Raw genomic sequence first — 115343 nt, forward strand, 5'->3', positions numbered from 1 at the left:
GGTGATATCCCCTAATTGAATGTTCGGATCACACACAATCTGTTCAAGAATTCCCGTCCAGGCGTTGACGAATGACTCGATGCGTTGTTGTTCAAACAGGTCGCTGGCGTACTGCCAGGTACCGTGCAGGCCGCCTGCATCCTCATCGATGAACAGGGCCATATCGAACTTGGAGTAACCGCCACGAGTGGGCAGTACCTCAACCTCGATCCCGTCCATCTGGCCACCCTGCACCGGCAGGTTGTTCATCACGAACAACACCTGCACCAGTGGGTTGAAACCCCGTTGGCGCGGGCGCGGCGAGGCCTCCACAATCATGTCGAAGGGCAGGTCCTGATGATCAAAAGCATCCAGCGCGGTGCCTTGGGTGGTGGCCAGGAAAGCGCTGAACGGTTGCTGCGCCACGAAGGTCGAGCGCAGCGGCAGAATGTTCACGAAGAAACCGATCAGACCTTCCAGCTCAGGCTGCTGGCGCCCGGCAACGTCGGCACCGACCAGCACGTCATCGCTGCCGCTGAGGCGATGCAGCAGGATCTGGAACGCGGCCAGCATCGTGCTGTAAAGCGTCACACCGGCACGCGCCGACACAGCCTTGAGCCCTTCATGCAAGGCCAAGGGCAGCGTGAAACCGAGGTCGCGACCTTCATGGGTCGGCGCCTGGGGGCGCGGTTGGTCGGTGGGCAGTTGCAACACGCCGCTGTGACCGGCCAGTGCCTGTTCCCAGTAACGCGCCTGCGCGGCCAGCACGCCGGTGCGTTGCAGTTGCTGTTGCCAGAGGGCGTAATCGGAATACTGGATCGGCAGCGGCGGCAGCGGCTCAACGCCCCCCGCCTTCGCCCGGCCGTAGAAGCCCACCAGTTCATTGACCAGCACCGCCATCGACCAGCCATCGGAGATGATGTGGTGCATCGAATACAGCAACACATGTTCGGTGGGGCCCAGCTTGAGCACCTGTCCACGTAACAAAGGCGCGTGCAGCAGGCTGATGGATTGGCGGGTGTTCGCCTCAACGGCGACCGCGACCCGGCGCTGCTGTTCAGCGGGATCCAGGGACGACAGGTCCAGTAACGGCAAGTCGACCTCCACGTGCGCGGCGATGACGGCCTGCGGGTCACCCTCCTCGTCGGTGATGTAGGCCGTGCGCAGGGTTTCGTGGCGGGCAACCACCTGTGCCAGGCTGCTGACCAGCAGCGGCACCGACAACTCGCCGCGCAAGCGCACGGCCAGCGGCATGCCATAGGCGCCACTGGCCTGCGACAGCTGCTCCACTACCCATAGCCGGCGTTGCACCAGGGACAGTGCTGCGCTGGTTTTTTCGCCGTGAGCCACTAATGGGCTGCGCGCCGGCGACGTGTCCTGCCCGGTGCGGGTGGAGATCGCCGCGATAAAGTCTGCCAGTCGCGGCGCGCCAAACAGGTCACGCAGGGTCAGGTCGCAGGCCAACAGCGTCTTCAAGCGTGCGACCACTTGGGTGGCCAATAGCGAATGCCCACCCAACTCAAAGAAGTGATCGTCCAGCCCGACCTGTTCCAGCCCCAGCACGTTTTGCCAAACCTCGGCGACCTGAATGTCCAGGGCCGTTCGGGGTGCCACATAGTGTTTTTGCCGTTGGCTGACATCCGGCTTTGGCAAGGCTTTACGGTCCAGTTTGCCGTTGGGGCTCAGGGGCAACACGTCGATCAGCATCAGGAAACTCGGCACCATGTAGTCCGGCAACGACTGACGCAACGCCGCCGTCAAGGTGTGCGCCTCCAGGGCATCCGACTGGGGCACGACATAGGCGACCAACTGCGCGCCGGTCGGCCCGTCCAGCGCAATCACCGCCGCCTCGCGCACCTGAGGCATGGCTTGCAGACAGGCTTCGATTTCACCCATCTCGATCCGGAACCCACGGATTTTCACTTGATGGTCAATGCGGCCCACGTACTCCAGAGCCGCGTTGTCGTTGTAGCGAGCCAAGTCGCCGCTGCGGTACAGCCGCGATCCCGGCACGCCGGAGAACGGGTCCGGCAAGAAGCGTTCGGCGGTCAGCGCCGGGCGATCGAAGTAGCCCTGGGCCAAGCCCGCCGCCGCACCGATGCACAGCTCGCCGACGCCGCAGGTCGGCAGCAATTCAAACCCGCTGTCCAGCACGTACAGCGCGCGCCCGTCGATCGCCCGCCCGATCGGCATGCCAAAGGCGTCATTGGCATCTGCAAGCTGGCAGTCATGCACGCTGGAGACCACGGTGGCTTCGGTCGGGCCATAGGTGTTCACCAGACGAACATTGCCCAACCCAGCCTCGTACCAGGCACGTACGCCCTCCACGGCCATGGCTTCGCCGCCGACATGCACTTGCCGCAAGTTGCCCAGGGTGCGGCCATCGACGGCGCACTCCTTGGCCAGCAAGTACCAATAGGCGGCGGGCAAGTCGGCCAGGGTCACGCCCTGCTCGACGATTTGCTGCGCCAGCAACCCGGCGTCCCACAGCTCATCGCCGCGCATGATCAGCGCCGCGCCGATGCACAGCGGCGGGTAGCATTGCTCGACAAACCCGTCGAAGCTGAACGTCGCAAATTGCAGCACGCGGTCGGCAGGCGTCAGCGCACTGTAATCGGCCGCTGTGTCGCAGAACTGGTCGAGTGCAGCATGGTCGATGGCCACCCCCTTGGGTTGGCCGGTGGAGCCTGAGGTGTAGATCACATAAGCGAGGTCGGCGGCAGCGGCGTGGTTCGGTGGATTGGTCAACGGGTAGCCCGCCAGCTCTTCACCCTGTGCGCTGAACTCCACACGCTTGAGCCCGTGGGGCAATGGCAGATCAGCCAGCAAGCCGGTCTCGCTGAGCAACAGGTTCAGACGGCTGTCTGCCAACATGTAGCTCAGGCGCTCGGCTGGGTAGTTGGGGTCCAGCGGTACGTAGGCCGCGCCACTTTTGAGGACGGCCAGCAGGCTGACGATCAACTGCGGGCCACGCCGGGAAACCAGGCCTACCCGTTGGCCCGGGCCCACGCCGTGTTCCAGCAGGCGGTGAGCCAGACGGTTGGCGCGCTGATTGAGCTGGGCGTAACTCAGGCGTTCACTGCCTGCCTGTACCGCCAGCGCATCAGGGGTGGCCTGGGCTTGGGTGGCGATGCGTTCATGCACACGCATTGGCCGCGGCGCAGTACCAGGGGATTGGCTGATGGCGAGCAGCGAGGCTTGCGTGCTGTTGTCCAGCAGTTGCAGGGTGCCGAGTGGCGCGTGGATATCCGCCACCCATTGCGCCAGCAGGTGCTGCAGGTTGGCGCTCAATTGCGCGACGTGTTGCTCGGTGAACCGCGCCCGGTCGTAGCTGAACTCCAGGCGCAAGCCAGTCCCCAGTTCGATGCCCAGGGTCAACGGGTAGTGAGTGCGCTCATGGTTGTGCATCTTGCCGAAGGTCAGGCCCGCTGGCGCGCCTTGCTTGAGCGCTTCGGCTACCGGGAAGTTTTCAAACACCAGCAAGGTGTCGAACAGTGCGGCACCTTGTTGACCGGCCCAGCCCTGGATGTCGTAAAGCGGTACGTGTTCATGGTCGCGCAGGCTGAGGTTCAGCGCTTGCAGCTCCGCGAGCCAGGTGGCGGCGGACTGGGCCGGCGAGGCCGCGCTGATGATCGGCAACGTGTTGATAAACAGGCCCAGTTGCTGCTCGATACCCGGCAACGGCGCCGAACGCCCGGCAACAGTGGCACCGAAAGCCACGCAATCCTGGCCGGTGTAGCGTTGCAGCAAGAGGCTCCAGGCGCCTTGCAGCAGGGTGTTGAGGGTGACTTTGTGCTGGCGCGCGCAATCGCCGAGCGCGCGGGTGAACTGGCTGTCCAGGGTGGTGTGATGGTCGGCCATGCCCGCCCCTTCGACCGGCACGCGCAGTGCTTCAGCCAGCAGGGTTGGGGCTTGCAACGGTGCCAGGGCTTCGCGCCAGAACTTTTCGCCCGAGGCTTGCTGCTGCAGCCAACCCAAGTAATCGCGGAACTGCCCCAACGGTGCGGGCAAAACGTGGCCTGCGTAGTCGGCAATGACTTCGCCGAGCAACTGGGCATTGCTCCAGCCATCCATGAGGATGTGATGGCTGGTGAAAATCATGTGCCAGCCCGTACCGGCACCGCGCACCAACATCAGGCGAAACAGGGGCGCCGCGTTCAACTCAAAACCGCGCTGACGCTCGGCGTCGGCCAAGGTGTCGAGGTCAGCATGCGGGTCTTCGATCACGTGCAGCTGCAAATCGACCTGGCGCTGGATCACTTGATGGGCGCTATCCAGGCCGAGCCAGTGGAAGCTGCTGCGCAAAATGTCATGCCGATCCAGCGCCGCCTGCCAGGCACGACCAAAGCTCAGCAGATCGAGGCCTTCAATGTCCAGGCGCAACTGGTTGATATAGGCCTGGGCTTCAGGCTCGTACAGGGTGTGGAACAGCATGCCTTGCTGCATGGGCGACAGCGGGTAGATATCGGCGATGGCCGGGCCGTCCACGGGCAAATCATCCAATTGCTGTTGGGTCAGGGTTGCCAGCGCAAAGTCCGACGGCGTCACCTGCCCGGCGGGTGTATCGCAGCAGTGCTGGATCAAGGCGTTGAGTTCGGCGGTGTAATCATCCGCCAGGCGCTGGATGGTCGACGCCTGGAACATCTCGCGGCTGAACCCCCATTGCAGCGCCAGTTCGCCGCCATACACCTGCCCTTCCACCGTCAGCCAGTTGGCCAATGGCGCTTCGGGGTCTTGGGCCTGGCCGCTGCCTTGGGTGGCGGGCACGAACAATGCGGACTCATCGAACTGGCGATCGAACTGGCCGAGGTAGTTGAACGTGATGCGCGGCGCGGCCAGGCCCGCAAGGGCTTCACGCACCTGAGGCGCAGCCAGGTAGCGCAGCAGGCCGTAGTCCAGCCCCTTGTCGGGCACGGCACGCAGTTGCTCCTTGACCGACTTGATCGCGGTCGACAGCTCGCCGTCCGCCTGCAGACGTACAGGGAACAGGCTGGTAAACCAGCCAACAGTGCGGGTGAGGTCGACGGCGTCGAACAGATCTTCGCGACCGTGGCCTTCCAGTTGGATCAGCGCCGCAGCCTGCCCGCTCCACCGGCTGACTACCCGCGCCAACGCCGTCAGCAACAGGTCGTTGACCTGAGTGCGATAAGCCGCTGGCGCGTCTTGCAGCAACTGGCGGGTTTGCTCGACGTTGAGGCGGGATTCAAGCTTGCAGCCCAAGCGGTTTTGCAGCCCGCCGTGGGGGTTGTCGCACGGCAGCTCGGCGTCGACGGACTGCGCCTGCCAGTAAGGCAGTTGTTCGCTGAGGGTTTGCGCGTGGGTGTGCAGTTGGTTCGCCCAGGTTTGGTAGGCACTGGTCTTGGCCGGCAAGGATGCCTGGCGGTAAGCCTGTTGCAGGTCTTCCAGCAGGATGCGCCATGAAACCCCATCCACCACCAGGTGATGCACCACCAACAGCAAGCGCTGGGTGCCATCGGCCATGGAGACGAGGGCGGCGCGCAGCAGCGGGCCTTGCGTCAGGTCGAGGCTGCGCTGGGCTTCGTCGCATAGCGCGGCCAGTTGAGTATCGTCGGCGGCATGGGAGTGCCACAGCGCAGGCTCGTCGACGGGCGCAGCGTGGGTTTGCTGCCAGCCGTCGGGACGCTGCACAAAACGCAGGCGCAGGGCGTCGTGGTGGTTAATCAACTGCGTCAGCGCCGCTTCCAGGCGCACCGGGTCCAGGGCCTCGCGCGGGGTCAGCAACAAGGATTGGTTCCAGTGGTGACGTGCCGGGATGGCCTGGGCGAAAAAGCTGTGCTGTACCGGCGTCAGCAGCACCTCGCCGCTGACCGGGCCTTGGTCGATAACGCTGGCCTGCTCAAAGGTGGCGACGAGGGCCAGGCTGCGCACGCTCTGGTACTGGAACAGGTCGCGCGGGCTGAGGCGAATCCCCGCCTGGCGCGCACGGCTGACCACTTGAATGGAGATGATCGAATCACCACCCAGCTCGAAAAAGTTGTCTTCCAGGCCGACCTGCTCGACGCCGAGTACGTCGCTCCAAATCGTTGCCAGGGCTTGTTGCAGTGGGTTTTGCGGTGCGATGTAGGCTTGTTGCGGCGCGGCATCCGGCAGCGGCAGCGCTTTGCGGTCGAGCTTGCCGTTGGCGGTCACCGGCAGCTTGGCCAGGTGCACCATGTGGGTGGGCACCATGTATTCCGGCAGGCTGCTGAGCAGCCAGGCCTTGAGGTCGGTCGGCGCTTCACCTTCCAGCACCAGGTAGGCCACCAATTGCTTGCCGCCCTGCACCAGCACCACCGCCTCACGCACGCCTGGGTGTTGCATCAGGCGCGTCTCGATTTCTCCCAACTCGATGCGCAGGCCGCGCAGCTTGACCTGATGGTCGAGCCGACCAAGGTAGTCGATCACGCCATCCTCACGCTGGCGCACGCGGTCGCCCGTACGGTACAGACGCGCACCGTCACCGAAAGGGCTGGGCACGAAACGCTCGGCGGTCAGCGCCGGACGACGGTGGTAACTGCGGGCCAGGCCGGTGCCGCCCAGGTACAGCTCGCCGGACACGCCGGCGGGCACCGGGTTGAGCTGCGCGTCGAGCACGTAGGTGCCAAGGTTGGCGATGGGGCGGCCAATGGGCACGGCGTCACGGCCTTCGTCGACGCAGGTCCAGTGGGTCACGTCGATGGCCGCTTCGGTCGGGCCATAGAGGTTGAACAACCCTGCCTGGGGCAGCTTGGCGAAGACTTGCAGTTGCGCATCCAGTGGCAAGGCTTCGCCGCTGCACACGATGCGCTTGAGGCTGGTGCAGCCCTGTACGCCCGGCTCATGGACGAACGCCTGGAGCATGGACGGTACGAAGTGCAAGGTGGTGATGCCGTGCTGGCCGATGGTCTCGATCAGACGCGCCGGCTCGCGGTGTTCGCCAGGGGCCGCGACCACCAGGCGCGCACCGGTCATCAGCGGCCAGAAGAATTCCCACACCGACACGTCAAAGCTGAACGGGGTTTTTTGCAGTACCGCATCGCTGGCGTCCAGGCCGTAGGCTTGCTGCATCCAGCACAAACGGTTGACCAGCGCGCGGTGGCTGTTACCGGCGCCCTTGGGCTTGCCGGTGGAACCGGAGGTGTAGATCACATAGGCCAGGTTCAGCCCGTGGATGGCTACGGCGGGCGATGCGCTGCTGTATCCGTCAAGCCAGCCAGGCGCCTGGTCCAAGGTGATCACCTGGATGCCCTCGGTGGGCAGCGACGGTACCAGGCTGTGCTGGCTGAGCAGCAGTTGGATGCCGCTGTCTTCGATCATGTAGGCCAGGCGTTCCTGGGGGTATTCAGGGTCAAGCGGGACGTAAGCGCCGCCGGCCTTGAGAATGGCCAGCAGGCCAACGACCATTTCCACGGAGCGCTCGACGCAGATCCCCACCAATGCATCGGGACCAACGCCCTGTTCGCGTAAGGCGTGAGCCAACTGGTTGGCACGGGCATCGAGCTGGGCGTAGGTCAGCGTTTGGGCACCAAACACCAGTGCCGGAGCGTGGGGTGTGGCCTGGACCTGGTCTTCGATCAGTTGATGAATGCCACGCTCAGTCGGATATGCCTCTGCGGTTTGATTCCAGGCCTCAACCAGCACCTGCTCCTCCTGGGTAGCCAGCATCGGCAACTCGCCGACGCGCTGCTCGCCATCGGCAACCATGGCCTGCAACAGGCTGATCCAGTGCCGGGCCATACGCGCGATGGACGGCGCGTCAAACAGGTCGTTGGCGTACGTCAGCGCGGCGTGCAGGGTGCCGGATTTTTCATACGTGTCGAGGGTAAGGTCGAACTGGGTGGTACGGCCTTGCCACTCCACCAACGCCAGCTCCAGGCCGGAGGCGGTACTGACCGATGCAATATCGGCCACCACCGGCTGGTGGTTGTACATCACTTGGAACAGCGGCGTATGGCTGAGGCTGCGCTCGACTTTCAGGGCTTCCACCAGACGCTCGAACGGCAGTTCCTGATGGGCCTGGGCGCCGAGGGCGTGCTCTTTGATGCCTTGCAGCAGCTCAGCAACACGGGTTTGCCCGGTCAGCTCGGTACGCAACACCTGGGTGTTGACGAAAAACCCGATCAGCCCTTCGACTTCACTGCGGTTACGGTTGGCAATCGGCACGCCGACGCGGATATCGCCCTGGCCGGTGTAGCGGTGCAGCAGCACATTAAAGGCACCGAGCAACAGCATGAACAGCGTGACGTTGTGCTTTTGCGCACAGGCGCGCAGTTGCGCCGCCAGTGCCGGCTCAATCGCGAAGTTATGGCGGGTGCCCTGATAGCTGGGCATGGCCGGGCGCGGACGGTCCGTCGGCAGTTCCAGCACCGGGTGCTCATCGCCCAGGCGCGCCTGCCAGTACTCCAATTGACGGGCCTGCTCCCCCGCTTCCAACCAGCGGCGTTGCCACAGGGCGTAGTCGCTGTATTGGATCGGCAGCGCCGGCAATTGCGGTGCCTCGTTGCGCTCATGGGCGTCGTAAAAGCGGATGAACTCGTCGATCAGCACATTCATCGACCAACCGTCGGAGACGATGTGGTGCAGGGTCAGCAGCAGGACATGCTCCTGGGCGCCAAGCTTGAGCAATTGCACACGCAGCAGCGGGCCGTGCTCCAGGTCGAATGGCAGCAGCGACTGGCGGGTGGCTGCGTCATTCACTGCCTGCTCGCGTTCCGCCGGGGCCAGGTCAGTCAGGTCGAGTTGTTCAATGGCCAATGAGGGTTGTACGGCGACTTGCAACAGGCGCTCATCGGCCTGGCGCTGGAACACCGTACGCAGGGTCTCGTGACGCGCCACCAGGCTGGCGAATGCCTGCTCCATCGCGCTTAAGCTCAGCGCTCCCTTGAGTCTCACCGCCCCCGGCAGGTTGTAAGCGCCGCTGGCCGGGTCCAATTGCCACAGGAACCACATGCGCTGCTGTGCGTAAGACAGTGCCTGACGGTCCTCCACCTCCACCCCGGCTGGAATCGGAAACCGGGAGAAATCCACCCCTTCTTTCTGCAGTGCTTGCAGGAACAGCTGGCGTTTTTCCAGGGGCAACCCGATAAACCGGCGAGCAAGTTTCAAGGAGTCTTCAGCATTCATTTGTTGGAGTCCGGAGCAATAGGCAGGAAGCACAAAGGCACGTCGTCCCTATAAAACGAACCGGAGAGGGAAAAATTAGCGGCGGGTGGAGGGGTTGGAGCGAGGGGTCATCAAGGGTTACGTCAATCCCGGGAAACCCGTGCAAAAGCGAGAATGATCACGTTGCACAGGCCCGGCCCCGGCAATGCACTGAAGCACTGCATTCGGCGCCGAATCATCGAACCATTGCGTTCAGGAGAACTGATTACGTGAACAACCAACTCAAACGAAAAGCCTGCAACGGCTCCATAGAGGCCAGCCTTGAAGACAACTGCCTGTTCGGCAAGATCCTGTTCATCAAGGCGCTGAACGCATTCCTGCAACATCACAGCACAGAGGCATGCCCAGCGATGGGTTGGTTAACCCAACCGCCGGTACCCCAACACCGCCGAGCCCAACACCACCGCGCCCGCCGCCAACGCCACCCAGAACCCGCTGGCGGCGCCAAAGTGGTCGATCATCCAACCGGAACTGGCGGCACCAATGGCCACGCCGATGCTCAGGCCGGTGATCAGCCACGTCATGCCTTCGGTCAGGCGGCTGGCGGGGACGATCCGCTCCACCAGCGCCATGGACACGATCAGGGTCGGGGCAAAGAACAGGCCGGAGATAAAGATCGCCACCGCCAGGCCTGGAATGTTGGTGACCAGCAGCAACGGCAAGGTGGTCAACGCCGTGGCCACGCCGCAGAACAGAAACTGGCTCGGCAGCGGCGCCTTGAGCTTGAGAGTGCCAAAGGCGAGTCCCGCCAGGCATGAACCGATGGCGTACACCGACAGCACAATACTCGCCGCCGCCGGCTGACCCTGGTGTTGGGCAAACGCCACGCTGACCACATCCACCACACCCACGATCACCCCCATGGCCAGCAAGAGGATCATCAGGATCAATACCGACGGTGACGCGATCAGCCAGCCGGCATGGTGATCGTGGTGCTCATGCACCGGGGGTTCGGTCGCTCGTTGCAGGACGAACGTGGTGACGCCCACCGCCAGCAACAACGCGGCCACCAGCGGCCCGGCTTCGGGAAACAGCACCACGCTCAAGCCCACTGAAATCGGCGGGCCGACGATAAAGCACACCTCATCCAGCACCGACTCCAGGGCAAAGGCGGTTTGCAGCTTGGGCTGGCCTCGGTACAACTCGGTCCAACGGGCCCGCACCATCGCCGACATGTTCGGCATGCAACCGGCCAAGGCGGCAGACAGGAACAGCGTCCAGGTCGGCGCCTGCAACCGCGTGCCCAGCAACAGCATCAGCAGCGCCCCGCCACCGATCAACGCGGCAATCGGCAGCACCCGGCCTTGGCTGTAGCGGTCCACCAGCCGTGATACCTGTGGCGCGCAAATCGCCGTAGCCAACGCGAATACCGCCGCCACCGAGCCTGCCAGGCCGTAGCCGCCATGCACCTGGGAAAGCATGGTGATAATGCCGATACCGGTCATGGACACCGGCATACGCGCCAGCATGCCGGCCAATACAAAAGCCCGGGCGCCAGGGACTTTGAATAACTCGGCGTAGGGGTTTGCCATGACTTAAACGCCTTCTGTCCTTAAATTGCGCATCCTTTTATCACACCAACCGCTTGATCTGTTTATGCCGCCACACCAACCGGTAATACGCGGTCTGCAACCCCAGCATCGCCAGGTACGTCACCGGAAACGCCATCCAAACGCCTTCCAGGCCGAAGTGCGCATTCAGCAGGTATGCCATCGGCAGCTCCACACACAGCACGCAGAAGATCGAGATCGCCACCGGCATCAGCACCACGCCGCTGGCACGCATGATCCCGCCGATCACGGCCTGGAAGCCGAACACGAGGATGCTCCACAACATGATGTGCAGCAGGTGCTCGGCATTCACGCGTGCGGCGTCATCGGTGATGAACAGCCCGAGCAACCAGTGGGATAACAAGTAGCCCAGCACAATCAGACCACCGGTGAGACAGGTGTTGATCAGCAACCCGGTACGCAGAATCGGCCCGATGCGCTCCAGGCGCCCGGCGCCAATCGCCTGGGCGCCGAGGATCGAGGCAGTGATGGCAATCGACAGGGCCGGAAATTGCACGTAGTTGACGATCTGCGTCACCGCCCCATAGGCCGCCGTGGCCTGGGAACCATGGCTATTGACCAACGCCAGGATGACCAGCTCCGAGAGCGACAGCACCACCATCTGCAAGCCGGTGGGCAGGCCGATACGCAGGACTTTACCGAGGATGACGCGGTCCAGGCGCAAGGCCGCGAGCAGTTCGCGATCCGGCGCCATCACGTGGTTTTTATGGCGCAGGCGCAGGACCAGAAACAGCATCGCCGAGGCATTTCCCACCAGGCCCGCGTACACCGCGCTCTGGATGCCCAAGGGCGGCAGGCCGATCCAGCCGCGAATCAACGCAGGGGTCAGCAACAGGCCGACCAGTGTCGAGACCATCAACGCGAGCAAGGGCGAAATCGTATCGCTGACGCCCCGCAGCAATTGGGTGTAAAGGATGAACACCAGCAACAGCGGCATGATCAGCATCATCATCTGGGCATAGCCGACTGCGTCGTCGAGCACGTCAACCGGCGTGCCCAATGCCTGCAACGCCGGGCGCGCAAACAGACTGCCCAACACCGCCGCGATCAAGCCCACCAGCGCGCCAAGGGTCAGCGTCGCGCCGGTAATCGACTTGACCATCGCGGTTTCCTGGGCACCCCAGGCCTGCCCGATCAACACCGACGCACCCGCCCCCAGGCCGATCACCAGGGCAATGAAGAAAAACACGATGGGGAACATCCCCGACACCGCCGCCAGGGCCTGAGTGCCGAGCATCTGCCCGACATAAATGCCGTTGAGCGTGCCGGAAAAACTCTGCAGGAAGTTGGACAGCACCATCGGTGCCAGAAAGATCAGATAGACCTGCCACAGCGGGCGTTGCAAAGGGCTTTGCATGAGAAACAGGGCCTCGAAGAACTAAAGCGTCCGAGGTTTATACCGCATGTGGATCCAATGTTCCTGCGGTTTATCGAGGCATGGCGTCGAACAGTGGGCAACCTGAATGGGCAACTGTTTTTTTGTCGTGAGCAAGCTCGCCCCGCTCACGACAAAGGCTATGGCGCAACCGGCAGCGCACGCTTGTGTGCGGTCTTGAGATAGGCCGATTCAACGATGTCCCGCACCCGCTCACTCACCGGCTCGCCCATCAGGTACGCATCGATCTCTTCGTACGTGCAGCCATAAGCCTGTTCATCCAGCTTGCCCGGTGCCAGTTCTTCGAGGTCGGCTGTGGGCTGCTTGTGCACCAGGTTCGCCGGGGCGCCGAGGGCGGCGGCCAACAGGCGCACCTGGGTTTTGGTCAGGCCGGACAATGGCGCCAGGTCGCAGGCGCCGTCACCGAACTTGGTGAAAAACCCCATCAGAGCTTCGGCGCCATGGTCGGTGCCGACCACCAGGCCATTGTGCAAGTTGGCCACGGCGTACTGCGCGATCATGCGGGTGCGGGCCTTGACGTTGCCTTTGATGAAGTCCACTTGAGCGGCGCTGGCGTCGGTGGCGGTGAGGCTGGCCATCAGACCGTCGACGCTGGCGGCGATGTTCAGGGTGTCGATGTGGTCCGGAGTGATGAAATCCAGCGAGGCCTGGGCGTCGCGCTCATCGGCCTGGGTCTTGTAGGGCAGGCGCATGGCGATAAAGCGCGCGGCGTAATCCTCAGCCCGCAGTTGCTCAACCGCCAACTGGCACAGGCGGCCGGCGGTCAGGGAATCCACGCCACCGCTGATGCCCAGCACCAGGGCTTTGCAGCCCGACTGGCGCAACGTGGTCTTGATGAAATCGATGCGCCGTTGGATTTCCCTGGCCTCACCGCCCTTCACCAGTTGCCGGTTGATATTCAGTTCCTGCGCGATACGGTCTTGCATGTCACACCTCCACCTTGCCGACATTGAATACCTTCGCCGCGTACTGCAAAAACGAGGGGTCTTCGCAGACGTTCTTCACCGGGTCATCGGAGAACTTCACCACCGGTTCGCCGTGCACCCGTACCAGCTTCATAACGATGCTCAGCGGTTCGACGCCGTCCACATCGCAAGCCAGGCTGGTGCCCATGCCGAAACCGAACTTGGCCTTGCCACGAATGTGCCGCAGGATCGGCAGGCATTTTTCGAAGTTCAGGCCGTCGGAGAACATCAGGTCCTTGGTCATCGGGTCGATGCCCAGCTGTTTGTAGCGAGCCAGCACCTTGTCGGCCCAGGCGATGGGGTCACCGGAGTCCTGGCGCAGGCCGTCGTAGAGCTTGGCGAAGTACAGGTCGAAGTCCTTGAGGAAAAAGTCGGTGCTGATGCAGTCGGTCAAGGCGATGCCGAGACGGCCACGGTATTCATGCACCCAGTTCTCCAGGGCGGCGTTCTGGCTTTCGCGCAAGCGCCCCAATTGCTGGTGCACCATCAGCCATTGGTGGGCCATGGTGCCGATCAGCGGCAAGTCGAATTCATACGCCAGGTGCGCGTTGCTGGTGCCAACGAACTGGCCGGGGAAGTCGCGGCGCATGATGTCCACCACTTCGCGCTGGGCCTTGAACGACAGGCGCCGACGGGTCGAGAAGTCGGAGACGCGCAGGTCGGCCAACTCGTCGCGGCTGAGGTTTTTCTCCAGCCAGTCGAACTTCTGGTACAGCTTGCGGGTGACGTCTTCCAGGGTCACATCCGGGTATTTGTCGCGGTTGCGCAGTTCGCTGACCAACGCGAGCACCGGCTGTTCGAACATGATGCAGTGCAGCATCGGGCCGACCACGCGGATGTTCAATTGGCCATCGACTTCGCTGACGTGGATATAACGCAGGTTGAAGCGGAACAGGCCCAGGAAGCGCTCGTAGTCCGGGGTGAGGTACTCGCGAAAGCGTGGGTTGAACAGAAAGCGCAGCTCGCCTTCACGCACCTGCAGGCTGGCGAGTTTGTCCAACTCGGCGCGCAACTGCGGGATCAAGTGGCCGAGTTTTTCCTTGGAGCGGACGATGAAGTTGTATTCCACATCGACGTTGGGGTACTGGTGCAACACCGCCTGCATCATGGTGAAGGTGTAGTAGTCGGTGTCGAGCAGGCCCTGGATCACCGGGGCGTCGTAGTCGTAGGCACTTTCCATGGTAAATCTCCTTAACGCGTGGCCATCGCGGCCAGTTCTTCGCGGGTGCGGCTGACGCCGGCACCGGCCTTGAGCAACTCGTTGACAGCCTGTACGCCGCCCTCCTCGCTAATACCGCGGCACGCCGGCAGGTGCAGCACGACTTCCAGACCGGCCTTGAGCAATTGCAGTGCGGTGGTTTTGACGCAGTAGTCCAGGGCCAGGCCGCCAACGATCACACGGGTGACACCTTGAGCCTTGAGGTACTCGATGACTCCGGTGGACAGCTTGTCGTGCAGGTCGTGGTAGCAAGCACCGTAGGGGTGCAGGTCGGGCTCGACGCCTTTCCAGATGAAGTAGTCGTAGTCATAGGGCGTGGGCAGCTCATCGAGCAACGTGAAACCTTCAGTGCCCGGTACGCAGTGGCTGACCCATGTGAGGTCGGCGTGGGTCAGGCCGGTGGGTTGCAGCATCTCGCTGGGCTGCGCGACCACCCAGGGTGCTTGCGGGGTGTGGGCGTCCTTGCTACCGACGCGATAGCCGGCGAGGCTGGCCATGTAGTTGAGTTCGGCACCGATCTGGTCACCACCGGCCACAGGCAATTCGTTGGGGCACAGCGGCGTGAAGCTCTTCTGAGGATCGACATCGAAAGAAGCAAGGGCAGTTTTCGCAAGGGTCATGGCTGTTCTCCTGTGGCCTGGAAACAAAAGTACACGTCATGTACTTTCATTGCAAGAAACATTTATTTATCTATTCGCCTTCAAGCACATGACATATCTTTTCGATCCGTTAGACTGAGCCCTCTTCGCCGTTCAGAAGGATTTCATATGCCACTTAGCGCCTACCTCCACACCGTCGACCTCTGCGTGCTTTTTTACTGCCGCGCAACCGGGGAACTGAAACTGTTGCTGAACAAGCGCGACGCCGAGCCCTTCGCCGGGCATTGGGCGTTGCCGGGCGTGGTGGTGAATGGCGGCGTGCAAGATCTGAGCCTCCAGGATGCGGTGGAACGCTTGCGAACCAGCGACAAGGTCGGTCTGGAGCTGGCCTGGAGCGAGCAAGTCGGTACGGTGGGCGATGCGTTTCGCGACCCGCGTTGCTGGTCGTCGTCAACGTACTACTTGGCGATCGTCGCGGATGAGGTGCAACTGGGGGAGCATCAAGGCTGGTTTGGGTTGAGGGCGGTGGCGGACGGCAGCATCAAGTTGCCGTTCGATCACAACAGCATCGTCGCGGCCGTGCAGGAGCGGTTGTTCTCCAAGTCGCTGTACAGCAGCTTGCCGCTGATGTTCCTGGGCAATGAGTTCAGCGCGCCGGAGGCGACCACGATCTTTTCCCTGGTGCTGGAGCGGCCGGTGCTCAAGACCAGTATTCGCCAGCGCTTGTTGAAGCTGACGGACGCGGGATATTTGCGCGAGACGGGGCGCAAGAAGCATGGCGAGGGCGGCAGGCCCCAGGCCACGGTGGAAAACTTGAAGCTTGGGGCGGTTTACTTCTTTGATCGCAGTTTTGCCGACTAATCACCCTTTTCAAGCGCGATGAGGTTCAAATGTGGGAGGGGGCTTGCTCCCGATAGCAGTGTGACAGTCCGCAAATAAAGTGACTGATCCTCCGCTATCGGGAGCAAGCCCCCTCCCCCAGTTTTGATTGGGGTATGGCGTTAGCTCATCCAATTGCCGCCGTCGACGTTGTAGGTCTGGGCCACCACATAATCAGCCTCCTTCGACGCCAGGAAGATTGCCATTCCGGTGAGGTCTTCAGCCGTACCCATCCGCCCAAACGGCACCTCTGCCCCCACCCGCCGCTTCTTCTCGCCAGGCGCCAGCCCTTCATGCTTGGCGAACAGTGCATCTACCCCATCCCAATGCTCACCGTCGACCACACCGGGTGCAATGGCGTTGACGTTGATCCCTTGCTTGATCAGGTTCAACCCCGCCGACTGCGTAAGGCTGATCACCGCTGCCTTAGTCGCGCAGTACACCGCCACCAACGCCTCACCGCGCCGCCCGGCCTGGCTGGCCATGTTGATGATTTTGCCGCCGTGGCCCTGGCGGATCATCTGCCGGGCCGCGGCCTGCAAGGTGAACAGCGTGCCGGCGACATTGATCGCAAACAGCCGCTCGAAGCTGTCGCGGGTGATGTCGACGATGGGCGCCAGGTCGAACAGCGCTGCGTTGTTGACCAGGATATCCAACTTCCCGACATGGGCCACCACGGCGGCAATCGCGCCATCGATGGAGGCTTGGTCAGTGACATCCATCGCGACCGCGTAGGCCTGAGGGCCCAGCTCGGCGGCAGTTTGCTGGGCACGTTGCAGGTTGATGTCGGCAATGGCAACCGTCGCGCCTTCATTGATGTAGGCCAGGGCAAACGCGCGGCCAATCCCGCGCGCCGATCCAGTGATCAGCGCGCTTTTACCTTCCAGTCGTTTCATGGGTGTTGTCCGTCAAGGTTACTTGGGATAGCCGGCGCGTTTCATTTCGCGCTCGGTGGTGGACTGCGCCTGCAACAAGGCCTGATCAACCGTCATGCCGCCGGTAAGCGCCGCTGAAAACAGCTTGCCGACCGAGGTGCCGATGGCCTGGAACTCGGGGATGGTCACGTATTGGATGCCCACGTACGGCACCGGTTTGGCTGAAGGATGGGCGGGGTCGGCGTGTTTCATCATCTCCAGCGTCACCTGGGCAAACGGCGCGGCCTTGAGGTAAGCCTCGTTGTAAGTGGATTGGCGCGTGCCCGGCGGTACGTTGGTGATGCCCTCTTTATCGGCGACCAGTTGGATGTAGTCCTTGGAAGTGGCCCAGGTGATAAAGGCCTTGGCGGCGTCCTTGTGCTTGGAAGTGGCCGGGATCGCCAGGGACCAGGCGTAGAGCCAGGATGAACCTTTGTCGGTCACCTCAGTAGGCGCGGCGGCGAAACCAACGCTGTCGGCAACCTTGCTCTGGCTGGTATCGGTGGTGAAGGAACCGGCGACGCTGGCGTCGACCCAGATCGCGCACTTACCACTGTTGAACAGCGCCAAGGTCTCGTTGAACCCGTTGCTCGACACGCCTGGCGGGCCGTATTGCTTGAGGGTATTGACGTAGAAGTTGGCGGCGGCGGTCCATTCGGGGCTGGTCAGCTCGGGCTTCCATTGTTCGTCGAACCAGCGCGCACCAAAGGCGTTAGCCATGGTACTCAACAGCGCGATGTTCTCCCCCCAGCCGGCCTTGCCCCGCAGGCACATGCCGTACTGACCCTTGTCCTTGGCGGTGAGTTTGGCGGCGAACTCGCCGAGTTGGGTCCAGGTGGGATGCGCGGGCATGCTCAGGCCGGCGCTCTTGAACAGGTCAGTGCGGTAGTAGGTGACGGTGCTTTCGCCGTAGAACGGCAAGGCGTAGAGGGTGTTATTGACCGACAGGCCCTGGCGCACTGAGGGGAAGATATCGTCGGCGTCGTAATCGGCCGGCAGCTCGGTCAACGGTTCCAGCCATTGTTTGGCGCCCCACAACGGGGTTTCGTAGGTGCCGATGGTCAGCACATCGAACTGCCCGCCCTGGGTGGCGATATCGGTGGTGAGGCGTTGGCGCAGAACGTTTTCTTCAAGCACTACCCAGTTAAGTTTGATGCCAGGGTGCTGCTCTTCGAACACCTTGGACAGGCGCTGCATGCGGATCATGTCGCTGTTGTTGACCGTGGCGATGGTCACGGTGTCGGCCGCATGGCCGGGTATAGCCATAGCCAGGCCGGACAGCAGTAACAGTGCTTTGGGAAGCGTTAACATGGCGGTTTCCACCTGTTGTTTTTGTTGTTGAGCACCGATTACAGCAGCTTGGCCAAGCCCTCACAAACGCCTGGCGAATGCGCGGCTGATACTTTTTTAACCGCACACTCAGGATCAAAAAAGTATCAGTGCCGGGCGAAAGCGGGGGTAGCCTGCCCCGTGCAAACCCGCGTATTTTGGTGTAATCCAACGCACAAGAGGCAGCACCATGCCCGTCAGCCGCGCCGAACTGTTCGAGCACCGCCCCGCGGAACTCGAAGTGATCTTGCCTGAACCCGACCACTGCTTTCGTTGGTTCGAACACGATTACCCCTATGATCTGGCGCGCTGGAACCACCATCCCGAATTTGAAATCCACCTGATCCGCCAAGGCACCGGCAAGCTGGTGGCGGGCGACTATATCGGTGCATTCAGCGCCGGCCATGTCGCATTGATCGGCCCGGACCTGCCCCACGACTGGATAGGCGAACTGGCCCCCGGCGAACACTTGAGCGGGCGCGATGTGGTGCTGCAATTCGATGGCGCCGCCCTGCTCGCCTTGCGCAATACCCTGCCGGAACTTGGGGATTTGCAGCCGCTGTTCGAACAGGCCCGGCGCGGCCTGGAGTTCACCGGTGACAGCGCCGCAAAGGCTGCGCACCTGCTGGAAGCCATCGGTAGCGCCCATGGCCTGCAACGGCTGATCCTGTTCCTGCAATTGCTCGACACGCTGAAAAACGCGCCGCCATTCCAGGTCAAGGCACTGGCCAGCCCCTGCTACGCGCCCACGCTGGATGCCCGCAGCGCTGAACGCATCAACAAGGCCTTCGACTACCTGATGCGCGAACTCACTGGCGACGTGCGCCTGTCGGTCATCGCACAGCAACTGGAGATGAGCGAACCGGGATTCTCGCGGTTCTTCAAACGCAACACCGGCCACGGTTTTATCGACCTGATGCGCAAATTTCGCGTGCAGCGCGCGTGCCGGTTGTTGCTGCACAGTGAGCGGTCGGTGGCGGATATCTGCTTTGAAGTGGGCTACGCCAACCTGTCCAATTTCAACCGACACTTTCGCATCGAGATGAACCAGACGCCGAGCGAATATCGCCGCGACACCGCGATGCATCTGTTCAATCCCATTGAAAAAATGACACCCAGCCATTTCTGATCAAAAGGTCGACTAATTTGTCTTTTTCCTAGGCCATTCAAGCCATTGGGCAAAGTTGGTACAGCCTGTGCAAACGTTTGCGGTACGAACTTGACCGCCAAGTTCCCCCTTACCTGAGCAATCGGGTTCAAACCGCGTACGAATAGGGACTTTCAATGCACCTCACCTCAAGGCCTCGCGCCTGCTTTGGTGTTTCCTTGCTACTGGCCGCCGTTACGGGAGTACTCAGCACACCCATTTTGGCGCAGGAAACACCTGCCAATGACTCAGCACAGGGCGAAACCCTCAGCCCTGAAGCCACCCAATCAAATAAAGGCCCTTACCTGTCGCAATGGTTCAACCAGGACCTGACGCTGATCGGCAGCAAAGACATCAGCTTCGGCCCCAAGCCGTCCGATGACATTTACCTGGAATACGAGTACTTCGGCCGCAAAGGGCCCTTCGAGCTGTATGGCTACATCGACGTGCCGAAGATCCTCGGCATTGGTAACAGCAACGACAAAGGCGCATGGGACCACGGCTCGCCGGTGTTCATGGAGCATGAGCCGCGCATCTCCATCGACTACCTGGCCGGTCGCAGCCTGGCCATCGGGCCGTTCAAGGAATGGTACGTGGCGTTCGACTGGATCTACGACCACGGCAGCAACAAGGAAAACCGCGCCAACACCCTGTACAGCGGCCTTGGCACCGACATCGACACCCACTCGCGGGTCAACCTGTCGGCTAACTTCTATGGGCGCTACCAGTGGGAAAACTACGGTGCCAGCAATGAGTATTCCTGGGACGGCTATCGCGCCCAGATGAAGTACATCGTGCCCATCGGCAAGTTCGACAACGGCGCTTCGCTGACCTACATCGGCTTCACCAACTACGATTTCGGCTCCAACCTGCACAAGGACAACCCGGCGCGCACCGCCAATTCAATGGTGGCGACCAACGTGCTGCTGTACTCGTTCACCCACCTGCGCTTCACGCTGGTCGGGCGCTACTTCCATAACGGCGGCAACTGGGAAGATGGCAGCGAGTTGAATTTCGGCGAAGGCAACTTCCGCGCCCGCTCCGATGGCTGGGGCTACTACGCCGGTGTCGGCTACCAATTCTGATCAAGGAGCATGAGATGAACACGTTTACCCGTCTATCGATGGCCATCGGCATGGCCCTGTTGCCGCACCTGGTGCTGGCAGATACCCCGGCACCGATCAAACCCAAAGTGATGCTGATCACCATGTTCGCGCCCGAGGCACAAACCTGGATCGACCGCCTGCAACTCAAGCAAGAAGTGCGCGTGCCGGGCCTGTCCGCCGAGTACCCGGTGATCCGCTGCAACACCCAGGACGTTTGCCTGCTCGTCACCGGTATGGGCCAGACCAACGCTGCCGCCTCCACCCTGGCCCTGGCGTTGTCGCCCAAGTTCGACCTGCGCCAGAGCTACTTCCTGATTGCCGGGATCGCCGGCATCAGCCCCAAGCACGGCACCATCGGCACCGCTGCCTGGGCGCATTACCTGGTGGAGTTTGGTACGCAGTGGGAACTGGATTCGCGCGATGCGCCCAAGGACTGGCCGACCGGCTACATCGGCATCAACACCAAAGGCCCCAACGAAAAACCGCCGCTGGACTACAAGACCGAAGTGTTTGAGCTCAACCCCAAGCTGCAAGCCAAGGCGTTTGCCCTGTCGCAGAAAGTCGAGCTGACGGAAAGCAAAGAGTCGACGGCCTGGCGCAAGCACTACCCCGCCGCCCCGGCCAACCAGCCGCCGCAAGTCACCCGCTGCGACACCCTGGCGGGCAACACGTGGTTCTCCGGCACGCGCCTGAGCGAACGCGCCGAGGTCTGGACCAAGCTGCTCACGGATAACAAAGGCGAATACTGCACCACCCAGCAGGAAGATAACTCCACCTATGAGGCCCTGCTGCGCGCCAGTCGCGAGGGTTTGGTGGATATACAGCGCCTGGCCGTGGTGCGAGCAGGTTCCGACTTCGACCGGCCTTACCCTGGCTACAGCGAGGTGGATAACCTGCTCAACTATGCGGACCAGGGCGGGTTCGTGCCGGCGCTGGAAAACCTGTACCGCACGGGCAATCCGCTGGTGCAGGCAATCCTCAACAACTGGTCAGCCTGGGAAAAAGGTGTTCCCGACGCGTGACGATCCCTGTGCCGGCGATGGCGTGCTTAGGGCCAATCGCCGGTAAGCCGGCGCCTACGGGACCGTATCAGGGCAGGAAGATGATTTTGTCTGCACTGCCCTGGTTCACGTCTTCGTAGCACTGCGTCCCTTCGGCCAGCGCCACTTCGCGCAGGCCGACCGGCAGCGGCAGCAGGCCCTCATCAAAAAAGCGCCCGAACTGCTCCAGCATCACCGCGCACTGCTCGCAGCTGTAGAGCAATGAATTGATCCCCACCACCGAACCTCCCTTGCGGTACAGCGCCAGAGCCGGCAATTGCACATGACCGTCCACGGGCGCAGCAATGATGGCGATACGGCCAAATGCCGCCAGACCCGCCACGGCGGCAGGCAGCCAGAAACCGGTGGTGTCGAAGATTACGTCGGCGCCGCCTGCGAACACGGCATTTACTTGCGAACCCAAGTCTTGCGGTTTAGCGAGGCTAATCGCCTCGAAACCTTGCGCCTGCAAAACCTCGACCTGCTCAACCCTGCGCACCGCCGCCAGCACCCGGGCGCCACGGATTTTCGCCAGGGCCAACGCCGCACTCCCCACGGCACCGTTGGCGCCGATCACCATCAACCGCGTGCCTTTGCCCACACCGCTGCGCTCCAGCGCATCCCAAGCGGTGGTGTACGGCACACCCAGGCTCGCCGCCTGGGCAAAGCTCAAATGCGTAGGCTTATGGGCCACGCCCTTGGCAGACACCGTGAGGTATTGAGCGTGGGAGCCATCGGCAAAAAAACCAAGATCGCGGCCGGTGCCCCAGACTTCCCGGCCCACCAATGCCTGCGGGCCTTCAACCACCACGCCAGCAAAATCGCGACCAGGAATGCGTGGCAGCGTGGTGTAAGGGAAGCGACCGAGCACGTTCTTTACATCGCTGGGGTTGAGGCCCGCAGCCTGGATTTTTACCAACACTTCATCAGCGCCCGGCACCGGAGTGGGAACGTCGATAAAGCTGAGGGCATTGAGATCGCCAGTGGCGGAAAATTGCAGGGCTTTCATGGGCAGTACATCCATCGAAAAGAAAAAGACTTCAGGACAACCAGGCACTGACCAACTGTCGCCCCATGGGCCACAGTTTTTCGCCGATCAACATGCCCATCAGGCCGACAAGCGCGATGGCCGGCGGCGCGGGTGAGCGAAAATCCAGCGCACCATAAATCACGCCAACAAACAGGCCAATGGCGAGGGAAATCAAGTAATTCATGGGGGCAGCGCCGTGTGGGTTGGTGGGCTCAGTGTAGGGAGCCCCTCCCGCTGGCATCGGCCAACTGCTTCAGGATTTCGGCCAAACCTCAGCCGGTGTAGTGCGAAGGGGCCACACCGAGTTCGCGGCGGAACATGTCGCTGAAGCTGCTCGGCGAATAGCCCAGGGACCGCGCAATCCCGCTGACCGACTGGCCCTGGATCAACTCCGCCACCGCCGTGGCGAGTTGCACTTGCCGGCGCCATTCGGCGAACCCCATGCCCAGGTGGTTCTGGAACAGCCGCGCCAGGGTACGCACGCTGGCACCGGCCACCTCGGCATGCTGCTCGAAGGGGATCACCAGGGAAGGCGCAGCCATGACCGCCTGGCACGCGCTGATCAGTCGACGGTCGGCTTCAACCGGCATGGCGATGCGGATCCGGGAGCGACGCGCCCGCTGCAACTCCAGCAGGGCCAGGCCGACCACCGCGTCGTAATACGCACCGTCGCCGCTATCGCCCTCCTCCACCAGCGTGACGATCAACTCGCGCAGCAACCCACCGACCTCAATCACCTGCACCTGGCTGTCCAGCGTCGCCGCCAAGGCAGGACGCAGGTAGATATTGCGCATCTGCAAATCCGACACTACGCGAATCCCGTGCTCGACACCCGGCGGCAGCCATACCGCGCGCTGGGGCGGCACCACCAGGGCTTCGCGTGGGGTCTCGACCCACATCACGCCGCTCATGGCGTAAAGCAATTGGCCCCACTCGTGCCTGTGGGGTTCCACATACCACCCACGCGGGTAAGTACGCGCCAGAGGTTGCACGGGGACAGCGTGATCACTGAGGTCAGGTGGCGCGGCCAGAGCCATGGGACGTACGTCAGTCTAGGATGAGCCACCATGGTAATGACCACCGCCCGACAATCCGAGTGAATTTTTGGCGCTCGTGGCGATCACTTGCTTACACCACCAGGGTTGATGGGCCGATGAATAACGCAAAACTGTTTGTGATCGATTACACCCTCCATGGCGAGGCCAAGTCATTCATTATCCGCCTGGAAAAACTCGATGCCGCCGAAGCTTGGCATTGGGCAAGCTGCGATGCCGGCGTCGGTCGTATTGGCCGTTTCGCCCGGGAGCAGGTCAAGAAGACCAGCCAGGTTCAGGCCGAGAAATTCGGCATCACCAACGTGCAATGGCGCCGCTCGGACGCGCGCGCCCAGGCTTGATCAAGGAGAGATACCCATGAATGTATGCGGCCAGGTCAATGGCAAGGCACGGATTGATTACACCCAGGACACCCTGTTTGGCCCACTGGCCAGGCATGTGGAATGCCAAGTGAGCGTGCAGCGCAAACCCGACAGACTCGTACTGAAGGTGTTTCAGCCGCTCCCGGATGATCTGCATGCAGCGAAAACGGTGGTGTTTGCCCTGGAGGGACGGCGGACCAGCGGGGTGGTCAGAGGTCGGCAGCGCCTGTCGGACCATAGCCTCCGGCTGGAGTTGGAAACCCAATAGCAGCTAACAGATAGATCAAATGTGGGAACGGTTTTGACCGCTCCCACCGCATTCAACCGTTGGCCGACTTGGCACACTCGCAGCCCGTAGCCGCAGCGCAGGGTTCACCATGGGCATGGTGTTCGGCACAGCCCTGGCAGCAATAGCCCTTACCGTCTTTCATCACCGCTTCGACACCCAATACACATTTGCAGTGTGGGCAGGCACAGGTTTGATCTGGCATGGTCAGACTCCTTCATCATGGTCGTCTCGGTACGGCGAGCGCCGGCACCTTAAGCAATGACTGCCGGCTCACGCAGATCGTTCAAACCATCAGTCGGTGCGCGTATTGCTGCGATACATGAACACCAGCGCCAGCGCCAGGCACACCATCGCCAGCATGCGACCGCCCGACAATTCGATGGCAGGGTTGCCCAGCCAGCCGAAGTTATCGATCAGCATGCCCATGCCCAACTGCCCGGTGATCACCGCCACCGTGGCCACCGCCGTGCCGACCACCGGCACCGCACCGACCATCACCATCATGTACACCACGCCGAACAGCGCGCCGGTCAGCTGCCATTTAGGCACGTCCAAGAGGCTCAACGCCTGTGCCGGTTCAAAGAAGAAAATCAACATCGCGGTGGTGAGCGCGCCTACGGCAAAGGTCAGCAAACTGCTGCGCAACACACCCACCGTCTGGCCCAGGCGACCGTTGATCGCCGCCTGCACACTCAATACCGCACCGGCCGCGATGACCAGTACCAACAACAGAATCAGATTCATCGTCTTACCCTCGTGCGATCAGAACAAGTGCCACCACAATCAACGCCAGCGCGATCCAGCGCTCTCCATTGACTCGCTTGCGCGTCGTGCCGAACCAACCGAAATGGTCGATCAAAACGCTCTTGCCCACCTGTCCCGACAGAATCGCGATCATGGTCATCGCAATACCGATGTGCGGCGTGGCCAGGGTCAGTACCACCACGTACATCGGCCCCAGAAAACCGCCGATCAGCTGCCAGCGCGGCAAGTCCGTGAGCGCCGGGCCTTTTTGCGGACCGCTGAACAGCAGCAGCAAATACAGAATCGCCGAGCCCACGCCGAAGATGCTCAACGTCGCCCACAGGTGCCCCACCTGCACGCCCAACGGGCCGAGTAAACCGGCCTCCACCGACAAGCCCATACCGGCGAGGATCACCAGCGGCAACAACAGCAACCGCAGAAGGTTTTTTTTCGGTGCGGCGTTCGCCACACCCTCGATAGAACTGGCCTGCATACATCACCTACGCATCAACAAATGGATTAATGGCGCGCATTATCCAGTGGCCGTCCTGTGCGATAAATGGGAGCATGCCAACAACACCTTTGCGCAAAACGCACAGCTTGGAGCCATGATGCAGGGTTTGAACGAGTTGAGTTTCAAGGCGCTGCGCCTGTTCGTCGCAGTGCTAGACCACGGCAGCTTCTCCGAAGTGGCGCGCCGCGAAAGCCTGGCGCCCTCCTCGATCTCGCGGCAGATCCAATTAATGGAGCAGGCCCTGGGGCAACAGTTGTTGTATCGGCACACCCGCGCCGTCAGCCCCACCGAGGCTGGGCGCCTGCTAGGGCGGCACGCGCGCCTGATGCTCGAACAACTGGAAGCCGCCGGCCAGGCCCTGCAGGAACAGGAAAGCGAGCCCAGCGGCCTGGTGCGTATCAATGCGCCGATGGTGTTCGGCCAGCGTCACCTCTCACCCTGGCTGGGCGAGTTGTGCCGCCGCTACCCCAAGCTGCAACTGGATATCCAGCAAACCGACACCTACGTCGACCCTCTGCAAGATGGCACCGACCTGCTATTTCGCATCGGCGTGCTCAACGACTCCGGCATGCAAGCCCGTATCTTCGCGCCCCAGCGCTTTCGCATCGCCGCCAGCCCTGCTTACCTGGCGAAGCACGGCACGCCCTCGCACCCCGATGAACTGATCAACCACCAATGCCTGGCGTACAAGGGCATCACCGGCCAACAACGCTGGTTTTTCCGCCGCGACCAGGGCGACTGGACGCCCTACAGCGTCAAAGGCCCGATCACTGGCAACCACGCCGACACACTCACCCACGCCGCCGAACAAGGCCTGGGGCTGGTGGTGTTTCCATCCTGGTTGATCGGCGAAAGCTTGCGCGCCGGCACGTTGCACGCGGTGCTGACGGAGTACGAAGTGGCGACCACGCTGGAGCCGCAGCAAATTGCGGCGTTGTGGCCAGGGAGCCGGCGCTTGTCGCTGAAGGTGAGGACCGTGATTGATTACTTTGTGGAGTGTTTTGGGGCGGTGCCTTATTGGGATCGCTGACTCAAAACACCCATTGCCCAATCAACCATGCATTCGCCCCACTGATCACCACAAATAGAAACCACACCAACACCCTGGTGGGCAGGCTATTCACAAACGGTCCCATCAGCTGCTTGTCGCCAGTCATGCGAATCAGCGGATACAGCGCAAACGGCAGCTGCAGGCTCAGCACCACCTGGCTCAGGATCAGCAATTTGCCGATGGCATCGTCACCCATCAGCCACACCCCGAGAAACGCCGGGATCAGCGCCAGCCCCCGGGTAATCAGGCGCCGCTGCCAGCAGGGAATGCGCAGGTTCAGGTAGCCTTCCATGATCACTTGTCCGGCGATGGTGCCGGTAAACGTCGAGCTTTGCCCGGACGCCAGCAAGGCAACGCCGAACAGGATGCTGGCAAAGGCGCCACCCACCAACGGATCGAGCAGGTGGTAAGCATCCTGGATTTCCACCACGTCGGTGTGGCCGGTCTTGTGGAATGCGGCGGCGGCGAGTACCAGGATGGCGGCATTGACCAGCAGGGCCAGGGCCAGGGAGCCGATGGTGTCGATGCGCGCCAGCTTGACCGCGTCCTGTTTGCTGGCCAGGTCTTTACCGATCAGGCGGGTCTGCACGATTGAGCTGTGCAGGTAGAGATTATGGGGCATCACCGTAGCGCCCAGAATGCCGATGGCCAGGTACAGCGGCGCGGCATCGCTGATGGCCGACAGTGACGGCGTGAAGCCGCTGAAGACGTCCGGCCAATACGGTTTGATCAACACCAGCTCGATAAAGAAACACACCCCGATGGTCGCCACCAACGCCAGCATGATCGCTTCCAGGCGGCGAAAGCCTCGGTTTTGCAGGGCGAGGATCAGCAGCGTGTCAAAGGCCGTGATCACAATACCGGTCGTCAGGGAAACGCCCAGCAGGAGGTGAAACGCCAAGGCGCAGCCGAGCACTTCGGCCAGGTCGGTGGCAATGATGGAGATTTCCGCCAACGCCCATTGGGTGCGGGCGGAGCGCTTGCTGTAGCGCTCGCGGCATAGTTGCGCCAGGTCTTTGCCGGTGGCGATGCCCAGTCGCGAGCACAGGCACTGCACCGCCATCCCCGCCAGGCTGGCCAGCAGCACCACAAACAGCAGGCTGTAGCCGTAGCGCGAACCGGCCTCGATGGCCGTAGCCCAGTTGCCCGGGTCCATGTAGCCAATGGAGATCAGCAGGCCGGGGCCGGCAAACATGAGGGCACGTTTGAAGAACAACGCCTTGGGATCAACGGCGACAGAGCCCGCCACTTCCGGCGGGCAGAACGGGGCGGTAGCAATTTTCGGCAGGCTGAATTTCACGCGGTATCCCAGGCAAACACACTCGACACCGCGCAGCTTATCAGTCGGACGCGACCGTGCGCATCACCGTGTCCCGTGGCAGGTCAAACGCTTCCACCACCTGCACCACGAGGTCCATCTCCTGGTTCAACGCCTCACGCTCCATGCGCTGGCGAATCACACCGATCACCAACACCGCCAGCGTCGTAATCGAATACGCCGGACCGGAAAACGCCCGAACACCACTCACCAGCAGCATCGCGGCCGCCAGTGCCTGCCCCACCACCGGAATCGCTGAGGCCGCCCCACGACGCAGGATAAACCCGGTCAGCCCCGCCAGCGCCGTGCCGCTCAAAGCCGTGGTGGCCGAGCGCCCAACATCGAAACGCTTGAACAGGCCCTGCTCTTTTTGCGCGGCCGCCTTGAGCTCCGCGTCGAAGACCTGCCGGTCGGCATTACTGAGCTTGTCCTTGTACTGCTCGATCAGCTTTTGCGCGACCTGGGTTTCGATCTCTGCCAGCGCAACCGTTTCAAGCGACTCGTCAAACTTGATCCCCAGGCGCTGCGCCACGTCTTCGGCGATCTGGCGATAACTTACGCCATGCCCACGAGCCAGGTTCATAAAGCTATCGCCGCCCATGCGCTGTAACTCGATGGCCAGTTTGAGCGGCTCGCGCACCTTGGCATCAATCGATGCACTACGCTTTTGCGCCATCAGTTCGGCGAGGAATTTCAACTCATCCGGCCGCGCCTGCACCAAGGCTGGGAACAGTTCCACATCCTCCTCGGCAAAGCGCACCTCGCTGCTGCGCTGGTCGGAGCGGATCATGCCGCGTCGCTCGTGCAACAGGTCGGTGTACTGCACCACCGTCTGCAATTGCGGCCAATAGGCGGCGTGATCGAAGGTAGCCAAGTGCACATTGGTGATCTTGGCCTTGAGTGCCGGCGTCACCTCGATTGCATAACGACCAATGCAGCGCTCGGTGTCCGGCTTAATGGCCAACGCCCAATCCTTGCTGGAGTGGCAGTTGATCAGCCGGCCCTTGAGTGGCGCCGACACCTCATCCCACGGGCTCGACGTGCAGATCGCCCCGCCCATCAGCAGTAGATTGTCCAATGGCAGTTCCCGCGCGGTTTCAGGGCTGGCCAGGAGGCTCTTGACCAGAATCCGCGCCCCCAGGGAATGGCCGATCAGGTTGATACGCCGCACGTTCAGCGACTCACCGTGCAGGTAACCCGCCAGCTCCGGCAGCAAACTCTTGGCCACTTCGTCCACCCGCGCCTCGACGCTTTTGTAGTGGTCGAGGAAATAGGCAATCGCCTTGCCCACGCCGACGGTCGCTGCGCCGACACTGCCGCCGCCGAGCATCGCGCCGATCACGTCCTTGAAAGGCGCAAACAGGTTTTCCAGGAAGTGCCCCGCGGGCCAGAACAGCATCAGGTTGGTGGAGCCTTCGATGCCCGCCAACTGCGCCTTGAAATTGCCCAGTTGTTGCCGGTTGAAAAACGCCGAATAACCGTGAACATAGAGATTGAGCACGTCCCCCTGAGGCTCGCCACACAGTAGGAATGTGGGCTTGCGGGTGCGGTGCATTTCATCCCACTGGTGTTGCATTGGGCGGTGACTCCGGGTGACAAGGGTGGGCGATAGTAACAAAGGCAAGGCCCAAGGGAGGTGAATCCTGACCGACGTGGCAGCAGCAAAGGCCTCAGAACTGCGCGCCAGCCTTTGAGTTAGCCAGGTAGCGCGCCGGAGAATCCCCCAGGTTGCGCCGGAACACCGACGTGAACGCACTGGAGCTGCTGAAACCCAACCCGAGCGCCACCTCGGTGATGGAAGCGCCATGGCTTAGGCGTGCAGTGGCTTCCAGCAGGCACACCTGCTGGCGCCAGGACACAAACGTCATCCCCGTGCTTTCCTGGAAATGGCGGGTGAACGTGCGTCGACTCATGTTCGACCACTCAGCCATCTCATCGAGGGTGATTTTTTGCGTGGGCGCCTCCAGGAAACGCTGACAGGCCCGCGCCAGCCGTGGTTCGCCAGGCAATGGCGCGCTGAGGGGCACCTCAGGCATGGCGCCGATCTCATCAATCAACAGCGTCAGCACGCAGCGATGCCTCACATTGAGTGGCGTCGAGGGATCGATAGCCAGCGCCGCCTCCAGCAAATGCCTGAGCAAGGGCGACACTTCAAACACCTGACAGCGCGCTTGCAACCCCGCGCGCAGGACGGCATCGGCGTTCAGGTAGGTATTGAGCATCACCACCTCCCCGCGCATCTGCATTTCATGGGGCACACCACCGGGCACCCAAATCGCCCGCTGCGGCGGCACCACCCAATTGCCGAGGTCGGTGAACATTTTCAACGCACCGGTGGAGGCATAGGCGAACTGCCCACGCGCGTGCGTGTGCCGCTCGAAAACAGTGCCATTGGGGTATTCGCGTAGCGTCACCACGGCGTCAGGGCTGGAAAAATCAAAGGCTGGAATCATGGCCCGATCTTGTCAAAAGTTGACCTGACATAGCAAGCGGGCCAATCGAACTGCCCCTAACATCAACGCCCTTAAAGAAGCGTCATGACCTAGGGAACATTCCATGCTGAAAAAACACTTGGCGCTAGCCGTGCTCGTCACCCTGGTGTGGGGAGTGAATTTCCCCATCACCCAATTAGGCCTGCGCTCGGTCGACCCCTTTGTGCTCACCGGCATCCGCTTTGCCTTGGCAGCCCTGCCCCTGGTGTTCTTCATCAAGCGCCCCGCCGTCAAGTTCAGCTACGTAGCCGCCTACGGTTTTATCTTCGGGCTGGGCATGTGGGGCGTAATCAACTACGGGATCCAGATCGGTGTGAGCCCTGGTATTGCTTCATTGATCATCCAACTCAGCGTGTTCTTCACCATGGGTTGGGGGTTTTTACTGTTCAAGGAGAACATCCGCAAGGCGCAGATCGTCGGCGCCTTGCTGGCGCTCAGCGGCCTGGCGGGCATCATTTCCACTCAGGAAGGCAACCACGCCGTCCTTGGGGTGATGTTGATCGTATTGAGCGCGCTGGCTTGGAGCGTGGGCAACGTCATCATCAAGAAGTCCGGGGTCAAGGAGATCTTCTCGTTCATGGTATGGGCCAGCCTGTTTCCGCCGATTCCACTGTTCCTCATGGCCTGGTGGATGCACGGCAGTAGCCCGTTCGAAGGCTTGAACGCCAGCCTCGACCTGGCAGCGATACTGTCCATCCTGTTCCAGGTGTACCTGGCCACGCACTTTGCCTACTGGGGCTGGAACTCGCTGCTAAAACTGTACCCCGTGTCCACAGTGGCGCCGCTGTCGTTGCTGATTCCCGTGTTCGGGATCAGCAGTTCGATGTTGATCATCGGTGAGCACGTTTCCACGCCGAACCTGATTTCGATTGCAATCATCATCGTCGGGTTGGCGGTGGGCTTGTGCCGCCGGCCATCGACACTCGCGCCTGCCGGGCTATCCTTGCGAAACCTCAGCAAGAAGCGCATTGCCCGTTAAAAACCGCGACACATCGGCCTGATACGCAGCAAAAACACAATTTTCAAAATGTAAAAAGCGCTCTAATACACGCCTGATGACTGGTTTTGAAGATCCTGGAGTTCGCAATGCCCCATGAAGGCAACCTGTTACAAGCAGCCGTGGTGTTCCTGCTCGCCGCCGTGCTCACCGTGCCCCTGGCCAAGCGCCTGCAATTGGGCGCGGTGTTGGGCTATCTGTTTGCTGGTGTGATCATTGGTCCATCGGTGCTGGGCCTGATAGGCAACCCGCAAAGCGTGGCGCAGTTTTCGGAGCTGGGAGTGGTGTTGCTGCTGTTCATCATTGGTCTGGAACTGTCGCCCAAGCGACTGTGGGTGATGCGCAAGGCGGTGTTTGGTGTAGGCCTGGCCCAGGTGCTGTTGACCGGGCTGGTCATGGCCGCAGTGGCGCTCTGGGTATTTGGCCAGGCCTGGAACAGCGCCATCGTGCTGGGCCTGGGCCTGGCGCTGTCGTCCACCGCGTTTGGCCTGCAAAGCCTTGCCGAGCGCAAGGAGCTCAACCAGCCCCACGGCCGGCTGGCGTTTGCCATCCTGCTGTTCCAGGACATCGCGGCGATCCCGCTGATCGCCATGGTGCCGCTGCTGGCCGGCAGCGACCACCCGACCACCGAAGCCCAGGGCGTGCAACACGTCCTGCAGATCCTCGGCAGCATCGCTGTGGTGATCATTGGCGGGCGCTACCTGCTGCGGCCGGTGTTTCGCATCGTCGCCAAGACTGGCCTGCGCGAAGTGTCCACTGCCACCGCGCTGCTGGTAGTGATCGGCACAGCCTGGCTGATGGAACTGGTGGGCGTGTCCATGGCCCTCGGCGCCTTCCTCGCCGGCCTGCTGCTGGCGGATTCGGAATACCGCCACGAACTGGAATCCCAGATCGAACCGTTCAAGGGCCTGTTGCTGGGACTGTTTTTTATCAGCGTGGGCATGGGCGCCAACCTCAGCCTGTTGCTCAGCTCGCCCCTGGTAGTGATCGGCCTGACCCTGCTGCTGATTGGCCTCAAGCTACCGCTGCTGTACGCCGTGGGCCGGATGGTGGGAGACCTCAATCGCGAAAGCGCCCTGCGCCTGGGCGTGGTACTGGCTGCCGGCGGTGAATTCGCCTTCGTGGTGTTCAAGATCGGCCGCGACCAGGGCCTGTTCGAACCCCATCTCTACGACATCCTGGTGCTGACCATCACCCTGTCCATGGCCGTGACGCCGCTGCTGTTGCTGGTGTGCCCGAAGCTGTTCAAGCCCAAGGTCAAGCCGGTGGAAGTGCCCGAGGAGTACCGCGCCATCGAAAGCGATGCCCCGCGTGTGGTCATCGCCGGCATGGGCCGTATGGGCCAGATTGTGGCGCGGATCCTGCGCGCCCAGAACATCTCGTTCATCGCCCTCGACACCTCGGTGGAAACCATCGAACTGACCCGCAGTTTCGGCGGCATGCCGGTGTTCTACGGCGACCCGCAGCGCCCCGAGATCCTGCACGCGGCCAAGGTCGACCAGGCCGAGTTCTTTGTGATCACCATGGACGACCCGGAGATCAACATCAAGACCGCCGAGCTGGTGCGCACCCTCTACCCGCACATGAAAATCATCGCCCGCGCACGTAACCGCCAGCATGTGCACCGCCTGGTGGACCTGGACGCCTCGCCCGTTCGCGAGACGTTCTACTCCAGCCTGGAAATGAGCCGTCGCACCCTGGTCGGCCTGGGCTTGAGCCAGGCGCAAGCCGATGCGCGCATCACGCGCTTCAAGAACCACGACCTGCAAGTGCTGGCGGCGCAACACGCGGTGTACGACGATGCAGCGAAAGTGATGCAGACCGCTCAGGAAGCGCGGACAGAGTTGGCGCGGCTGTTTGAGATGGACCGACTTGAGGAAGAGTCCGACAAGGTGTGAGGCTATGGGTGAACGATCTTGCGAAAATTCTGACAGAATATGCCGCAATTTCGTTCACCCCTGGAGCGCTTCATGGCCACTTTCACCAAGACCGCCGCCCTGCTGGTCCTCGCGCTTACTGCCGGCAGTGTCTTCGCCGCCTCCAAGCCAACCATGCAAACCATCTCCACCCTGGGCGGCAAGTTCACCTTCAACCTGCCCAAGGCCTACGCTGCCGACACCTTGCCGGCTGGCAAGGCGGATGATGGCACCGCCGATACCCAAGGCACGATGTACGCCAACCAAACCACGAAAAGTGTGGTGATCGTCGCCGAAACCGTACGTAAAGACGGGGCAACCATTGGGGATAACGACGCGCAGTTCCTCGATGGCGCTGTGGCCGGCTTCGTCAAGGACCAGAGCGCAGCGCTGCCTGACTTCAAGAAGCAAAGCGAGAAAAAGCTGAACTTCAAGGGCCTGGGCCTGCGCCAGGTGGACAGCACCGCGACCCAGGGTGGTGGCAAGACGCTGCAATCCACTTTCCTCGGCGGCTCGGGAAATCACTTGCTGGTGATCCAGGCGATTTCACGGGCGGATGATGCCAAGGGGCATGCAGCGTTGGTGAAGCAGATTACCGGCGGTAAATAACCCGATCTCCCAAGCAACACAAAACCAATGTGGGAGCTGGCTTGCCTGCGATAACGGTGGACCCGTCGATATCTCTATTGACTGACACCCCGCTATCGCAGCGGTGCGACGATTCGACAAGCCCGCTCCCACATTTATTTACCGCGTTTACCTCAGGCTTTTTTCCAGCCAAACCTTCAAGTCCTGCACTTCCGCCTCACTGATGGTGTGGTTCATCCCCGGATACCCATGAAACTCCGGCTTCAACCCCAAGCCCGTCAACAACTCATTCGCTCGGGTCGCCGACGCATACGGCAGCGCCTGGTCCAAAGTGCCGTGACCAATAAAGATCGCCAGCTTGCCCAATGACTCATCCGGTTTCAGCTCAGCCTTGAGCACCGGCAACACGCTGCCACTCAACGCCGCAATCCCCCGCACCAGTTGCGGGTCACGCAACGCCACCTCATACGACATGATCGCGCCCTGGCTGAAACCAATCAGGAACACCCGATCACTCTGGGTGTGGTACTTGGCGGTGGCTTTGCCGACGAAGTCCTTGATCAGCCCCGCACTGCGCTGAAGATCGGCCGTGACACCATCGTAATCGCCGTCACCGGGCGTCTTGGTAAACCAGCGGAATCCATTCGAATCGACCGGCATGGGCGCCCGAACCGACAAATAAGTCCATGTGGACGGCAGCGCGTCCTTGATGCCAAACAGGTCTTCCTCGTTACTGCCAAAGCCGTGCAGGAAAATCACCAGCGGTTGGTTGCGCGCATCGCCCTGGGTTTGCTCCAGGTACGACAGCGGCAAGTCGGTGTGCAGCGTATCGTCGGCATGAGCGGCACCGGCTAGCAGGGTCAGCGCCAGGGCAAACAGTTTGAACATGGGACGTTACCTCAGGGTTTGCGTAGCAAATAAGTGTCCATGATCCAGCCATTTTCCAGGCGCGCGGCCTTGCGCACCCGTTGGATTTCTTCGGCCACCTCACTCACCTTGCCGCTGATGAGGATCTCATCCGGCGTGCCGAGGTAGGCACCCCAGTAGATGTCCATATCCTGATCGGCCACGCTACGGTAGGAATCTTCGGCGTCAAGCATGACCACCAGGGTGTCGGCATCACTCGCCTGCCCTGCCGCCAAACGTCGCCCGGTGGTGATCTCAACGGACTTGCCGATGCGGTTCAACGGCACTTTGTGCTGGGCGGCCAGGGCCTGCACGCTGGTGATACCGGGGATCACGTCGAACTCGAAGGTGCAGCGGCCACTGGCCAAAATCGCCTGCAGAATGCGGATGGTGCTGTCGTACAGCGCAGGATCGCCCCACGCCAGGAAAGCGCCCACTTCACCGTCGGCCATTTCCTCATTGATCATGCGCTCGAAAGTCTGCTGCTTGTCGCGGTTGAGGTCCTGCACAGCGGTGGTGTAGTCGATATCGCCGCGCACACGCTCGGGGCAATCGGCCTCGACGAAGCGGTAGCCAGGCTCGGTGATGTAGGTTTCGCAGATCTCGCGGCGCAGGTCGATCAACTTGTCTTTGCTCTGGCCCTTGTCCATCAAGAAAAACACGTCGGTGCGGTTGAGCGCCTTCACGGCCTGCATCGTGATGTAGTCAGGGTTGCCGGCGCCAATGCCGATGATCAGGATGCGTTTCATGGGTTGCTCTCATTGCGGGGCGTGGATTTTGCCATGTTCACGCGCCTGGGCGTGAGTTTCCAGGCGCAAGCGCCAGACCTTGTTGAAGCGAAGTTCAGTGGCCGACAACGCTTCGACGTCGATGAGGTAGAACATCGACAGCGGGAACTGCATGACGTACAGCAGTGCGGCGCGGATCACAAAGGGGTGCGTAATGGCGACCACATGGCCGGGTTGGGTTTCGAGGGATTTCATCCACTGCGCGACACGTGTGCAAACGTCATCCACCGACTCGCCGCCATGGGGTGCGCACGTGCTGTCAGTGAGCCAGGTGTTTAACTGATCGCCATTCAGTTGGCTGATGGCCTGGCCTTTCCACTGGCCGAAATCCGCGTCACGCAGGGCGTCTTCGATTCCTGCGTCATCGCCGAACAAGCCGGCTGTCTGCCGTGTACGCACTTCCGGCCCGCACAACAAACGCCGGGGTTTCTTATAACGCCCGGCGAGGGACAGCGCCGCGCCATGCCAATCCATCGCCACCGCCTCGTCGTCCGGAAAACGCCCGCGCTTTTGCAGAGGCGTGGCGGCATGGCAGATGAGTGTCAAACGGGTGGCCTGGATCACGGATTGTTTCAACGACAAGGATTAAGGCCACCAAGACTGGCGCAGTTATCACTGGGGCGCAACGCCTTGTGCCAGATAGAGCACCTGGTAGCCCGTGCCTGGGTGCTCGGCATCCAACGTTTTGGCCGACAGCGTAAACCGCACCAAGCGCCACGCTTGTACGTCCAGCGCGAGGAACACCGCGAACGTGTCGTTGCTATCCGCCAACTGCTGATTCCGTCGTTTCTCATCGGCCAAGATGCCCGCGCGGTCCACGCCAGGCGCCAGCGGCCGTTCCTCCCGATACAGACTCAGCGCGTTCTGCGCCGGGCCACGTTGTACATCCAGCGGCAGCCAACTCTCGATATGCGGACGACCGAAGCTGTCGAGCACTTTCTGGAAACGCTCCCCCAGCAAAAAGTCAGCGGCCTGCAACGGGTCGGCCCACAGGTACACCGAGGAATACACATTGCCGCCAGTCTCCTGGGCGATAAAGGCCTTGAACAGCAACCCTTCAGCGTGATCCCACAACGGCCCCAACTGCGTGGCACGTCGGCGAATCACGTTCATGTCGTAATCGGCGGGTAAGCGGTGTGAATACTGTTTGGCGAACATCAGGAAGCTCCCAGGCAAGATGAGGTATCAGCTTGCGCATCCGCGATGATTTCAACAAGATATGACCGAATATAGGTGCGATAAGGATTTGATATGACTGACGCGCTCAAACCTCTGGACATCGACACCGTGCACGCCTTCGTACTGGTGGCCGATTTCGGCAGTTTCACCCGTGCCGCCGAGGCCCTCGACACTTCCCAGGCCGCGATCAGCCTTAAGCTCAAGCGCCTTGAAGAGCGCCTCGGCTATCGTCTGCTTGAGCGCACGCCACGGCATGTGCGGCTGTCGCCCCAGGGCGAGCAGTTCATCGTGGCCGCGCGTGCGCTGCTCAACGCCCATGAACGCGCGCTGGGCGACATGGGCACCCACGCACCGCGTCGCCTGGTGATCGGCATCAGCGACCATGTCGCCGGCCCGGACTTGCCGGCCTGGCTCAGCCGCCTGGCCGCCTATGACCCTTTGGTGATCCTCGAAGTGCGCATCGCCTCCTCCCGCGACCTGGTCGCGGCCTTCGATCGCAACGAGCTGGACGCGGTCATCGTGCGCAACGAGGGCGACCGCCAGGACGGCGAAGTCTTGGTGGTGGAACGCTTTGGCTGGTTCGCCGCGCCCACCTGGCAGCACAGCGCCGGCACGCCACTGCGCATGGCGACCATGGCCGCGCCCTGCGGCGTTCGCCACTTGGCCACACGCGCACTGGATGCGGCGTGCATCGACTGGACCGAAGTATTCGTCGGCGGCGGTGTGATGGCCGTGGGTGCGGCAGTCAGCGCCGGCCTCGGCGTCGCCGCCCTCGCCCACCGCGTGGCACCCGCTGGCGCGGTGGAGGTGAGCGAGCAATATGGGTTGCCGGCGTTGCCCGTCAGTGAAGTGGTGCTTTACAGCCGTATCAGTGACGCACGCTCCAGGGAAACGTTGCGCGCCCTGAGCGCAACCTTTCGTGGTGTGCTGCAACGGTGAAACCAGCCCCGCAATTCCTCTGCTACGGGCCATCTCATTGAACATGTGCAGTCAATCAAACCACTCGCGGCGGCCTTCGAACGTACTGACGATCAACGCCACAATCATCTGCACCGCCTCGGCATCCTCCACCTGCGCATTCACCGCCAGCCACACCTGGCGCTGCATGCTCTCGGCCAACAACCCCGGCAAGGCCACCAGACCTCGGTCGAAACTGCTCATGTAGTGCGGCAGCAACCCGATGCAGGCGCCGCAGCGGATCATCTCCAGCATCAGCGAATACGCATGCACCTGCACCACGGCGGCCAGGCGCTGCTCCACCACGTGGTTCCATGGCTGCAAGGCCTCGACCTGCGCATCGGGTTGCCATTGCACCAGCATGTAGTCAGCGAGGTCTTCCACGCTGTCCGGGCGCGTGGTCAGCCGCGAGTAGCGCTTGGCAATGTGCGGCAAGTACTGCAGGCGCGCCAGGGCCCTTGGCGGTTCGGTGACAAAGCCCGGGCCGGGCATCGGGCTGTCGCTGTCCGACAGCCACACCACCACATCCACGTCCACCGCTTGCAGGGACAGTTGGCTGTCGATGGAGATGATCTCCAGGCGCACGCTGGCGTTGCGGCGCAGCAAGGCGATCAAATCGCGGCCGAGGATGTCATGCAGGATCGGTTCGGCCACCGCCACGCGGATCAGCGGCTGTTCCACCACCGGCAGGCGTCGTTCATGGGCCAGAGCGATCAGTTGCGCCTGCAATTGCTGGCCGTCCCGACTGAGCACCAGCCCATTGCCCTGGTAACTGAACAACACGTGCCGCAAGTGCTCTTCCAGTTGCGCCAGACGCTTGCGCAGCAGCGTCGCCTTGATGTTCAGGCTGCGCGCCGCCTGCATAAAGCAGCCGCAGCGCGCGCTCACCAGAAAGTAGCGCGCCACCTCCGGGTCAATCTCATGGGCCAGGGCCAGCCAATGGCTGCGCGGCTCGGCCGCCGCGGGATAGGCGGCGGTGCCCTGAGGGCCGGACGGTTCCAGTAATGCCATTTGAGACTCCCTGTCTTGTTGGTCTGGGCATCCAATGCGGGTGGACGGGTATTACTCCAATACTTTGTTCAACTCGGCGCCGTCGATGCTCAAGGTCGCGGTGTTGAGCATGCCTTCAAGGTAAGCCTTGGCGATTTGCTCTTGACGCTGGGCACGCAGGGCCTGGGTCAGGCGTTCACGCAGCTCATCGAGGCTGGCGGTGCGCGCCGGTTGTTGGCCGATCAACTTCAGCACATGGAACCCCGCCGGGCTCTGCACCACGTCCGACACCGCGCCGACCTTGAGTCGCGACACCGCCTCGCGCACTTGCGGCACCAGTTGCTGCAACGGCTGCATCCCCGAATCACCTCCGCGCGCGGCGCTGTCCGGGTCCTGGGAAAACTGCGTGGCCAAGGCCGCAAAATCGGCTGGCGCGGCCTGGGCCTTGCGGCTCAACTCCTGGGCCTGGCGCCGCACGGCATCGAGGGTTTGCGGGTCGTTCACGGCGAGGAAAATCTGACTCACCCGGTACAACGGCGGCGTCACCCATTGCGCCTTGCCGCTGTCGTAGGCCTGTTGCAATTCGGCAGCGCTGGGGTAATCGGCCGGGACTTTACTGACCGACAACATGTAGTCACGAAACACGATCTGCTCGGTGGCGGCGCGGGTCTGTTGCTCCACCTCCGGGCGCTGGCGCCAGCCTTGGGCGTCGGCCTGTTCCAGCACGGCTTTTTGCGCCAGACGCGAGCGGATCCAGGTTTCCAGGGCGCCACGGTTGCCACGCAATTGTTCGCGGGACTCAGCCGGCAGGCTGGCGAGCACGTTTTTCAGTTCCGGCAGGTCGATCTGCTGGTTGCCCAGGCGCGCAACCGCCGGCCCGGTTGACGCAGGGCTGATCACCGGCGCCGGTTGTTGCGCCGCCACCGGGTCGCTGCCCGGTCGCAGGCTCAACGCCACTGCCACCACCAGCAGGGCCAACGCGCCCGCGCCGACCATCAGTGTCGGCTTTTTCACAGGACAGGCGCCTCTTCCCCAACCGCAGCGGCCTGCAATTGCGCCGCGTGCTGGCTGTATTCACGCAGGTAGACAATGAATTCCTGCAACAGACGGTCCCACAATTCCAACTGACTGCGCAGGTGCGTGGCGCCGACGCCGGCCACCACCACGTCCATTTCCATCAACAGGAATTCACCCTGCACCGACAACCGCGCAAAACGGCGCGAGGCATTCCACACCTGGGCCAAGCCTTCGGGCAATTCGCCCTGGACCCGCAGCGCGCAGCTGTAGGTGAAGTCCACATAGCTGCCCTGCTCCGCCGCCGGGTTGCCGAAACGCACGGCAAAGCCGATGCCCTGGCTGGCGCTGAGCAACTGCACGATGCCGTTCTGTTCGGATTGGTTGACCCGGTAGCCGGCTTCCTGCAACAGCTCGGTGAGGCTCTGGACGCTAACGCTGGTGATCAATTCGCTCATGGTCTGTTCTTCCTTGTCGATCAGTGGGTGACGCCCGCCTGGGGCGCATCAAAACGGCTCTTGTACAAATCGTCGCCAAAACCCTGGGCCAGTTCCTCGAACTTGACCCGCGCGCTGCTGGCGAACGGCTGGCGAATACTCATCACCTCAGCCACATCGATTTTTTCGTAGGCCGCGAGCAACTGCTGGGCCACGCCGTACATTTGTTGATTCTTGACTGAACATTGCTGCACTTGTGTGTCACGTTCGCTCAATTGCGCTTGCAACCGCGCACGCTCGGTTTCCTTGCCCTTGGCCAGCACCAGCAACTCGTCATAGGCCTTCTTGAACTTGCCAATCTGCTCGTTGCTCGCATTCACCTGGGCTTGCGCCTGGCTGTGCAGGCTTTGTTGCTGGCCGGCCAGTTGCTCGGCCAGGCCACGGGTCTTTTCCAGCTCAGCCGTCAACTGCTTGATCTGGGCCTGGGCCTGCTTGGCCTGGGTTTCGGCGGCGATGCGCGCGGCAGTGGCCTGGGCCTGCTCGCTTTGCAACGCCTGCAATTGCTGGGTAGTGCTGCGCAGTTGGGTACGCAGGCGTTCCTCCATGCCTTCGGCGCAAGCGCCGCTGGCGACGAACAGCAACAACAGCCCGCAGATTCGCGTGTTCATGTGGCATCTCCCTGCGCATCAAAAGCGCGTGTTGAGTTCCAGTTGCATCACATCCACTTCAAACGGCTGGCCGTAGACTTCGGAGGCGCTCAACCAACGTGCGCTGGCGTAGATGTTCTTTTCGATGCCGTAGTTGGCGCCAATGAAATAGCCCTTGGCATTGGTGCCGCCCAGGTGGAACGAGGAGTCATTGAAGCCGTCGGGCAAGGCGTCGGGTTGGATGTATTTGTAGCCGGCCAGCACGTTCCAATCGCCACGCTTGCGCATCTCCAGCGCGCTGCCGAGGGTGAACGAGACCATCAAGGCATTGCCGCCACTTTCAAACTGGCCGTCGCTGTTGAGGTTGTTGACGATCTGGCCTTCGCTGCGCTTGAGCATTTCGCCCTTGTCGTAGGCCAGGTTGTGAATGAAGTTGCCCTGGCTGCGCAGCTTCAAGTCGCTGGGCAACTCGCTGTCCCAGACCGCGTTGAGGTCCAGCACATTGAACTTGGACGCCAGGCCGACGTATTGCGGCTCCGGCGTGAGGCCGGGTGTGGCCGGGTTAGGCGTGATGTTGCGCAGGTTGAACACGCTGTTGCCCTTTTGCATAAACGCCACCCGCGAGCCATCAGTGTCGCAACCGGGTTGGCCTGCCCACGGTGAGCACGGGCTGGAACGTTCGCCTTCGATGTCCTGGAATTGGTAGTACGCGGCGGCCAGCTTGAGTTTGTTGCTGCGGCTGATCTTCCAGTCCGCGCCGATCTGCCCGCCAAACAGCCATTTGGTCTCGCTGTCCTGCTTGTCGACGCCGTTGCTGCTGGCAGTGTCGGAGGTGTACTCGACCGGGAACGCACCAAGGGTGCCGAACAGGCCCCACTCGCTGTTGAGGCTGTGATTGAAAATCGCCGCCACGCCGTCGAAATTGAGGTCGTTGGAATACATCATGTCAGTGGAATAGAACGGGTTGCCGATACGCCCGCCGGTCAGCGTCACCGCGTCGGAGGCTTTCCAGCTCAGGTAACCCTGGTCGAGCCAGATGTCTTTCTTGCCGAAACCACCGCCCAGGGTCTGGGTGGTGGACACCGGGTTATTGTCCGAACCGGTACCCAGGCGAATGCCGGCGGTCCATTCCGGCGAAATCACCGCTTTCATGCCCAGGCGGGCGCGCAGGCGGAACAGGTTCTCACGGTCCTCGCGGGTATTGAGCAACGGCGGGAAACGCGTATTGGTGCCAGGATTGACGTCATACGGGCCCGAATCGTTGAGCTTGGCGTAGTCGGTGATGGTGTCGTCGTTCTTGCCCGAAAAATACCGAGATTCGTCGCGTAAACGGATATCGCCATCAAAGCTCACCCGTGAGATCCAATCCGGAAAGGTGTTGGGTTGGGCCCAGTTTTCCTGCTTGGCGGTGGCCATGACTTCAGCCTTCACCTGGTCACGGATCTGATCACGCACCGCTTGCGGCACATACTGCACCCGCACATCCCCAGGCGCTGCGGCCGGGCCGCTGGCAACCAACGGCGCCGCATTGGCCTGGCGCGCCTGCAAGGCTTCTTTTTCGGCCTGGGCGATCAGGCCGTTGGCGGTGTCCTGGGTCAGCACGCCCTGCTGCACCAGCAGGCGGATCAGGTTGATGGTGACGTTTTCCGAAGGGGCAACCGGAGCAGCCGCCGCCTGGCCGACCAGGGTCGCGATGACCATGCCAACCGCCAGGGTCAGTCGATTCACGGGGGAAATCATGTGTACGCAACTCCTGTAAAAAACCATTGAAAAAGCATTCGATCAATCTGGACGCCGACCCTTGAGGGACAGGCGTACCGGCATCGTCACCGAGGCCGGCACCCGTTGCGTGGCATGGGGCGCACGCAAGGCGGCGAGGACCTGGGCATCGGTGTCTGCATCGCCGCTGGACTTGGCCAACTGCGCACGGGTGACCGCGCCTTCGGCGTCAAGCCACAAGTCCGCTTGCACCGTGTAAGCCTTCTTGCGTAACTCCGGGTCTTCGCGCAGCAGGCGTTGAAACACCCCGGCCAAGTACTGCTTATAAGTGCCGGCACCGAGTCCACCACCACCGGAACCCGCCATGCCGCCGCCCTTGCCCGCGCCAATGTTGAAACCGTCGTTGCCTGACTGGGCGTCGCCATCGATCTGCATCGGGTTGGCCAGGTCATCGGCCGGTGAAGGCGGCGCTTCCTCGGCCGGCTTGACCTCTTCCGGTTCTGGAGTAGGGACTGGCTCAGGGATTTTTTCTTCCACTTGCGGCTCTGGTTCCTTGGGCTTTTCAGGCGGTGGCGGCGGCGGTGGCGGCAACGGAATAATCGTCGGCACCTTCGGCGCTTCGCGACGTACGCCACTCATGTCATTGGCCCACTGCCATAAAAACCAGGCCGCCACGGCCGCCAGCAGCAGGCCGGCGCCCCACTTCAGCGGGCGCAGCTTCGGCGTTTTCTTGACCGGCAACGGCGTGATCGGGATCTGTGCAGTCATGACTCAGCCCTGGCTCGGTTTGCCGGTGACCAACCCGACCTGGGACAGCTCCAATCGGCGCAGCAGGTCGAGCACTTCGATCACTTTCTGGTACTGCACCATGGCGTCGCCGCGCACGATCACCGGAAAATCCGGGTTCAGTGCTTTCTCGATGCGCAGGCGCTCTTCCAGCTCGCCGAGGGTCACCGGGTAAGCGTCGAGGAACACCTGGCCGCCGTCATTGACGGAAATGGCCTTGGTCTTTGCCTCCGACAACGACACCGAAGCGCTGGCCTTGGGCAGGTGAATCTGGATACCCGACACCTGGGCGGTGGCGGTGAGGATGAACATCACCAACACCACCATCAGCACGTCCACCAGCGGCGTGATGTTGATGCTGTCGACAGCGGCATCATCGTCATCGTCGTGGGAGGTATTTACGGAAGCCATGGCGATTCTCCTCAGGCCGGAACCGATGCGTGATGTTCGCGACGGTGCGCGGCTTCACTGTGCTGGCTCTCGCCGTGCATCTCCGCCAGGCGGGTGATGAACTCGTCGACGAACACCCGCATGTCGGCGCTGACTTCCTTGTTGCGCGTGATCAGGCGGTTGTAGCCAAACAGCGCGGGGATCGCGACGAACAGGCCCATGGCCGTGGCCAGCAAGGCGGCCGCCATACCGGGGGCGATGGCGTTGATGTTGACGTCACCGGCCATGGCCGTGCCGAGGAACACCACCATGATCCCCAGCACCGTACCGAGCAGGCCGATGTACGGGCCGCCGGCAATGGCGTTGGACAAGGTCGAGAGTTTGGAACTGAGGGCCTGGTTCTCACGGGTGCGCACGCCGTCCATGGAACAGCGGATGGCTTCGATGGTGGCCGCAGACACCGATGAGGTGTCAGCGCCCTGGGCACGTCGCGTGCGGATCTCCTTGACCGCCACCAGGTACAGGCGCCACAGCGAGGAATGGGTCAGCCGCTCACTCAGTTGTGCGTCGTCGGCGTACATTTCCAGGCGGGTGCCGATCTGCGCGAAGTGCTCGCGGAACACCTCGTTGGCACTGCTCACACGGCTGACCTGACGGTTCTTGCGCAGCATGATCACCCACGATTGGAACATCATCGCCACCAGCACCAGGATGATGACCCAGGCATCCACCGGCACGGCGTTGAGCAAAAAGCCCAGGCTGCCGAAGCCCATGCCCGACTGTTCTTCATCCACCCCGTAAGCCACCAGTTTCGACTCGGCGCCCTGGGCACTGGCATCAGCCAGCAACAGTGCGGCCGGGCGCGCCACTTTGGACAAGCGCAGCTCATCCATCGCACCAGCGAACGGCAAGTGCGTACTGCCTGCTTCCGGCAGGTCGGCACCGATGGCGAATTGGGAATTGAAGGCCGGCAATGCGACGGCGAGCGTCGCGGTTTCGCGACCATTCACATACAGCGCGACTTTTTCACCCTCGGCGGTGAACGCCAAGTGCTGCCATTGGCCGGGGTTCAACGGCTGCGTCGAGACAGCGCGCTGGCCGTCGATTTCCACAAACGGCACGCCTTGATTCAAGCCCAGCAACAGGCTGTGGGCACCGTCGCGACGGGCCAGGACGATTTGTTCGCCACTGGCCTGGTCCAGACGCAACCAGGCGCTGACGGTGAACGCTCCACCGGCGGCGTGTTGCAGCGACGGGCTGGCCGGCAGCAACAGCGGCTGACCGCCAAACTGCAAGGCGCGGCCGATTACGCCGTCGATGCTCGCGCCGGTGGCGTTCAGCGCCGTGTTGGCATAGGCCGTGGTGTCCCGTGGCGGCGTGGCATTGGCGCCGTCAAAGTGATAGAGCGCGGTGTAATTCGGGTCAAACGTCAGCTGGCCGTTGGCGGTGGCCGGGGCCTTCTGGTTGCCGTAGTACATCCAGATGTCCTGGCGCTGGCCACCTTCGACCTTGGGCACGTCGACCCAAATCAGCGCCATGCCCATCAACGGATCAAAGCTCTCGATCTGGTGATTGAGCACGGTCTTGTCATCGGCACTCACAAAGCGCAGGTCGGCGCCGTCGTCCTTGACCCCGTCAAAGGTGAAATTACCGGTGTGCAAGCGCACCAGCAGTGCGGTACGGCCCAAGGCCTGATTGATCGCGGCGCCTTGGGCGGTGGTGTCTACCGAAATCTGTTTGCGGTAGTGCCAATCGTCCTGCCACCAGGCGTGGGCGGTGGCCGGGAGCGCGAAGCCCAGGCAGATCAACAGGCTCAGAAATAGGCGTTGCATGGGTGAAGTCTCCGGAAGAAAAAGTCAGAACGTCGCCTGCACACTGAAGTGCAGTCGCGAATCCTGTTTCTGGGTGTTCGGTCCATCGAGCAGCGGGTAGCCCCAATCCAGACTGCCGGACAACCATTTGCTCAAACTGGCGCGGGTGCCCAGGCCGACACTGGCCAGGCTGTATTCGTCTTCTTGCTCGGGCAGCGGGTCGTGCAGACGCAGGCGCGCGCCTTCGGCGAACGCATAAAAGCGCCACTCCTGCACATAACTGCCGAGGAACTTGGCCAGGGACGGCGTGCGCAGCTCCTGGGACAGCAGCAAGCCTTCGTCGCCGGTGCGTTCGGCCGCCAGGTAGCCGCGCACCGAAGTGGCGCCGCCGGCGGAATACTGCTCGTTGGACACCAGCGGCCCCGAGGCCAATTGGAAGCCGGCCTTGGACGCCGACTGCCAATCGTTGGCGAAGGTGTAGCTGTAATTCAGGTCGCCCTTGAGCACGGCAAAACTGGCGCTGGCCTTGTAGCGTTTGTAATCGAACTCTTCGGCGTCGCTGCCGTAGCCAAAGAACGCACGGGTGCCGACCACCAGGTTCAGGCCCAACCCCAACTGGGACTGTTCGGTGTAGCGATAGCCGTTGTAGCCGAGGGTGAACGGCGCGTACTTGAGCGGCACCTGATCGCTGCTGGAACCGAATCTCATCTGCTCGTCGAAGTCTTTGAAGTCGATACCGAACGAGAAGGAATTGGCCCAATTGCCGGCGGCCGGCAGGTTGTAAATCGCCGACACCCCATAGGAGTGGCCCTTACCGAGTACGTTGCTGCCGCCGATGGTGGCGATGTTGCTGTCGGACTGGTAACCGGAGAACTGCAAAGTCCAGCGCTCATCCAGCGGCGCGCTGTAAGCGCCTGACCAGACCTTGGCGTTGTCGGTGTCCTGGGGTGCGGTGAAGTAGGTCAGGGAGATGCTGTGGCCCAGTTGCCACAGGTTGTCGTAACCCAGTGTCGCGACCGAGCGCAGCTTCTCGGTGTCGGCGCTGTAATCGTTGTTCAGGCCGATACTGGCGTGCCAGGGGTTCTGGTCTTCCACCTGCAAATCCACATCCATGGTGCCGGGCCGCTGGCCTTCGCGCACCAGCGGCGTAACCTGGCGCCCGGTGCTGCGATTGAGCCCGGCCAACTGGGTTTGCACCGTGGAAAAATCCGGCACCGCGCCCTCCTCCAGGCCCGGCACTTGCTCGCGGATTTCCACCGGCGAGTAATGCTTGGCGCCGACCACACGCACCCGGCCGACCTTGGTTTCGCTGACTTGCAGATAGACGATGCCGTCATCGACCTTCTGCTCCGGCAACTCGACAAACACCGACTGGTAACCGCGCGCCTGGTAGGTCTTCTGCAAGGCGTCCCGGGCGCCTTCGATATCGTCGAGGGTCTTTTGCGGGCCCAGGAACGGGTACACCGCCTCCTCGATGGTGGCCGCATCAAGCACGGTATTGCCACGCACGAAGTACTCGTTGACGTCCACTTTGCGTGCCGGCGCTGCGTCCTCCGCCAGCGCGGGTTGGGCCATGGCCCCCAGCGCCAAGCAGCACAGCACCAGCGTTGATTTGAACAGATGCTCCACACCGCCCCCTGACGTTCTATAAGTGTTCGCCGCCGCCACTGGCACGGCGTTCGGCCGGCTCAATTGCTGGCGATCGAGGTGTTGCCGTGGCGTGCCAGCCAGGTGTGCAGCAAGGCGAAGTTCAGCGAGAACTCCGGCATGTGCAGCAAGGCGCCACAAAACACGTCACCGATGATTTTCTGGATGAGCTGTACCGCCCGAGGGTTGTTGAGCAGCGTGGCGATATCGCGGGTGAGTACGTGAATGCTCCAGACCTTCTGGTTCAGGTCCAGGCCGACGAACCAGCGGAACAGCAGGTTGTAGTTGAGCTGTTCGTGCAGTTGCTGTTCGCTGGGCACCGAGTACAGCAGTTGCAGCAGCAGGATCTGCAGCACGGTCTGCGGTGCGATCAACATCGAGGGCTCGGCCACCAGACAGTCGCGGTGCTGGTCGAGGACGTCGTCGATCTGCGGGCGCAGTAGCACCAGGGAATGGCCTGCGGGGATGTAGCTGGAGACTTCCTTCACGGCGCCCTGCCAATCGTCCTGGGAGACGATCCATACCCAGGGTGCGCCATAGCGATAGACCGACACCGGCTTCTTGCGCGCGGCTTCGACGATCTTTGACAGGCGCTGGTCGAGCTCCTGCATGCCGACTTTTGAATAACGTTCCATAGATCCCATTGCCCCACTCCTGGCGTCCTGCTGGCGGCTTTAAGAACACCTTCGTGGTGTTCTTGAGCGCGTTACACAGGAGAGACGGGGGCAAGGGTTGGCTACCGAACTTTTGTCATGAAAGCTTCATTTTTTGGGTTTTTTGGGGGGTGGTGGGGTGAGTACATATCCGTTATTTGGGTAAGGGCCGCTTAGGGTTTCGCTCTTACAGCGACTCACTTTTGGAAGAGCCCAAAAGTAAGCAAAAGGCTCTCGCCCCAACACTCGGCACCTCGCCTAGGCTCGGTGTGCCCGCACTCCGGCTTGAATCCGTGGGCCGCCGCGATGGGCCATCCATGGCCCAGCGCGGCTAACCCGGCGTCCTGCCGGGTTACCCACGGATTCAAGCCTGCGTGCGGCCAGCGTGTTTGACGGGGCGCCTGAGATCAAGATCAAAAGCGCAGATCAACAGACCGCTGACTTCGTCAGCGAAAAGGATGTAAGAGCCAGATCAAAAGCACATCAAAAGCAGAGCAAAAGCAGAGCAAAAGCAGAGCAAAAGCAGAGCAAAAGCAGAGCAAAAGCAGGACAGCAGGACAGCAGGACAGCAGGACAGCAGGACAGCAGGCTAGAACCTATCTGTCTGATCTATGGAGATCAAACTGTGGGAGGGGGCTTGCTCCCGATGAGGGTGGGTCAGTCACAACTGCATCAACTGACACACCCTCATCGGGAGCAAGCCCCCTCCCACATTTGAAATGAGGTCGACCTGAGAACCCGGTCGGCTCTAAGGCCGCCGCGCTCTTGCTTTTGATCGGAAATCGCCCCGTCAACCACGATGGCCGGAATTCGACGTTGATTTGGGGGGTAAACCGGCAGGGATGCCGGTTTAGCTGCCCTGCGCCATGGATGGCGCGTGGCGGCGGCCCCCCAAATCAATGTCGGATTACGAGCATGCCGAGCCTAAGCGAGGCACCGAGTGGTGGGGCGAAGGCCTTTTGGTTACTTTTGTGCCTTTACAAAAGTGACCCGCTGTAAGAGCGGAACCCTAAGCCGCCGTTACCTAACCAATGGATATGTACACCCACCAAGCCCCAAAAAAAACGGGGCAATCAAAGATCACCCCAAAAGTCCAACGAGAGGCCCTACCAACCCAACTACAACGAAATCTGCTTCCTCTCCTCGTCCGTCAACCGCGCCCGCGCCTGTTCACTCAGCGGCCCCGCGCCCAGCACCTGCACCGGGCTGTTGGGGTTATACCCCGACGTCTTCTGCCCCTCTTCAACCCCACGCTGCACCGGCTCAGTCCCAAACCCGAGCACTTCCACCGTCACGATCGAAGCCCTGCCCTGCTTGGCCGCCGCCTGCTGACTGCGCGCCGCATCTTCCGCCGCCTGGGAGGCCGCTGCCCCCGCCGCGCTGGCCGAGCTCATGGCGCCGGTATTGACAGAGGCCGTTACAGGCACCCCAGACGATTTGCCCTGGGACTGGATATTCGCCGCGTTCACCACCCGCAAGGCCGCGATGTTGACGTTACCCGACACCCGAATCCCCGCCTCGCCCGCATCGATGGTGCCCAACGGCGCGATCAGGTCGATGTCTCCCGCCGGTACTTCCGGGATCGGGTTCAGCGTGGCGATCCCCGCACCGGTGCTCGGCACCGACGGCGACAGGCCCACGTTGCCCCAGTTGTCATAGACACGCTTGGGCGGTGTGTACACCACGGTGGTCTTGGAGCCGCGACCGGCGTTGATGTCGCCCTCGGCGGTCCACCCCATGATCGAGCCGCCAAAGGTGGTCATGATGCGGCTCTGCCCCAAGAGGATGCTGCCCATGGAATACAGCTGAATGTCACCGGCACCCTGGGTGATCACACCCGCCGTGGACGGTGGCGCCGCGCCTTCGATGCCGAAGGTCTGGCCGCCGCCGGGGGTGAGCATCTGGATCGACCCACCGGCATTGGTGTGCACGCCCGAGCCGTTGAACAGTGTGATGTCGCCCTGGTAAGTGATCGGGTTGCCGGCCACGTCCCTGGTCGGGAACAACGCGGCAATCGCCGCACGGCCACGCAGGTAGCTGCCCTCGCGGACGCCGCCGTCCTGGTTGTACTCGCGGCCAGCGGCCTTGAGTTCGGCAAAATACACGTCACGGGCAAACACCCGTTGTTGCTCAGCGGGTAATGCAGCGTAGTAAGCGCGGGCCTGCTCGCTGTCGCCGGCAAACCCGAAGCGCTCGGCCAGCCAGGTGGCCAGTTCGTCCTCGTAGGTCTTGGCCACTTTGCCGCCCTGCAAGGACTCGCCCGTTTGTGCCTGGTTGAGCGGGTTCAGGTAGCTCTCGACGAACCGTTGGTAATCCGGTCCGGTGGCGCCGACACCGGCCTGCATGACGATGCTCGCGCCAGGGCGGTTGTCGCCCGGCAACACCGCGCCGAGACTGGTCACGCTGTGCTCGCCGCCCGTGCCTGTCAGCAGGATATTGCGCCCGGCCGACACTTCCAGCAGGCCGGGGCCGGCTACCTGGAAGTTGCTGTAGAGAATGTCGCGCCCGGCAGACACGATGGAGATGTCCTGAGTGTTTTTATGAATGAACAGATTGTCGCTTGGCGACGCGACGGTAAAACCATCAGTGCCAAAGGTACGACCACTGCTGACGATATCCCGCCCAGCCATCATGCGGACCGCGCCATTCCCTTCATACCAGGTCTCACCTTCATGCACTGACCCGGGTGTCTTCTGGAACGTGATTATCCGACCACTGCTCACCCCGACAAGGTCGCCGTCCATCGCATAAAACCGCGCCGGTTCAGCACTGCCCGCAGATGAAGCGGCTGTGGTGCCAGACCCGAATGCGAACAATGAGAGGTTGCCCGCGTTACCCGTGACCGACAGGTTGCTGGCGACCACGGCGTTGCCAACCCGGCCTTGGTACGCAGGATTCCACGGCGTCGCCATCGCACTGTTCGCCGTGCCGGACTGGCTAACCGGCATGCCGCCGGCGTAGATCGAGTCTTGGGCAAGGAACTGCAACTGGCCGTTTTCCCCAGGCGCCAACAGCAAGGGATAACTGTAGGCGCTGTCACCGTTGGTCTGCGTCTGCGCGGCTTTACCGTAGTACAGGCTGCCGCCCGCTGCGGTAGCGTTAAGGATGGACGGGTAGACCACCGCCAGGTCGGCCGTCGCTTCGGAGCGGGTGAAGGGTGTGAGGTTGCCGCCCAGTGAAAACAGATCAATCGCGGTGTCTTTAGTCCACAACGTAAACCAGCTTGAACCGCTGCCGACTTTCGCGTCTTGGGTAAAGGGTGATACGTGCGAAAGCTGTACCCGGCCCGGGTCTTCGACGTTTTGCACCACTAAGTCGCCCAGGGTCTGCAGGTTGAACGTGGCATCACCGGGCACCAGGGTCATGCCACCACGGGCAACGCCACGGGTCGCGACCAATGGGTCGAACGCGCGAGTTTCGCCCGGGCTCTGGGTGGGGGAAATGCTGCCGTAGAGCATGTCGACGCTGCCCACGCTGGTGCTGCGCAGTTGCACATCGCCGCGCAGGTTGACCAGCACACCATCACGATGGTCCGCAGTCGCGGCCACGCTGGCCGGGTTCAGCGCGCCACCGATGCGCACGCGCAAATCGCCGCCGCCGGTCAACTGCTGGCTGCCATCGCTGGCGATCCGCCCCGTGCTGCCGACCGCCAGGGCCAGGCCCTGACTGTGGGGGTTTACAGTGGTGTTGTTGAAGCCATAGCCCAAGGTATCCAAGACCCCGGCATCACCGACCACGTTCACGTCCAGATTGCCGCCACCCAAGGTGCCGAAGCCGGTGAAGCCAAGCATTTTGTCCGCCGCCGTGGTCGCGGTGTAACTGCCGAAATTGATCCACCAGGCGGTGGGTTGAGCTTGCCCGCCCGTGGCCACGTCACCACTGCCCTGGCGCCACAGCCAGTTGCCGACTGCGGCCGAGTCCACCCCGGCGTCCTTGGGGTTGGGACGCGCATTGCTGGTCGCAGTGCTGGTGATATTACCGGTCAGGTCACCGCCGACATTCAGGGTCAGATTGCCCCCGGCCTCCGGGTACCAGGCCCGGTAGCGGCTGGTGGGTGAGCCGTTGACGAATTGCTCAAAGTAGCTTCCCGGATCGTTCAGCACAGCGCCGGACGGTTGAGCGTTGGGCTGGTTGTACGGGTCACCCGAAAACGTGCCGGTCGATGAAGTACCGGCGGTGTACACGCCGTACAGCGAATCCATGCTCAGGTTGCCCGCACTCAACAACTCCAGGTCGCCGCGGCCGGTGCGGATCACACTGAAGCGTGTACTCGAAGGCGTCGCCCCGTATTCGGTCGTGCTCTGGGCCGCGCAATATTCGGGAGCCAGGGCGCAGACTTCATCCACCGTAGGCAGCTCCAGGCTGGCGAGGAACTCATTGGTGATCACCGCGCCCACGGGGATGATCACACCGGACTGGTTCAACAGATCGTCAGCCGCTTGCTGCGTCCACACGTAGGTCACTTTGATCGCGCAATACTCCGGCGCGCCGGCGCAGAAATCCTCGATCGACCCCAGGCTCAAGTCATCGAGCAATTGCTGGTCGATGGGGTCGCCCTCTTTGATGTCCAACCCAGCCTCGGTCAGCACCGCCACCGCTTCGGCCGTCCATGTCTGAACGCCTTTGCTCGGCAATTCCTTGGCATACATGCCGTAGTGATTGTCGGCCAGGTGAATATCGCCGCTGCGCGGATGGGCTTGCAGCAGACGGCTGTCCGCGGCCTCGGTGTCGGCACCCGCCACCAGGCGCAACGACCACGATTGGGTGCCTTCGGCCAGCATCGGCGAGATGGCCCACACCTGACCGGCGTCGCCAGACACCCCAACCCGCAACTGCACCGAGGCAGCCCCATTGGGCAACTTCACATCGGTGCCGGCGGGGATCAGCGCGCCCTTCGGCAGGGCTTTGCTGCCACTCAGTTGCACGATGTTATTGGCCAGGTTCGCCCCGTGCACCGTCGGCAGCGGTACACCTTTGGGCCAGATCATGTCTTGCAGACGGGTGCCTTGGGTCAACAGTGTCCCGGCGCCCAATTGCGTGCCTGCCACCAGGGTGTGCGCCTCGGCGAGCAACGTACCGGCGGCAAACAACAGGTTGCCCCCGGCATCACGCACGTCCGCCGCCAATACGCTGCCCGCCGGCAGAACCAGGTCCTGGCCCAAGGTCGCGGCCACTGGCAAACGGGTGCCAGCGGCGACCGTCAGGCCTTTGATCGGCAGGTCGTAGTTGAGCGTGCTGCCCGCCGGGAAGGCCGTACCGTCTGCCAGGGTTACACCGTTGCCCGGCACCACGATGGTGCCGCCGCTGAAGTCCACACCGGGCAGCAGCACCCAGCCTTTGTCATCCTCGGACACCGGCGGTTTGGCGAAGCCATCGTTGATGCTGCCGTAGATGTTCAAGTCCCCACCGGCGCGCAGCGTCAGGCTGCCGGACTCGCCGGAGCCGTAGACGGCATTGTTCTTCTGGCTGTTGGGGTTGAGGCTGGCATAGCGATAACCGGACAAGTCCAGGTCGCCCTGGACCACCAGGTCGCCGTCCGGGGTCTTGCTGACGATTTCCACACCGGGGCGCAGGTGGAAGGCGTCGGCGTAGGTCGCGTTATTCAAGCCGGCGAGCTTGTTATCCAGCAAGTTCGTATTGAGCAGGGCGGCATTGATGAAGGCCTCGCTCAAGGCGTGTTTTGCATCCAGATAACCTTGGGTGATTTCCTGATACGGCCTGCCACTGGCGGTCGGATCGCTTTTTTCGGGTGCATCGTCGTAGGTCGCCATGCCGTTGAGGGTGATCGAGCGCGCGCCCTGAATGGTCAAGCGTCCACTGGCGTCGATCGCCACGTCATTGCCTGCCAACCGTGGTGCATTCAGTTCCAGGGTGCCGCGATTGCGTCCGTCATTACCAGCAGCCGCGCCGGTACCGTGGCGCAGGTCGATGCGTACGCCATCGGCGAGGGTCAGTTGGCCGCTGCCGGAGCCCAGCACCACCGTGGCGCGGTTCGGCGAGTCGATGATCTTGCCGTAGCTGTCCACGCGCAGCTTGCTGCCGTGAGCGTCGAGAACGGCTGTGCTGTCCAGGGTGAGGCCGTTCTTGCCGGCCAGGTTGATACTGCCGACGCGCTCACCGCTGGCGTCCACCAGGCCGGTCACGCGCAGGCTGCCGTTGTCCACGGACACGCTGACGGTGCCGGCCTTAAGCCCGTTGCCGATGGTCAGGTCGCCCTGCTTGAGCTGAAAGCTGCGCGCACCGAACACTTCGCCCTGGTTCAGGCGTTGGTTGAGGTCGGCAAACTGCTGGTCTAGGGAGCCGCTGCTGCCCAGGCGCTGCGCCTGGATCTCCACGGTTCCGGCTGGTTGCGGCATAGAGGTGCCACCGGCGTTGTAGTAACCACTGCTGCTGCCGAGGATCTTGCCCTGCAGATCGACGATTCCACCCGCCGCATCCGTGGCCACCGCACGCAACTTGCCGGCTTGGTTGTGCTTGGCGGAGAGGTCGATGATCGAGCCCGCCGCCTGCAGGATATTGCCGCTGCGGCTGTCGAGCAGCACATCGCCGCCCCACCCGTACTGGGTCACATCGTTGAAGGTGATCCCACGACCGGCCACGTCAATCAGCGCGTCGTCGGTCAACACCACATCGCCACGGGCACTGAGGCTGACTTTACCGCTGGGCAACACCACCGCACTGGCCACGCGGATGCTGTCGCCTTGCAGGGACAGTGCGGCACCCTGGCCGCTGGCGTTGCCACGGGGGCCTGCGGAGGCGCCGATATCGATCGCACCGCCGGCTTTGATCGTGTTCACCGAACCGGCCTCACCCGTCATCAGCGGGGTGCGAATGGTCAAGTTGCCGCCGCTGTACTGGAAGCCGCTGACCGGGTCATAGGCGCCCTGGCGCTGGTACACCGACAGGCTGCCCTTGTGGTTGGCGGTGATGCGCTCGCTGGCATTGAGAGCAACGTTGGCAAAGCCCAGGGCCAGGCGGTCGAAGCTTTTTACAGTGCTGGGCTGGCCAAATTCGCCATAGCCAAACTCGATGCGCTCGGCATTGATATCCAGGCGCCCACTGCCAGTGCCTGCGCCGGCTGCCACCACCGCGCCGGGAGCGTTGGTAGCACCCAGCCAAATCAGGTTAGCGGTGTGAATGGTCGCGACATCGCTGGCACCACCGGCGCCGTAGATGGACGGGGTGGACAGCATCAGGTTGCTCAGCAGCGACTTGCCGGTCAGCGGGTCATAGGTGTCGAGGCTGGCGCTGCCGTAGAAGTTAAAACCGTCACGCGCCGACAACTGCAGGGTCTCCAGGGCCGGTGCGCCCAATTGCGTGTCGCCGCGCAGCAGGCGGTCGAGCAGCGCCTGGTTCAGGGTCAGGCCGGCTGGCAAGCGGTTTGCGGCAGCCGCCGCGGCGAGGGCTTCGACGCTGCCCAGGTTGATGGTGCTCACGCCCAGGTTGAGGTGACGAGTGCCATAGCGCACCTGGTCGCCCAGTTGGAAGGTGCTGTCGGTCAGGGCCACGATGCTGCCATCGGAATACAACCCGGTCTGGCCGGTGCAGACGCTCGTGCTGCATGCGCCGATGTTGATACCACCGCTGGTCACACCGCCGACTTGAGGGGCACTCACCACGTTCAGCAAACCGTTGGACACGGCCAGCATATTGGCAACTTGGTAGATAAAACCGTCGCGGGCATCGTAGCTGGCGGCACCGCGCCCCAGGGTGTTGATCGAAGCGCCCTGCTCTACCACGATGGCGCCGGTGTTGCTCACCAGGAACACTTCGGGCGCGGCAAGGGTGGCGCCCGCACGTAAAGTCACGTTGCTATCGGCGGCATTCACACCCGATGCCAGGCTTATGAAGTTGCCCGACTGGCCATACTCCACCATGGTCATGCCCCCCACCATCAGCCGTGAAGCACCGATGGCATTGAGGGTGTCGGCTTTAAGCGTAATGCCGGAAAAACCGGCGGTAGCCGAAGCGTCAGCCGCGATCACTTCAATGCCGAGCTTGCCAGGGTCCAGTACCGCTACCGTACCGCCATAGCCTCCCGTCGCGGCATCAAAACGTCCGATACCCTCGAAGGAGAATGCGTCGCCCCCCTGGCCGGGGCGCAGTGCCAGTTTCAGGGTCTTGGCGTCGGCTTCCAGCATGGGGCGCGGTACGCCTAACCTGGCCGCATCGGCTTTGGCGAATTGGGCGTAACTGGTTTCGTTGTATTGAGAATAACGGCGCAGGGTGTCCGCCGAAGTCAGGATCAACTGGCTGGCAGTGCTGTTGCGGATCCCGGTGTGGGCAATCGACAGCTGCCCGGCCGTGGCCCACGAGCCATTGCGCATCAAGGTGGTCGCGGCGTCGCTGCCGACTCCGGCCAGGCCATTGATCTCCACGCGATAGGCGCCGGGCATCAAGGCATACGTCGACGGCATCAAGGTATAGGTGCCTGCCGGCAACCCTGGCACACCCGCGCCGATGGTGACCTGCTGGCCAACCAGCGGCGCCACGGCACCGCCCTCCGCAGCCACCGGCGCTACGCCGGGTTGCACGCCCGGCACGATGGCGTAGATCGGGTTGGTGGACAGCCCCGGCAACACAAACCCGCCGTTTGCACCAAATTGCACCAGCGGGTTGTAACGCGAATCCGTGGAACCGCCGCGCCCGGAAACAAACCCGGCGCCGAGTAACTCGCCACCGCCCGACAGGTCCAGGATGGCATCCGGCTGCACCGCAACCGACTGGCCGCCCAGAATGACGCCCACGCTCAAGTCGCTGTTGGTATTGGCCAGCCCGCCCTGGCCGAGGAATGTCACCGTCTTGCCGTTGTACTTGTAAACCTGCCCGTCCAGCGTGCCGCCATAAGGCAACACCAGGCCCTTGCCGCTCACCGAGGTGACGCTGCCCGGCAGCAATTGCACCAGGCTGCTACCCATGCTGCCGATATCGATCAGGCCCAATGGCGCGCGCACCACACCGCCTTGCTTGACGGTGGCAGCGCCCAGTTGCAGGCGTCCGAACGCCGAATACGGCAGGGGCGCGTCCGTGCTGCCGACGCGGCCAATGGTCAACGTGCGTAAAGGGTCAAACGTCAGGCCCTGCACAGCCGATGACTCGCCCAGGTAACCGGCGATGACACGGGCACTGACTTCCGTGCTCGGGTACACCTGCGCCGCCCGCAGGGTCATGTCGCCCTGGGTCAGTAACTGGGTACTGACACCGGTGATGATGTCGTTCGCGGAGGCGCCCACCAGAAAGCGCAGATCGCCCTGGCTAGTCAGGTTGACCTGGTCGAAGCCACGGCGCTCAAGGCTCGCCAGGCTATTGTCGGCGCCGTACAGGCTGCTGCGATTGCCGAAGATCACATTACCGCGCACTTCCACGAGGTCGCCGTCGGCATTGAACTGCGCCTCGGTTGCACGCTGGGATGGCGCCGGCAACACCGGCACCGGACGCACGTATAAATCCTTGCCTGTCTCGGGAGGCGCAAGGTAGCCCGCCAGCAACAGGTGCGGCGCCGTCAGGTTGATACGTGAGTTGCCTGCCGCGTTTTCACTGAGGCCATAACCACGGCTGTAAAGACGCAGGCTCTGGCCCATGTCCAGGCTCACATCACCGTCAAAGCTCAATAAGCCATTGCTCAACAGCGCGAGGTTATCGAAGCCGCCAGCAGTGACTTGATCCACGCCCAGGCGGCCATGCCCGTACTCCAAGCTTTCGCCCAGCGCGGTCGGTTGGTGCACCTGGCTCAACACCAGGTCACGGACCTTGAGCACCCGATCGGTGACCCCGGCTTTCTGGTAATACGGGCTCTCCAGCGCCAGGTTAAGGCTACCGCCCGCCGCGCCGGCGCCACCGGCCTTGGCGACCAGGCTGCCATCCAGGTACAGGCCATTGTTGGAGGCCAGGCTGATGCTGCCGCCGTTACTGGCGACCTGCACCGCGCCCTGCCCTGGAATATTCAGCAAGGCCTGGGTGCCGGACGCGTCCAGGCGCGCACCGTCGCGCACGACCACGAACATGTCGCTGGCCGTGGCAAGGCCGGTGTTCAGGTCAAGCGAGCCGCCAATGTTGATAGTGCCGCCGTCGCGCACCACGCCGTAAGTGCGGCCACGGTAGTCCACCGCCGTGGCCGCCCGCGCCGCCACGTCGATCAACGCCTGTTCGCCAATCCAGATCGAGCGGTCATGGCCGATGGCGTTCACCGCCTCCGAGGCGCCGGTGGTCACACCGCCCAGGCTGACACTGCCGCCCCAGGCATTGAGCGTTCCGTCCAGGGTCAATTGGCCGATGCTGCGCAGCTTGATGGCCTGGCCGGGATCGACGTTGATCACCGCGCCGTGGCCCACGGTCAGGGCCGTGCTCGCCAGTTGCGCAGCCGTGGCGTAGACCGTACCGGCGGTGAGGCTCAAACCGGCGCCACGGCGTTGGGTCAGCACGCCCTTGGTCGCGTCCTCCTGGTACAACGGTGGCGTCCATTGCTCCAAGGCCGTGCCGGGATCGCTGCCCGTTGGCGTGGTGGACGCTTGGGCGCCCAAACGATAGGTCGGCAAGCTCACATCCACTTGCGTACCGTCGGTGACGATCAGCCCTTCGTTGCCGGTGATGTCGTAGGCCGAAAAACCCTTATTGAAGAAGTCGCCAGCCAGTTTCAGGGTGTCGCTGTCCACCGCAGCCGCGCTGTTGCCGATCTGCACCTTGCGTGCCTGCAAGGCCAGGGTGCCGCCGCCACTCACGCCAAAGCCGCGTACCTCGCCCTCCAACGCCAAGGCGCCGAGGGCGCCCAGGGTCACACTGCCGCCCTTGCCGCCGGTGAGCTTGCCGTCGACGCCGAGGGTCGCACCGGAGGACACATCCACCACACTGCCGGCCGCCAGGTTGACGTTGTTCGAACTGCGCAACGAGACCTTGCCGCCGTTGACATACGCCACGCCGGTGCTGTTGGTCGGGTCGAGCAGTAGGTTGTTCCAGCGGCCACGGGCGTCGAGCTTGACGCCGGCCGCGACACTCACACTCGAACCACCGGCCAGGGTCGTGTCTTCGACCTCGCCCGCTTTCAGCGGGTTGACCTGGCTGAGGATGTTGCCCGCATTGATGCTGCCACCCAGGGCTGTCAGGTTGGCGTTGATATCAACCCTCGGCCCGAACAGGGTGATGTCGCCGCCGTCGGCCACGCTGAGCGCGCCATTGACGGTCACCTGCTGCCTGGCCGCGACCTTGATCGCGCCCAACGGGTTGCCACTGAGCTGCTCGCTGTCGAGCAGGATTTTGCCCTGGCGGTCCTGGGGCAACGCGGTGGCGAGGTCCAGGCCATCGGCGATTTTTTCCAGGCTGCCTTCGATCGACACCTCGTCGGCGTTCGCCCCCAAGGCGTAGCGCAAGGTGCCGGTGGTCTTGTTGTAGATCGGCGTGTACTGGCCAATGATCAACTGCGCGAGCTGGGCCATGGCTTTTTGGGATTGCTGGTAACCGTCCAGGTTGATGTTCGGCGCCTGGGTCTGGCGATCACCCTGGAACACCGCGCTGATCATCTGGCCTTCCAGCACTGCGCTGGCGGTGCTGACCACCAGCTTGCCGGCGTCACGGCCCACGGTATAACCGGCCTCGTTACGGCCCTGCGGAGCAATCATCGGGTTGTAGTAGTACTCGGTCTGGCCCCAGCGAACACTGGTGTCTTCATAGCCCTTGTAGATACCGGAATAAAGAATGTCGCCGGGTGCTTTGGACAACTCGTACAACCGTCGATCCGGGCCCTTGAGCCAGGTTTGCCGGATGTAGCCCCCTTGCACATCCACGGTGCCGCCCGACAAGTTGATCTGCGCGCCCTGCTGGGTCACGACATCTTTGCCGGTAAAGGTCACGGTGCCGCCCTGGGCCATCCACTCGCCCACCGAATGGCCCTGGGTGCCGAGGTAACCGCCGACTTCCAGCAGACCACCGGCGGTGTACCAGCGATCGGTGGCGTAGCCGTTGGTGCCGGCCGGGACAAACACCAGGTCGCGTAAGTCGACCCACACGTCGTTATTGATCAGTTGCCCATTGTCGCGGTTGATCGGCGCATCCCGCTGCTCGTTGCCCTGTACGTTGATCTTGATGTTGTTGGCTTCCATCGACACCTTGACGCCCACGGCGCCCGACACGTCGATCATCGCGCCATCGCGCACCAGGCTGCGTTGACCGGCGCTGACCGCGACCTGGCCGCCGGTGGCGAGGGTGATCGAGCCTTTCTGGAAGTCCACGGTGCCACCGCTGACGATCTCGATACGCGACTGGTCAGTGCGGTCGGCCACGGCGCTGAGGTGGTTGAACTGCCCCGTGATCAGGTTGGCCGGCGTGCCGTCGAGCTTGATCAGGCCATTGTCTTTCTGGCTGTTGAGGGCGGTGCTGCCACTGGCGTCCAACAGGATTGCAGTGGTGCTGCCCTCCCCCAGGGTGACGCTGCCGCCGGTGTCGCTGGCCGAGTTGAGCAAGTGAATGGAGCCGCGGGTGTCCACCGAAGTGCTGGCCAGGACCACGCCGTTTTGCTGAACCTGGTGCCCGGTCAGGGTGACGTCGCCGGTGGAGGCCATGATCAGGCCGTTGTTGATCACCTTGCCTGCGCTGCTGCCCGGCTTGAGGCTGGCGGCGACTTCATTGCCACGGGTGGTGGAACGCTCGTTGCCCGCCGTGCCCACCCCTTTGCGAATGTAAAAGCTGTCACCGGCCGCCAGGGTGGTCTGGCCCTTGGCGGTGATGATCGTGCCGGCGTTTTCCACTTCGGTGCCGAGCAGCAAGGCATAGCCGCCCGCGTCGGTGGAGGTGGCGGCGTTGTGGGTCTGGATCAACGCACCGCGCTGCACCTCGACCTTGCCCGCCGCGTCGGTGAACGTCGGTTGAGTGCCATTGGTGTCGACATAAAGGCCGCGCTGGATGAACTGGTCATCGGTGATCGTCGCGGCAGCCGCCACCAGGTTGCGCACATTGACCTGGCTGGTGCCACTGAAGACAACGCCGTTACGGTTCATGATCATCACCGTGCCCGCGCCCTGAATCTTGCCCTGTATTTCGCTGGGGCGTGCCTCAGGGTCATTGACGCGGTTGAGCACCGCCCAGGTGGACTGCTGCTGGAAATCCACCGTGGTGTTGCGACCGACGTTGAACGTCTCCCAATTGAGGATCGCCTTGTCGGCGGTCTGCTCAATGCTCACCGTGGTCTTGCCGCCCGCCTGGGTCTGGGTCGGCGCCTTGGCATTGGTCCAGCCCTGGGTCAGGCTGTTGTCCACCTGCAAGCCGCCCTTGCCGAGGCCATCGGGAATCGTCGAGACCTGACCGAACGCCGCCTGCCGACCCGCCGCCTGCGCCGCCTGCTGCGCCGCAATCGCCGCGACCGTGGTGTTGAGCGTGCTGATGGACCGCGCCAACTGCTGGTTGACCCGCGCCTGCTGGTTCAGCGTCGGCACCGACGGCATCTGCCCCGCATTGATCCGCGCCGCCGTCGTCGCCTGGGTCGCCCCCTTGGCCGCGAACCACGCTGGGCTGAACGCCGTCGCCGCATGGGCATTGCCCGCCACCACCAACAAGGCAATGACCTGAGCCAGAGGCTTGAGGCGCAACACAGTCTGGGCGTGCGAGCCCTGGGCATTCAGCTTGAGCGTGGGTTTGCAGCGGACCATCGGGAATCTTCCTTCTTTGTAATCGCCAGGAGCAAGACAGGCTCACGTATGAGGGTTAGGCGGTTGGCGAGGGGCGGGACTGAACTTCTGTCATGCAAAGTTCATAAAGGGCTGCTAACGCAAAAAAAATCAGCAACGGCACAGGCCGTTGCTGATCGGGGTTGCGGGTCGTTGAAAGCCTGGGTTACAGCGGACGACCGATGGCGTTGCAGACGCTGGTGTTACCGATGCCTTGAGCGCTGGAAGCGGTGGCAAAGGTGTCACGCACGGCTTTTTTCCAGTTGGCTGGCAGCGGCACGAAGCGGTTGTTGTTGATGGCGGTGTCGTTGTTGATCAGGTTGCCGTAGTGGCGGTTGAAGAACGCACGGACCTGGGTGGTCTGGGTGGCGTCGGCGTAGCACTGGCTGAAGATCACGTTAGTGAAGCCCAGGATCGGGTAGCCGCTGGATGGGTAGGCGAACGTCGCCGGGCCGCTGGCGGTGGCAGCGAATACCGGTACCCAGTTGTCCGGGTTAGTGGCGTCGATGAACGAACCATCGGCACGGGCTTCGGTTGGCGCAGGGATCTGGCCAATGGCGGTGGAAACGTTGGCAGGCGCTGGCGAAACACCGCCAATCTTGGCCACTTTGGTGGCGTCATCCAGACCGGCCAAGGTGGTCGCCGCGTAATCCGGGCTCATGTAGGTGATCGCGCCATCTTGAGCGTTCAACGCGGTCATTACGCCTTGGCTGCCGGTAGCGGCCACTGCGCCAGCAGGCAAGCCTGCACCGTAGCTGGACGAAAAGGTGGTGGTCACGGCGAACGGTTGCGTCTCAGCGCACTTGGCGTTGAGGAAGCGCGTGAACAGTTCGGTGGTACCGCTGGACTCGCTGCGGTAGATCACTTTGATCGCGCCGGTGCGACCCGAACCAGTGATCTGGCTCCAGTCGGTCAAGCGGCCCGAAAACACGCCGCACAGTTGGTTGACGCTCAGATCAACCGCGTTGGCGCCAGCCTTGTTGAATGGAATGGCGACCGAAGTGGCCACCGAAGGCGCCTGGATCAACTTGCCCCAAGTCGCTTGTTTGTTGGTTTGGTAAGCCAGCAGCTCAGCAGCCGTCAGCTTGGAATCGCTGCCTGCCCAGTGCACGTTCTTGTTAGTCACGCCCGCCACGAACTTGGTGTAATCGTTGTTCAGGAAAGCCGCCTTGCCGTTGCCGCTGCCCACGCCGATGTAGGCGGCGAAGCCAGTGGTGAGGACGCCGGAGGTTTGGTACAGCGGCTGTGGCAAGGTTGCGCCGCCGCCGTTGATGTCAGCCATTGCAGCCTGGGCCGAGCACAGTGCAGCGAGGGTCATGGATACCGCGAGAACGTTGCGCTTAAACATGAAGAATCTCCTTTCGTCGTGTTTGTACGTTTGGGGTAGATGGCTCTTGCATGACGCCATGGCTTCGGTCCCAAGCCGTGATAAAGGGGTGGCCGGGGGTGAAAACCATGGAAGAGAAAGTCGCAGTTTCCGATGACAGATGTAGGAAAAAACCTCGGGAGGAAACACTTGATTTTTAAAAAGATTCTCGGGTGTTTTGGTCATGATTCTGAGCGATTTCAGCCCAGGTGACAGCGAGGTTTCAGAGGCCCTGCCGTGGAGGCGGCAGGAACCGTTGGCAGATGACGGAATGAGGAACCCGAGGTTGGAACCCGGACATCGGGATACCAAAAAAACAACTGAAAAACGCGTTGAGTGGTGGAGGACGCTCGCCCCCCAATAGAACTGGATTTCCACGCAATGGATCTGCCCCCCGACAAAACGCGGTGTCTCAGAGAGGGTGCCGTGTCAGGTTTTGGGGTGGCTTCACCACCCAGCGCGGGGCAAGCCCGCTCACCCCAGTAAGCCCGCTCACGCCGTTTGATCAGGTAACGAGTTGGTTGATCTCGATGATCGGCAACAGCACCGCCATCACAATCACCAGCACCACCGCCCCCATCACCACGATCATCAGCGGCTCCAGCAGCGCGGTCATGCCCATGGCCCGGCGTTCGATATCCCGCGACAGCGTCTGCGCTGCACGTTCAAGCATCGGCGGCAGCGAGCCGGTTTTTTCGCCGCTGGCGATCAGGTGGATCAATACCGGCGGAAAGACTTTCTCCACCGCCAGCGCCGGCGCCAGGTTGACCCCTTCGCGTACCTTGGCAGTGGCGTCGTTGACGCACTGGCTCAGGCGCTCGTTGGACAAGGTTTGGCGCGCCGCCTCCAGCGCCCGCAACAGCGGCACGCCAGCACCACCGAGGATGGCCAGGGTCGAGGCAAACCGCGCCGTGTTCAGACCCAGTACAAAGCGCCCGATCAGCGGCAGGCGCAGCACGCGACTGTGCCAATTCAAGCGCGCCACCGGGTTGCGCAGGTACAAACGCCAACTCCAGAAACCGCCGACAATCCCGGCGAAACACAGCCAGCCCCACGCGCGGATAAAGTCGCTGGCGTTGAGCATCGCCAGCGTCAGCCCCGGCAGGTCCTGACGCGCCTGGGAAAACGCACTGACCACCTGGGGCACCACGTAACTGAGCAAAAAAATCACAATGCCGATGGACACCAGCCCCACCACACCGGGGTAGATAAACGCGGTGAGAATCTTGCCGCGCAGGTTGTTGCGTTCCTCGATGTAGTCCGCCAGGCGCTCCATCACCTGGGCCAAGTCACCGGACTCCTCCCCCGCCGCAATCAACGCACGGTAGATCGACGGAAAGTCCCGAGGCCGCGCCGCCAACGCATCCGCCAGGCGCATGCCGCCGCGCACATCCCCACGCACGGCCGCCAACGTCTGGGCGATGTGCTTTTTCTCGGCCTGCTCCACCGTGGCACTCAGCGCCGCCTCCAACGGCAGGCTGGCGCCGAGCAGGCTCGCCAGTTGCCGCGTGGCCCAGGCCAAGTCGTTGTCCGAGAGCTTGGGCGTGAACAGGCTACTGCCCGCCGCCGCTGGCTGGCCGCCTTCGATCTGCACCAACAAGGCCGTCAAACCCCGCCCGCGCAAGTGGGCAAACGCTGCGCTCTGGCTGTCGGCCTCCACATGCCCGACCTCGACTTTGCCGCTGGCATCCGCGGCTTCATAGCGATAGCGATTCATCAGGCGTCCCGTGTCACGCGCAGGATTTCTTCGGGGGCCGTGACGCCGCTGCGCACCCAGCGCTCACCGTCTTCACGCATGCTGAACATCCCGGCCCGCCGCGCGGCCAGGCGCAAATCCTGCTCGCCGGCGCCTTGGTGAATCAGGCTGCGCACATCGTCGTCGACGCAGAACAATTCATGGATACCGGTACGCCCGCTGTAACCGACCTGGTTGCAGTGCGAGCACCCCACCGGACGCCAGGTGCCCGGCGCGGCAGGATCTTCCTGCTTGCAATGGGGGCACAGGCGGCGCACCAACCGCTGGGCCAACACACCCAGCAATGACGACGCCAACAGGAACGGCTCGACGCCCATGTCGATCAAGCGGTTCACCGCCGACACAGCATCGTTGGTGTGCAACGTGGCGAGTACCAAGTGACCGGTGAGCGAGGCCTGCACGGCGATCTGCGCGGTCTCCAAGTCGCGGATTTCACCGATCATGATGATGTCCGGGTCCTGACGCAGAATGGCCCGCAGCGCCAGGCCGAAGGTCATGTCGATCTTGGCGTTGACCTGGATCTGGCTGATGCCCGGCAAGTCGTATTCCACCGGGTCTTCCACGGTAAGGATATTGCTGGTGCTCGCGTCCAACCGCGCCAACGCCGCGTACAGGCTGGTGGTCTTGCCACTGCCGGTGGGCCCGGTGACCAGCACAATGCCGTGGGGCTGGCGGATCAAGGTATCGAGGCGCGCGAGCAACTGCGGCTCCATGCCCAGAGTCTCCAACTGCAAACGCCCGGCCTGCTTGTCGAGCAAACGCATCACCACCCGCTCGCCATGCCCGGTGGGCACCGTCGACACTCGAATATCAATCGGCCGCCCGGCCACACGCAACGCAATGCGCCCGTCCTGGGGCAGGCGTTTTTCGGCGATGTCGAGTTGAGCCATGATCTTGATCCGCGACACCAACGCGCCATGCAGCGCCTTGCGTGGCGACACCACATCGCGCAGCGTGCCGTCGACGCGGTAGCGCACCACGGAATGGGTTTCGTAGGGCTCGATATGAATATCACTGGCCTCGTCCCGCGCTGCCTGGGTGAGCAAGGCGTTGATCATGCGGATCACCGGCGCACCGTCCTGGGTGTCGAGCAGGTCGGTGATCTCGGGCATGTCCTGCATCAGGCGGTCGAGGTCGACCTCGTTTTCCGCCGCGCCCACCACGGCGGCGGCGCTGCCGGTGTCGGCGTAGGCACTGGCCAGGAGACCGTCGAGTTCGTCATCGCGTATCTGCTCAATCCGCGACTGGCCGAACTGGCGCTGCACTTCGCTGATCGACCAGCCGGGGGTTGAGGGGCAGACGGTCAGCAACATGCCGTCCTCGCCGGGGCGCAGGAGGATGCGTTGGGATTTGGCCCAGGCGTAGGGGAGCAGGCTCACAAGGCATCTTCCTGACCGAGCACGGTCCAAATGTGGGAGGGGGCTTGCCCCCGATAGCGGTGGGTCAGTGTGTACATCTGTGGCTGACACACCCTCATCGGGGGCAAGCCCCCTCCCACATTCAGATCTTCATTTGGATTCATGGCCGTGCACCTACCGGTACAGCCCGAATCACCGCCCTCGGTCCCGGCTGCTGCCCCCCCCGGAATCGCCCTCTCCACCTGCTCAATCCGCGACTGGCCGAACTGGCGCTGCACTTCGCTGATCGACCAGCCGGGAGTTGAGGGGCAGACGGTCAGCAACATGCCGTCCTCGCCGGGACGCAGGAGGATGCGTTGGGATTTGGCCCAGGCGTAAGGGAGAAGGCTCACAAGGCATCTTCCTGACCGAGCACGGTCCAAATGTGGGAGGGGGCTTGCCCCCGATAGCGGTGGGTCAGTGTGTACATCTGTGGCTGACACACCCTCATCGGGAGCAAGCCCCCTCCCACATTCAGATCTTCATTTGGATTCATGGCCGTGCACCTACCGGTACAGCTCGAATCACCGCCCTCGGCCCCGGCTGCTGCCCCGCCCGGAATCGCTTTCTCCACCTGCTCAATCCGCGACTGGCCGAACTGGCGCTGCACTTCGCTGATCGACCAGCCGGGGGTTGAGGGGCAGACGGTCAGCAACATACCGTCCTCGCCGGGGCGCAGGAGGATGCGTTGGGATTTGGCCCAGGCGTAAGGGAGAAGGCTCACAAGGTATCTTCCTGACCGAGCACGGTCCAAATGTGGGAGGGGGCTTGCCCCCGATAGCGGTGGGTCAGTGTGTACATCTGTGGCTGACACACCCTCATCGGGAGCAAGCCCCCTCCCACATTCAGATCTTCATTTGGATTCATGGCCGTGTACCTACCGGTACAGCCCGAATCACCGCCCTCGGCCCCGGCTGCTGCCCGCCCGGAATCGCCTTCTCCACCGAAGGCAACTGCGGCGCCTGCACATCCGGCATCGCCCAACTGTGTTCCGGCTGCAACCCACCCTGCGCCCGACGCATAAACTCATAGCGGTTCAAGGTAATACTGCGCCCCGCCCCACTGTCGCGAATGATGTAAGGCCGCAAAAACACCATGAGGTTGGTCTTGCTCACACTGCGCTTCTCATTGCGAAACAACGCCCCCAACCCCGGAATATCCGATAGCCACGGCACCGCGTCGTTGCTCTGGCTATAGCCATCCTGCAGCAACCCACCCAGCACCATGATCTGCCCGTCATCCAGCAGGATGCTAGTATCGATCGCGCGCTTGTTGGTCACCGTGCCCGCTGCCACCGACGCCCGGGAATCCACACTGCTGACTTCCTGATAGATATCCAGCTTCACCGTGCCGCCCTCGGAAATCTGCGGGCGCACGTTCAGCTTGAGCCCCACTTCTTCGCGCTGCACGGTCTGGAACGGGTTATTGCTGGTGCCCCCGCCGCCGGTCACATAACTGCCGGTGACAAACGGAATCGTCTGCCCCACAAAAATGCTCGCCGCTTCGTTATCCAGGGTCAGCAGGTTGGGCGTGGACAGCACGTTGGTGCCGCCCTTGCTCTTCAAGGCGCGGGCCAGCACCTTGAGGTCGAGCACCTTGCCGATCCCTGGAATATCCACGGTGCCGTTGACCAGGCCGATGTTCAGGCCCTTGGGCAACACATCAATGCTGGTGGGACTGGTGGGCGTGCCATTCACACCGCTGCCGCCGAGGTTGACGCCGCCAAACCCGCCTTTGCCCGCCAGGTTGCCGGCCTGCCATTGCACGCCGAATTCCGTGGCGTCGTCCTCGCCAACTTCGACGATCAGGCTTTCGATCACCACTTGGGCGCGGCGTTGATCGAGCATGTCGATCACTTCCCGCAGGTTGCGGTACAGCGGGTCCGGCGCGGAGATCAGCAAGGTGTTGGTGGTGGCGTCTGCCTGGATGGTTACGCCGCCGGCGCTGAACGCAGTGTCCTGATCCTTGGACGGGCTGGCAGTGGAGGGTGAATCCTGGCCATAGCTCGATTGCACGCCACTGCCGGTGGGCGTGCCACTGCTGTTCTGCGCATTGCTGGCTGGGGTGGTGTTCTGGCCATTGCCGCCCATGGCGCTGAGTTTGCTGCGCGCCTCGTCGCTGACCCCGGCGTCACTCTCGCCGGTCAGCAACCCGCGCAGCGACTGGGCCAGCTTGCCCGCCTGGGCGTTGCGCAGGTACACCACGTGCATGTTGCTGGGGTTGCTTTGGGCGTTGTCGAGCTTGTAGATCAAGTTACGCGCCAGCTCCGTGCGCTCGGGGCTGCCGGAGCGAATGATGATGGAGTTGGAACGCGGATCGCCAATCACATTGATCTTCTGGGTCTGGTCGGCCCCCTGGGTTTCCAGGAGCTCGGCGACCATGGCCGCGATATCGACAGCAATGCCGTTCTGGATTTGCACCACGTCAGTGTCGATGGCGCTGGGCGTGTCGATGCCACTGATGATCTGCGCGACCCGCGCGAGGTTTTCCGCGTAGTCGGTGATGACGATGCTGTTGTTACCGGGGTAGGCGTTGATCGGGTTGTTTGGCGACACGATGGGGCGCAGCACCGGGATCAGGTTCACCGCGTTTTCGTATTGCAGGCGGAAGGTACGGGTCTGCATGCCGCTGCTGCCGGCGCTGTAGATCGGCCCGCCGAGCAACTTGGCATCGGCCTCCGGCACCACCTGGGCCACGCCGCCGACATCAACCACGCTGAACCCCTGCATGCGCAGCGCCGCCAACAGCATGTCGTAGGCCTGATGCGCGGGGACCTGGCCTTCGCTGACCAGGGTCAGGTTGCCTTTGACACGTGGGTCCACCAGGAACTGCTGACCGGTAGCACGGGACAGTGCGCGCACCACGGCCTGAATATCGGCGTCGACAAAGTTGAGCTGCACCGGTTGGTCGCCCAGCGGATTACGTGCCTTGACGGTCGTCGGGGCCTGGCCTCGGGCGCTGTTGGTCACCCGGTGCTGTATGGCGGGTTTGGGGACAAGTTCGCGCTGGCGATCCAGCACGGTATCGCCGCCGCGGCGGGTCTCGGCCAACGGCTGGCCGAGTTCGCTGTCCACCAACAACGGCTGGGTGGCCTGCTGGGTGCTGCATGCACTGAGCGCCAGCAACAGCAGTGGCGCGGCCATACGAAAAGGGGGGACTGACCACTTCATGAAGCTTCCTTAGCGCCAAGCGCCTGATCCATGCGAACGGTCCCGGACACAGTGCCGGCCGAGGTGTCGACGGTGTCCGGGGCACGCTGCAAACGTGCCTCGGACACTTCCAGAGAAAAGGTTCGGGGATTGCCCAACAACCAGCCCACCACAGCGTCCGCCGGGGCGTTGTCAAAGGTCAGGCGCCAACCGCCAGCATCCAGCGCCTGCAACTGGTAATGCTCGCGCAGACCGGCGCTGTCCAAGGCCTGGCGCAGCGCAGCTTCGTCGGCGGGCCGAGGTGCTGTGACGTCCTGCAACAGCACCTGCAACGCGGCAGCCTGGGCGCGCAGCTTGGGGGTTTCGGCTTGCCAATAGTCGATCTTTTTAAGCGCGGGCTGGACCAGAATCAGCCAGGTCAACAGGCTCGCCAGCACCAGACCGGCCCCCACCAGCATGCGTTTTTCACGCAGGGCCAGGCCGTTCCAGAACACATGGGTCTGGCTGCGTACGCGGTGCCATTTATTCATCGCCGGCTCCAGGTTTTTCCGCGACCTGCGCGGGCGCAATGCTCCAGCCATGGTCGTCCCTTGTGGCGGTAAAACCTGCCTGGGCCAACGCGGCTTGCCACTCGCCCTCGGCCGCCGGGCTGCGGCTGTCAGCCAGCAGCTCCAGGTGCAATCGCCCCTGCTCAAAGGTCAGGGTGTCGACGCTGCCCACCATAAACGGCAGATGGCTGCCCACCAGTTGCAGCAGGCTGGGAAAGCGCTGGCCGGGGTCGGCGGCGGCGCCAGTCTGGCGTGCAGTCAGTTGCTGACGGGCCTGCTGCAACGGGTTGAGCACCACCGGCAATTCAGGAAACGCCTGGCGTACCTGCTGGCTCATCAACGCCTTGAGCCGCTGGCCTTCATCCGCCTGGCGGGCGGCGTACAGGTTGAGGCCGACCGTCCACACGACGGCAGCCAACGCGACACAGCCCAGCGCCCTGCCCCAGCCACCGCTGGACGCTTGGCTGAGACGCGCGTGCAGGCCCCAGCTCGGCACGGCACCGGCCCAACGCTGCGCCGCGTCCACCAGCGGTACATCGAGCGCCTGCAAACCCAGCGGGTGCACCGCTGCTTGTTGCAGGCTGTCGCGCGTCAACAAATAGCCTTCATCCAACGCCGCAGCCCCTACCGGCAAGGCATAGGGCGCGGGATACAGGCCGCGCAGTTTGAGTGGCGCCTGCGCCAGGACCTGGCTGAGTCGTTCCAGCCCAGCCTTCGGCACCCAACCAACCTGCACGCGGCCATCGCTTTCGCGCGGGCCGTGAGCCACTTGCATCTGTTCCACTGGGCCGAGGATCAACGCCTGGGCCGCGCAGGCCACGGCGGCATGGGTTTTGGCGGCAGGCAGTGGCGGCAATTCGAGGCTTGTCAGCAGGCTGTCGCAGGGGTGCAGAAAGCAGTCCACCGCGTGGCGGCCCTTGCCCAATTGCGCCAGGCTCTCATGACCTTCAGAGACCACCGTGCCACGCTCCCACCAGGCCCATTTCACCCGGCTATCCACACTCAATTCAGCCAGCGGCGGCAAGGCAATGCGCAAGCGTTTCATACGCCCACCCGCGACCAGATCACCTGGGGCCGGCGGTTTTCCGGACGGTGCAGCAGCGCGTCGAGGGTCACCCGACGTTGCTCCTGCCGCGCCTGGCCTTGCAGGCGAAACCACTCGCTGGTGATGCCGACCTGCACTGAGTCCACCGCCACCTGGGGCAAGTGCAGGCGATTGACGAAATCCCCCCGGTTGATAAACCAATGCCCGCCGTCACGTTCAGCCACCAGCGCCTGGGCCTGGGACAGACTCAGTTGGGGCACCACGGCGCTGAGCACTTCGGCGCGGGCGGTGTTGCCGTTGACCCAAGTCATGTCGGGCAGCACGCTGATATAGGTCTGCATGCGCTGCAACACCGCGGCGTCGAGGCCTTCCACACCGCTCAAGTCATCCAGGCTGCGCAGCATCGGGTACTTGGCGGGCATATCGAGTTGCGCATAGGACGCGATGACCCTCTGGCTGATACGCCGGCTCACTGCCGGGTCAACACCGATCAGGCGGCACAGGCGTTCAAAACTCTGCAATTGCTCGGCATCCACCCGCTGGCGATTGACCAGGTTGCGCAGGTTGAACTTGCCCTGCTCGTCTTCAACCCGACCTTCGAATGTGCCGCCCTGAGCGCGGGCCCAAGGTTGGTCAAGGCGGGTCAGCACGTCTTTCTGGCGCGCCTCCCACAGTATCTGTCGGCTGCGCTCAAGCCCCCCCTGCAACAGCCACTGGCCCTGCGTGCGCATCTGCTCGGCTTCCAGGCTGCGGGTAAACACGGTCTGGCGCGTGAGCATGGCGCCGGCGATCACCGCGACCACGGCGGCGATCAGCAACGCGCTGATAATCGCCATGCCGCGCTGCTTCGCCACTGGGGGCGAATACTGTTTCATGGCGCGCCTTACAACTGCCAGGAGCCAATATCGGCATTCACGCCATCGCCATCCGGCTGGCCATCGGCGCCGAGGGAGAACACATCGACTTCACCATTGGCGCCCGGGTTGAGGTAGTGATACGGGTGGCCCCACGGGTCATTCGGCAATCGGTCAAGGTAGGCGCGCCAAGTGTTGGTCTTGGCATCCGCCGGGCGTTCCACCAGCACTTTCAGGCCCTGGGTCATGTTCGGGTAAGTGCCGTGGTCGAGGCGGTAGAGTTTCAGCGCCTGCATCAAGCCGCCGATGTCCTGCCTGGCCGCCGTGGCCCGCGCCTGGTCCGGCCGGTCGAGCACCTTGGGCACCACCATCGCCGCCAGAATCCCGAGGATGACCACCACCACCATGATCTCGATCAAGGTAAAGCCACGCTGGCCGCGAGGGCCTGGCAATGGGGACGTTAGGCGCGCGATATCCATCTCGACATTCCTTGGGTTGGTTGCATTTCGTGGCGCAGTGTTGCAAGAACATATGTCAGTCGTATTGAAAATCCTCGGGAGGTTCGGTCGCCAATCGGTCAACTCGCGGCGCTAGTCTGCGGGCCTGTTTACGGGCTTTGAGAGCGCCATGTACGGCCATCGCAACGAGCAAGGATTTACCCTGATTGAAGTGCTGGTGGCGCTGGCGATCATTGCCGTGGCCATGGCCGCCGCTGTGCGTGTGGCCGGGTTGATGACCCAGAGCAACGGGCTGCTGCGGGATAAGTCGATGGCGTTGTTGGCGGCCCAAAGTCGCCTGGCAGAGGTGCGCCTGGAGGGCGGCCTGCGCAGCGGCAAGAAGACCTTCGAGTGCGACCAGGGCCGCTTGAAGCTGCGGTGCGAGCAGACCGTCAGCGCCGATGGCCCGCTCTTTCAAATCAGCGTGTTGGTGCTCGACGCCAGCCGTGAGGCGCCGCCCCTGGCGCGGCTCGCCACCCAGGTCATGGCCGAGTGAGGCGCGGCAACGCAGGGGCATCCGGCAACTTATCGAGGTTGACGCGCAGCTTCTCGCCACCGCGCTCAATCTCCACGCCATCGCCTTCGATAGCCGTCAGCCGCACGCCAGGGCTGAGGCGTTCACCCAAAAGAAAACTGCGCGGCGGGCCGTCGTTGAGGCTGAGGATCGCCACCGCACCGCGCGCGCCAGCGAGCACGCCAGTGACCTTGACCTGCAACGCCGTCGGCGCATTGGCAAACCATTGCAGCGCCGGGTTATCGCTGCGCGCCGCCAGAGCCTGCGGGGTGGCCTGGGGCGTGTGGGATTCGGCGGACGTGAGTAGCAGCGGCGTCCACACCACCCCGCCAGCCAAAGCCGCCAGCAACGCGCCGATCTGCACGCCCTGGGCGGGTGAAAAACGCAGGGAAAAAGCCATGAGTGGGACCTCCTGTTTGTCCGTATCTCCAGCGTACAGGCCAATTCGCACGTTTTTATTTCACAACCTCGCCAGTTCAGCAGGTGCCCCACGATGAAACAGCACGGCTTCACTCTGATCGAGCTAATGGTGGTGCTGGTAATCATCGGCATCGCCAGCGCGGCCATCAGCCTGAGCATCAAGCCTGACCCGCTGCACCTGCTGCGCAAAGACGCCGAGCGCCTGAGCCAATTGCTGCAAGTGGCCCAGGCCGAAGCCCGCGCCGACGGCCGCCCGATTACCTGGCGCGCCGATGCCAAGGGGTTTCGCTTCAACCGTCGCCGTGATGACGGGATGGGCATGGAGGCGTTCCAAGGCGATGCCCAATTGCGCCCACGCTTATGGGAGAGCACGCCGATGCAAATCAACATCGAACCCCGGCAAACCCTGGTGCTCGATGCCGAGTGGATCAACCCACCCGTGCGTGTGGTGCTGTCCGACGGGCAACACAGCCTCAGCCTGCAACGCGATGCCGCCGGTTTGATGCGCGTGGTGAGCCAGCCATGAGTTCAGCGCAGAAGGGCTTCACCCTGATCGAAGTGATGGTGGCGATCATGTTGATGGCGGTGGTCAGCCTGATCGCCTGGCGCGGCCTCGACAGCGTGACCCGCGCTGATCATCACCTGCAGGCGAGCACGGAACAGACTGAGGCGTTGTTGCGAGTGCTGAACCAGCTGCAGCGGGACATCAGCCTCAGGGCCAGCGTCGAACTGACCGCACCGACAGACGACGCCGACGGACTGGCCGCGGTGACGGTGCGCAGCTCTGACAGCAAGGGGTTTGAGTTGGACGTGATTCGTCGTGCACCGGTCGCCGGGGATGGGCTGCAACGGGTGCGCTGGTGGCTCAAGGGCGACAACCTGTATCGCGCGGCGGCGCCTGCGCGGGATCGGTTTCCGTTGCCGGCGGCCAAGGATGGCGTGGTGGTGTTGACGGGGGTGAGCGATTTGCAGGTGCGGGTGTGGGAGACGGATAAGGGCTGGCGGCAGTTGAGTGGGAATCGGCGGGGGGATCCTTTGGGGTTGGAGGTTAGGCTGGTCAGGCAGACCGCTCAGGGTGTTGAGCGGTATCGGCAGGTTTTGGGGCCTTTGCGGGTGGGGGAGTGATTGGGGGCATATCCGTTATTTGGGTGATGGCCGCTTAGGGTTCCGCCCTTACGGCGGCTCACTTTGGAAAAGCCCCAAAGTAAGCAAAGGGCTCTTGCCCCAACACTCGGCACCTCGCCTAGGCTCGGTGTGCCCTCACTCCGGCTTGAATCCGTGGGCCGCCGCGATGGGCCATCCATGGCCCAGCGCGGCTAACCCGGCGTCCTGCCGGGTTACCCACGGATTCAAGCCTGCGTGCGGCCAGCGTATTTGACGGGGCGCCTAAGATCAAAATCAAGATCACAATCAAAAGCGCAGATCAAAAGACCGCTGACTTCGTCAGCGAAAAGGATGTAAGAGCCAGATCAAAAGCACATCAAAAGCACATCAAAAGCACATCAAAAGCAGAGCAAAAGCAGAGCAAAAGCAGAGCAAAAGCGGGACGGCAGGCTAGAACCTATCTGTCTGATCTATGGAGATCAAACTGTGGGAGGGGGCTTGCTCCCGATGGCAGTGGGTCAGTCACAACTGCATCAACTGACACACCCTCATCGGGAGCAAGCCCCCTCCCACATTTGAAATGAGGTCGACCTGAGAACCCGGTCGGCTCTAAGGCCGCCGCGCTCTTGCTTTTGATCTGAAATCGCCCCGTCAACCACGATGGCCGGAATCCGACGTTGATTTGGGGGGTAAACCGGCAGGGATGCCGGTTTAGCCGCCCTGCGCCATGGATGGCGCGTGGCGGCGGCCCCCCAAATCAATGTCGGATTACGGGCATGCCGAGCCTAGGCGAGGCACCGAGTGGTGGGGCGAAGGCCTTTTGGTTACTTTTGTGCCTTTACAAAAGTGACCCGCTGTAAGAGCGGAACCACAAGCAGCCGTTACCTAAATAACGGATATGTACACCCACAACCCTCAACTCAACAAAACAACCCCCCCAGGCAACTCCGTACACTTAGCCCCATAAGCATCCCGTATCAACAACGCCACGCCCGCCAACTGCTGCAAACTAAACCGCGCCTGCACCCGCCGCTGCCCCAGTTCCTTGTTAAGCAACACCAACATCCCAGGCCGATAGCGGTTGATCTCATCCACCACCGTCGCCAACGTCGCGTTGTCAAACACCAGCACCTGCTCACGCCAGGCCACCACCGACTGCGTATCCACGGTGATCACGTCACCGACCCCGGCAGCGCCGTAGCTCATTTGCCGACCACGGCCCAAACTCACGCTGTTGCCGCCAACGTCCACCGACAGCGACCCTTCGATACAGGTGACACACACCCTGTGATCGGTATGACGCACATTGAACCGCGCCTGCGCCGCACTGACCCAGCCCTCCCCGGCCTGGACCTTGAGCGGCTGCGCAATATGGGCGACGACCTCGACCTCGCCTTCGAGCAATTCAATCCCCTGACCCACCCGGCTTATGCGCGTCTGGGTATTGAGTTCCAGGCTCACGCCGTCACTCAACAGCACTTGGCGCTGCTCGCCGACCTCAGTGCGATAGTCCGCCGTCAGCCCGGAAAACCCGCCCGGCACGCCGACGCGCACCATCACCACCGCCGCCGACGCGGCAATCGCGGCCCCCAGAAATGCGCGACGCCCGAACTGACGCGGCGCAGACGGTTGCTCAAGCGCCGGTGCCAATTGCTGCCACAACCCCTTCGCCTGCTCAAACGCCTGGGCATGCTCCGCGCTCTGGGCGCACCAGGCTTTGAGGGCCTTGGCATCGGCCACGGTGGCGCGGCCCGAGGTCAGCAGGAGCAGCCAGTCGCGGGCTTCATCGTGCAAGGGGCTGGCGGCGGATTGCCGAGCGATGGAGAGGCTAAAAATGTTCAAGCGCGCACATACTCACGGTTTTATCAGGGACTCAACACTAAGACGGTTTTCCGGCGCCGGGACCGAACCGCTGGATCACTTTTCTTTCCAGACGTTTGGCGCAATGACCCAGTGCGGCCTTGATTTCCTTCTCGACCATGCGCGTGGAAATGCCGAAGCGCTGGGAGATTTCCAGGTGCGGCGCCTCTTCCAGGCGGGCGGCGATCAGGATCTTGCGTCGGCGCGAGGGCAGTTCATACAGGGCTTTGACCAGGGACTGGATTTCACGTTGACCGCCCACCACCCGCGACGGGTCCTGGGCTTCGTCGGCGCTTTGCAGCAGTTCTTCCACCTCGCTGCCGGTCAGCAAACGGGCGTCGGCCTCGCGGCGGTCGGCAGCGATGTTCAGGGCCATGCGGTACAGGTAGGCATTGGGTTGCGCCAGGTTCGGCGGCATCTCCATGCGGTCGACTCGCAGGTAGGTTTCGTGCAACACGTCATTGGCCAGGTCCTCCGAGCCCAGACGCTTGCGCAAACGCACCTTGAAATCTTCGTAAGAGGCCAGGAACAAGCTGACCATCGTGCTGTGCCCGGTATTTTTCATCCGCCCGAGGCTCCTTTTACGGCTGTGCATTCCATGCGTGTTCCTGTGGTGTCGGGCATCAAGAGCAAAGTCACCGGTTGACGCAGTGAACTCGGCGCCGGGCGTTCCACCCGTGCAGCGCCCAAGCTGCGGACCAGTGCTTCATCGCGTTGTTCATCGCCGGTGGAGCTGACCAGCCGGCTGTGTTCGATCATGCCGTCGCGGTTGACCCACACCTGCACCAGCGCACGAAAACTGCCGGGCCGAGTCAGGGGCGAACGGCACAGGCTGGTCTCGATGGCCTGCTGCAAGGCCGTGGCGTAGCTGTTATTGATCCGCGCAGCACTGCGGGCCGCCGCACCATGCGCCGGGGGCGGTTGGCTGACCTCGGGCAACTGCAAGGTAAACGCATCGCTGCGTGCATAACGTGCCATCAGGCCGCTCCCTGTCAGCAACATCGCCAGAGCCTCCTGCGCCGTGAAGCGACCGCGCACGGCGAGGGAGCGTCGGCCCTGCGTCAACTCGCGGTCCACGAGCACCGCTATCCCCGTCGCGCGGCTATAGGCCTGCAGGGCGTGTTCAAGGTCTTGCGCGGGCAGGTTCAGCAGCAACAGCGGCGACTGCGCGCGCGCAACCCCGCCGCCGGCCAGCAGCAACAGCAAGACCAGGGCGCATACGGCGCGCCTCCAGGCTCCCTGTTCACCCCCTGCGTAGCATCGCTGCACGGCCGACGCGCCCTAGAAAACCGTCATCCTGAGGCCCGTTTATGAACCTGATGTTACGGTGATAGCAAAAAAAACATCACGGTGACGAGAAGCCCGCTGCACTAGACTCTCAAGCCATACCGGCCCACTCCTTCGGGCCTGCCAGGAGGCCATGATGAAGCTGCTCCCGACCCTCGCCAGCCTGTTGCTGTGCGCCGCCCTGCCCTTACTCGCCCACGCCGACAATGCGCCAAGCGGTTGCACCGAGGTCACGGTGGATGGGTACAAGGCGCCGGATTACGGCTGCCTGGGCCAACAAATGGGCAATGACACGAATGCAACCAAGGCGGCGAAGAAAAACCGTGAGGCGCAGCATCTTTCTATCGAGCAGCGGCCGCCGAACGCCGTGGGCTTATCCACCCCGGCGGCAACCAGCGTGCGCATGGGCAATACGTTTGGTACGTCGGTCAAGCCGCAACGGCCGTGAGCCTTTTGACGAAATTTTCATCTTTGCCCCCCTATGATCGGCCACCTCGTTGGGGAGTAACCGGCTTCTGACCCCGTTGGAAGCGTTCGTATCAACATATTCGGCAACCTGCCGTGGTGCGAACACCGTTTTTCGGTTGGTGAGACCAGCGACACATCCATGCCTAAAGTCGGGCGCGTGGTTGTGTCGTTGTGTCCTATAGCCCGACTGGAAGCCTCACCGTGAACCCCATTTCCCTGATTCTTCTCGCCCTGGCCATGTCCACGGACGCCTTCGCGGCGGCCATCGGCAAAGGCTCCAGCCTGCACAAACCGCGTTTGACCGAAGCCCTGCGTGCCGGTGTGATTTTTGGTGTGATCGAAGCCATCACCCCGATGATCGGCTGGGCGATCGGCCACGTGGCCACCCGTTGGGTGGAAAGCTGGGACCACTGGATCGCCTTCACCCTGCTGGTCGGTTTGGGCCTGCACATGATCTGGAACGGGCTCAAGGCCGATGACGAAGAAGCCGAGAAACCGACCCAGCACTCGTTCATGATCCTCGCCGTCACGGCGTTTGCCACCAGCATCGATGCGATGGCAGTGGGTGTTGGCCTGGCGTTCGTCGACGTGAATATCCTGGTGGCCTCCGCCGCGATTGGCCTGGCGACCATGACCATGGTGACCATCGGCATGATGCTCGGGCGGGTGCTGGGCACCGTGGTGGGCAAGCGTGCCGAGATGGTCGGCGGCGTGGTGTTGATGCTGGTGGGTGCGACGATTCTTTACGAGCATCTCTCGGTCTGACGTGCACACATAACAAATGTGGGAGGTGGCTTGCCACCGATGGCGGTGGGTCAGTCAATGATGCTGTGACTGTACTACCGTTATCGGGGGCACGCCCCCTCCCACAGGGGTTCTCCAGTAGTTAGGAGATCGGGTGTTCAGCCCGCGTGGCTTTCCTTCTTCAAACTCTCCATATCGATCACGAACCGATACTTCACATCGCCCTTGAGCATCCGCTCATACGCTTCGTTGATGCCTTGGATGTCGATCATCTCCACGTCCGAGACAATCCCGTGCTTGGCGCAGAAGTCGAGCATGTCCTGGGTCTCCTGGATCCCACCGATCAGCGAACCAGCCAGGCTGCGGCGCTTGAAAATCAGGTTGAACACGGTCGGCGACGGGTGCGGGCTGTCGGGGGCGCCGACCAGGGTCATGGTGCCGTCACGCTTGAGCAGGTTAAGGAACGCATCGAGGTTATGCGGCGCGGCGACGGTGTTGAGGATAAAGTCCAGGCTGTTGGCGACCTTGGCCATTTCGTCTGGGTTCTTCGACACCACCACATGGTCGGCGCCCAGGCGCAGGCCGTCTTCGCGTTTGTTGGGTGAGGTGGTGAACAGCGTGACCTCAGCGCCCATGGCGTGGGCGATCTTCACCGCCATGTGGCCGAGGCCGCCGAGGCCGACTACACCGACCTTCTTGCCGGGCCCGACCTTCCAGTGATGCAGCGGCGAATACGTGGTGATGCCCGCACACAACAACGGCGCCACAGCGGCCAGGTTGGAATCGTCGTGGGAGATGCGCAGCACGAACTTTTCCTTGACCACGATGCTGTCCGAGTAGCCGCCAAAGGTATTTTCACCGCCGAACACCGGGCCGTTGTAGGTGCCGGTAAAACCGCTCTCGCAGTATTGCTCTTCGCCCTCGGCGCAGGAGGCGCAGTGCTGGCAACTGTCGACCATGCAGCCGACACCGGCGAGATCGCCGACCTTGAATTTGCTGACATTGGCGCCGACTGCCGTCACACGGCCGACGATTTCATGGCCGGGGACCGACGGGTAAAGGGTGTTGTTCCACTCGTTGCGCACGGTGTGCAAGTCGGAGTGGCACACGCCGCAATAGAGGATGTCGATCTGTACATCGTCAGCCCCTGGCGCGCGGCGCTCGAAGGTAAAGGGCTTGAGGACATCCTTGGCGTTCTGGGCGGCGTAGCTGTAAGTCTTGGCCATTTCGTTCACCTGTGTGATCTGACGGTAGAGGTCAGTGGACCAGCATAGACGCTGAACCGTTCAACCAAGCACACCCATACAAGCCCTTCGTCAGGTTTACGGCAATAGTGAGCTAGAGTCTTCTCGCCCCCTCAATCAGGAGTTTTCCATGAGCACATTCGTTGCCAAAGACGGTACCCAGATCTACTTCAAGGACTGGGGCAGCGGTAAGCCCGTGCTGTTCAGCCACGGCTGGCCGCTGGATGCCGACATGTGGGAATACCAGATGGAATACCTGAGCAGCCGTGGTTACCGCACCATCGCGTTCGACCGCCGTGGCTTTGGCCGTTCGGACCAGCCGTGGACCGGCAACGACTACGACACCTTCGCCGATGACATCGCGCAGTTGATCGAACACCTGGACCTCAAGGAGGTGACCCTGGTGGGCTTCTCCATGGGCGGTGGCGATGTTGCGCGCTACATCGCACGCCACGGCAGTGCCCGGGTAGCCGGCCTGGTGCTGCTGGGTGCAGTGACGCCGATCTTCGGCCAGAAGCCCGATTACCCACAGGGCGTGCCGACCGATGTGTTCGACGGCATCAAGGCCGGTTTGCTGAAAGACCGTGCGCAGTTCATCGCTGATTTCAACACGCCGTTCTTCGGCATCAACAAGGGCCAGACCGTTTCCGAAGGTACGCTGACCCAGACCCTGCAAATCGCGATGCTGGCGTCCCTCAAGTCGACCGTGGATTGCGTCACGGCCTTCTCCGAAACCGACTTCCGCCCGGACATGGCCAAGATCGACGTGCCGACCCTGGTGATCCATGGCGATGGCGACCAGATCGTGCCGTTCGAAACCACCGGTAAAGTGGCCGCCGAGATGATCAAGGGCGCCGAATTGAAGGTCTACAAAGATGCGCCCCACGGGTTTGCCGTGACCCACGCCCAGGCGTTGAACGAAGACTTGCTGGCGTTCCTGAAGCGCTGAAACCGCTCTCCTTATTTAGCCGGGCTTGCCCGGCTTTTTTTATTCAGGCAAAACGCTGACCGAGCACAAAACGCCCCGGGCCGGCGATCAGCACGCTGGTAAAGAGGATCAGCAACAACCACCCAAACTGCCCTTCAAACAACGTCCACTCTGGATGCACGACCACCATGGCGATCAACAGCACCGCCAGGATGGGCAGGCATGCCAGGCGCACCAGCACGCCGGCAAGGATCAGCAACGGGCACAGCACTTCGGCAAAAATCGCCAGCAGCAGCGTGACGTGTGCGCCGAGGTGAAACGGGTCTTCGATCAGCTTCAGTTGTTCGCTGTAATTGAGCAATTTGGGCAAGCCGTGTACCCACAGCAGGAACAACGCCCCGCTCGCCCGCAGAAACAACAGCCCCAGATCCTGATGTCTTGATTCGTTCATAGGTGTTCCCTGTTGGTTGACACATCGATTGTGTCCACAGAGCGCCCCTCAAGATTGCAAGTCTGTGCTGACCTTTACTCCCCCGTCCCCGCAAACCCCGCGACGATTTCATCGATGACTACCCGCACCCGCGCGGTGTGGCGCAGGTCGGCGTGGGTCACCAGCCACACGTCATAAGGCACCGGCCGCGTGCGCTCGGGCCAAAGGCGAACCAGGCCGTCACGCTCGCCGGTGTACACCGGGATCTCGCCGATACCGAGCCCGGCGGCAATGGAGCGGCGCACCAGCAGGCTGGAACTCAACGCCGCGACAATGCGCCCACGGCCCAAGGGTTCGGACACCAGGGTCAGGTCTTTGTGGGTTTGCAGATAGGGTTGGTAGACCACCAGGTCGTGGCCTTCAAACAGGCTGCCGGGCTCGGGAATCCCGTGGCGATCGACGTAAGCCTGGGAAGCAAACAACCCCAGCGGCCATCGAGCGATGCGACGGGCTATCAGGTCGGGGCTGTCGGGACGGGTGTTGCGCACGGCAATGTCGGTTTCACGTTTGGCCAGGCTCAGGAACTGGGTCGATGCGTCCAACTGCACGCGCACATCCGGGTGCTGGGCGTGGAGGCGCGCAATCGCAGGGATCATAAAGTCGATGGCCAGGGAATCGGTGGTGCTGACCCGTACGGTGCCGGTCAGGCGGTCATCCAGGCCTTGGATCTGCCGCTCCAGGTCCAGGGCCGAACGCTCCATTTTTTCCACCGAGTGCAACGCGGCTTCGCCCACGGCGGTCAAGGCGTAGCCCTCGGAGGTGCGCAGGAACAGCGTCGCGCTCAAGGACTTTTCCAGGGCGTTGACCCGCCGCCCGACGGTGGCCTGGTCCACCCCCAGCACCCGTGCAGCGCCGCGCAGTGTGGACTCGCGGCATACCGCCAGGAATACCCGTGCGTCATCCCAATTCATGCGTACTCCTTATGCTGCATATCTGCATCACTGTGCCGTTTAATCGCTGCATTATTGCACCGACGTTCCTCGATATGCTGGGCGCCAGAGAAAAATACTCAGGATCGCCACCATGCAAGACACTCAAGCACGCAGCGCCGCCTGGCTGCCCATCTTCGCCGGCCTGTGCGCCAGCCTGGTCAGCATCGGCCTGGCGCGGTTTGCCTACACGCCGTTGATTCCATCGCTGATCCAGGCCCACTGGTTCAGCGCCAATGACGTGGTGTACCTCGGCGCCGCCAACCTTGTGGGTTACCTGATCGGCGCGCTGATAGGCCGCCCCCTCGCCCAACGCAGCTCCAACAAAAGCGCCCTGCGTCTGATGATGGTGGCGGTGACCCTGGCGTTCTTTGCCTGTGGTTTTCCGTTGTCGGTGACGTGGTTCTTCGGCTGGCGCCTGCTGTCGGGCATTGCCGGTGGCGCGATCATGGTGCTGGTGGCCGCGACCGTGTTGCCCCATGTACCGGCCGCACGCCGAGGCCTGGCCAGTGGCGCGATCTTCCTGGGCATCGGTTTGGGAATTGCCGGTTCGGGCACACTGGTCCCACCGCTGCTGAGCCTGGGTTTGCAGCAGACCTGGTTCGGTCTCGGTCTGTTGGCGGTGGTGCTGACGGCCGCCAGTTGGTTCGCCTGGCCCAACGGCACGCAGCATGAAGCACCGCAACCGGCGGGCAGCACGTTGCCGACCCCTGCTGGCGTGTACCTGCTGTTTGCCCAATACGCCTTTATGGCGGCGGGCCTGGTGCCGGCGATGGTGTTTCTGGTGGATTACGTGGCCCGCGGCCTGGGTGCCGGGGCGCATATCGGCGCGATGATCTGGGTGATGTACGGCCTGGGCTCGATTGTGGGGCCCGTCACTTATGGGTTCCTGGCAGACAAGCTCGGCGCACGCTTGAGCATCCGCGTGGTGTTGCTGGTGCAGGCGATTGCCGTTGGTTTGTTGCCGTTCGCCAGCTCGTTTACGGCACTGGCGGTACTGGCGGTCATCCTCGGCTCCTTCCCGCCGGGCATCGTGCCGCTGGCGCTGGCGCGGGTGCACGAACTGATCCCCAATCATCACCAACAGCAGGTCGCCTGGAGCCGTGCCACGGTGTCCTTTGCCACCTTTCAGGCGGTCGCGGGCTTTGCTTACTCAGCCCTGTTCAATGCGAGCGGCGGCCAGCATGCGCTGTTGTTCATGATCGCGGCCGGGGCGATAGTGGTCGCCCTTGCACTGGAACTGGTCATGCTTTTGCTGAACCGCCGGCCGCCCGACGCGGTCCCACCCCATACGCTCATCGCTGCAGGTAACTTCAAATGATGCTCCCTAACGACATGACCCTGATCGAAATCACCACGCCCGGTGGCCCAGAGGTGCTCCAACCGCGCCAGGCGCAAGTGCCCGTGGCCGGTCCCGGCGAGATCCTGATCCGCGTGCACGCCGCCGGGGTGAATCGCCCCGACGCCCTGCAACGTGCGGGCAAATACCCGATGAAGCCCGGCATGAGCCCGATTCCGGGTTTGGAAGTGGCCGGTGAAGTGGTGGCGCTGGGCGACGGCGTGACCGCGTTCAGCCTGGGCGACAAGGTGTGTGCCCTGACCAATGGCGGCGGTTATGCGCAGTTTTGCGCGGTGCCCGCCGGCCAGGCTTTGCCGATCCCCGAGGGCATGGACTGGATTCAAGCCGCCGCCGTACCGGAAACCTTCTTCACTGTGTGGGCCAACCTGTTCGGCCTCGGCGATGCGCACACCGGCCAACGCGTGCTGATCCACGGCGGCACCAGCGGCATCGGTACGACCGCGTTGATGCTGTGCCGCGAATTCGGCATCCAGGCTTTCGCCACCGCCGGCAGCGCCGACAAATGCGCGGCCATTGCGAAGCTGGGCGCCACGCCGATCAATTACCGCGAGCAGGACTTCGCCGACGTCATTGCCCAACAGACTGACGGCCAGGGTGTGGATGTGATCCTAGACATCATGGGAGCCTCGTATCTCAACAACAATCTCAAGGCCCTGGCCATGGACGGCCACTTGGTAATGCTGGGTTTCCTCGGCGGCGCCAAGGCCAACGACGTCGACCTGCTGACCATCCTCGGCAAACGCGCGGTGATTACCGGTTCGCTGTTGCGCGCGCGCAGCAAGGATGAAAAAGCCGCAATTGCCGAACAGTTGCGTGAATACATTTGGCCGGTACTGGAAGCCGGGCGCTGCTTGCCGATCATCGACAAGGTGTACGAATACACCGACGCGGCCCAGGCCCATGCGCGGATGGAAGGTGGGGATCATATTGGCAAGATTGTCTTGCGGGTCGCGTAACCAGCAGGCACTAGATAGCAAATGTGGGAGGGGGCTTGCCCCCGGTTGCAGTGGGTCAGTCAATGCTGCTGTGACTGTCCTGCCGCCATCGGGGGCAAGCCCCCTCCCACATTGGTTGCATGACTACCCGAGGGTTGCGCGCGCGCAGCAAGGATGAAAAAGCCGCGATTGCCGAACAGTTGCGTGAATACATTTGGCCGGTACTGGAAGCCGGGCGCTGCTTGCCGATCATCGACAAGGTGTACGAATACACCGACGCGGCCCAGGCCCATGCGCGGATGGAAGGTGGGGATCATATTGGCAAGATTGTCTTGCGGGTCGTGTAACCAGCAGGCACTAGATAGCAAATGTGGGAGGGGGCTTGCCCCCGACTGCAGTGGGTCAGTCAATGATGCTGTGACTGTCCCGCCGCCATCGGGGGCAAGCCCCCTCCCACATTGGTTGCATGACTACCCGAGGTACGTGGGGTAGTCGATATACCCTTCCTCACCCCCACCATACATCCCCTCTTCACGCAGCGGATTCAGCGGCCACCCGTTGAATATCCGCTGCGGCAGATCCGGGTTGGCGATAAACGGCCGACCAAACGCGATCAAATCCGCCAGCCCTGCTTCCACCAGTTTCGCGCCGCGTTCAGCGGTGTAGCGCCCGGCATAGATAATGCGGCCGCTGAAGGTGCTGCGCACGGCTTCACGGAAGCTGTCGGGCAGGATGGGCGCATTGTCCCAGTCGGCTTCGGCGATGGAGACATAAGCAATGCCTGACGCTTGCAGCACTTTGATCGCTTCGATGTAGGTGTGGTGCGGGTCTTCTTCCACCAGGCCGATGTACACACGGTCTTCGTCGGTGCCGCTGAACAACGGTGAAAAACGCACGCCAAGGCGTTCCGGGCCGACCACGGCGCTGACCGCTTCGACGATCTCACGCAGAAAGCGCAGACGGTTTTCCAGTGAGCCACCGTACTCATCGTCGCGGGTGTTGGAATGGGCCGAGATGAACTGGTTGACCAGATAACCATTGGCCGAATGGATTTCCACCCCGTCGAACCCTGCGTCCAGGGCATTGCGCGCAGCCTGGGCGTAGTGCCCGACCAGTTGCTTGACCTCAGCGGTGCTCAACGCACGCGGCACGGGTGGTTGCACCAGTTCGCCGGTGCCAGGCCCGGTGGCGATAAAAGCTTTGGCTTGCAAGGCCGCCAGCGCAGATGGCCCCACGGGTGCCGCGCCGTCGGGCTGCAAGGCGTTATGGGACACGCGCCCCACATGCCACAGTTGCGCGAAGATCACCCCGCCGTCGGCATGCACCGCGTCGGTGACTTTGCGCCAGCCGTCGATCTGCGCCGGGCTGTAGATGCCCGGCGTCCAGGTATAGCCCTGGCCACGGGGTTCAATCTGCGTGCCTTCGCTGACCATGAATCCGGCGCTGGCACGCTGACGGTAATACTCAGCCATCAGATCGGTGGCGATATCGCCGGGCTGGGCGCTGCGTTGGCGGGTCAGCGGCGGCAGCACGACACGGTTAGTCAGGGTGTGATTGCCCAGTTTTACCGGGGTACTTAAAACGTTGTCAGTCATGGGTTTTTCCAAATTTTGGGCGCACGAAAGCATTGGCGACTCTAAAGAGTCGCCAACGAATCGAGCGGTTGATTAAGTTAAGCGGTGAGTTTCAGCAGGGCCTTGGCGACATCGCTGGAACTGCCGGGGTTCTGCCCGGTGACCAGCAAGCCATCAACGATAACGAAGGATGCCCAGTCGGCGCCCTTCTCATACTTGCCACCCAATTTCTTGAATTCATCTTCAATCAGGAAAGGCACCACCTTTGTCAGGCCTACGGCGTCTTCCTCAGAGTTGGAGAAACCGGTCACGCGACGGCCTTTGATCAACGGGTCACCGTTGACCGCCTTGACGTGACGCAGCGCGCCCGGTGCGTGGCAGACAAAACCAATCGGCTTGCCGGCACGCTCAAAGGATTCGATCAGCGCGATGGACACCGGCGATTCCGCCAAGTCCCACAGCGGGCCGTGGCCGCCTGGGTAAAACACCGTGTCGAAGGCGTCCACGTTGACCGTGTCCAGCTTGACGGTGTTGGCCAGCGCCTGCTGCGCCGCCGAGTCGGCCGCGAAGCGATGGGTCTGCTCGGTTTGCGCATCCGGCTCGTCGCTGACCGGGTCCAACGGCGGCTGACCACCGGCTGGGGATGCCAGTACCACGTCGGCGCCGGCGTCCTTGAACGCGTAATACGGAGCGGCAAACTCTTCGAGCCAGAAGCCGGTCTTGCGGCCGGTGTCGCCAAGCTGGTCGTGAGAGGTCAGTACCATTAATACTTTCATTTTCCAGTGCCTCGATCAGTGAATGTCAGTGTGTTCAGGGTGACCCAACAACTGTCGGGTCAGCAGCAACGCCTCATCAAACGGCGCAGATGTAAGGGTGATCTTGCTCATGACACTGCTTCCCAGCCACAGCGCATACAGCTGCTGGGCCAAGTCCTGTGGGCGGTGTTGAAGCCGCAATGAGCCGTCTTCTACGCCGCGCTGCAGCGCCACGGCGAGTAATGCAATGGTGCGCGAAGTGCCGCGTTGCAGGGCCAAACGCATCGGCTCTGAAAGGTCAGACACCTCCGCACCCAGTTTGACGGCAAGGCATTTGCCCGCTTCGGTGCAGCCGGTCTGATTGTCGATCCAGGCGTCCCAATAGCGCATCAACTTGGCGTGCTGGGATAAACCCGGTTGGTCGAACAGTTGCTGCATACCGTGCACGTAGTGGTCGAAGTAGGTGTCGAGCAACACAACACCGAAGCCATCTTTAGAGGTGAAGTAGTGATAGAACGACCCCTTGGGCACCTCGGCCGCTTGAAGGATTTCGTTCAGGCCCACCGCAGAAAATCCCTTTCGGCCGACAAGCACTTGCGCCGCATCCAGAATGGTCTGTCGTGTATTTTTGGTTTCGCTGCTCATGCTTGACTCCAACCGATTAGACCAGTCGTCTAGTTCGTTGAGGCAATGTTAGGGGCCGAGTCGAACCCTCACAATGTCAGATACGCAAGGATTCCGGACATCGCCCGAGGCGGGTTGCCGTTTACCCGGCACGCGCCGACAATCCACCCTCCCGCGCCCCTTGGAGAATGACGATGCACAGCGTTGCGCTGATGGTTTACCCGAACTTTCAATCCCTGAGCCTCAGCCTGGGCTCGGTGTTCGAGTGCGCGAACCTGTTGCGGGGCGAACCCGCCTATGAATTTCACCTGGTGTCAGAGCGTGGCGGCGCGGTGATGACCTCCCAGGGTTTTTCGGTGAACACCTCGCCGATTCGGCCCGAGGGCTATGACACCCTGATCGTCAGCGGCTACCTGGAATTCCGCCTGCCGGAGGCCAACCTGCTGGAGTTGGTCAAGGCCGCTTCGGCGCAATCACGCCGAGTGGCCTCGTTGTGCATGGGCATCTTTGTACTGGCCGAAGCCGGATTGCTGGAGGGCAAGCGCACCACCACTCATTGGATTCACGCCCCGGCGTTTCGCAAGTGCTACCCGGATATCCATCTGGAGGAAGACAAACTGTTTGTGGTGGACGGCCAAGTGTGGACCGGCGCCGGCATGAGCGCCGGTGTGGACATGGCGTTGGCCATGGTGGAGAACGACCTGGGCAGCGACCTCGCCCGGCGCATTGCACGCAAACTGGTGATCGCCCAGCGCCGCGGCAGTGAGCAGTCGCAATTGTCGGCGTTGCTGGAACTGGACCCCAAGTCCGACCGCGTGCAACTGGCCCTGGCCTACGCCCGCGAGAATCTCACTCATGACCTGTCCGTGGAAGCGCTGGCAGATGTCGCCCGTTTGAGCCCACGCCAGTTCAGCCGGGTGTTCCGCGAAGAAACCGGACAAACCCCGGCCAAGGCCATCGAAGCCCTGCGCGTGGAAGCGGCGCGGGCGATGATGGAAACCAGTCGTCACCCGGTTGAAGTGGTGGCCCGCGAAACCGGCTTCGGTGATCGCGAGCGCATGCGTCAGGCGTTTCTACGGGCGTTCGGGCAACCACCCCAAGCGATGCAGCAGGCGTTTAATGCAGCGCCGCACGCGTAATCAAATAGCTCACCAACTGCGGCTCATCGTCCAGCTCGATGGTCTGCACCGGGCGCGGCAGGTTATCGAGCACCGCGCGCCAGAACGCCTGGGACACTTCGTCCTGGTCATAAAACCGCACCAACCAATCCGATACGCCGCTGCACAGCACCTGGGTGGCGATGGCGCGGCCGATGCCTTTGCGGCGATAGCGCTTGAGGATAAACAGGTCGGCCAGTTCCAGGGCGTCGATGCCAGGCAACTCACTGCCTTCGATCAGCAGAAAGCCGGCGATATAGCCGTCGACCAGCAACAGGTTGGCGCTCCACTGCGGGTCTTGCCAGTAGCGCGTCAGGTGTTCGTCATGGATATAGAAACGGCCGTCCGCCTCGACATCTTCTTGCTCCCAGTCCGACGACTCATAGGCGTAGTACTGGTAAAGATTGCGGATCAACTCGGATGCTTCAGGGCCGGTCTGGATCAGTTCCACTGTAGTTTCAGGCATTAGGCTCTCGATCAAAAAACGCAGGGCGCCATTGTTCACAAAACCTCGGCGCAGTCCAATAGCGCCGCGAACCTTTCTACTTGCTGAACCGATTGCAAATAGCCGTTGGCCCTGCCGAAGCGCTGAAACATTTCGAATAGACTTCGCCGAAATCTCCCTTTTCTGAAGGACACGTATTTTGACGAACGTCTGTTCCGCCGGCCTGGATGTGGGCTTTGCGTCCCTGGATTACCTGCAGATTTTTATCCTCGGTGTGATCCAGGGTTTTACCGAACTGCTGCCGGTTTCCTCTACCGCCCATATGCGCGTAGTGCCCGCCCTGCTCGGCTGGCAGGATCCCGGTTCGGCCTTTTCGGCGGCCATGCAATTGGCCGCACTGGCGGCGGTGGTCAGTTATTTCTGGCGCGATGTGCGCCAGGTGACCACGGGCAGCATCGGGGCGGTGCGCCGGGGCGACTACAACGACCGTTGGTTCAAGCTTGCGGTGGCGATCGTGCTGGCGACGATCCCTATTGGCATCGCCGGCCTGGCGTTGTCGTCGACGTTGAACGCCTGCAACTCGCCATTGCGCGGTTTGATGGTGATCGGCATTTCCTGCCTGGTGATGGCGGTGTTACTGGCGGCGGCCGAGCTGCGTGCCCGGCATACCCGCGAGATGAGCGAGATGCGCCTGCGCGATGCGCTGATCGTCGGTGTGGCGCAGATTGGCGCGTTGATTCCTGGGGTGTCGCGTTCCGGCTCGACCCTCACTGCGGCGCTGTTCCTCAACTTCAAACGTGAAGAAGCCGCGCGGTTTTCCTTCCTGCTGGGCCTGCCAGCCATTGCCCTGGCCGGTTTGAAAGAACTGTGGGTACTGCTGCGCGCCGACCTGCCGGCCCACGCCTGGCCACACCTGTTGTTTGGCCTGGTGGTGGCGAGCGTCTCGGCGTTTTTTGCAATCTGGGGCCTGATGAAGTTTTTGGAGCGGTTCTCCACCTGGCCGTTCGTAATCTACCGGGCGCTGCTGGGGGTGTTCCTGATTGTGGCGGTGAGTACCGGGTTATTGGCCGGGTAAGGCGGTGTGCGCTTAAGGAATGAGCGGGCTTCGGTGGGGAGATTGCTTCTGTGGTGGGGTTGCTTCTGAGATGAGTTGCCTCTGAGATGGGCTGCTTCTGTGGTGAGCTTGCTTCTGAGATGAGTTGCTGTTGCTTCTGTGGTGAGCGGGCTTGCCCCGCGCTGGGCTGCGAAGCGGCCCCATTGAGAACACCGCGTTTCTTCAGGTAAATCCCGGGGGCAGGTTTTGGGGCCGCTTCGCAGCCCAGCGCGGGGCAAGCCCGCTCACCACAAAGAACATGCGCACTCTCGTAATGCAGCCTTCAGCCCCGGCTTTGGCAATCGCTCCAAACCTGGCGAATCAACCCCTGCAGCTTCAACGCCTCGGCCCAGTGTGAGCTTGCTTCTGAGATGAGTTGCCTCTGTGGTGAACTTGCCTCTGTAGTGAGTTTGCTTCTGTAGTGAGTTTGCTTCTGTAGTGAGCTTGCTTCTGTAGTGAGCTTGCTTCTGTGGTGAGCGGGCTTGCCCCGCGCTGGGCTGCGAAGCGGCCCTATTGAGAACACCGCGTTTCTTCAGGTAAATCCCGGGGGGCAGGTTTTGGGGCCGCTTCGCAGCCCAGCGAGGGGCAAGCCCGCTCACCACAAAGAATATGCCTACTTTCGTAATACAGCCTTCAGACCCGGCTTTGGCAATCGCTCCAAACCTGGCGAATCAACCCCTGCAGCTTCAACGCCTCGGCCCAGTGTGAGCTTGCTTCTGAGATGAGTTGCCTCTGTGGTGAGTTTGCTTCTGAGATGAGTTGCTTCTGCGGTGAGCTTGCTTCTGTGGTGAGCGGGCTTGCCCCGCGCTGGGCTGCGAAGCGGCCCCATTGAGAACACCGCGTTTCTTCAGGTAAATCCGGGGGGCAGGTTTTGGGGCCGCTTCGCAGCCCAGCGCGGGGCAAGCCCGCTCACTACAAAGAACATGCCCACGCTCGTAATGCAGCCTTCAGACCCGGCTTTGGCAATCGCTCCAAACCTGGCGAATCATCCTCTGCAGCTTCAACGCCTCGGCCCAGTGTGAGCTTGCTTCTGAGATGGGTTTGCTTCTGAGATGAGTTGCCTCTGTGGTGAACTTGCTTCTGTGGTGAACTTGCTTCTGTGGTGAGCGGGCTTGCCCCGCGCTGGGCTGCGAAGCGGCCCCATTGAGAACACCGCGTTTCTTCAGGTAAATCCGGGGGGCAGGTTTTGGGGCCGCTTCGCAGCCCAGCGCGGGGCAAGCCCGCTCACTACAAAGAACATGCCCACGCTCGTACTGCAGCCTTCAGACCCGGCTTTGGCAATCGCTCCAAACCTGGCGAATCATCCTCTGCAGCTTCAACGCCTCGGCCCAACGATCACTTATTTCACGCCCGTCCGCACCGGTAATCGCATACGGCGGCGGGCCCAGTTCGCAGGTGAACGACAGACTCTGCCCTGTGTCCGGGCGAGCCAACCAGTCTTCAATACCGTAGCGCCACCAGCCGGTAAACCGTTCGACCCAGGCGTGATGCTGGGGGAACTCCATTGAGACCTGAACCTGCTCGCTGCTGGCCACGCGCCCATGAAAGCCCCAACTGTGACGCAGGATCGTGCGGATCTGTTCATCGTCCTCCACCGCGCCCGGTTCGGGCAATTCGCGTCCGACCACGTAGTGGGACAGGTCGGCCAGCAACTTCAAGTCGGGCATTTGCGCCAGCAGGTCGAGGGTGAACAGCAGGTCGTTGGTCAGGCGATAACGGTGGGTTTCCAGCAGTACCGGGAAATCCACCTGCTCGGCCAGGCGCTGCCAACCTTCGACCAGCCGCGCCGCGTCGGCCTGGGTGCGCGGGCGTACGTCGGCTTGCAGGGTGAGGTGGTGGCAGCCGTAGCGGCTGATCACATCCAGTGCGGCGGCCAGGTCGTCCACCGACTGTGGGAAAAGCTGGCCTTCGATCTGTAAGCCCCGCGCCGTGGCCGCGGCGTGCAGGCGTGTCACCGCGGCGGGCTTCCAGTAGTGATCGGTGATGCCGTCGAAGCCGGCAGCGGCGATTCGATCCAACTGCGCTTCAAGCGGACCGGGCTCGGTTTGCATGGCCCACAGGGATTGGAACACTAGGAATCGGCGCATATCAGCTCCGCAGCAATTGTTTAAGGGACAGTTCAGGGTCCGCCAGACTGGACGGGTTGAGCACCGTGCGCGCGGTGATCAGGCGCTCACACAGCTTGATGTCCTTGGCGACGCTGTTGCCGGGCGCCCAACCGCACGCACCTTGCAACCGCGCGTCAGCATCGAGGTAGAACAGCAACAGGCCGCCGGCTGGCAAGACGCGACTGATCATGTGCGGGGTGATCACGCCCACGGTCTGCAAGCCCCAGTCGTACTGGTCGGACCAGAAGCCGGGGATCGCCTCAAAGGGGACCTCGCGCCCCAGCATATTGAGTGCGGCATGCCGCCCCTGAGCCTCGGCGTTGCGCCAGGTTTCCTGGCGTTGGTACTCGCCGCCGAGGCGAAACTCGCAAACGTCACCTGCCGCGTAGATGCCCGGCGCACTGGTGCGTAAATGCGCGTCAACGCGAATGCCCTGCCCCACCTCCAGCCCCGCCGCCACGGCCAGCTCGATGTTCGGTTGCATGCCGATGCCGACCACCACCAGGTCACACGGCAGCACCTGCCCGTCGACCAGTTGCACGGCATCGTCATGGATGGATTCCAGCGCCACGTTCAAGCGCACGTCCACGCCTTGCTGGCGGTGCAGATCCAGCAGCGCCTGGCTGATCACCGGCGGCAACACGCGGCCGGCCAGGCGCGGCCCAGCTTCGAGCACCGTGACTTCGCAGTCCATGCCTCGGGCAGTCGCGGCCACTTCCAGGCCGATAAAGCCGCCGCCGACAATCACCAGTTTCACGCCGGGCTGCAACGCGGATTTCAGTGCCAGCGCTTCATCGTGGGTGCGCAGGTACAGCACGTTGGCCTGTTCCTGGCGCAGACGCCGCGCCCTGCCCCCGGTAGCCAGCAACAGGCCGGCGTAGGACAGCCACTGGCCGTCGGCCAATTGCAGACGCTGTTGAAGCGGGTCCAATTGGCTGACGGGGTTACCCGCGATATGTTCGATGCCCAACTCGGCCAGCCGGGCGCTGTCGCACAGGCTGCATCCCGCCAGGTCCATGCTGCCCTGCAACAACCCCTTGGACAGGGGCGGCCGCTCGTAGGGCAAGTGCGGCTCGTCGCCGATCAGGATCAGGCGTGCGGTATAACCCTCTTCGCGCAGGGTCAGCGCCGCACGGCCACCAGCATGGCCGGCGCCGACGATGATCAAGGGTGCGTTCATGATCACGCCGTGACAGCGAGCAGTACCCGCCCCGCTTCGACCCGCACCGGGTAGGTCTTGAGATTGACGCACACCGGTGCGCCCATGGCCTTGCCGGTGCGGTAATCGAAGCGTCCGTTGTGCTTGGGGCATTCGATGATGTGGTCCATCACCAGGCCATCGGCGAGGTGGATTTTCTCGTGGGTGCACAGGCCTGCTGTGGCGAAAAACTCATTGTCCGCCGAGCGGTAAACCGCGTAGGTGTGCGGCCCGTGATCGAAGCGCAGCACATCTTCTTCGTCTATTTCGCCCACGGCGCAGACGTCGATCCATTGATCGTTCATGGCGTTTTCTCTTGTTATAGATGAGATTCAGCTGGCGGCGGCTTCGGCATGCATTGGGGCGCGGGCAGTCGGTTCCGCACTCGGGCCAATCGGCCTCTGGATGAAATACGTCGGGTCGCTGCGCTGCTTCAGGATCGTCGGAATGATCTCCCTGTACGCCTCGAAAATAGTGGCGTATGGCGGTGGGCAGTCATTGCGGATTTCCTCGTGCAACTGCGCAAGGGCGTGGTACGGCACCATCGGGTACATGTGATGTTCGAGGTGGTAGTTCATGTCCATGTAGAGAAAGCGCAGCACGCGGTTCATGTAGATGGTGCGGCAGTTGCTGCGGTGGTCGAGCACGTCTTCGGCCAGGCCCACATGCTGGGTGAGGCCAAACAGGTAGCCGAGCCAGGCGCCGTAGATACTTGGCAGCCCAACCAGCATCAGCGGCAACCAGCTGTGCAGGTACAACGCGGTGCCGATGACCACCGCATAAATGCCGACCCAGATCCGCGCGGCGCGGAACACCTTGGGCCATTCGGACTCGGGGATAAAGTCCGCTTCCTGGGCACTCATCTGGCCGGCCGCATGGCGTGCCACCCCGCTGAAGGTCTTCCAGGCCAGCGGCAAATTGAACAGGCTCAGAAACATCATCAAGAAGCTCGGCGGGCGCGGTTCGACAATCTCTGGATCGCGGCCAACCACAATGGTGTCGGTGTGGTGCCGGGCATGACTCCAGCGCCATACGTGGGGTTCGAAGATGCACATGAAACTCGCGACCTGGTACAGCACGTCGTTCATCCAGCGGGTCTTGAACGCGGTGCCGTGGCCGGTTTCATGCCAGCGCGGGTTGGACGCGGTGCCGTAGAGCACCCCATAGGCGAGGAAAAACGGCACGCAGGCCCAAGTGCCCCAGAACCAGTAGCCGCCGAAGCCGGTGGCGAACAGCGCGCTCACCCAGAGGGCGGTGTCGCGCAAGGCCGGGCCGTCGCGGCGCTGCATCAGTTCTTTCATGCGTTTACGGGAAATCGGCGATTGGTACCAACTGGCCGAGACCAGGCCTTTTTCAGCGGCGCGGGCGGCTTCGGGGCCGGTGAGGCTGTAGTCGCGCCGAGCGCTATGAACGGTGTGTTCGGGCATTGTTATTGTTCTCCGCAAGCGGTGGTTTCAGGTGCTTTGCGAAACCAACGATAGAGCGCAGCTAAATCACCCTCAAGGCCTTGAATCCATTCCCTATCAAGATATCATCCAGGCCCAGCGGGGCTTGATAGTTTTCTATCAAGACGCTCAAGGGGGCTGTCATGAACAACAATAAACGCCCAACCATCGCCACCGTCGCCGCCCAGGCGGGCCTGAGTGTGGCCACGGTCGACCGGGTATTGAACGCACGCGCGCCGGTTAATCCGCAGACCGCCGAACAGGTGTTCCAGGCCGCCGAAGCCGTGGGCTACTTTGCTGCGCGGCTGATCGGCCAACGCATCCGCGAACGCCGGCCCACCTATCGCTTCGGCATCCTGTTGCTGGGTACAGCCCAGGCGTTCTATGCCAACTTGGCGCAGGCGATTGCCGACGCCGCCGAGCATCACGGCACCGCCAACCTGACCTGCCAATTCGACTACATCAACGACCGCACACCCAGCGCCATCGTCACGCAGATCGAACAACTCGCCGTGCAGTGTGATGCCCTGGCGGTGGTCAGCTTTGCCCACCCGCTGATCAATGCTTGCCTGGCGCAGATCCGCGAAGCTGGCGTGCCGGTGGTCGCCCTGCTCTCGGATATCCACGAGCACGCCTTGGAACCTTATGTCGGCCAGGACAACCACGTGGTCGGACGCACCATGGGCTGGTTGCTCGCCCGCACCTGTGGCGCACGCAAAGGCAGCGTCGGGATTTTATTGGGCGGCCACCGGTTTCTGGGGCATCAGGCACGGGTCGAGGGCCTGCACAGCTACCTGGCCGAACACGCACCTGGGCTCAAGCCACTTGAACCACTGATCAACCTGGACAACTGCGACATCACCGAAGAAGCCACCCTCGATCTGCTCACCCGCCACAGCGACCTGCGCGGCCTGTGCGTGGTGGGCGGCGGCGGCGACGGTATCATCAGCGCACTGGCGCAGTTGCCCAAGCGCCCGGCGTTGTGCTGCATTTTGCAGGAGTCCACGGAGCTGTCTCGCCAGGCGCTGCGCCAGGGGTTGGTTGATGTGGTGATGGACTCGCAGCCACGGCAGACGGCGGTGGCACTGGTGGAGTTGTTGGTGCAATTGCAGAGTGCCGAGGGGTTTGATCCGGTGCGGCATCGGGTGCATATAGCGCCGCAGATTGTGACTTCCGAAAATATGTGTGACTGAAGCGATTGCCCGGAACAGGCCTAGGTCTCTACACACCTTCCAGTGGATGCGGAGTCTATGGCAAACGCGCTGTTGTGGAGAGCGGGCTTGCCCCGCGCTGGGCTGCGAAGCGGCCCCCATTGAGAACACCGCATTTCTTCAAGTAAATCCCGGTGCAGGTTTTGGGGCTGCTGCGCAGCCCAGCGCGGGGCAAGCCCGCTCACCACAAAGGAATGTGCCCACTCTCGTAATGCAGCCTTCAGACCCGGGTTTGGCAATCGTTCCAAACCTGGCGAATCAACCCCTGCAGCTTCAACGCCTCGGCCCGGCTTGAGCTTGCTTCTGTGGTGAACTTGCTTCTGTGGTGAACTTGCCTCTGTGGTGAACTTGCCCCCGTGGTGAACTTGCCTCTGTGCTGAACTTGCCTCTGTGGTGAGCTTGCCCCCGTGGTGAGCTTGCCTCTGTGGTGAGCTTGCCCCCGTGGTGAGCTTGCCTCTGCGCTGAGCTTGCCTCTGTGGTGAGCTTGCCTCTGTGGTGAGCTTGCCCCCGTGGTGAGCTTGCCTCTGCGCTGAGCTTGCCTCTGTGCTGAACTTGCCTCTGTGCTGAGCTTGCCTCTGTGGTGAGCTTGCCTCTGTGGTGAGCTTGCCTCTGTGGTGAGCGGGCTTGCCCCGCGCTGGGCTGCGAAGCGGCCCCAAAACCTTCACCTCGATTGTTCCTGGCACTCTGCGGTGACCTTAGTGGGGCAAGCCCGCTCACCACAGAGTTAGGTGTCAGCGGTTAAGCGTTGTGTAGCGCAAGTGCAATCGTCGCCCCCCGCCCACACTTAGTCCTCATATGCCTCGGAAATCCCCGGCGCTCAGCCCGAATCGGCTCATTTTGTTGTATAGCCCACCCCGCGATACGTTCAACTGTTTCGCGGCCAGGCGGATGTTGCCGCCGGTGCTTTTGAGTGCGGTGACGATGGCGTGCATTTCGTGGCTGCTCAGGTCCTGGGCGGGTTGCGGTTCATAGGTTCGGGCCAACGGGCGAGGCCTGGTTTCCAAGGGCAGATCGGCCGGCTGGATCCACTCGCTCATGGCCAGGTTGGTCGCCCGTTCGATGGCGTTTTCCAACTCCCGCACATTGCCTGGCCAGCCGTGGGATGAGAGCAGCGCCAACGCATCCGGCGAAAAACCCTGCACCGATTTACGCAACGAGCGCGCACAGCGCGTGAGGAAGTGCCGCGCCAGTAACGGGATGTCTTCACGGCGCATGCGCAGCGGCGGCACGGTCAGGTTCAGCACATTGAGGCGGTAGTAGAGGTCTTCGCGGAATGCGCCCTCGGCCACCGCCTGGCTGAGGTTGCGGTGGGTGGCGGCGATGATGCGCACATCCACTGGCCGTGCGCTTTTTGCCCCGACCCGTGCAATTTCACCTTCCTGCAACACCCGCAGCAAGCTGACCTGGGCGTCGAAGGACATGTCGCCGATCTCATCCAGGAAAATAGTGCCGCCATCCGCCAATTCAAACTTGCCCGCCGAGCCGCCACGGGCCGAGCCGGTGAACGCGCCTTCGACATGGCCGAACAGTTCACTCTGCACCAGATCCCGTGGAATCGCGCCGCAGTTGACCGCCACAAACGGGCCATTGCAGCGTTCGCTGGCGTTGTGAATCGCCTGGGCGAACAACTCCTTGCCGGTGCCGCTTTCCCCCAGGATCAGCGTGGTGGCATCACTGCGACTGGCGATGCGCGCCAAGTGCAGCGCGTCCTGGATGGCCCGCGACGTGCCCTGAATGGTGTCGAACGTGTAGCGCGCCTGGCTGCCGACAAGACGCCGAGTAATTTCGCGGATGCGCCGGTTCTCGCGCAGCGACACGATCACCCCGCCCTGTTCAAGCGGACACACCGAGACCAGGCACGCCAGTTGGCTGCGGTCGTGCAGGTGGAAGGTGCAATCAAGGTCGCGCACCGGCTCACCCAACGCGTCGCTTAATTCACTGCGGCCCAGACGCTGGAAGGGGCTGCCCACCAACTCCGGTCCCACCTGGAACAACTGCCGGGCGTAGCGGTTGAGCGCCTTGATGCAGCCGCGCTCGTCCAGCACCACCAGGCCCTCGTTAAGGACTTCGAGTACGGCCTGTTGTTCTTGCAGCAATGCGTGCAGGGCCATCTGCCGTGACACCGCTTCAGCGGCGGCTTGCACGGTGCCCAGGGTATGGAAATGAAACCATCCGGGTTCGGCGGTCAGCGTGAGCATCGCCAAGGTCTGGCCCTGGGCATTCTTGATCGGCGCGGCGGCGCAGTGCATGCGGCGCTGGCGCAGGCCGACAGCGAAGTTTTCTTCGGCCAGCACGTACACGAGGCGGTCTTCGGCAAGGGCGAGGCCGGTGCAGTTGGTGCCCTGTACCGACTCCGACAGGCGACTGCCCACGGGCGTGATGTCCAGTCCGCAGAAATACAGGGTGGTGCCTTCGGCATCGGTGAGGTTGATATGCCCGCGCGGGTTGTAGGCCAGCAGGCCATGCATGACCTGGGCAGCCGCCGCGATCAACACGCGGTGGCTGGCCAGGGTGGCGGCCAGGATGTGAGGGTCGACGAAACGGTACTGGCTGTCGGCAGGATCGATACCTGCCTCGACGCTGCGGCGCCAGGAATCCCAGATCATCTGGCGGACGTCGGCCGGGCGTTCGACCCAATGCTCCTGGCAACCCCGCCACGCCCGCTCCAATGCATCGACCGGGCCGTCATTCAGCGCAGCAGGCCCGAGCGCTGTCAGGTAGTCGAGGTCTTGTACGCTGAACGCCATGCTCATCACGTTTATCCATGTTCATGTTTTTGACATGCCAGTATAGACATGTCATCAAAATGAACACTTTTTGTTTAATAAGTCCGTTTAATCCCTTAACTATCAACACCTTATAAATTGGCACAGCCTTTGCTCCTACCCCTTTGCCCATCAGGACTGTCCTGAGGCCAACAACAAGAAGGGGTCACCACATGAGTACACAGAACATTCGCCTGGGCTTGATCGGCGCTGGTCGCATGGGCAGCTTTCACGGCCTGACTGCCGCGCGACATATCCCCGGTGCCAGCCTCGCCGCCATTGCCGACCCAACCCCAGGCCAAGCCGCACGCCTGGCAGCGGAGCTGGGTGTGGACAAGGTCTACACCGACCCGCAACAGCTGCTTGACGACCCGAACATCGACGGCGTGCTGATCGCCGCCCCTGCCCGCAGCCACGCCGACCTGGTAATCAGCGCCGCCCGTGCCGGCAAAGGGATCTTCTGCGAAAAACCCATGGCCATCACCCTGGATGAGGCCGACCGCGCCATCGCTGCCGCCGCCGATGCCCGCGTGCCCTTGCAGGTCGGCTTCAACCGCCGCTTCGCCAAGAGCTTTCGCACCGCGCACCTCGACGTGCTGGCCGGCCGTATCGGCACCCCACAACTGCTACGCTCGCTGACTCGTGACCCGGCGCTGAACAACCCAGCCAACTCGCCACAATGGGTAATCTTCCTCGAAACCCTGATCCACGACTTCGACACACTGCGCTACCTCAACCCCGGTGCCGAGGCGGTAGCAGTACAGGTGATGGCTGACGCCCTGATCGCACCGGAATTCAAAAGCAGAGGCTTTCTCGACACCGCAGTGGTCACGATCCGCTTCAATAACGGTGCGATTGCCACCGCCGAAGCCAACTTCCAGGCCGTGTATGGCTACGATGTGCGCGGCGAAGTCTTCGGCAGCGCCGGCATGCTGACCATGGGCGGCGTGCAGGAATCCGACCTGGTGCGCTACCTGGCCCAAGGCATTCAAGCCGACACCCAGCGCCTGGACACCGACCTGCTGCGCGATGCTTACATTGCCGAACTCAACCACTTCGTAGACTGCCTGCGCACTGGCGCCAAACCCCTGGCCAGCGGCGAAGATGCGCGCGCGGCCCTGGCGATTGCTCGTGCGTGCATCACGTCGTACGAGCAAGGCAAGGCGGTGGCCGTATGATCCCGTTCAAGCTGGCGATCAGCGCTGAGATGGTGTTCCTCGACCTGCCCTTCGTCGAGCGCGTCAAACGCATTCATGCACTGGGCTTCAGCGCCGAAATCTGGGACTGGACCAACAAGGACATCAACGCCCTGGTGGCCACCGGTGCCGATTTCACCTCGATGACTGGCTACATCAGCGGTACCCTCACCGACCCCGATGGCATCCGCCAATTGCTCGACAGCGCCCGGGAATCCTTGGGCATCGCCGAACGCCTGAATTGTCCCAGTCTGAACCTGCACGGTACCGGCCTGGGCGAAGGCGGCCTGCCAGTGCAGCCCGCGAGCCAGACCACCGGCCGCATGTGGCTGAGCGCCTGCAAGACCCTGGAGAAAATTGCACGCCTGGGTGAAGACGCTGGCCGCGTGTTCCTGCTGGAAAACCTCAACACCGAAGTCGACCACCCTGGCGTTCCGTTCGCCCGGGCCGAGGACACGCTGGCGCTGATCGAAGCCGTGAGCAGCCCGCACGTCAAGATGAACCTGGACCTCTACCACGCACAAATCGGCGAAGGAAACCTGATCGAACTGATTCAGCGTGCAGGCAGCGCCATCGGTGAAATCCAGGTAGCCGACGTGCCCGGACGTAAAGAGCCTGGCACGGGAGAAATCCACTACCCGGCCATCGCCAGGGCCTTGCACGACATAGGCTACAGTGGCGTCGTCGGCCTGGAAGGCTGGGCCAGCGGCGACAGCGAGTTAGCCCTGGAACGCTTCCGTCAAGCGTTCACCCTATAACAATAAAAGGACCCCTCTCATGCATCGTTATTCATTGATCGTTGCCACGCTGTTGCTGTTGGTCAGCCCATGGTCCTTCGCCGATTACCGTATTGGCGTGAGCATTGCCAGGGTCGACGATAACTTCATGACCTACGTGCGCAACGGCTTGGACAGTGCCGCCAAACAGCACGGCGTACAGATCCAGTTCGAAGACGCCCAGGGCGACGTGGTGCGCCAGCTCAATCAGGTCGAAGGTTTTCTCAATCAGAAAGTCGACGCGGTCATCGTACTGCCGGTGGACACCTCCGCCACCGCCAACATGACGCGCGCGGCAGTGGCGGCCAAGACACCTCTGGTGTACGTCAACCGCCACCCGGATGAACGCACGCTGCCCAAGGGCGTGGTAACAGTGGCCTCCAACGACATTGAGGCCGGGCAATTGCAGATGCGCTACCTGGCGGAAAAACTCGGCGGCAAGGGCACCGTGGCGATCATCATGGGCGACCTTGCGCAGAACGCCACCCACGACCGTACTGAAGGCGCCAAGCAGGTGCTCAAGGAGTTTCCGGGCATGAAGGTGGTGGAGCAGCAAAGCGCCGAATGGCAACGCAGCAAAAGCATGGACCTAACCAGCAACTGGCTGCTGGCGGGCACGCAGTTCGATGCCATCGTGGCCAACAACGATGAAATGGCGATTGGCGCGGCCATGGCGTTGCAGCAATCGGGCAAGGCCAAGGGCGAAGTGGCGATTGTCGGTATCGACGGTTTGCCGGACGGGCTGGCGGCGGTCAAGCGGGGGATGCTGGCGGCGTCGGTGTTCCAGGACCCCAAGGCCCAGGCGAGCAAGGCCGTGGAGTCGGCAATCAAGATGATCAAGGGTGAGCCGATTGAGTCGGAGGTGTGGGTGCCGTTCGAACTCATCAAACCTGAACAGGTGGCGGTGTTCGAACAGCGCTACAAATAAAATCGAAGATAAGGACATCCAAGTGTGGGAGGGGGCTTGCCCCCGATAGCATTAGGTCAGTTGATACATCCGTGACTGATCCACCGCTATCGGGGGCAAGCCCCCTCCCACACTTGGATCTCAATCAGTCCAGGTCGCTCGCGTCATGCCGCTCGGCCAACTGTTCCTGGGGTTCGCCAGACACCCGATTCACCCGCCGGCCACGCTGCACCGCCGGCCGTGCATCAATCGCATCGGCCCAGCGCTGCACATGCTTGTACTCATGCACCGACAAAAATTCCGCAGCTCCATACAAGCGGCCTTTGACCAACCCGCCGTACCACGGCCAGATCGCAATGTCGGCAATGGTGTATTCATCACCGGCAATGTACTCACTCACCGCCAGGCGCTTATCCAGCACGTCCAGCTGACGCTTGGCCTCCATGGCGAAGCGGTTGATCGGGTATTCCATCTTGCTCGGCGCATACGCGTAGAAATGCCCGAAGCCACCGCCCAGGTAGGGCGCGCTGCCCATCTGCCAGAACAACCATGACAAACACTCCGCACGGGCCGCAGGCTCGGTGGGGAAGAACGCGCCGAACTTCTCGGCCAGGTAGTGCAGGATCGCGCCGGACTCGAACACACGAATCGGCGTGGGGCCGCTGTGGTCCATCAAGGCGGGGATCTTGGAGTTCGGGTTCACGCCGACAAAGCCGCTGCCAAACTGATCGCCGTCGCCGATCTTGATCAGCCAGGCGTCGTATTCCGCACCGCTGTGCCCCAGAGCCAGCAACTCTTCGAGCAGGATAGTGACCTTCTGCCCGTTGGGCGTGGCCAGGGAGTACAGCTGCAACGGGTGCTTGCCGATGGGCAGTTCTTTGTCGTGGGTCGCACCGGCGATGGGCCGGTTGATGCTGGCGAAGGTGCCGCCGCTTTCGGTTTCCCAGGTCCAGACTTTCGGGGGTACATATTCGGTCATGCTTACGGCTCCAGAAGCGTTTGCGATCAGCGAAGCGCTTGAGACTAAACCAAAGACGGGTGGTGCGTCACACTCCCCGCCGCAGCGTGCCGGGGCACCTGCACTCGCAGCGCGATCAACAAGGCCGCCAGCAGCATCAAGCAGCCCGCGCCCAGAAACACTCCGTCGATGCCGGTGGCACTGAACATCGCGCCCCCGCCCGCCGCACCCGCCGCGATGGCCGATTGCACCGAAGCGACCACCATGCCACCGGCACTTTCGGCCTGATCCGGCACCGCACGTGCCACCCAGTTCGACCACGCCACCGGCACCCCGCCAAAGGCCATGCCCCACAGCGCCAGGAGCAATGCCTGACCCGGCAGTGACGCGGGCAGCAACACCAGGGCCAACGCAGCGACGCCCACCAGGACCGGCATCAACACCAGGGTTCCCCGCGGGTTGCGCACCAGCAACCACCCGGCCAGCAGCGTACCGACAAAATTCGCCGCGCCAAACCCCAGCAGCATCAACGCCAGCCCTTGGGTGCCGACCCCGGTGGCGCTTTCCAGAAACGGGCGAATGTAGGTAAACAGCGCGAAGTGCCCGGTGTGCACCAGCACGCAGCCGAACATGCCGATGGCAATGCCGGGGCGCAGTAGTACATCAAGCACGGTGCGCAGGCGCGCGGTGCCGCTGGGTGCCAGGCGCGGCAGCGTGAACAGCTGGAAGGCCAGGGTCACCACGCCGACGGCGGCCGCAGCCACAAATGCACTGCGCCAGCCATACAGGTCCCCCAGGTAGCTGCCCAATGGCACCGCGACCACGGTACCCACCGCAATGCCGCTGAAGATGATCGACAAGGCACGTGGCAGCAACGCCGCCGGTACCAGGCGCATCGCAACGGCCGCCGCCATGCTCCAGAAACCGCCGAGGGCAATGCCCAGCAGGATGCGCATCAACAACAGCACCAGGAGGCTGGACGAGAACGCCACCAGCAGGTTGGACGCAATCATCAGCGTGGAGAACCCCAACAGCACCAGGCGCCGGTCAATGCCGCGCGTCAAGCCAGGCACCAGCAAACCGGCGAACAACGCCACCACCGCCGTGACCGTGACCGCTTGCCCGGCCAACGCTTCCGACACGCCCAAGTCCAAAGCCATCGGCGTCAGCAGGCTGGCCGGCAGGTACTCCGCCGTGAGCAGGCCGAACACGCCCATCGCCAGGGAAAACACCGCCATCCAGGCCGGCGTGGTCGGTTCTGCCCTGCCATCGACAGGGGCATGGGACACACAATCATTCATCACAAGACATCCTCAGGCATTTACGTGATGGCCAGTCTAGGTTCGCCCATCAGGATGATCTATGATTCAAACCCTTGAGTTCTTGACCGAAACCCCGAATATGCCAGTCGACAACGCATTCACCCTGTCCTCCGAGCTGATCAATGAGCTGCTGCGCAGCATGCGCCTGCGCGGCGTGCAGTACCGGCGCATCCAGGCCGGGCCGGTGTTCGGCATCAGCTTTGCGGCCAAGCCAGGCCATGCGTATTTCCATTTTCTGGCCGCCGGCTGCGCGACCCTGCGCCTGCACGACGGCAGCCTCTTTGAGTTGTCGGCCGGCAATGCGGTGTTTATCGCCCACGGTGGCGCCCATGCGCTGCTGTCCAAACCGGATGACCCCGTGCAGGACATCGCCAGCTTCGACGCTGCACCGCTGGGCGATACCGTGTGCGCGGTGAATGCCTCGCCCTTTGCTCCCTCCAGCACCCTGCTGTTCAGCGCCTGCATGGAGTTCGAGCTCGACAGCATCCAGGGCCTCGGCAACCTGATGCCGGCCTTGATGCTGATCGACGCCGGCGGCCAGCGTTACCCCGGCTTGATGCCGATCCTGGCGGTGATGGAACGCGAAGTCTCCAGCGCCCGCGTCGGTTATGCCGGCATCCTTGCGCGCCTGGCCGATGTGGTGGCGGCGATGATCGTGCGGGGCTGGGTCGAGTGCGCCTGCGCCAATGCTTCGGGCCTCGCGGCCGCGTTGCGCGACACCCGCCTGGCCGGCGCCCTGCTCGCCCTGCACCAGCAACCGGGGCGCGACTGGAGCGTGGCCGAACTGGCGGCGCACTGTCATACCTCACGCTCGGTGTTCGCGGATCGTTTCCAGGCGACCCTCGGGGTACCACCGCTGCGTTACGTGACCGAGCTGCGCATGCGCCTCGCCAGCCAGTGGCTGACCCTGGAGCGGCTGCCCATCGAAGAAGTGGCGTACCGCCTCGGCTATACCTCCCAGGCGGCCTTCAGTCGCGCCTACAAACGCATCACCGGGCAACCGCCGGGCGCCAGTCGCCAAGGCTTCAGGAGCCCGGCATGAACGCCGGGCTGGAAGACATCCTCGCCGACCACCTGAACGTGGTGTTCTGCGGCATCAACCCAGGCAAGGGTTCCGCCGCCCTCGGCCTGCACTTCGCCAACCGCAGCAACCGCTTCTGGCGCACCTTGCATCTGGCCGGGTTCACCCCCCACGAAATCCGCCCCGAACATGGCCGCACGCTGTTGCACTACCACTGCGGCCTGACCACGTTGGTGGAACGCCCCACGGCCAGCGCGGACGAACTGGCACGGCATGAGTTCACCCAGGCCGCGACGGGCTTCGAACAGAAGATCCGCCACTGCGCGCCGCGCTTCGTAGCGTTCCTGGGCAAGCCCGGCTACAGCGCATTGAGCGGCCAGCGCGAGATCGCCTGGGGCTTGCAGCCAACGGTGTTGGGCGGTGCGTCAGTGTGGGTGCTGCCCAACCCCAGCGGACGCAACTTGGCGTTCAGCCTGGAGCAGTTGGTGCAGGCGTATCAACAATTGCGCCGGGCGACCGAGTGCCCTTAATCTCTTGAGCTCATCACCCTGATAGCAATGGAGGCTTCATGAAACTGGTCGGCATGCTGGACTCGCCTTACGTACGCCGCGTGGCAATTTCCCTGGATCTGTACGGGGTGAGTTTTGTGCATGAACCCTTGTCCGTGTTCAGCACCTTCAACGAATTTGCGCAGATCAATCCGGTGGTCAAGGCCCCTACCCTGGTGCTGGACAATGGCACGGTATTGATGGATTCCAGCCTGATCCTGGATTACCTCGAAGCCTTGGCCCCGGCGGACAAAAAGCTGCTGCCCCTGCAACCTGCGGCACTTGCCAAAGACTTGCACGTTCTGGGACTGGCGCTGGCAGCCTGTGAGAAAAGCGTGCAGATCGTCTATGAACACAACTTGCGCCCGGCCGAGAAGCTGCATGCGCCGTGGCTTGAGCGCGTGACCGGCCAATTGCTCGCGTCTTATGCGTTGCTGGACAAGCAGCTGGGCGACAGCGAAGCACTGACCCAGGCGTCGATTACGGCGGCGGTGGCGTGGTCGTTCAGCCAGTTCACAGTGGCGTCGGTGGTCAAGGCGGATGCATTCCCCAACCTGGCCCGGCATACCGAACGACTGGAGCAGCATGCTGCGTTCAAGCGTTACCCCATCGCCTAAGCACCGCAGTTCAAATGTGGGAGGGGGCTTGCCCCCGATAAGGGTGGGTCAGTCATAGAAGTACTGCCTGAACCACCGCTATCGGGGGCAAGCCCCCTCCCACATTGGTCTGTGTTGTCTGAGAGAGGGTGTTCGGCTCAGACCCAACCGCCATCCACAATAAAGTTCTGCGCCGAACACATCGCCGAGGCATCCGAGGCGAGAAACAACGCCATATTGGCGATGTGTTCCGGCAGGACGCTGCCGGGCAGGCACTGGCTGCGGGCGATCAGTTCCTTGGCCGCATCGTCCACCCACATCGCCAGTTGCTTCTCGGTCATGACCCACCCCGGCACCAACGTGTTGACGCGGATATGGTGAGGCCCCAACTCCCGCGCCAACCCCCGGGTCATGCCGTGGGCAGCGGCCTTGCTGGCGGCGTACACCGGGTAGCCGGCGGAAGCCATCATCCAGCCGACCGAGCCGAGGTTGATGATCGCGCCGCCGCCGGCAGCTTTCATCATCGGCACCACGGCCTTGGCCGCAAAGAAGGCGTGCTTGAGGTTGACTGAGATCAGCTTGTCGAAGGTGTCCGAGTCGACTTCCTCCAGGGTGTGACGCACGTCGTTGGCGGCGTTGTTCACCAATACGGTGATCGGCCCCAACGAATGCTCGAAACGCTCAATGGCGGCCTTGTAGGCGATTTCATCGGTGATGTCGCAGCACACGAATTCCACCGTATGCCCCTTCGAGCTCAACAACGCGGCCAGCCGATCGCCCTGGCTTTGCGCGCGGTCCACAAAGCCGACCTTGGCGCCTTGCGCGGCAAAGGCCCGCACCATGAACTCACCGATGCCCGAAGCACCACCAGACACCAGCACGGTTTTGCCTTCAAGGTCCGGATAAACAGCCTGCGCAGTACTCATATAACGGTTGCCTCGATCAATTAGTCTTATTTTATTTTACGAAATTGGCGTTAAAGGCTATAAATTCGCTGTCACACCAACAAAATATCGCTATTAGTAGAACTATTCCACTCAAAACAACAAAAGGAAGTTCGACCATGAAGCACCCTCGATACCTGCTGTCTGGCCTGGCGCTGTCCATGATGATCGCCAGCGGCGGCGCCCAGGCGGCCGGCCTGAGCAGCGAGCAAAAACCTTTCGGTAAAACCAACGACGGCACCGCCGTCGAACAATACATTTTGCGCAACAGCCACGGCATGCAAGCCACGGTGATTACCTACGGCGGCGTCTTGCAGTCGCTGAAAGTGCCGGACAAACACGGCAAGGTCGACGATGTGGTGCTGGGCTTTGACGACATGCAAGGCTATCAGAGCGGTACGGCATTCTTTGGCGCGACCATCGGCCGCTTTGGCAACCGCCTCGCCGGTGGCGCCTTTGAACTCGACGGCAAGCGCTTCCAGGTGCCGCTCAACGATGGCCCCAACTCGCTGCATGGCGGCGCGCAGGGCTTCGACAAGCAGGTGTGGAAGGCCGAGACGGTCAAGGACAAAGACTCAGTCGGCGTGAAGCTGAGCTACCTGTCCAAGGACGGCGAGATGGGTTTCCCCGGTAATCTGAAAACCGAGGTCACATACCGCCTCAACGACAAGAACGAACTGCACATCGACTACACCGCCACCACCGATAAACCTACGGTGCTCAACCTCACCAACCACAGTTACTTCAACCTGGCCGGTGCAGGCAATGGCGACATTCTCAAGCAAGTCGCGACCTTGCACGCCAGTCATTACACGCCAGTGAATGCCACCCTGATTCCTACCGGCGAACTGGCGCCCGTCAAGGGCACGCCGATGGACTTCCTGAAACCGACGCCGATCGGCCAGCACATCAAGGAGGATCATCCGCAGCTCAAATTTGCCGAGCCAAAGCAAGGTGGGTTTGACTTCAACTGGGCGCTGGACACCAAGGGGGACGTGAAGCAACTCGCCGCCGAGGTGCATGACCCAGAGTCAGGCCGGCGTTTGCAGCTCTACACCAGCGAACCGGGCGTGCAGTTCTATACCAGCAACTTCCTTGATGGTTCGGTGAAGGGTAAAGGCGGCAAGACTTACCTGCACTGGAGTGGGTTTACCTTGGAGACCCAGCACTTTCCGGATGCACCTAACCAACCAAACTTCGCCTCAACTCGCCTGAACCCAGGACAGACCTACACCCAGAACACCGTCTTCAAATTCTCCGCCGATTAAAACTGTGGGAGGGGGCTTGCTCCCGATGGCGGTGTGTCAGAGACAAATGTGCAGACTGACACTCCGCAATCGGGAGCAAGCCCCCTCCCACAGTTTGAGCTTCACGTGGCGAGGGATCAGCGTTGTTTCATGCGGTCGATGACCACCGCCAGTAGCAGGATCGAACCGCGGATTACGTATTGATAAAACGTGTCGATGTTCTTCAGGTTCATTGCGTTCTCGATGATCGCCAGGATCAATACCCCCGCGATCACATGGCGGATCATGCCAATCCCACCACTCAACGACACCCCGCCCAGTACACAGGCCGAGATCACCGTCAGCTCAAAACCCTGCCCGATCATCGGCTGGCCTGAGGTCATGCGCGACGCAAGGATCACCCCGGCCAACGCGCCGATCAAACCGTGCACGGCGAAGATCAGGATCTTGGTGCGGTCAACGTTCACCCCTGCCAGCAACGCCGCTTCCGGGTTGCCGCCGATGGCCATGGTGTTGCGCCCGTAGGTGGTGTAGTTCAGCAGCCAGCCGAAAAACACAAAGCACACGATGGTGATCAAAATCGGCACCGGCACGCCGAACAACTGGCCGTTGCCGAACACAAAGAACTGCTCCTGGGACACGCCAACTGCCTTGCCGTCGGCAAAGATGTAGGCCAGGCCTCGCACGATCTGCATCGTGGCCAAGGTGGTGATCAACGCATTGACCCGCAGCTTGGCGATGACGATGCCGTTGATCAGCCCGACGATCAGGCCCATCAGCAGCGCGGCGCCGATGCCGAGCATGACGCTCTCGGTGTCGCGCATCACAATCGCCGCCACCACGCCGGCACAGGCGATCACCGAGCCCACCGACAAGTCGAAGTGCCCCGACGCCAGGCAGAACAGCATGGTGCACGCAGCGATGCCCACGGTGGAAATCGCCAGGCCCAGGCCGCGCATGTTCAGCGGTGAGAGGAAGTTGTCGATCAGCAAGGCGCACAGCACAAAGATGCTCACCGCCGCCAACAGCATCGCCCAGTTGTCGAGCAGTGCGCGCAGGTCGAAGGGTTTGCGTGCGGTGGGCAACGCGTTGTTTTGAGTGTTCATGGTCGTCTCTCAGTTCGTCACGCGGCGCGGCAGGGCCAGCTGCAGCAGGTTGGATTCGGTGGCGTTTTCACGGGTTTGTTCACCGCGCAGGGCGCCTTCGCACAGCACCAGGATGCGGTCGGAAATACCCATGACTTCCATCAAGTCGCTGGACACTACGATCACCGCAATGCCGCTGGCCGCCAGGTTATGGATGATCTGGTAGATCTCCGACTTGGCGCCGATGTCGATGCCCCGCGTCGGTTCATCCAACAGCAAGACCTTCATCGGCATCGACAGCCAGCGCCCCAAAATGGCCTTCTGCTGATTGCCGCCGGACAGGTACATGATTTTCTGTTGCGCATCCGGGGTTTTGACTTTCATCGCCTTGATTTGCTGGTCGGCGTTGCCTTTCTCCCAGGGCTCGCGCAGCAACCAGCCGAACGAGGAATGGGCACCACGGGCGCTGATATTGATGTTCTCGGCGACGCTGGAAAGCGGAATGATGCCTTCCTTTTTGCGGTCCTCGGGACACAGCAACACACCGGCGGCGATGGCGTCGCGCGGGGAACGCAGTTGCAGCGCCTCTCCACAGAGTTCAAGGCTGCCAGCGCTGCTGCGTTCCAACCCGCTGAGCAAACGAAACAGCTCCGTGCGCCCTGCCCCGACCAGTCCGAACAAGCCAAGAATCTCGCCCTTGCGCACGTCGAAACTGATCGGCTCACGCAGGCCAGGCCCCAGCAACCCGTCGACCTTGAGTGCGACCTCGCCATGCTCTCGCGGGCGGTAGTCGTAAATATCCTGAATGTCGCGACCGACCATGCAGGTCACCAACTGGTCGTGGCTGAGCGCACTCATATCATCAAAGGTGCGCACGTAACGCCCGTCTTTGAACACCGTCACGGCATTGCAAATCCGGAACACCTCTTCCATGCGGTGCGACACGTACAGCACCACTTTGCCCTCATCCCGCAGGCGCGTGATGATCGCCATCAAACGGTCGATCTCCCGCGCCGACAGGCTGCTGGTCGGTTCGTCGAACGCGATCACATGGGCGCCACGGGACAGCGCCTTGGCGATTTCCACCAGTTGGCGCTGGCCCAGGGACAAGCGCCCGAGCTTTTCTTCAGGATCGATTTCATCGGCCAGACCCTTGAGGCACGCCAGGGCCTGCTTGCGCAGCAGGCTCCGGTTGACCACGCCGAAGCGCGACGGCAGGTGCCCAAGGAAAAGGTTCTCGGCCACGGTCATTTCCGGCACCAGGTGCAGCTCCTGGTGGATCACCGCGACGCCGCTGGCGATGCTGTCCGCAGCGCATTTGAACGCCATGGTCTGCTCGCCGATCTGCACCGTGCCGCTGCTGGGAATGTAGGCGCCGCCGAGGATTTTCAGCAGCGTCGACTTGCCCGCGCCGTTCTCGCCCATCAAGGCATGCACCTGCCCGGGCTGGGCGCTGAAGCTGATGCCGTCCAGCGCCTTGACCCCGGGAAAGGTTTTGCCGATACCCTCAAACCGCAGGGCCGCCGCACTCATTTCCACAGCCCGATCTTGGTCAGTTCTTCCTGGAAGTTGGCGCGGGTGATCAGGGTGACTTCATCCATCGCGGTGTACTTCGGTGGCTCGGTACCTTTGGTGACCCACTCGTACATCATCAGCGCCGTGTTGTAGCCCTCGATATGCGGGCTTGGCAGCATGGAGCCGAAGAAGCCGCTGTCGGCTTTTTTCAGTTCGCCGATGGCGTCGGTGCCATTGATGCCGATGCCAATCACGTTGGCCGCCTTGAAGCCTGCGCTTTCGGTAGCGCGCACGCCGCCAAGCACGGTGTTGTCGTTCATGCCGCCGATGATCAGGTTTTTCGCACCACTGGGCAGCTTGACCAGCGCGGAGTTGGTGGCGTCCATGCTGCCAGGGACGTCGAGGGTTTTCAGTGCGGCGGTGAGGATGTGGTCTTTCGGAATGCCGGCTTCTTCAAGGGATTTGATCGAGCCGTCGGTGCGTTTTTTACCGGTGTCGAGTTCGTTGAAGGTGTTGATCACCGCGTAGGTGTCCTTCCAGTCCCAGCCACGTTTTTTCGCTTCGGCAGCCATGGCGGCGCCTTGTTTCTGACCGACTTCAAAAGCGGCCATGCCCAGGTACGGCACGTCCTCCATGAAGTTGCCTTTGGCATCGACGAAGCGGTCATCCACGGCCATGACTTTCAAGCCATTGAGCTTGGCCTTGGCCACGATGGCTGGGCCAAGGGACACGTCCGGCGGGCAGATCACAAAGCCCTTGGCACCGTTGGCGGCCAGGCTGTCGATGGCGGAGAGGGTTTTCTCACCATCGGGCACGGCGATTTTGATCACGGTGAAACCGTGTTCCTTGCCGGCTTTTTCGGCGAAGGCCCATTCAGTCTGGAACCAGGGTTCTTCGGCTTGTTTAACCAGGAAGCCGATCTTCACTTCTTCGGCGGATGCGAGGCTGCTGAGGCTGCTTAAAGCAACGGCGGCGGCAAGGACGCGTAGGGCTTTTTTCATGAACGACACCTCTTGTTGTTGTTTTTGAGTCTTGGGGTTTAACCGGCAAAGCGATGGCACGGTTTGCCAGGGACATCGACTTCGATAGCCAGCACCGCACCATCCAGAGGGTGATCCAACGGGCTGGCGGCACTGGTGATGTACAGCGTGGTGAGGTTGGGCCCACCGAATACACAACTGGTGGGACGGCTGACGGGCAGTTCGATGATGCGATCCACCTCGCCATCAGGCGTCAGGCGCAGCAGGCAACTGCCGTCCCAACGGGCATTCCAGATGTAGCCTTCGGCATCCATCGCCGAGCCATCCGGCCCGCCGCGTGCGTGTGGACCGAACCACACCTGTGCCGGTTCGAGCTGACCGTCGGGCTGGATGACATGCCGATAGAGCGTGCCATCCATGCTGTCGCCAAAATGCACCTGGCTGCCGTCCTCACTCCACAGCAACGTGTTGGGAATGCCCAGGCCGCTCAGCAGAGGCGCGACCTGCCCATCGACATCAATGCGAAACAAGCCACCTGAACGCCGCGTAATCGGCAGGTCTTCGCCCTGCTCACCGATGTTGTTCTGCATGGTGCCCAGCCACAGCCGGCCTTGGGCATCGCAGCGCGCTTCATTGCCACGGTTGCCCGGTTGCGGGTCGGCCACGCACAGCAGGGTCAAGGCTTCGGTGACCAGGTCCAGGCGGTAGACACCGCTGCTCAAGGTCACCAACGCATCGCCGCTTTCACACGGGATAAAGGCCGAGACATGCTCGGGCAACTGCCAGATCTGCAATTGCCCGCCCATCAGGCGCAAGGCCTGTTTGCCGGCGATATTGACCCAATACAGCGCCTGGGTGGGCGCGTCCCAGAATGGGCCTTCGCCCAATTGCGCACGGTGTGCAGTGACGGCCTTACACGACATGAAACCTCCGGATTCCTTACAGCGAATCGCGCGATGGCGTGCCATCGACCAAGCGCTGGATACGCAACGGGTTAGCGTTTTTCAACGCGTCGGGCAGCAGGCTATCAGGGTAGTTCTGGAAGCACACCGGGCGCAGGAAACGGTCGATGGCCAAGGTGCCGACCGACGTGCCACGGGCATCGGACGTGGCCGGGTACGGGCCGCCATGCACCATCGAGTCGCAGACTTCCACGCCGGTCGGGTAGCCGTTGAGCAGGATGCGCCCAACCTTCTGTTCCAGCAGCGGCGTGAGCTCGGCGAACTGTTGAAAATCCGCCGGCTCGCCAATGATCGTGGCCGTCAGTTGACCGTGCAGGCCGTGCAACGCCGCACTGAGTTGGGCTTGATCAGCCACTTCGATAAACACCGTGGTGGGGCCGAAGACTTCTTCTTGCAGCACTTCATCACCATCGAGCAACAGGCGCACATCGGCCTTGAACAACTGCGGTTGCGCCTGATTACCGGCCTGGGTGCTGCCGGCCAAATGCTGAATGCCAGGGTGTGACAGGAGTTTTTCCAGGCCCTTGCCATAGCTGCTCAAGGTACCGGCGTTGAGCATGGTTTGCGCCGGTTGTTCGCCGATCAATTGCGCCACCTGTTGGGTGAACGCGGTGAATTCCGGCGATGCAATACCGATCACCAGGCCGGGGTTGGTGCAGAACTGGCCGCAGCCTTGTACGACCGACGCGGTGAGGTCACGGGCGACGGTCTCGGCCCGCGCCTGCAAGGCCTGGGGCAAGACAATCACCGGGTTGATGCTCGACATTTCGGCAAACACCGGGATCGGTTGCGGGCGCGCCGCGGCCATATCGCAGAGGGCACGACCGCCCTTGAGCGAGCCGGTAAAGCCTACCGCCTGGATCGCCGGGTGCTTGACCAGCGCCTCACCGACGCCACCGCCGAAGATCATGTTGAACACGCCAGCTGGCATCTCGGTGGCCTCGGCCGCGCGGATGATTGCATTGGCTACCTGTTCAGCCGTCGCCATGTGGCCGCTGTGGGCTTTGAACACCACCGGGCAACCGGCTGCCAGCGCGGCGGCGGTGTCGCCGCCTGCCGTGGAGAATGCCAGGGGGAAATTGCTCGCACCGAACACCGCCACCGGGCCGAGGCCGATGCGGTATTGACGCAGGTCAGGACGCGGCAGTGGTTGGCGATCCGGCAGGGCTTTGTCGATGCGGGCACCGTAGAAATCACCGCGACGCAACACCGTGGCAAACAGGCGCATCTGCCCGCTGGTACGCCCGCGCTCGCCCTTGATACGGGCGGCAGGCAATGCGGTTTCGCGGCAGACCAACTCAACGAAGTTATCGCTCAGCGCATCCAACTCATCGGCGATCGCATCCAGGAACTGCGCGCGACGTGCGGCGCTCAAGGCCCGGTACGCCGGATAAGCCTGCGCGGCGGCCTGGGCGGCGGCGTCGACTTCCTGCGGCGTGGCCTGGTAGAAATCCTGGGGCAAGGCTTCGCCGGTGGTGGCGTCGACGCTTTGCAGCTTCACACTGCCGTTGGCGCTGCGCTGGCCGCCGATAAAGTTGTGGCCGAGAAACTGGGTCATGTGGGTCTCCTTAAAGGGTGATGACATTGCCGGGTTCGAACGCTGCATCGACGCTGCCGACACTGTTGATCAACGGCGCGCCGAACTCAGCTTGGCTGATCTCGAACACATCCCCCGGTTGGGTACGTATACCGTCGGCGAATGACAAGGTGGCGGTGCCGAAGAAATGAATGTGCACATCGCCCGGCTTGAGGAATTGGCTGTATTTGAAGTGGTGGTATTCGAGGTTTTCCAGGCTGTGGCACATATTGGCCTCGCCACTGAGGAATTCGTTCCGCCAGATTTCCTCGCCGTTACGCAGGATGCGGCTGGTGCCAGCCAGGTGCTGGGGCAATTCGCCGACACGCAGTTCCGGGCCGTAGCTGCAACTGCGCAGTTTGGAATGGGCCAGGTACAGGTAGTTCTTGCGCTCCATTACATGGTCAGAAAACTCGTTGCCCACCGCGAAACCCAGGCGGTAGGGTTTACCGTCGTGGCCGATCACGTAGAGGCCGCCGATCTCCGGTTCTTCACCGGCATCTTCGGCAAACGGTGGCACCGGGAAGGCTTGGCCTGGGCGCACCACAATGCTGCCGTCGCCCTTGTAGAACCACTCCGGCTGCACGCCGGCCTCACCGGCGGCGGGCTTGCCGCCCTCCACGCCCCACTTGAAGATGCGCATGGTGTCGGTCAGGGCGCTGTCGTCACCGCCCTGGTGCATTTTGTCCCGCGCCGAGGCGCTGCCCAAGTGGGTCAGGCCGGTGCCGCTGATCAGCATGTGGGCCGGGTCCGGGTGATCCAGAGGCGGCAGGATTTTTTGTTCGGCCAGCAAGGCGGCGTAGTCGTGGCTGTCGCCCAGGCCGAGGCTGTCCACCTGCTGCTGCAACTTGACGCCCGCTTCGATGGCGGCCAAGGCTAGCTCACGCACGCTATGGGCGCTGCGCACTTCACGCAGTTGCTTGCCTTCCACTACGCCAACGCGGCGCTCGCCATTATTGAGTTCGAACTGCACTAAACGCATGAAGGTTCTCCTAGATTAAGTACGTGTGGCGCCACGGGCGCTGGCGGCGAACTGGTCGACGGGCAGCACGTGCTTGCGCTCCAGCAGGCGATAGACCACGCCGGTCAGCACCAGCCCGAACACCATCACACCGGACAGGAAGTACAAGCCCGAGGCCAGGTTGCCGGTGTATTCCTTGAGCGCACCAATCACGAACGGGCCGATATAGCCGCCGAGGTTGCCCACGGAGTTGATCAAGGCA

At 62.4% G+C, this 115343-nt stretch carries 94 protein-coding genes and 5 pseudogenes (2 of these 99 only partly in view); 31 read left to right on the top strand and 68 right to left on the bottom strand.

Annotation, left to right across the window (positions count from 1 at the left end; genetic code table 11):
• Positions 1–9081, bottom strand: the 5' portion of a protein-coding gene (locus tag ACKZ62_RS17450) for a non-ribosomal peptide synthetase (protein ID WP_447095587.1). 1122 nt of this gene lie to the left of the window's left edge; 9081 of the gene's 10203 nt are visible here — the first part of the coding sequence; the start codon lies at positions 9079–9081; the stop codon falls past the left edge of the window.
• 248 nt (positions 9082–9329) lie between these two features.
• Here ACKZ62_RS17450 and ACKZ62_RS17455 point away from each other — a divergent pair.
• Positions 9330–9437 (top strand): annotated as a pseudogene (locus ACKZ62_RS17455) (type II toxin-antitoxin system HicB family antitoxin); the annotation flags it as partial.
• Between the two features lie 42 nt (positions 9438–9479).
• Here ACKZ62_RS17455 and ACKZ62_RS17460 read toward each other — a convergent pair.
• The 5 genes from ACKZ62_RS17460 to ACKZ62_RS17480 form a co-directional block, all read right to left on the bottom strand.
• Positions 9480–10652 carry an MFS transporter gene (locus ACKZ62_RS17460; protein WP_447095588.1) on the bottom strand — a complete coding sequence of 391 codons (1173 nt, stop codon included), beginning with the start codon at positions 10650–10652 and terminating at the stop codon, positions 9480–9482.
• Between the two features lie 40 nt (positions 10653–10692).
• A complete protein-coding gene (locus ACKZ62_RS17465) occupies positions 10693–12048 on the bottom strand; it encodes an MATE family efflux transporter (RefSeq protein WP_032885342.1) in 1356 nt (451 codons plus the stop codon).
• Between the two features lie 158 nt (positions 12049–12206).
• Positions 12207–13013 carry an NAD(+) synthase gene (gene nadE, locus ACKZ62_RS17470; RefSeq protein ID WP_447095589.1) on the bottom strand — a complete coding sequence of 269 codons (807 nt, stop codon included), beginning with the start codon at positions 13011–13013 and terminating at the stop codon, positions 12207–12209.
• A gap of 1 nt (position 13014) precedes the next feature.
• Positions 13015–14232: a nicotinate phosphoribosyltransferase gene (gene pncB, locus ACKZ62_RS17475; RefSeq protein ID WP_099601596.1), complete on the bottom strand. Its 1218-nt coding sequence runs from the start codon at positions 14230–14232 to the stop codon at positions 13015–13017.
• 11 nt (positions 14233–14243) lie between these two features.
• Entirely contained in the window at positions 14244–14891 is a 648-nt protein-coding gene (locus ACKZ62_RS17480; RefSeq protein WP_447095590.1) for a nicotinamidase, read from the bottom strand.
• Between the two features lie 147 nt (positions 14892–15038).
• Between ACKZ62_RS17480 and ACKZ62_RS17485 the strand changes: the two genes are divergently transcribed.
• A complete protein-coding gene (locus ACKZ62_RS17485; RefSeq protein WP_447095591.1) occupies positions 15039–15731 on the top strand; it encodes an NUDIX hydrolase in 693 nt (230 codons plus the stop codon).
• Positions 15732–15871: 140 nt separating this feature from the next.
• On the opposite strand, the gene ACKZ62_RS17490 is transcribed toward ACKZ62_RS17485, so the two are convergent.
• Together ACKZ62_RS17490 and ACKZ62_RS17495 are read right to left on the bottom strand one after the other, a co-directional pair.
• A complete protein-coding gene (locus tag ACKZ62_RS17490) occupies positions 15872–16645 on the bottom strand; it encodes an L-iditol 2-dehydrogenase (RefSeq protein WP_032885349.1) in 774 nt (257 codons plus the stop codon).
• Between the two features lie 18 nt (positions 16646–16663).
• Positions 16664–17929, bottom strand: coding sequence for an ABC transporter substrate-binding protein (locus ACKZ62_RS17495; protein ID WP_371854025.1), 1266 nt, complete (start codon positions 17927–17929; stop codon positions 16664–16666).
• Positions 17930–18182: 253 nt separating this feature from the next.
• Between ACKZ62_RS17495 and ACKZ62_RS17500 the strand changes: the two genes are divergently transcribed.
• From ACKZ62_RS17500 to ACKZ62_RS17510, 3 genes are all read left to right on the top strand, one after another.
• The gene (locus tag ACKZ62_RS17500) at positions 18183–19121 is read left to right on the top strand and encodes an AraC family transcriptional regulator (RefSeq protein ID WP_447095592.1); all 939 of its coding nucleotides are present in this window, start codon (positions 18183–18185) and stop codon (positions 19119–19121) included.
• A gap of 155 nt (positions 19122–19276) precedes the next feature.
• Entirely contained in the window at positions 19277–20224 is a 948-nt protein-coding gene (locus tag ACKZ62_RS17505) for a nucleoside-specific channel-forming protein Tsx (RefSeq protein WP_032885352.1), read from the top strand.
• Positions 20225–20238: 14 nt separating this feature from the next.
• Positions 20239–21267: a purine-nucleoside phosphorylase gene (locus ACKZ62_RS17510; protein WP_122681444.1), complete on the top strand. Its 1029-nt coding sequence runs from the start codon at positions 20239–20241 to the stop codon at positions 21265–21267.
• Between the two features lie 67 nt (positions 21268–21334).
• On the opposite strand, the gene ACKZ62_RS17515 is transcribed toward ACKZ62_RS17510, so the two are convergent.
• The 3 genes from ACKZ62_RS17515 to ACKZ62_RS17525 all read right to left on the bottom strand — a co-directional run bounded on the left by ACKZ62_RS17515 (position 21335) and on the right by ACKZ62_RS17525 (position 23352).
• Positions 21335–22294, bottom strand: a complete 960-nt coding sequence (locus ACKZ62_RS17515) for a quinone oxidoreductase family protein (protein WP_122681445.1) — start codon at positions 22292–22294, stop codon at positions 21335–21337.
• A 31-nt stretch (positions 22295–22325) separates the two neighbouring features.
• Positions 22326–22499, bottom strand: a complete 174-nt coding sequence (locus ACKZ62_RS17520; RefSeq protein ID WP_081797626.1) for a DUF1427 family protein — start codon at positions 22497–22499, stop codon at positions 22326–22328.
• An 88-nt stretch (positions 22500–22587) separates the two neighbouring features.
• Positions 22588–23352, bottom strand: a complete 765-nt coding sequence (locus ACKZ62_RS17525) for an AraC family transcriptional regulator (protein ID WP_095185980.1) — start codon at positions 23350–23352, stop codon at positions 22588–22590.
• Between the two features lie 116 nt (positions 23353–23468).
• On the opposite strand from ACKZ62_RS17525, the gene ACKZ62_RS17530 reads away from it, so the two are divergent.
• Both ACKZ62_RS17530 and ACKZ62_RS17535 read left to right on the top strand, forming a co-directional pair.
• Positions 23469–23711 (top strand): DUF6555 family protein, encoded by a 243-nt coding sequence (locus tag ACKZ62_RS17530; RefSeq protein ID WP_032885356.1) that lies wholly within the window; start codon positions 23469–23471, stop codon positions 23709–23711.
• Between the two features lie 16 nt (positions 23712–23727).
• The gene (locus ACKZ62_RS17535; protein WP_032885357.1) at positions 23728–24000 is read left to right on the top strand and encodes a hypothetical protein; all 273 of its coding nucleotides are present in this window, start codon (positions 23728–23730) and stop codon (positions 23998–24000) included.
• Between the two features lie 52 nt (positions 24001–24052).
• On the opposite strand, the gene ACKZ62_RS17540 is transcribed toward ACKZ62_RS17535, so the two are convergent.
• The 3 genes from ACKZ62_RS17540 to ACKZ62_RS17550 all read right to left on the bottom strand — a co-directional run bounded on the left by ACKZ62_RS17540 (position 24053) and on the right by ACKZ62_RS17550 (position 25258).
• Positions 24053–24223 carry a metallothionein gene (locus ACKZ62_RS17540; RefSeq protein ID WP_095185981.1) on the bottom strand — a complete coding sequence of 57 codons (171 nt, stop codon included), beginning with the start codon at positions 24221–24223 and terminating at the stop codon, positions 24053–24055.
• Positions 24224–24312: 89 nt separating this feature from the next.
• Positions 24313–24765: a DMT family transporter gene (locus ACKZ62_RS17545; RefSeq protein WP_122763639.1), complete on the bottom strand. Its 453-nt coding sequence runs from the start codon at positions 24763–24765 to the stop codon at positions 24313–24315.
• Between the two features lie 4 nt (positions 24766–24769).
• Positions 24770–25258: a DMT family transporter gene (locus tag ACKZ62_RS17550; protein WP_447095593.1), complete on the bottom strand. Its 489-nt coding sequence runs from the start codon at positions 25256–25258 to the stop codon at positions 24770–24772.
• Positions 25259–25376: 118 nt separating this feature from the next.
• On the opposite strand from ACKZ62_RS17550, the gene ACKZ62_RS17555 reads away from it, so the two are divergent.
• The gene (locus ACKZ62_RS17555) at positions 25377–26309 is read left to right on the top strand and encodes a LysR family transcriptional regulator (RefSeq protein WP_095186030.1); all 933 of its coding nucleotides are present in this window, start codon (positions 25377–25379) and stop codon (positions 26307–26309) included.
• 1 nt (position 26310) lies between these two features.
• Here ACKZ62_RS17555 and ACKZ62_RS17560 read toward each other — a convergent pair whose 3' ends face one another.
• The 3 genes from ACKZ62_RS17560 to ACKZ62_RS17570 all read right to left on the bottom strand — a co-directional run bounded on the left by ACKZ62_RS17560 (position 26311) and on the right by ACKZ62_RS17570 (position 30101).
• Positions 26311–27630 carry an Nramp family divalent metal transporter gene (locus tag ACKZ62_RS17560; RefSeq protein WP_447095594.1) on the bottom strand — a complete coding sequence of 440 codons (1320 nt, stop codon included), beginning with the start codon at positions 27628–27630 and terminating at the stop codon, positions 26311–26313.
• A 40-nt stretch (positions 27631–27670) separates the two neighbouring features.
• Positions 27671–29224 (bottom strand): DUF726 domain-containing protein, encoded by a 1554-nt coding sequence (locus tag ACKZ62_RS17565; RefSeq protein ID WP_099601605.1) that lies wholly within the window; start codon positions 29222–29224, stop codon positions 27671–27673.
• A gap of 94 nt (positions 29225–29318) precedes the next feature.
• On the bottom strand, positions 29319–30101 hold the full coding sequence (locus ACKZ62_RS17570; RefSeq protein WP_260367310.1) for an AraC family transcriptional regulator: 783 nt from the start codon (positions 30099–30101) through the stop codon (positions 29319–29321).
• Between the two features lie 103 nt (positions 30102–30204).
• On the opposite strand from ACKZ62_RS17570, the gene ACKZ62_RS17575 reads away from it, so the two are divergent.
• From ACKZ62_RS17575 to ACKZ62_RS17585, 3 genes are all read left to right on the top strand, one after another.
• A complete protein-coding gene (locus ACKZ62_RS17575; protein WP_095185984.1) occupies positions 30205–31119 on the top strand; it encodes an EamA family transporter in 915 nt (304 codons plus the stop codon).
• A 107-nt stretch (positions 31120–31226) separates the two neighbouring features.
• Positions 31227–33035 (top strand): monovalent cation:proton antiporter-2 (CPA2) family protein, encoded by a 1809-nt coding sequence (locus ACKZ62_RS17580; protein WP_447095595.1) that lies wholly within the window; start codon positions 31227–31229, stop codon positions 33033–33035.
• Positions 33036–33107: 72 nt separating this feature from the next.
• Complete coding sequence (locus tag ACKZ62_RS17585; protein ID WP_099601609.1) at positions 33108–33662, top strand: DcrB/PsbP domain-containing protein; 555 nt, start codon at positions 33108–33110, stop codon at positions 33660–33662.
• A 147-nt stretch (positions 33663–33809) separates the two neighbouring features.
• Here the strand turns inward: ACKZ62_RS17585 and ACKZ62_RS17590 are convergent, their stop codons facing one another.
• From ACKZ62_RS17590 to ACKZ62_RS17605, 4 genes are read right to left on the bottom strand one after another with little or no spacing between them, the layout of a single operon-like run.
• On the bottom strand, positions 33810–34529 hold the full coding sequence (locus ACKZ62_RS17590; RefSeq protein ID WP_122755903.1) for an alpha/beta hydrolase: 720 nt from the start codon (positions 34527–34529) through the stop codon (positions 33810–33812).
• Between the two features lie 11 nt (positions 34530–34540).
• Positions 34541–35296, bottom strand: a complete 756-nt coding sequence (gene cobF, locus ACKZ62_RS17595) for a precorrin-6A synthase (deacetylating) (protein WP_099601611.1) — start codon at positions 35294–35296, stop codon at positions 34541–34543.
• Between the two features lie 9 nt (positions 35297–35305).
• The gene (locus ACKZ62_RS17600; protein ID WP_032885417.1) at positions 35306–35896 is read right to left on the bottom strand and encodes a histidine phosphatase family protein; all 591 of its coding nucleotides are present in this window, start codon (positions 35894–35896) and stop codon (positions 35306–35308) included.
• Between the two features lie 51 nt (positions 35897–35947).
• Entirely contained in the window at positions 35948–36493 is a 546-nt protein-coding gene (locus ACKZ62_RS17605) for a DUF4865 family protein (protein ID WP_032885386.1), read from the bottom strand.
• 93 nt (positions 36494–36586) lie between these two features.
• Here ACKZ62_RS17605 and ACKZ62_RS17610 point away from each other — a divergent pair, with 93 nt between their 5' ends.
• On the top strand, positions 36587–37453 hold the full coding sequence (locus tag ACKZ62_RS17610; protein ID WP_032885387.1) for a LysR family transcriptional regulator: 867 nt from the start codon (positions 36587–36589) through the stop codon (positions 37451–37453).
• Between the two features lie 51 nt (positions 37454–37504).
• On the opposite strand, the gene ACKZ62_RS17615 is transcribed toward ACKZ62_RS17610, so the two are convergent.
• The 21 genes and pseudogenes from ACKZ62_RS17615 to gspG form a co-directional block, all read right to left on the bottom strand.
• Positions 37505–38482 carry a LysR family transcriptional regulator gene (locus ACKZ62_RS17615; RefSeq protein WP_122755901.1) on the bottom strand — a complete coding sequence of 326 codons (978 nt, stop codon included), beginning with the start codon at positions 38480–38482 and terminating at the stop codon, positions 37505–37507.
• 51 nt (positions 38483–38533) lie between these two features.
• The gene (locus tag ACKZ62_RS17620) at positions 38534–39475 is read right to left on the bottom strand and encodes a peptidylprolyl isomerase (RefSeq protein ID WP_032885389.1); all 942 of its coding nucleotides are present in this window, start codon (positions 39473–39475) and stop codon (positions 38534–38536) included.
• Entirely contained in the window at positions 39472–39933 is a 462-nt protein-coding gene (locus ACKZ62_RS17625) for a YbjN domain-containing protein (protein WP_032885390.1), read from the bottom strand. The genes ACKZ62_RS17620 and ACKZ62_RS17625 overlap by 4 nt, the downstream gene beginning before the upstream one ends.
• A 20-nt stretch (positions 39934–39953) precedes the next feature.
• Positions 39954–40580, bottom strand: a complete 627-nt coding sequence (locus tag ACKZ62_RS17630) for a DNA repair protein (RefSeq protein WP_447095596.1) — start codon at positions 40578–40580, stop codon at positions 39954–39956.
• A gap of 18 nt (positions 40581–40598) precedes the next feature.
• Complete coding sequence (locus tag ACKZ62_RS17635; protein ID WP_122755900.1) at positions 40599–42299, bottom strand: putative porin; 1701 nt, start codon at positions 42297–42299, stop codon at positions 40599–40601.
• A gap of 42 nt (positions 42300–42341) precedes the next feature.
• Positions 42342–43046 (bottom strand): energy transducer TonB family protein, encoded by a 705-nt coding sequence (locus tag ACKZ62_RS17640; protein WP_032885393.1) that lies wholly within the window; start codon positions 43044–43046, stop codon positions 42342–42344.
• A 3-nt stretch (positions 43047–43049) separates the two neighbouring features.
• Complete coding sequence (locus ACKZ62_RS17645; RefSeq protein WP_016980095.1) at positions 43050–43475, bottom strand: ExbD/TolR family protein; 426 nt, start codon at positions 43473–43475, stop codon at positions 43050–43052.
• Positions 43476–43486: 11 nt separating this feature from the next.
• On the bottom strand, positions 43487–45286 hold the full coding sequence (locus ACKZ62_RS17650) for a DUF2341 domain-containing protein (RefSeq protein WP_447095597.1): 1800 nt from the start codon (positions 45284–45286) through the stop codon (positions 43487–43489).
• A 24-nt stretch (positions 45287–45310) separates the two neighbouring features.
• Positions 45311–46894, bottom strand: a complete 1584-nt coding sequence (locus ACKZ62_RS17655; RefSeq protein WP_447096968.1) for a ShlB/FhaC/HecB family hemolysin secretion/activation protein — start codon at positions 46892–46894, stop codon at positions 45311–45313.
• A 59-nt stretch (positions 46895–46953) separates the two neighbouring features.
• A complete protein-coding gene (locus tag ACKZ62_RS17660; protein ID WP_447096969.1) occupies positions 46954–47547 on the bottom strand; it encodes a transposase in 594 nt (197 codons plus the stop codon).
• A 1136-nt stretch (positions 47548–48683) separates the two neighbouring features.
• Positions 48684–61199, bottom strand: a complete 12516-nt coding sequence (locus tag ACKZ62_RS17665) for a filamentous hemagglutinin family protein (RefSeq protein ID WP_447095598.1) — start codon at positions 61197–61199, stop codon at positions 48684–48686.
• 184 nt (positions 61200–61383) lie between these two features.
• Positions 61384–62565, bottom strand: coding sequence for a substrate-binding domain-containing protein (locus ACKZ62_RS17670; RefSeq protein WP_032885398.1), 1182 nt, complete (start codon positions 62563–62565; stop codon positions 61384–61386).
• Positions 62566–63088: 523 nt separating this feature from the next.
• Positions 63089–64300, bottom strand: a complete 1212-nt coding sequence (gene gspF / locus ACKZ62_RS17675) for a type II secretion system inner membrane protein GspF (protein WP_095185996.1) — start codon at positions 64298–64300, stop codon at positions 63089–63091.
• Complete coding sequence (gene gspE / locus ACKZ62_RS17680) at positions 64300–65718, bottom strand: type II secretion system ATPase GspE (protein WP_122755897.1); 1419 nt, start codon at positions 65716–65718, stop codon at positions 64300–64302. Before gspE ends, gspF begins: the two co-directional genes overlap by 1 nt.
• A 226-nt stretch (positions 65719–65944) precedes the next feature.
• Positions 65945–66089 (bottom strand): annotated as a pseudogene (locus ACKZ62_RS17685) (type II secretion system protein GspE); the annotation flags it as partial.
• A 226-nt stretch (positions 66090–66315) separates the two neighbouring features.
• Positions 66316–66460: pseudogene (locus tag ACKZ62_RS17690) on the bottom strand (type II secretion system protein GspE); the annotation flags it as partial.
• A gap of 139 nt (positions 66461–66599) precedes the next feature.
• Positions 66600–68906 (bottom strand): type II secretion system secretin GspD, encoded by a 2307-nt coding sequence (gene gspD, locus ACKZ62_RS17695; RefSeq protein WP_179179196.1) that lies wholly within the window; start codon positions 68904–68906, stop codon positions 66600–66602.
• On the bottom strand, positions 68903–69415 hold the full coding sequence (gspM, locus tag ACKZ62_RS17700; RefSeq protein ID WP_122681462.1) for a type II secretion system protein M: 513 nt from the start codon (positions 69413–69415) through the stop codon (positions 68903–68905). The genes gspD and gspM overlap by 4 nt, the downstream gene beginning before the upstream one ends.
• The gene (gene gspL, locus ACKZ62_RS17705; RefSeq protein WP_122681461.1) at positions 69408–70478 is read right to left on the bottom strand and encodes a type II secretion system protein GspL; all 1071 of its coding nucleotides are present in this window, start codon (positions 70476–70478) and stop codon (positions 69408–69410) included. The genes gspM and gspL overlap by 8 nt, the downstream gene beginning before the upstream one ends.
• Positions 70475–71353, bottom strand: coding sequence for a type II secretion system minor pseudopilin GspK (gene gspK / locus ACKZ62_RS17710; protein ID WP_447095599.1), 879 nt, complete (start codon positions 71351–71353; stop codon positions 70475–70477). Before gspK ends, gspL begins: the two co-directional genes overlap by 4 nt.
• Before the next feature lie 8 nt (positions 71354–71361).
• Positions 71362–71811 carry a type II secretion system major pseudopilin GspG gene (gene gspG, locus ACKZ62_RS17715; RefSeq protein WP_032885405.1) on the bottom strand — a complete coding sequence of 150 codons (450 nt, stop codon included), beginning with the start codon at positions 71809–71811 and terminating at the stop codon, positions 71362–71364.
• A gap of 148 nt (positions 71812–71959) precedes the next feature.
• Between gspG and gspI the strand changes: the two genes are divergently transcribed.
• Entirely contained in the window at positions 71960–72325 is a 366-nt protein-coding gene (gene gspI / locus ACKZ62_RS17720) for a type II secretion system minor pseudopilin GspI (protein WP_032885406.1), read from the top strand.
• On the opposite strand, the gene ACKZ62_RS17725 is transcribed toward gspI, so the two are convergent.
• Positions 72312–72743 (bottom strand): type II secretion system protein N, encoded by a 432-nt coding sequence (locus ACKZ62_RS17725; RefSeq protein WP_032885407.1) that lies wholly within the window; start codon positions 72741–72743, stop codon positions 72312–72314. The two genes, gspI and ACKZ62_RS17725, sit on opposite strands and share 14 nt — an antisense overlap.
• 93 nt (positions 72744–72836) lie before the next feature.
• Between ACKZ62_RS17725 and gspH the strand changes: the two genes are divergently transcribed.
• Both gspH and ACKZ62_RS17735 read left to right on the top strand, forming a co-directional pair.
• The gene (gene gspH, locus ACKZ62_RS17730; protein ID WP_032885408.1) at positions 72837–73289 is read left to right on the top strand and encodes a type II secretion system minor pseudopilin GspH; all 453 of its coding nucleotides are present in this window, start codon (positions 72837–72839) and stop codon (positions 73287–73289) included.
• Positions 73286–73888, top strand: a complete 603-nt coding sequence (locus tag ACKZ62_RS17735) for a type II secretion system protein GspJ (RefSeq protein ID WP_122752800.1) — start codon at positions 73286–73288, stop codon at positions 73886–73888. Before gspH ends, ACKZ62_RS17735 begins: the two co-directional genes overlap by 4 nt.
• Before the next feature lie 894 nt (positions 73889–74782).
• Here the strand turns inward: ACKZ62_RS17735 and ACKZ62_RS17740 are convergent.
• From ACKZ62_RS17740 to ACKZ62_RS17750, 3 genes are read right to left on the bottom strand one after another with little or no spacing between them, the layout of a single operon-like run.
• On the bottom strand, positions 74783–75709 hold the full coding sequence (locus ACKZ62_RS17740; protein WP_447095600.1) for a FecR family protein: 927 nt from the start codon (positions 75707–75709) through the stop codon (positions 74783–74785).
• Positions 75710–75746: 37 nt separating this feature from the next.
• Positions 75747–76292 carry an RNA polymerase sigma factor gene (locus ACKZ62_RS17745; protein WP_032888437.1) on the bottom strand — a complete coding sequence of 182 codons (546 nt, stop codon included), beginning with the start codon at positions 76290–76292 and terminating at the stop codon, positions 75747–75749.
• Entirely contained in the window at positions 76289–76933 is a 645-nt protein-coding gene (locus ACKZ62_RS17750; protein WP_032888435.1) for a secretin and TonB N-terminal domain-containing protein, read from the bottom strand. Before ACKZ62_RS17750 ends, ACKZ62_RS17745 begins: the two co-directional genes overlap by 4 nt.
• A 217-nt stretch (positions 76934–77150) precedes the next feature.
• Between ACKZ62_RS17750 and ACKZ62_RS17755 the strand changes: the two genes are divergently transcribed.
• Together ACKZ62_RS17755 and mntP are read left to right on the top strand one after the other, a co-directional pair.
• Positions 77151–77462 (top strand): hypothetical protein, encoded by a 312-nt coding sequence (locus ACKZ62_RS17755; protein ID WP_032888433.1) that lies wholly within the window; start codon positions 77151–77153, stop codon positions 77460–77462.
• A gap of 221 nt (positions 77463–77683) precedes the next feature.
• A complete protein-coding gene (mntP, locus tag ACKZ62_RS17760) occupies positions 77684–78247 on the top strand; it encodes a manganese efflux pump MntP (protein ID WP_032888431.1) in 564 nt (187 codons plus the stop codon).
• A 137-nt stretch (positions 78248–78384) separates the two neighbouring features.
• Here the strand turns inward: mntP and ACKZ62_RS17765 are convergent, their stop codons facing one another.
• Positions 78385–79452: an NAD(P)-dependent alcohol dehydrogenase gene (locus tag ACKZ62_RS17765; protein WP_447095601.1), complete on the bottom strand. Its 1068-nt coding sequence runs from the start codon at positions 79450–79452 to the stop codon at positions 78385–78387.
• Positions 79453–79600: 148 nt separating this feature from the next.
• Here ACKZ62_RS17765 and ACKZ62_RS17770 point away from each other — a divergent pair, with 148 nt between their 5' ends.
• Positions 79601–80419 (top strand): alpha/beta fold hydrolase, encoded by an 819-nt coding sequence (locus ACKZ62_RS17770; protein WP_032888427.1) that lies wholly within the window; start codon positions 79601–79603, stop codon positions 80417–80419.
• A gap of 43 nt (positions 80420–80462) precedes the next feature.
• Here ACKZ62_RS17770 and ACKZ62_RS17775 read toward each other — a convergent pair whose 3' ends face one another.
• On the bottom strand, positions 80463–80849 hold the full coding sequence (locus ACKZ62_RS17775) for a DoxX family protein (RefSeq protein WP_095186008.1): 387 nt from the start codon (positions 80847–80849) through the stop codon (positions 80463–80465).
• A 74-nt stretch (positions 80850–80923) separates the two neighbouring features.
• A complete protein-coding gene (locus tag ACKZ62_RS17780) occupies positions 80924–81799 on the bottom strand; it encodes a LysR family transcriptional regulator (RefSeq protein ID WP_032888423.1) in 876 nt (291 codons plus the stop codon).
• Between the two features lie 112 nt (positions 81800–81911).
• Between ACKZ62_RS17780 and ACKZ62_RS17785 the strand changes: the two genes are divergently transcribed.
• The 3 genes and pseudogenes from ACKZ62_RS17785 to ACKZ62_RS17795 all read left to right on the top strand — a co-directional run.
• A complete protein-coding gene (locus tag ACKZ62_RS17785; RefSeq protein ID WP_447095602.1) occupies positions 81912–83138 on the top strand; it encodes a YbfB/YjiJ family MFS transporter in 1227 nt (408 codons plus the stop codon).
• The gene (locus tag ACKZ62_RS17790; RefSeq protein ID WP_122681475.1) at positions 83135–84133 is read left to right on the top strand and encodes an NAD(P)H-quinone oxidoreductase; all 999 of its coding nucleotides are present in this window, start codon (positions 83135–83137) and stop codon (positions 84131–84133) included. The genes ACKZ62_RS17785 and ACKZ62_RS17790 overlap by 4 nt, the downstream gene beginning before the upstream one ends.
• A gap of 134 nt (positions 84134–84267) precedes the next feature.
• A pseudogene (locus ACKZ62_RS17795) lies at positions 84268–84459 on the top strand (zinc-binding dehydrogenase); the annotation flags it as partial.
• 123 nt (positions 84460–84582) lie between these two features.
• Here ACKZ62_RS17795 and ACKZ62_RS17800 read toward each other — a convergent pair.
• The 3 genes and pseudogenes from ACKZ62_RS17800 to ACKZ62_RS17810 all read right to left on the bottom strand — a co-directional run bounded on the left by ACKZ62_RS17800 (position 84583) and on the right by ACKZ62_RS17810 (position 87086).
• Positions 84583–85707: an alkene reductase gene (locus ACKZ62_RS17800; protein ID WP_447095603.1), complete on the bottom strand. Its 1125-nt coding sequence runs from the start codon at positions 85705–85707 to the stop codon at positions 84583–84585.
• A gap of 77 nt (positions 85708–85784) precedes the next feature.
• The gene (locus ACKZ62_RS17805) at positions 85785–86462 is read right to left on the bottom strand and encodes a type 1 glutamine amidotransferase domain-containing protein (RefSeq protein WP_095186012.1); all 678 of its coding nucleotides are present in this window, start codon (positions 86460–86462) and stop codon (positions 85785–85787) included.
• Positions 86459–87086 (bottom strand): annotated as a pseudogene (locus ACKZ62_RS17810) (TetR/AcrR family transcriptional regulator). Before ACKZ62_RS17810 ends, ACKZ62_RS17805 begins: the two are co-directional and overlap by 4 nt.
• 173 nt (positions 87087–87259) lie before the next feature.
• Here ACKZ62_RS17810 and ACKZ62_RS17815 point away from each other — a divergent pair.
• Entirely contained in the window at positions 87260–88204 is a 945-nt protein-coding gene (locus ACKZ62_RS17815; RefSeq protein ID WP_447095604.1) for a GlxA family transcriptional regulator, read from the top strand.
• Here ACKZ62_RS17815 and ACKZ62_RS17820 read toward each other — a convergent pair.
• On the bottom strand, positions 88182–88688 hold the full coding sequence (locus ACKZ62_RS17820; RefSeq protein ID WP_032888441.1) for a GNAT family N-acetyltransferase: 507 nt from the start codon (positions 88686–88688) through the stop codon (positions 88182–88184). The genes ACKZ62_RS17815 and ACKZ62_RS17820 overlap by 23 nt on opposite strands.
• 178 nt (positions 88689–88866) lie before the next feature.
• Between ACKZ62_RS17820 and ACKZ62_RS17825 the strand changes: the two genes are divergently transcribed.
• On the top strand, positions 88867–89742 hold the full coding sequence (locus ACKZ62_RS17825) for an undecaprenyl-diphosphate phosphatase (protein ID WP_122763606.1): 876 nt from the start codon (positions 88867–88869) through the stop codon (positions 89740–89742).
• Positions 89743–91022: 1280 nt separating this feature from the next.
• On the opposite strand, the gene ACKZ62_RS17830 is transcribed toward ACKZ62_RS17825, so the two are convergent.
• The 4 genes from ACKZ62_RS17830 to ACKZ62_RS17845 are packed head-to-tail and all read right to left on the bottom strand — an operon-like array spanning position 91023 to position 94493.
• On the bottom strand, positions 91023–91847 hold the full coding sequence (locus tag ACKZ62_RS17830; protein WP_095186014.1) for a sugar phosphate isomerase/epimerase family protein: 825 nt from the start codon (positions 91845–91847) through the stop codon (positions 91023–91025).
• A 1-nt stretch (position 91848) separates the two neighbouring features.
• Complete coding sequence (locus tag ACKZ62_RS17835; RefSeq protein WP_447095605.1) at positions 91849–93048, bottom strand: NAD(P)/FAD-dependent oxidoreductase; 1200 nt, start codon at positions 93046–93048, stop codon at positions 91849–91851.
• 2 nt (positions 93049–93050) lie between these two features.
• Complete coding sequence (locus ACKZ62_RS17840) at positions 93051–93371, bottom strand: MocE family 2Fe-2S type ferredoxin (protein WP_032888397.1); 321 nt, start codon at positions 93369–93371, stop codon at positions 93051–93053.
• Positions 93372–93398: 27 nt separating this feature from the next.
• On the bottom strand, positions 93399–94493 hold the full coding sequence (locus ACKZ62_RS17845) for a fatty acid desaturase family protein (protein WP_095186016.1): 1095 nt from the start codon (positions 94491–94493) through the stop codon (positions 93399–93401).
• Between the two features lie 161 nt (positions 94494–94654).
• Here ACKZ62_RS17845 and ACKZ62_RS17850 point away from each other — a divergent pair, with 161 nt between their 5' ends.
• Positions 94655–95704, top strand: coding sequence for a LacI family DNA-binding transcriptional regulator (locus tag ACKZ62_RS17850; protein ID WP_447095606.1), 1050 nt, complete (start codon positions 94655–94657; stop codon positions 95702–95704).
• A gap of 809 nt (positions 95705–96513) precedes the next feature.
• Here the strand turns inward: ACKZ62_RS17850 and ACKZ62_RS17855 are convergent.
• The gene (locus tag ACKZ62_RS17855) at positions 96514–98475 is read right to left on the bottom strand and encodes a sigma-54 interaction domain-containing protein (protein WP_447095607.1); all 1962 of its coding nucleotides are present in this window, start codon (positions 98473–98475) and stop codon (positions 96514–96516) included.
• A 185-nt stretch (positions 98476–98660) separates the two neighbouring features.
• On the opposite strand from ACKZ62_RS17855, the gene ACKZ62_RS17860 reads away from it, so the two are divergent.
• The 3 genes from ACKZ62_RS17860 to ACKZ62_RS17870 are packed head-to-tail and all read left to right on the top strand — an operon-like array spanning position 98661 to position 101387.
• The gene (locus tag ACKZ62_RS17860; protein WP_447095608.1) at positions 98661–99665 is read left to right on the top strand and encodes a Gfo/Idh/MocA family oxidoreductase; all 1005 of its coding nucleotides are present in this window, start codon (positions 98661–98663) and stop codon (positions 99663–99665) included.
• Positions 99662–100441 carry a TIM barrel protein gene (locus tag ACKZ62_RS17865; RefSeq protein WP_447095609.1) on the top strand — a complete coding sequence of 260 codons (780 nt, stop codon included), beginning with the start codon at positions 99662–99664 and terminating at the stop codon, positions 100439–100441. The genes ACKZ62_RS17860 and ACKZ62_RS17865 overlap by 4 nt, the downstream gene beginning before the upstream one ends.
• Positions 100442–100460: 19 nt before the next feature.
• Entirely contained in the window at positions 100461–101387 is a 927-nt protein-coding gene (locus ACKZ62_RS17870) for a sugar ABC transporter substrate-binding protein (RefSeq protein WP_032888387.1), read from the top strand.
• 124 nt (positions 101388–101511) lie between these two features.
• Here the strand turns inward: ACKZ62_RS17870 and yghU are convergent, their stop codons facing one another.
• Positions 101512–102345, bottom strand: coding sequence for a glutathione-dependent disulfide-bond oxidoreductase (gene yghU, locus ACKZ62_RS17875; protein WP_032888385.1), 834 nt, complete (start codon positions 102343–102345; stop codon positions 101512–101514).
• Positions 102346–102389: 44 nt separating this feature from the next.
• Positions 102390–103625 carry an MFS transporter gene (locus ACKZ62_RS17880; protein WP_095186022.1) on the bottom strand — a complete coding sequence of 412 codons (1236 nt, stop codon included), beginning with the start codon at positions 103623–103625 and terminating at the stop codon, positions 102390–102392.
• A gap of 100 nt (positions 103626–103725) precedes the next feature.
• On the opposite strand from ACKZ62_RS17880, the gene ACKZ62_RS17885 reads away from it, so the two are divergent.
• The 3 genes from ACKZ62_RS17885 to ACKZ62_RS17895 are packed head-to-tail and all read left to right on the top strand — an operon-like array spanning position 103726 to position 105832.
• Complete coding sequence (locus ACKZ62_RS17885; protein ID WP_099601899.1) at positions 103726–104688, top strand: AraC family transcriptional regulator; 963 nt, start codon at positions 103726–103728, stop codon at positions 104686–104688.
• A complete protein-coding gene (gene mug / locus ACKZ62_RS17890; protein WP_095186023.1) occupies positions 104685–105197 on the top strand; it encodes a G/U mismatch-specific DNA glycosylase in 513 nt (170 codons plus the stop codon). Before ACKZ62_RS17885 ends, mug begins: the two co-directional genes overlap by 4 nt.
• Before the next feature lie 38 nt (positions 105198–105235).
• On the top strand, positions 105236–105832 hold the full coding sequence (locus tag ACKZ62_RS17895; RefSeq protein ID WP_447095610.1) for a glutathione S-transferase: 597 nt from the start codon (positions 105236–105238) through the stop codon (positions 105830–105832).
• 137 nt (positions 105833–105969) lie between these two features.
• Here ACKZ62_RS17895 and ACKZ62_RS17900 read toward each other — a convergent pair whose 3' ends face one another.
• Positions 105970–106737, bottom strand: a complete 768-nt coding sequence (locus ACKZ62_RS17900; RefSeq protein ID WP_032888373.1) for an SDR family NAD(P)-dependent oxidoreductase — start codon at positions 106735–106737, stop codon at positions 105970–105972.
• Positions 106738–106874: 137 nt separating this feature from the next.
• On the opposite strand from ACKZ62_RS17900, the gene ACKZ62_RS17905 reads away from it, so the two are divergent.
• Entirely contained in the window at positions 106875–108023 is a 1149-nt protein-coding gene (locus ACKZ62_RS17905; protein WP_447095611.1) for an aldose epimerase family protein, read from the top strand.
• Positions 108024–108139: 116 nt separating this feature from the next.
• Here ACKZ62_RS17905 and araH read toward each other — a convergent pair whose 3' ends face one another.
• The 7 genes in view from araH to ACKZ62_RS17940 are tightly spaced (at most 38 nt apart) and all read right to left on the bottom strand, a layout consistent with a single transcriptional unit that may run on beyond the window.
• Positions 108140–109108 carry an L-arabinose ABC transporter permease AraH gene (gene araH, locus ACKZ62_RS17910; protein ID WP_122681215.1) on the bottom strand — a complete coding sequence of 323 codons (969 nt, stop codon included), beginning with the start codon at positions 109106–109108 and terminating at the stop codon, positions 108140–108142.
• 9 nt (positions 109109–109117) lie between these two features.
• Complete coding sequence (gene araG / locus ACKZ62_RS17915; protein ID WP_122681216.1) at positions 109118–110620, bottom strand: L-arabinose ABC transporter ATP-binding protein AraG; 1503 nt, start codon at positions 110618–110620, stop codon at positions 109118–109120.
• Positions 110617–111603: a substrate-binding domain-containing protein gene (locus ACKZ62_RS17920; protein WP_095186531.1), complete on the bottom strand. Its 987-nt coding sequence runs from the start codon at positions 111601–111603 to the stop codon at positions 110617–110619. The genes araG and ACKZ62_RS17920 overlap by 4 nt, the downstream gene beginning before the upstream one ends.
• Positions 111604–111641: 38 nt before the next feature.
• Complete coding sequence (locus tag ACKZ62_RS17925; RefSeq protein ID WP_122753803.1) at positions 111642–112505, bottom strand: SMP-30/gluconolactonase/LRE family protein; 864 nt, start codon at positions 112503–112505, stop codon at positions 111642–111644.
• Positions 112506–112521: 16 nt separating this feature from the next.
• Positions 112522–114102 carry an aldehyde dehydrogenase (NADP(+)) gene (locus ACKZ62_RS17930; protein ID WP_442117942.1) on the bottom strand — a complete coding sequence of 527 codons (1581 nt, stop codon included), beginning with the start codon at positions 114100–114102 and terminating at the stop codon, positions 112522–112524.
• A 10-nt stretch (positions 114103–114112) separates the two neighbouring features.
• A complete protein-coding gene (gene araD1, locus ACKZ62_RS17935) occupies positions 114113–115102 on the bottom strand; it encodes an AraD1 family protein (protein WP_032885422.1) in 990 nt (329 codons plus the stop codon).
• A 15-nt stretch (positions 115103–115117) separates the two neighbouring features.
• Positions 115118–115343, bottom strand: the 3' portion of a protein-coding gene (locus ACKZ62_RS17940; RefSeq protein WP_032885423.1) for an MFS transporter. 1097 nt of this gene lie beyond the right edge of the window; only the last 226 of its 1323 coding nucleotides appear in the window; its start codon lies beyond the right edge, outside the window; the stop codon is at positions 115118–115120.

The sequence above is a fragment of the Pseudomonas sivasensis genome (genome assembly GCF_052938085.1).

Coding starts and splice junctions, on each gene's coding strand:
- ACKZ62_RS17870 (WP_032888387.1), top strand. CDS start 100,461: ATGCATCGTTATTCATTGATCGTTGCCACGCTGTTGCTGTTGGTCAGC.
- ACKZ62_RS17540 (WP_095185981.1), bottom strand. CDS start 24,223: ATGCCAGATCAAACCTGTGCCTGCCCACACTGCAAATGTGTATTGGGT.
- ACKZ62_RS17780 (WP_032888423.1), bottom strand. CDS start 81,799: ATGAATTGGGATGACGCACGGGTATTCCTGGCGGTATGCCGCGAGTCC.
- ACKZ62_RS17625 (WP_032885390.1), bottom strand. CDS start 39,933: ATGAGCGAATTGATCACCAGCGTTAGCGTCCAGAGCCTCACCGAGCTG.
- ACKZ62_RS17510 (WP_122681444.1), top strand. CDS start 20,239: ATGAACACGTTTACCCGTCTATCGATGGCCATCGGCATGGCCCTGTTG.
- pncB (WP_099601596.1), bottom strand. CDS start 14,232: ATGGAAAGTGCCTACGACTACGACGCCCCGGTGATCCAGGGCCTGCTC.
- gspF (WP_095185996.1), bottom strand. CDS start 64,300: ATGAATCGCTATCGCTATGAAGCCGCGGATGCCAGCGGCAAAGTCGAG.
- ACKZ62_RS17660 (WP_447096969.1), bottom strand. CDS start 47,547: ATGGAACGTTATTCAAAAGTCGGCATGCAGGAGCTCGACCAGCGCCTG.
- mug (WP_095186023.1), top strand. CDS start 104,685: ATGAACGCCGGGCTGGAAGACATCCTCGCCGACCACCTGAACGTGGTG.
- ACKZ62_RS17775 (WP_095186008.1), bottom strand. CDS start 80,849: ATGAACGAATCAAGACATCAGGATCTGGGGCTGTTGTTTCTGCGGGCG.
- ACKZ62_RS17525 (WP_095185980.1), bottom strand. CDS start 23,352: ATGGCTCTGGCCGCGCCACCTGACCTCAGTGATCACGCTGTCCCCGTG.
- ACKZ62_RS17905 (WP_447095611.1), top strand. CDS start 106,875: ATGAAGCACCCTCGATACCTGCTGTCTGGCCTGGCGCTGTCCATGATG.
- ACKZ62_RS17900 (WP_032888373.1), bottom strand. CDS start 106,737: ATGAGTACTGCGCAGGCTGTTTATCCGGACCTTGAAGGCAAAACCGTG.
- araD1 (WP_032885422.1), bottom strand. CDS start 115,102: ATGCGTTTAGTGCAGTTCGAACTCAATAATGGCGAGCGCCGCGTTGGC.
- ACKZ62_RS17670 (WP_032885398.1), bottom strand. CDS start 62,565: ATGTTTAAGCGCAACGTTCTCGCGGTATCCATGACCCTCGCTGCACTG.
- ACKZ62_RS17645 (WP_016980095.1), bottom strand. CDS start 43,475: ATGGCTTCCGTAAATACCTCCCACGACGATGACGATGATGCCGCTGTC.
- ACKZ62_RS17495 (WP_371854025.1), bottom strand. CDS start 17,929: ATGGCTATACCCGGCCATGCGGCCGACACCGTGACCATCGCCACGGTC.
- ACKZ62_RS17590 (WP_122755903.1), bottom strand. CDS start 34,529: ATGTTCAAACTGTTTGCCCTGGCGCTGACCCTGCTAGCCGGTGCCGCT.
- gspD (WP_179179196.1), bottom strand. CDS start 68,906: ATGAAGTGGTCAGTCCCCCCTTTTCGTATGGCCGCGCCACTGCTGTTG.
- ACKZ62_RS17665 (WP_447095598.1), bottom strand. CDS start 61,199: ATGGTCCGCTGCAAACCCACGCTCAAGCTGAATGCCCAGGGCTCGCAC.
- araG (WP_122681216.1), bottom strand. CDS start 110,620: ATGAGTGCGGCGGCCCTGCGGTTTGAGGGTATCGGCAAAACCTTTCCC.
- ACKZ62_RS17880 (WP_095186022.1), bottom strand. CDS start 103,625: ATGAATGATTGTGTGTCCCATGCCCCTGTCGATGGCAGGGCAGAACCG.
- ACKZ62_RS17535 (WP_032885357.1), top strand. CDS start 23,728: ATGAATGTATGCGGCCAGGTCAATGGCAAGGCACGGATTGATTACACC.
- ACKZ62_RS17630 (WP_447095596.1), bottom strand. CDS start 40,580: ATGAACACGCGAATCTGCGGGCTGTTGTTGCTGTTCGTCGCCAGCGGC.
- ACKZ62_RS17610 (WP_032885387.1), top strand. CDS start 36,587: ATGACTGACGCGCTCAAACCTCTGGACATCGACACCGTGCACGCCTTC.
- ACKZ62_RS17755 (WP_032888433.1), top strand. CDS start 77,151: ATGAAGCTGCTCCCGACCCTCGCCAGCCTGTTGCTGTGCGCCGCCCTG.
- ACKZ62_RS17460 (WP_447095588.1), bottom strand. CDS start 10,652: ATGGCAAACCCCTACGCCGAGTTATTCAAAGTCCCTGGCGCCCGGGCT.
- ACKZ62_RS17895 (WP_447095610.1), top strand. CDS start 105,236: ATGAAACTGGTCGGCATGCTGGACTCGCCTTACGTACGCCGCGTGGCA.
- araH (WP_122681215.1), bottom strand. CDS start 109,108: ATGAACACTCAAAACAACGCGTTGCCCACCGCACGCAAACCCTTCGAC.
- ACKZ62_RS17505 (WP_032885352.1), top strand. CDS start 19,277: ATGCACCTCACCTCAAGGCCTCGCGCCTGCTTTGGTGTTTCCTTGCTA.
- ACKZ62_RS17580 (WP_447095595.1), top strand. CDS start 31,227: ATGCCCCATGAAGGCAACCTGTTACAAGCAGCCGTGGTGTTCCTGCTC.
- gspK (WP_447095599.1), bottom strand. CDS start 71,353: ATGAAACAGTATTCGCCCCCAGTGGCGAAGCAGCGCGGCATGGCGATT.
- ACKZ62_RS17885 (WP_099601899.1), top strand. CDS start 103,726: ATGCCAGTCGACAACGCATTCACCCTGTCCTCCGAGCTGATCAATGAG.
- ACKZ62_RS17550 (WP_447095593.1), bottom strand. CDS start 25,258: ATGCAGGCCAGTTCTATCGAGGGTGTGGCGAACGCCGCACCGAAAAAA.
- ACKZ62_RS17765 (WP_447095601.1), bottom strand. CDS start 79,452: ATGGCCAAGACTTACAGCTACGCCGCCCAGAACGCCAAGGATGTCCTC.
- ACKZ62_RS17530 (WP_032885356.1), top strand. CDS start 23,469: ATGAATAACGCAAAACTGTTTGTGATCGATTACACCCTCCATGGCGAG.
- ACKZ62_RS17545 (WP_122763639.1), bottom strand. CDS start 24,765: ATGAATCTGATTCTGTTGTTGGTACTGGTCATCGCGGCCGGTGCGGTA.
- ACKZ62_RS17480 (WP_447095590.1), bottom strand. CDS start 14,891: ATGACCCTTGCGAAAACTGCCCTTGCTTCTTTCGATGTCGATCCTCAG.
- gspH (WP_032885408.1), top strand. CDS start 72,837: ATGAAACAGCACGGCTTCACTCTGATCGAGCTAATGGTGGTGCTGGTA.
- cobF (WP_099601611.1), bottom strand. CDS start 35,296: ATGAAACGCATCCTGATCATCGGCATTGGCGCCGGCAACCCTGACTAC.
- ACKZ62_RS17565 (WP_099601605.1), bottom strand. CDS start 29,224: ATGCAACACCAGTGGGATGAAATGCACCGCACCCGCAAGCCCACATTC.
- ACKZ62_RS17830 (WP_095186014.1), bottom strand. CDS start 91,847: ATGCGCCGATTCCTAGTGTTCCAATCCCTGTGGGCCATGCAAACCGAG.
- ACKZ62_RS17520 (WP_081797626.1), bottom strand. CDS start 22,499: ATGAATTACTTGATTTCCCTCGCCATTGGCCTGTTTGTTGGCGTGATT.
- ACKZ62_RS17865 (WP_447095609.1), top strand. CDS start 99,662: ATGATCCCGTTCAAGCTGGCGATCAGCGCTGAGATGGTGTTCCTCGAC.
- ACKZ62_RS17640 (WP_032885393.1), bottom strand. CDS start 43,046: ATGACTGCACAGATCCCGATCACGCCGTTGCCGGTCAAGAAAACGCCG.
- ACKZ62_RS17925 (WP_122753803.1), bottom strand. CDS start 112,505: ATGTCGTGTAAGGCCGTCACTGCACACCGTGCGCAATTGGGCGAAGGC.
- ACKZ62_RS17815 (WP_447095604.1), top strand. CDS start 87,260: ATGCACAGCGTTGCGCTGATGGTTTACCCGAACTTTCAATCCCTGAGC.
- ACKZ62_RS17805 (WP_095186012.1), bottom strand. CDS start 86,462: ATGAAAGTATTAATGGTACTGACCTCTCACGACCAGCTTGGCGACACC.
- ACKZ62_RS17585 (WP_099601609.1), top strand. CDS start 33,108: ATGGCCACTTTCACCAAGACCGCCGCCCTGCTGGTCCTCGCGCTTACT.
- ACKZ62_RS17770 (WP_032888427.1), top strand. CDS start 79,601: ATGAGCACATTCGTTGCCAAAGACGGTACCCAGATCTACTTCAAGGAC.
- ACKZ62_RS17800 (WP_447095603.1), bottom strand. CDS start 85,707: ATGACTGACAACGTTTTAAGTACCCCGGTAAAACTGGGCAATCACACC.
- ACKZ62_RS17850 (WP_447095606.1), top strand. CDS start 94,655: ATGAACAACAATAAACGCCCAACCATCGCCACCGTCGCCGCCCAGGCG.
- gspL (WP_122681461.1), bottom strand. CDS start 70,478: ATGAAACGCTTGCGCATTGCCTTGCCGCCGCTGGCTGAATTGAGTGTG.
- gspG (WP_032885405.1), bottom strand. CDS start 71,811: ATGGATATCGCGCGCCTAACGTCCCCATTGCCAGGCCCTCGCGGCCAG.
- ACKZ62_RS17485 (WP_447095591.1), top strand. CDS start 15,039: ATGCCACTTAGCGCCTACCTCCACACCGTCGACCTCTGCGTGCTTTTT.
- ACKZ62_RS17725 (WP_032885407.1), bottom strand. CDS start 72,743: ATGGCTTTTTCCCTGCGTTTTTCACCCGCCCAGGGCGTGCAGATCGGC.
- gspM (WP_122681462.1), bottom strand. CDS start 69,415: ATGAATAAATGGCACCGCGTACGCAGCCAGACCCATGTGTTCTGGAAC.
- ACKZ62_RS17835 (WP_447095605.1), bottom strand. CDS start 93,048: ATGAACGCACCCTTGATCATCGTCGGCGCCGGCCATGCTGGTGGCCGT.
- nadE (WP_447095589.1), bottom strand. CDS start 13,013: ATGCAAGACCGTATCGCGCAGGAACTGAATATCAACCGGCAACTGGTG.
- ACKZ62_RS17605 (WP_032885386.1), bottom strand. CDS start 36,493: ATGTTCGCCAAACAGTATTCACACCGCTTACCCGCCGATTACGACATG.
- ACKZ62_RS17570 (WP_260367310.1), bottom strand. CDS start 30,101: ATGATTCCAGCCTTTGATTTTTCCAGCCCTGACGCCGTGGTGACGCTA.
- ACKZ62_RS17515 (WP_122681445.1), bottom strand. CDS start 22,294: ATGAAAGCCCTGCAATTTTCCGCCACTGGCGATCTCAATGCCCTCAGC.
- ACKZ62_RS17615 (WP_122755901.1), bottom strand. CDS start 38,482: ATGGCATTACTGGAACCGTCCGGCCCTCAGGGCACCGCCGCCTATCCC.
- ACKZ62_RS17555 (WP_095186030.1), top strand. CDS start 25,377: ATGCAGGGTTTGAACGAGTTGAGTTTCAAGGCGCTGCGCCTGTTCGTC.
- ACKZ62_RS17650 (WP_447095597.1), bottom strand. CDS start 45,286: ATGCAACGCCTATTTCTGAGCCTGTTGATCTGCCTGGGCTTCGCGCTC.
- ACKZ62_RS17840 (WP_032888397.1), bottom strand. CDS start 93,371: ATGAACGATCAATGGATCGACGTCTGCGCCGTGGGCGAAATAGACGAA.
- ACKZ62_RS17745 (WP_032888437.1), bottom strand. CDS start 76,292: ATGAAAAATACCGGGCACAGCACGATGGTCAGCTTGTTCCTGGCCTCT.
- ACKZ62_RS17845 (WP_095186016.1), bottom strand. CDS start 94,493: ATGCCCGAACACACCGTTCATAGCGCTCGGCGCGACTACAGCCTCACC.
- ACKZ62_RS17920 (WP_095186531.1), bottom strand. CDS start 111,603: ATGAAAAAAGCCCTACGCGTCCTTGCCGCCGCCGTTGCTTTAAGCAGC.
- yghU (WP_032888385.1), bottom strand. CDS start 102,345: ATGACCGAATATGTACCCCCGAAAGTCTGGACCTGGGAAACCGAAAGC.
- ACKZ62_RS17575 (WP_095185984.1), top strand. CDS start 30,205: ATGCTGAAAAAACACTTGGCGCTAGCCGTGCTCGTCACCCTGGTGTGG.
- ACKZ62_RS17635 (WP_122755900.1), bottom strand. CDS start 42,299: ATGATTTCCCCCGTGAATCGACTGACCCTGGCGGTTGGCATGGTCATC.
- ACKZ62_RS17820 (WP_032888441.1), bottom strand. CDS start 88,688: ATGCCTGAAACTACAGTGGAACTGATCCAGACCGGCCCTGAAGCATCC.
- ACKZ62_RS17490 (WP_032885349.1), bottom strand. CDS start 16,645: ATGAAACGACTGGAAGGTAAAAGCGCGCTGATCACTGGATCGGCGCGC.
- gspI (WP_032885406.1), top strand. CDS start 71,960: ATGTACGGCCATCGCAACGAGCAAGGATTTACCCTGATTGAAGTGCTG.
- ACKZ62_RS17735 (WP_122752800.1), top strand. CDS start 73,286: ATGAGTTCAGCGCAGAAGGGCTTCACCCTGATCGAAGTGATGGTGGCG.
- ACKZ62_RS17860 (WP_447095608.1), top strand. CDS start 98,661: ATGAGTACACAGAACATTCGCCTGGGCTTGATCGGCGCTGGTCGCATG.
- ACKZ62_RS17785 (WP_447095602.1), top strand. CDS start 81,912: ATGCAAGACACTCAAGCACGCAGCGCCGCCTGGCTGCCCATCTTCGCC.
- ACKZ62_RS17465 (WP_032885342.1), bottom strand. CDS start 12,048: ATGCAAAGCCCTTTGCAACGCCCGCTGTGGCAGGTCTATCTGATCTTT.
- ACKZ62_RS17855 (WP_447095607.1), bottom strand. CDS start 98,475: ATGAGCATGGCGTTCAGCGTACAAGACCTCGACTACCTGACAGCGCTC.
- ACKZ62_RS17790 (WP_122681475.1), top strand. CDS start 83,135: ATGATGCTCCCTAACGACATGACCCTGATCGAAATCACCACGCCCGGT.
- ACKZ62_RS17500 (WP_447095592.1), top strand. CDS start 18,183: ATGCCCGTCAGCCGCGCCGAACTGTTCGAGCACCGCCCCGCGGAACTC.
- ACKZ62_RS17930 (WP_442117942.1), bottom strand. CDS start 114,102: ATGACCCAGTTTCTCGGCCACAACTTTATCGGCGGCCAGCGCAGCGCC.